We start from the raw sequence: 115,343 nt of genomic DNA, 5'->3' as shown, positions 1-115,343 counted from the left end.
ACCAGCGATCGACTCGATATTCACGAACTAACAAGCGTGCCTTAGGATCAGTGACATCCTCAACGCCCGTCAGCAATATCAAAAAACGATTAAGCTGCTCAGCCATCAGCTTTTCTTCACCGCTGGACTGATGCAACACAAACTCAAGCCGCGTCATATCCTGATTATCACTGATCACATTCACGCGCATTTTGGGATAGGCGCCCAATTCAAACATCCGATTGTTGATGCTGACATGGGAAACCTGTGCCTGCACAGCAGCACTACACACTAAGGCAAAGAGTCCTAATGATTTCGCTATTTTAGTCATTTACTTACTCTCAACTATCCTTGGATAAACTGTCATTAGGACTAGCCCTTGCTAGCCGCGCTGAGTACACTAAACCTCATTTCCCTTTTAGACTCGCCCAGCATATGTCACTGTTTGTTGAAGTTGCGTTACCTGTGCCTATGCGGCAAAACTTTACTTATCGCGTAAAGACAAACGAGCAAAGCGATGATAGCCCCCAAGCCAAGCCACAAATTGGCGTTCGGGTCAAAGTCCCCTTTGGACGACAACAACTTATTGGGCTCGTTACCGCGATTACCGACAGTTGCGATCTGGCGCCAACGCAACTGAAATCCGTTATAGAGTTTATTGATGACACGCCCTTATTGCCAGAATCGCTCTATAAATTAACCCTATGGGCAGCCCGATACTACTTTTGCAGCCAAGGCCAAATGCTCACCCAAGCATTACCTGTAGCACTGCGCAAGGGCCTAGATGCCGCGCCACAAAAAATCCAGTACTGGCACATCACAGAGCTAGGCAGCAATATTGCGCCAGAAACCTTAAAACGCGCGCCCGCTCAAAAAAAATTACTCGAACAGCTAAAACAAACCAGTCTCACCCAGGAAGAAGTCATCAGCCTAGCGCTGAACAAGACCGCGCTCAAAACCTTAGAAGATAAAGGCTGGATTGCCCGCCACGAAAAACTCGCCGAGCTCAATCTCGATTGGCGCAGCCAACTCGAGCTCGATGAAACGCCCCACAGGCTAAATAAAGAGCAAGCAATTGCCGTAACGGTATTAACGCAGCAACAAGGATATCACTGTACTCTGCTCGAGGGCATTACCGGTTCGGGTAAAACAGAAGTCTATTTAGCCTTGCTCGAACATATCCTTAAACAAGGTAAACAAGCACTTATTCTAGTGCCTGAAATTGGCCTCACGCCGCAAACCATCAATCGCTTTAAACGCCGATTTAAGGTGAATGTTGCCGTGCTGCACTCAGGTTTAACCGACAATCAGCGCCTCGAAGCCTGGCGACAAGCTCGCTGTGGCCAAGCGGCCATCATCATTGGTACTCGCTCCGCATTGTTTACGCCGATGGCATTTCCCGGTGTAATCATCCTCGACGAAGAACACGACAGCAGCTTTAAACAGCAAGAAGGCGTTGGTTATCATGCGCGCGACTTAGCGGTAATGCGTGGGCATTTAGAATCAATCCCAGTGATTTTAGGATCAGCAACGCCTTCCTTAGAAAGCCTGCAAAATGCGCTCAGTGGTCGTTATCATCATCTGCAACTCGGTGAGCGGGCTGGCAATGCTAAAAAAGTACGCCAAGGTATTATCGATATTAAAAACCTGCCCCTCAAGGCGGGCATGTCGGCACCACTTATCAACGAGATCCGCAGCCATTTAGAAGCCGGAAATCAGGTATTACTATTTTTAAACCGCCGCGGCTTTGCGCCAGCGCTGCTCTGCCATGAATGTGGCCACTTACATGAATGCGACCGCTGCGATGCATTTTTTACCGTGCATCAATCCCTTGGGGAAATTCGCTGCCACCACTGCGGTAATCAATATGCCATTCCAAGGCAATGCCATAATTGCGGCAGTACCATGTTGATGGGCCAAGGTATTGGTACCGAGCAGCTCGCCGAAGCACTGCAATTGGAGTTTCCAAAATATCCAGTGGTGCGTATCGATCGCGATACCACCCGCCTTAAAGGTTCGCTAGAAAACCATTTAAGTGCGATTCATAAGGGCGAATATAAAATCTTGGTTGGCACCCAAATGCTGGCCAAAGGGCACCACTTCCCTGATGTTACCTTAGTGGGCTTACTCGATGTTGATGGTGCGCTATTTAGCGCCGACTTTAGGGCGCCAGAGCGCTTCGGCCAGCTTTATACCCAAGTGGCGGGCCGCGCTGGGCGGGCCAATAAACCCGGTACAGTGCTTCTGCAAACTCACCAGAGTGATAACCCGATCCTTAGGGATTTACTCCACCGCGGTTATGGCGAATTTGCCCGCAGTCAATTAAAAGAACGGCAAATGGCGCTCTTGCCACCCGCTTGGCATATGGTACTGGTGCGCGCCGAGGCGCATTCTGCCTTAGATGCTGACAATTTTCTTAATGCGTTTGCATCCTTGCTGCCCCAAGATAAAGAGTTTGAGATTATCGGCCCAATGCCCGCGCCACTCGATCGAAAGGCCGGTAAGTTCCGCCGCCAGTTGATGTTTCAAGCCAAACATAGACATAGATTACAGCAGGAGTTTGAGCGTATTTATCCGCTTGTGGAACAACTGCCCGAAGCCAAACGCTGCCGCTGGAGCCTAGATAGGGATCCGCAGGATCTGTTGTGATTCAATAATTTGATAAAAAATCATCGGGAAGATAGCAATTAGTCACCACAAACGGCTAAAATACGCGGTTATTCCCTGTATTCACTCTTAAAGTTAGTAGCTAATTAACCCATGAAATCACATATCCAATCATTACTTGACCAAACCATCGAATCCTTTAAACAACAAGGTATTTTACCTGCGGATTTTGAGGCCCGAATTCAAGTAGATCGAACCAAGGATAAGAGCCATGGCGACTTGGCAACCAACGTAGCCATGATGCTAACCAAGGCAACGGGTAAAAATCCGCGTGAATTAGCACAGCTGATCATCGACAACCTTCCCGCCTCCGCCTATGTGGCAAAAGTTGAAATCGCAGGCCCAGGTTTTATCAACTTCTTCATCGATGACAGCGCACTGGCTAACCAATTACAAGCCGCGATTGGCGATGCGCATTTAGGGATCAAATTACCCGCACCACAAACTGTTGTGGTGGATTATTCATCACCAAACCTCGCCAAAGAGATGCACGTAGGTCACCTGCGTTCAACCATCATCGGCGATAGCGTGGTGCGCACCCTCGAGTTTTTAGGTCACAAAGTGATCCGTCAAAACCACGTGGGCGACTGGGGCACCCAATTTGGTATGTTGCTGGCTTACATGGAAGAATTACGTGCAGCCAATGGCGAACAAGCCCAATTAGAGTTATCGGATCTCGAAACCTTCTACCGCGCCGCCAAACTGCGTTTCGACGAATCGGCTGAGTTCGCGACCCGCGCCCGTCAGCTCGTGGTTGCACTGCAATCCGGTGATGAGTACTGCAACAAACTGTGGCGCGAATTTAACGATATTTCGCTAAGCCACTGCCACGAAGTATACGAGCGTTTAGGGGTGAGTTTAACCCGCGCCGACGTGCACGGTGAAAGCGCCTACAACGCCGATTTAGAGCAAGTTGTTAAAGATTTAGATGCCCAAGGTTTATTGACTGAAAGTAACGGCGCCAAAGTGGTCTTCCAAGAGGCCTTCCGCACAAAAGAAGGCGAACCACTGCCGGTTATCATTCAAAAAGCCGATGGTGGTTACCTGTACGCCACAACCGACTTAGCCGCGATGCGTTACCGCTCAAGTGTACTCAAAGCCGACCGCGTGCTGTACTTTGTTGATTTACGCCAAGCACTGCACTTCCAGCAAGTGTTTAGCCTTGCCAAACTGGCCAAGTTTGTCCGCGAGGATATGTCACTCGAGCACTTAGGCTTTGGTACTATGAATGGCGAAGATGGTCGTCCGTTCAAGACCCGTACTGGTGGCGTGGTGAAATTAGTTGATCTGCTCGACGAAGCCAACAGCCGCGCGCTGGAATTAGTTCGCAGTAAGAATCCAGATATGGATGAAGCGACACTTGCAGAGATTGCCCGCGTAGTTGGGATCAGCGCGGTGAAATATGCTGATCTATCGAAAAACCGTACCAGCGATTACATCTTCAGCTTCGAGCAAATGCTGAGCTTTGAAGGCAATACCGCGCCTTACCTGTTATACGCTTACACCCGTGTCGCTGGCATTTTTAAGCGTGCGACCGATGTTGACTTAAGCCAAGCCAAAATCGTACTCGACCACGAAAAAGAGAAAGATCTAGGCAACAAACTAGCGCAGTTTGGTGAAATCCTAAGCCGTGTTATCGACAAAGGCCAACCACATGTGCTCTGCGGTTACCTCTATGAATTAGCAGGGGCTTTCTCTAGTTTCTATGAGGCCTGCCCAGTGCTTGCAGCCGATAACGACGAGCAAAAACACAGTCGTTTACTGCTGTCACAACTGACGGCGAGCACTCTGCAAAAAGGCCTAAATCTACTAGGTATCGAAACCCTAGAACGGATGTAAGCCATGAGCAATCGTGACTATGCCAACAGAAGACCGCAATCGGGCGCAAAACCGCGCCCGATCCGCGCGACACGCGCAAGGCCTGCGGCTAAAAAGGCCCCGCCTAGCCGTAAACTTCCTATTCCTTTGATCCTGTTTGCCTTTATTGCTGTAGGCAGTTTTGGCTATTTTCTGTGGAGCATTAAAGACACGGCCAAGCAGGAAGCGCCTGTAGAAGTCAAAACAGAAAAAGAAGTGAAGGCAAAAGAACCCGCTGCAACGCTAACGCCAAAGGTTAAAGAGGTTGAGCGCCAAGAAGTCGCCGTCGCCGCTCCGGTAGAGGAACAGCCGGTAGTTGAAGTGCCGAAGAAAGATCCGAATGCCTTGCCGCCTAAACCCAAGGAAGAATGGACCTATCTGGACGAGCTTGAGAATAAACACGTCGAAGTGGATATTCCTGATGTCGTGGCAACGCGTGCTCCACAGCAATATCAATTGCAGTGCGCCTCATTCCGTCAGGAGTCGCAGGCGAACCAGATGAAGGCCGTGATTGCATTCCAAGGATTAGAAGCGCAGGTCAGACAAATTGAGGGCACCTCAGGCACTTGGTACAAAGTCATCCTCGGGCCTTATGAGCGCAAACGTGATGCCGAGCGTAAGCGTCACACCTTGCAAAATGCAGGGATCAATGGCTGCCAACTCTTAGCCATTCCTAAGTAATCCTACTCGGAAATGGGTCTCTGAATCGCGGCGCGTGAGCCATCACGCGCCGCGATTTTTTATCTTCTTGCCAACTGAAGTCCGCTTCCAACCACCCTCTTCCGCCTCGTTTTAAACATTGAGCTAATACCAATCGTATTAAATATCTGTTCATTCAGCGGGAGTTAAACGGGCTTTAGACAAGGCGAAGGCTTGAAGGCATAGTGGCGCTCTGTCGAAAGCCTTAAACGCAGTATAAAGCACGTTCAACCCCGCCCTCCGGGAGCCTCACAGGCATCTCACTCCCGTGTTACATTGACTTAAAAGGGAATAACCATTTCTTCGTCAATGCGCCTTGGATTGAGATGCCTGTGAGGCTCTGAACTGATTAGATATTTAATGTGATTGGTATAAGTCACAATTTCATTTTATGGAATTTATAACCACCTATTTTTACACAATAAATTTGTTTATTAAGAAAGATTAATATGGCGTTTAATTGACCTAGATCAAACTTAGGCGTATCTCTTAATAAACAGCAAAACCTGTTGTCTACTCTCCAAAAACCAACCTCAGGGTGAAGTATTATGAATGCATTAATCGAGATCGAAGCCTCTGAATTTAGCCAACTGTTCAAAAGTGGTGACGCCTTAAGTATCCGGATGTTTATGGAGCATGTTCACATGCCTTTAGATGTGCAGGATAAGATTTACAACGAAATTTCCGCCTTAGCAGTACTTGAACAAGACACTATAGCGCGGCTTATCGAAACCCATTCCCACTCCGAAATCTCTGAACGTTTGGCCTATTAACGCGCTTAGTCTTAATACAATGTAACGCCAACGGATGGCTTCATTGAATTCCCCCTGTACCGCGTCAATTAGATGCATTCGTCCGAAACATTTTCAACCAATCATCCTTGTCAATCCTATGCAAAACCGCAAAAAATAAGGCCAAATATCACTATTTGGCCTTAGGTTTATTGGTGCTTAAGCTTATGAATATTTAAGCAACTGCATGGTTTAGTGTCTTAAGCTTTCTCTTTTAAGCCTATGCTATTCATCCAGTAATCGAAATCGACCATATTACCGGGCAACACAATACGGCTAGACTTTTGGCTTAACCCATCAAGCTGCTTAAAGTATTGCTCACCGAGTTGCATACGCAGTGCGTTATGGCCACCAGGAGCGGCAATCACTGTTGCTAAACGTTCAATCGATTCCGCCGTGGCACGCGACAGCGTTAAAATCTCCTCCGCTTTACCTTCGGCCTCGTTGATACGACGCTGCATTTCCCCCTCAGAACGGTTAATCGTTTCCGCTTTAATCCCTTCGGAGCGATTAATCTTACTCTGCTTATCACCCTCACTCTTTGCCAGTAATGCACGGCGCTCACGCTCGGCATTCACTTGCATTTCCATGGCGTTTTTCACCGTCTCGGGCGGCGTGATGTTCTTAATCTCATAACGATGCACGCGGATCCCCCACATGGCGCCTGCTTGGTCGAGCACTTCCACTACCTTGGCCGAAATCACATCCCTCTCTTCAAAGGTGCGGTCGAGATCTAAAGTGCCGATCACAGAGCGCGTGGTGGTCTGTGCCAGCTGGATAGCCGCATAACGATAGTCGGTAATGCCGTAGCTTGCCTTCACAGGATCGGTAACAGAGATATAAATCACCCCATCGACTTCCACATTCACCTCATCGCTCGAGAAGCACTCCTGTGGTGGCACGTCGATAGTTTCCTCTTTTAAGTCATGGATATAAGCCACTTTATCGACAAATGGGATCAGGGTGTGGAAACCCGCATCTAACGTCGAGTGGTACTTACCTAAACGCTCAACGATATAGGCCGATTTAGTCGGGACTAAGCGAATGGATTGGAACAGCTTAATCACAAATATGGCGAAAATCAGTCCCCAAATAACCATTACTGCGACATCAGTATTCAATGGGATTTCCATTAGCGAGCTCCTTTGCTAGTTGCATTATGGCCAGCCACGGTTTGGGTGACTTGTTCCATTCCTTCGAAGAATCCTTCGAGTTTTGCCATTTCAGCCGGGACGACCGACACTTGCGAATCGTTGAGGATCTTACCAACCTGAGCAATAAACTGCTCTTTTAACAACATATTCATCGCATCGGTACCGCCATTAACCGCTAACGCTTGGGAAATCATTGCCATGCCTTCGGACTTTGCCTTAGCAATAATGGCAATCTCTTGGCCTGTACCCTTAGCTTCGTTGATACGCTTCTGTTTTTGGCCTTCAGAAATGTTAATCGCTTCTTGGCGTTCACCCTCTGACATATTGATCATCGCAGCCTTTTCAGCATTGGCTAGGGTAATTTCAGCGCGTTTACGGCGCTCGGCTTCCATTTGTTTTTCAAGGGTATGGATCACGTGGCGCGATGGCGTGATATTGCGGATCTCATAACGTAACACTTTGATCCCCCAAGGCTCTGACGCCTTATCAATCTCGCGCACTATAGATTCGTTTAAGCGGTCACGCTCGGAAAAGGTTTCACTCAAAGTGAGCTTACCGATTTCAGAACGCATCGTAGTTTGCGCCAGATTGACGGCAGCTTTACGATAGTTTTCAATACCGTAGCTCGCTAATTTACCGTCCATGACCTTAAGATACACTAAGCCATCGACTTCAAGCTGAGTATTATCCTTGGAGATACAGCTTTGTGGCGGCACGTCGAGCACTTGCTCACGGGTATCGTGGCGATAGGCCACACGGTCGAAAAAGGGAATTAAGAAATGAAATCCCGGTTGGAGTACGGTGCGAAATTTCCCTAAACGCTCAATGACATGCACCTCACGCATTGGCACTATTAGCATGAGCTTATAGAGAATAAACAAGACAAATAAAATGATTAAGGTAAACACAAACATAGACTCATCCTTTAGTTTTGAGACGTTGCCTGATGAACAGGCTCAACCACTAGGGCAATGTTTTCACGGCAGATAATCCTGACCTCAGAGCCCGCAGCAATGACACTACCATCCCCCAATGCGGGCCATTCGCTCCCTTGAAACTCGACTCTTCCTGTGGTTTGTCCTGGGCCTATGGTTTGTTTCACTCGAGCGATTTGATTGTAGATATCAAGTTCTTCATCGGTGTTGTCCACATGGGAATCCCCACCGACCAATTTTTGTGTGACTTGCCGAAAGGCAAGCAATAGGACAATGGCCGACATAAACCACAGTGTCAGACTTTGAACTAAGCCTTCCACTAGGCCAATACCTAAGGCACCTGCGACCACTAAACAGGCCGCGCCAAGAAGCACAACTATACCTCCGGGTATCACCAGTTCCGCTAGCATCAAGATAATCCCGATAATAGACCAGATGACAATCAGATTCGAAAACTCCATATTTCCCCCTGAAATGAGAGCATCCAGTGCAGCACTATAGCAGCAGAACAACAGACGCGCGACATAATATGTCATAAATTTATACGCCGATTTTTAAACGACAGCAAGGGAAATAACTGAAGCTGACTAATAGGCTGAATCGCTTTATAGGGAAAACGCTATGGGTTTCTGTTCTAAAATTAAGCACAATCAATTCAAAAAGTTAGCTTAAAACATCAACAAACAAGAATTAAAACAACAAATAATCATACAAAATCAATAAATTAAGCAAATATAAACCCACAATATGATTATGTGATTTTCACAACAACATTCGATAAAAACTTTGAATAATTGTAAATTTTTGCATATATTGCCCGCACTTTTGACCTAGCTCTCTGTCGGGGGTCGACTCAAGACACAACACCTGAGTCGCTTTGCCATACAGTGCACAGAGCAGGAACTGAGTACAACCTTATTAACCTCTACCCCTACAACAGGAAATAACAATGAAAAAGACATGCCTATGTCTAGCATTAATGCTTTCACCTCAAGCATTTGCTGGTGACTTAGTACAGTGGTGGGATTTCAGTGCAACCGCCCTTTATGGCGAAGACTACGACTTGGCTCCTTCGGACAAGCAAACGACAGTCACACTCGAAACCGCTGGTGCATGGAAATACGGTGATTGGTTTGCCTTCCAAGATTTTATCTATTTCAAAGGCGACCACACGGGCATGGATAGCACCACCTACGGAGAGATTTCACCGCGCTTTAGCGCGAGTAAAATCCTCGGCGAAAAGATTGCCTTCGGCCCAATCACCGATCTTTCATTAGCCCTCACCTACGAAGAAGGTGAAGGCCCTGTGCATAGCTTGCTCTATGGCTTAGGGGTCGATGTTGCCATACCTTACTTTACCTACCTTAACTTCAACACCTATCGTCGCGATGCGATGAGCTCAGGCAACATCAGTGATGGTTGGCAGTTCACCCCAGTATTCAGAATCGATATCCCTGTAGGGTCTGCTAACATCATTCTCGATGGCTTTATCGATTGGGTATTTGCAACAGACAACAGTGGTTATGAAGAGAACTTCCACTTTAACCCTCAGCTTAAATACGATTTAGGTAAGAGCCTATTTGGTGACCATAAGGCAAATAAACTGCTGGTAGGTATCGAGTACGATCTGTGGACCAATAAATACGGCGTGAAAGGTGTCGACCAAGACACTTACTCTGTGATTGCTCAGTACCACTTCTAACAGTGACTGGCAAAAATCAAAGTTACTTTTGAAAATTAAAAAGGTGCCCAAGGCACCTTTTTTGTTATTGAGCCACTCGCTTTGCAGGGGAGTGATATTGAACCAAGATTACGCGAGTAACTTCTTAGCCGCTGCAACCACGATAGAAACCGCACTGACTTCGGTTTTCTTCATTGTTGCTTCATCAGGAATTTCTTGTTGAGTACGGTTTACGATCACACCCGCCACACAGGCAGCGCGCCAACCTTGAGTCGCACACATAGTAAATAGGGTGGCTGATTCCATTTCATAGTTCAGCACGCCCATTTCTTGCCACTCTTTCATTGAACCAGCAAAACGGCGGGTCACACGGCCAGTGACAGTGTCGTAACGCTCTTGACCTGGATAGAAGGTATCTGAAGATGCGGTAACACCAATATGTGGCTCTACGCCCGCATCGCGGCACGCAGCAACCATAGCTGTGGTACATTCAAAGTTAGCCACTGCTGGGAACTCCATTGGTGCAAAATGTAAGCTCGCGCCATCTAAACGCACTGACGCTTGAGTCACAATCACATCACCCACATTCACATGGGGTTGAATCGCACCTGTAGTACCAACACGTAAGAAGGTATTCACGCCTAATTGCGCTAACTCTTCTACCGCAATCGATGTTGATGGACCACCGATACCGGTAGAACAAATCACCACTGGCTTACCGTCAGCATACGCTAAGTAGCTGGTGTACTCGCGGTGGCTTGCAAGAAACGTTGGATTATCCATTAACTCAGCAATACGTTTTACACGCTCAGGATCGCCTGGCACAATCGCCAACGTAGCGCCATCGAGCATCGCTTTGGTCAAACCTAAATGAAATACATCAGCCATCGTGAAAACCCCTTTCATTTTTGATAGTAAAATTCTTATATAATCGACTTTAACCTAGTATCGAAGCGGTGAAGGTTAACTTGATCACAGAATTATCGGCAAGAAGAATTGTTCATCCGTAATGTAATTACCAAATCTATTACAGCTTGATCACAAAGATAGCAAATCTGTGATGCTTCTGTGAGCTTGTATCAATTACGTGGAATAAAGTGTGAGTCAGATCTGACTCAATCGCCACATCAAGCAATATAAAAGATATAGATCATTGATTTATAGCTGATTTGCTGAAATCACGCTTTAGTATTAACCTGTAGAAGGACAAATATTGATCCATATCACGTTTATTCATTATGCCTAAGGTTAGGGTTAAGACGAGACCAAAGCACAGTAGAAAGACGACAAGGAGAACGCCAATGTTTCCAGAGTACCGAGATCTGATTACCACCTTAAAGACCCAAGATGCTCATTTTCAACGTAAATTCAACGAGCACAATCAATTAGATGAGGAAATCAAACAACTGGAAAAACGTGTCGGTAGTGATTTCAATCCCGCAGTGAAAGAGCTCAAGAGCAAAAAACTCCACTTAAAAGAAGAGATCTATCAAATTCTCAAATCCCACAGCTAAGCTGCTATCACGGGAAAAACTAAGGGCGCCGCAGCGCCCTTTTTGTTGCTATCTAAGACCGATTACAGATAGTAATCCTTCAGTGGTGGAAAACCATTAAAACACACAGCTGAATAAGTCGTGGTGTAAGCACCGGCGGTTAACCAGTACATACGGTCTCCAATCGCTAGGTCATTCGGTAAACCATAGCTGTAGTGCTCATACATAATGTCGGCGCTGTCGCAGGTTGGGCCAGCAATCACGCACTTATCCAGCTCACCCTGTTTATGGGTGTAGATTGGGAATTTAATTGCCTCATCCATGGTTTCGATTAAACCAGAGAACTTACCCACATCGGTAAACACCCAACGCTCTAATGCGGTGTAGGATTTCTTACTGATCAACACCACCTCAGACACCAAAACCCCAGCGTTAGAGATCAGCGAACGACCCGGCTCCAAAATAATTTGGGGAAGATCATCACCAAAATCTTCCTTCAGGAAGTGAGTGATTTGCTCAGCATAGACACCGAGTTGATTGGTTTTGTCGATATAATTCGCAGGGAAACCGCCCCCCATGTTGATCATCTTCAATACAATATTGTGCTCATCGCGCAAACGATCGAATATACTTTTCACTTTACCAATCGCCGAATCCCAAGCACCGATATCACGCTGCTGTGATCCCACGTGGAATGAAATACCGTAGGGCTCTAAGCCTAATTCCTTCGCCAACACTAACAGCTCATAAGCCATCTCATTTTGGCAACCAAACTTACGAGACAGTGGCCAATCGGCGGTGTCTGTGCCTTCGGTCAGGATACGCACATAGATGCGTGAACCTGGTGCTTCTTCGGCGATCATACGTAAGTCAGCTTCAGAATCCGATGCATACATACGCACGCCACGCTCATAAAAAGCACGTACATCTTGGCGCTTTTTAATGGTATTGCCATAGCTAACACGGTCAGCTGTAACGCCGACATTCATAACCATATCTAGCTCATAAATCGAGGCAATATCAAAGTTTGACCCTTTATTTTTTAGTAACGTCAGGATCTCAGCCGCAGGGTTTGCCTTAACTGCATAATAAACATTGGCATAAGGAAAACTATTAACCATGTCATCGTATTGTTTCGCAATGATACTGGTATCAATCACTACGAACGGGGTCGCTTTATCCTTCGCAAACTCTTCAATACGTTTGAAGGTTTGAGCATCATAATAGTCAGCAACATCAATAGATTGAAATTGGCTCATTGGGCCAGAGTCTCCTTTGGGTCAGATGATAAAAAGTCGTTATGTGTCTTAAAAACGTGCGCAGTAAACGCTATTTTTTTAATTAACGCAACGAATTTTTATGCTTAATAACTAACTTTTTATTCCAATAAATATTAAGCCGAGTTGGACCTAAAAAAACTATTTTTAAAACAAATAATTATGCATAAGAGTTCAGCAAAGAATCTTAAGCTTTATTAACGCTAAAAATGAATTTTTTAAAGAGGCAGCTCGCTTTAGCTAAGGGCAGATTATCAGGGAGAAAACGATAGGATGAACCTTAAGTTCCACGGCGTAGTAATACCGAGCGAGAAAACACATCTGTAGTGTTATATAAGGATTAGTCAGATATAAAAGAGGGGAAATCTCTCCCCCTCAGATAGGGCGTAGTCCTACGACTTTACTGCTGTGACTCATTTAATTTGACTAAGGCTTGGCCTAGGGCTTCGCTGGAGTCAAAGTAAGCAATATCTTGAATATTGAGATTATCCAATAAAATCATGGTTGCCATATCTTTGGTATTGGGCAATAGGCGGCTAATCTGCCCTTCCCTGTCTAAACCAATGGCAAAAGGCAGTTCCTGCATTTGTGGTACAGCCACAAATTTGGCTATCAGCGATGGCATACCACTGATATCAGCCACATAAACTAAATGCGCAGGAAACTTATCCCCCGTTAAAGGCGTTAGAGTTTCTTTAATGATATCGCCACCTTTCATGCTACGACTAAAGAGCACTACTTTGGTTTGTTCGGTAACACTGACCGCCTTATCATTTTGATCTTGCAATGAAATAGGACTTATCGCGTCTCCCGCTACATAACTTGTAGCCAACGCCATCATGGGAGTGAAAAGGAAGGACAGGCACAACAACAGCTTTCTCATAAACACTTAGCTCCATTTTAGATACGGGCAATAGCATACCCGAGTCTGGTAACCCGCTCATTTAATCCGAGCTATTACATGATACGCTTCACAATGCATCACGAATACGTCTTTAAAAGACGTCCACTCACATGGGATATATCAGACTTAGCGACCTAACTTCAAACACTACACTTGCAATTTTAGTCTGTTACAAGTTTACTGTGCTGCCAAAATATCGATAGTGACGGAATACTATGTTGTTGATACTTATCATTATAGCCTTTATCGTACTCTTTGTTTTTTTCGCAAAGTACCAAAAAAAGAAGATTCAAGCCGAAGCGCTTACCGCAGGGGAACCCTCAGCGCTACTCAATCATGGACTCACATTAATCAATCAGGGCGAAGTCAACTCAGGCCTAGACTATATTCAGCAAGCCGTTGATAAGGGCTTTGCCGTGGCCGCCATTGCCATGGCCGAGCTGTATTCGGGTCGATTCCAACAAGTCCCCGCCGATCCCAAGGCATCTGAATATTGGTATCGAAAAGCCGCCGAGATCGATCCGCAATATTTACCCATGCTCACCCTAACTAGCTTGGTCGCCACAGAGGCACAAACACCCGAGCAGTTACGCGAACAGGTAGAACAGCTCAAAACCAGTGCTGAAGCGGGGCAAGTTGAGTTTCAATATGAGCTCGCCTATTTGTATCTCAGACAACCCTTTCTCGATCCCGATGCAAGCCAAGCCATTTACTGGTTCGAAAAGGCGGCCGCCCAAGGAAACCAAGATGCCTATTACCACTTAGGTACACTCTACTGGCATGATGAACGTGTCACTTCGGACTATAGCAAAGCGCGGGAATACTTTGAGAAAGCCGTCGCCGCCGGTGATGAACTCGCAAAAGATAACCTAGGCCATATGCTTGCCGCAGGCCAAGGCGGCCCTAAGGACCTCGTCCGCGCCGAAGCTTTACTCAGCGAATATGCCGTAGAAAATGATTTTCGCCAGTATTACCTAGGCAAACGTTTCCTCTATGGTGAAGATTTTGCCGTCGACTACGGCAAAGCCCGCCACTGGTTAGAAAAATCCTGCGCCGCTGACAATGTCTTTGCCAAGTTAGCATTGGCACACCTTAAGCTACTCGACCCACAAACGGATAATGACTATCAACAGGCAAGAACAGAATTCGAGACGCTAGCGTCCCAGTGGCAAGAGGAAGCCCTATTCGGCCTAGGTAAAATCTATGAAGAAGGCTTAGGCGTCTCGCGCCAACCGATTAAAGCCTTAATGTATTACCAACTCGCAGCGATGAGCCATATCAGTGACTATCAAGACGCATATGAGAAGCTCAGTAAGCGCTTAGGTACCCTAGAGATCCGCGAAGCCCAAAGCCTGTGTAATAACTTTCTGCATCAACATCCTATCCCCAATGAGCAGCAAGCTTATTACTACCTTAACCAAGCAGAAATCTACCGCAAGGGTGAGCATCCGAGCCGCGAAGCGCTGCAAACCGCAGAGACTTGGTACCGTAAAGCTGCCGACTTGGGCAGCCAAGATGGTATGCAAGCCCTCGTTGATATCAACCGCCATGAGTCGATTGATAAACCGGTTCAGACATATATTTGGTCGAGCATATTACTGCGCAACTTTGGCAAATACGGGATGAATAGCGATCAGCTTTTGTATCAACAACAAGTCCTGCCGCGCTTAACAGAGTCCGAGTTGTTGTATGCCCAAGATGAAATCGAGCGGATTGAAACTCAGCTAGCACCTTACTTACAGAGTAATGAATAAGGATTAAATTGCTGATTACTAGGGTTTAGCCGTTTGGCCAAACCCTATTATTAAAAACCACGGCTTAAGCCGTGGTTTTGCTCAAATGCCGCAGCAATGTTGCCAACGTAGGCGCAACGGTTTGATGGGATGGATAACACAAACCAATACGGCGAAACATCCTAGGCCCATCGAATTTAATCTGTTTAAGCCGAGGCTCGTCTTCGATTAATCCATCGGGGAGAAAACTCACCCCAAATCCCGCCAGTACCAGTGACATAACCAAAGACTTAGATTCCGCCTTCGCCACCAAATTGAGCGACAAATTACTGCATGCGAGTAAGCCTATGGTTTGCTGATGCGCCTCGCAGGGTGGGCACTCAATAAAATCGTACTGACTTAACTCTTCGGGACGAATACTGCTGAGCTGCGCAAGCGGATGCTCAGTCGGCACGCATAGCACATAATCCTCCTCCCAAAGCGGAAAAAACACTTCATCCTCATGGCGTAAACTGTCTAAAGTTAACCTGCAATCCGCAGGGCTTTGATAATCCACCAGTTCTAAATCTAAATGACTAATTGCCTGATTGATTTGAGTTAATAACCCTGCAAGACGACGCTGACTCAGATCGGGCATCACGGCTAAACGCAACTTTTGCCGACTCGCCTTAGCCATAAATAGAGCAGGTAATTTACTGGCCTCCTCCACCAACTTAACCGCCAGTGGATACAGATAGTGGGCACTATCCAAAGCTTTTACGCCCTTTTTACTGCGCTCGAATAAGGCACCGCCAAGCTCTTCCTCTAACTGTTTAAGCCCAGCGGAAAGCGAGGGTTGACTGACATAACAACGAGTTGCCGCCGCGGTAATATTGTTTTCTTCATAAATTGCGATAAAAAAGCGTAATAAGCGTAAATCTACCATCAGCCTTCACCAGTCTGCCCAGCATATGTCATAGGAAAATCCTATCATATCCAGTGGGAATAAGTATTTTCCAGCCTAAAAATCCCCATCTATACTGATGAACAAGCTAGATATTGCTCAATTAACCATATTCTTCGCAGATAAAGATAGGAAACTCAAATGACAAAGCCCAATAAATCCCTCGTTGTGATCACAGGCGCTTCATCTGGTATTGGCGCAGCTATCGCTAAAAGCTTTAGTGCTGCCGGACACCCACTCTTACTGTTAGCGCGCCGAGTCGAGGCAATGCAAGCCCTTGCTTTACCAAACAGTTTATCCATCAGCGTTGATGTAACCGATGCAGACGCTATCAAGGCAGCGATTAACCAAGCGGAAGCACAGTTTGGCCCTGTGGGTTGCCTAATCAACAACGCAGGCGTCATGTTGCTTGGGCAAATCGATACCCAAGATCCTAACGAGTGGAGCCGTATGCTCAATATCAATGTAATGGGCGTACTCAATGGTATCCATGCGGTTTTAGCCGGAATGAAGGCGCGCAAAACGGGCACCATTATCAACATCAGCTCAGTGGCTGGACGTAAGACCTTCCCCAACCATGCGGCTTATTGCGCGACAAAATTTGCCGTGCATGCCTTAACCGAAAACATCCGCGAAGAAGTGGCAATGGACGATGTACGCCTAATCACTATTGCACCGGGAGCGGTCGAGACAGAACTCTTAAGCCACACCACGGATGATGCTATCAAAGCGGGTTACCATGATTGGAAAACACAAATGGGCGGGGTGATTGCCCCCGAAAACGTTGCCGCAGCAGCATTATTTGCTTGGCAACAACCGCAAAATGTCTGTGTGCGTGAGATAGTGTTAGCGCCAACACGCCAGCAACCTTAAGCAACGTGCTTGGCACGACCTCGCTATAGTCATGGGTAAAACGCAGTGTGCGAGTGCCACTGCGTTTAAAAATCGACCGAGCGTTCTCAACCCTAGCCACTGTACCGAATTACGCTAGATTCACACTTAAGCAAAGTGGATTTAGGGCGAAATCACTCCAATTGACTACTTTAGCGATCGCAAATTTTACAAAGTGTTAACTCGATCACTCTCATTTTTCCGCCCTATCCGACTCAAAACCCTAGCTGCGACACAACAGGCTAATTTAGCAATAAAAACAAATCATTGTTTTTGAAAATGTAAATCCCCACCCAAATCAATCCACCACCAATCAATTAGATTTTTATCAATGAAATTTTTATCAATTAGATTTTTTTAATGGAAGTGACATACCTCAAATAAACATCCCATCACCTTTGATAAATTTATTCACAAGGTGGAAGCAATAGCCACATTCCACCAACAAAGTCATGTGAATGACAATTAAGAAAGGATGAGATGATGAAAACTTCAACTAAGATCGCAATTGCCGTCGCACTAATTAGCAGCTTAGGCCTCCAAGCCTATGCCGCCGAAGGGGGTAATCCTAAAAAAGGGAAACACCTCTATAAAAAAGAATGTAAAGCCTGCCATAGCCAAGGTGGTGAAGGTGGCGAGCTAACCCCAATGAGCAAAACCATGAGCCAATGGGATCGCTTCTTCGACAAAGATAAACACAAACTCAAACCTGAGGTATTCAACGGCCTCACCGAGCAAGATCTCAAAGATATACAGCAATTTCTGTATGACCATGCCGCCGACTCGGAGCAACCGCAAACCTGCGGTTAATTGCTGCTAAGCCTAAATCAAAGGGATAACCGCAGGCCTGCAACTGCAAGTTAACCCATTGAAATAAAATCCAAGCCCAATAAGAGAAAAATGGGGAGCACACCTCAGGGCCTCCTGTTGGGTAAATTTGGCACAGAGCCATGAGCCAGTGCCAGCGGAACACTCAGGGAGAAACCCTATGCGTACACGTACACTCATTTCGATATTGGTTGCTAATGCGCTGTTTATGTCCGGCCAAACCTTTGCCGCAGCCAACGAAACGCCAGCCGACACCCAAAAAATGGCCGAGCTGAAACAACAACTGGTCGATATCACCGAACAGCTCGATGAACTCAATAGCCGCGTCGATAAAACCGAACGCCACACCTCGTTAGACCGCCTTGAAATCACTGGCGACTTTAGAACCAAGGCCCACTCACTGCATTACCGCGATGTCGTTTGGAACCCCGCCATTAAGGTGGACTTTAATGACTTTGGCGCCAAGGCCATGTCCGGCGCCTTTGGGATGCCAAACGATCCTAACTCACCACTCGGCCAGATGATGCAAGCCAATCCCGATCTGGCCGCCGCCTTTCAAAATGGCATGTTACAGGGTGTGATGCCCTATGTACTCGCGCAGCAACATATCCAAGATATTGATAACGATATCTTTTACACCACTCGCCTGCGGTTAAATCTTAAGGCCAAGGTATGGGATAACGTCAGCTTTGCCGGTCGTCTGAGCATGTACAAAAACTGGGGCGACTCCACCGGCGTACAAGTGTTCGACTCTTGGCGCTCATTCACAATGGATGGCACCAGCAGCGGCAATACCAGTGGTGACTGGCTGCGGGTCGAGCGCGCCTATTTCGACTGGAAAAACATCAACGGCTCCGAGTTTTACCTCTCCATTGGCCGCCGCCCATCCACCTATGGCCCACCAAGCCACTACCGTGAAAACGAACTGCGTGGCGGCACGCCTTCAGGCCATTTAGTCAACTTTAACTTCGACGGTGCCACCTTAGGCTACAACCTAGGGGAAATCACTGGAATTGAAGGACAAGTGGTTCGCTTCTGTTATGGCCAAGGCTTTGAATCCCAATGGGGTAATGGCGAAATGTTTGGCGATATCGTCACCAAGGATACCCACCTCGGCGGCTTTAATATCGATGCCATTAACGATGGTACTAACTTCCTGCAATTCACCCTGTTTGGTGCCAAAGACGTCAACGATGGCTTTAAAGGCACAATGGCCTTCCCGACCCAACTGGCGGGGATTTTTGCCCCCACCATGTACCAAGATATGCAAAAGTTTGACAACTTTAACTTTGTCACCCGAGTGCAACCTAGCGGCGTCATTGGTGATATGTACCTTGGCGGCATTGGCTTTGCACGGGAAGAAGCTAACGATATCAAATGGTTTGCGTCACTAGGCTGGACGCGCGCAGAGCCAAATGGCAATGCCGGCATGTTCGGCGGCATGTTATCCGATGCGGTGTTTGAAGCGGAGCTCAACAGTACAGGCACCGAAATCATCATGGTGCCGAAAACCAGCGATGATACCGAGACCAAAGATGGTTATGGCATCTATGTGGGTATTCAAATCCCCGCGCCCTACGGCAAGTTTGGCTTGGAATATAACTATGGTTCCGAATACTGGACGCCCTTCACCCAAGCTCAAGATGACCCTATTGGCAGCAAGTTAGCCACCCGTGGCCACGTTGGCGAAGCCTATTACATCTTTGATATCAATCCCAAGATGTTTATCAAACTGGCCGGACTCTACTACGACTACGAATACACAGGTAGCGGCACGCCTGTGGGCGCACCACAAAAAATCGATGACGTGTTAGCGGGCTCAGCCTACTCAATGCTGCCTGTGGTCGATAAGGCCTTCGATGTGAACGCCTCACTGACTATTAACTTCTAACCTAGACGCCATTCAGCCCTCGGTATCGCCGAGGGCAGGAGTACAGAATGAAAAAACTCATTGTTATTGCCTTGGCGGGTATGGCGTTGCAAGCGCAGGCCGCTAATCCCCATAAAGACGTCCTTAAAGGCCCCTTCGCCACAGGTTCTGAAGTCACGACGCAGTGCTTAACCTGCCACGAAGAACAAGCCACAGATATGATGAAAACCTCCCACTGGACATGGGAGTTAGAACAAAAGCTACCCGATAGAACCGTATTACGCGGTAAGAAAAATAGTATCAATAACTTCTGTGTGTCGATTTCCAGCAACGAGCCTCGCTGCACTAGCTGTCACGCAGGCTATGGCTGGAAGGACAACACTTTTGACTTTAAAGACAAAACCAAAGTGGACTGCCTTGTCTGCCACGACACCACTGGCACCTATGTGAAAGACCCCGCTGGTGCAGGCGAGCCTATGGCTAAACTCGATCTGGTGAAGATCGCGCAAAACGTGGGTGAACCCGTGCGGGATAACTGCGGTAGCTGCCATTTCTATGGTGGCGGTGGTGATGCGGTCAAGCACGGGGATCTCGACTCTTCTATGGCCTATCCCGATAAAGCCACCGATGTGCACATGGACAGCGACGGCAATAACTTCCAATGCCAAAACTGTCATACCACTGAAAAACATAAAATTTCGGGTAATGCTATGGGGGTATCTCCAGGTGGTATCGACCATATAGGTTGTGAGAACTGCCACGATAGCGCGCCGCACAGCAACAAAAAGCTCAATACCCATACCGCAACCGTGGCCTGCCAAACCTGCCATATTCCATTCTTCGCTAAGAATGAGCCAACCAAGATGCACTGGGATTGGTCAACTGCGGGCGATGATAAACCTGAGACCGTAGATCAATACGGCAAACACACCTATCAGAAGAAAAAGGGTGACTTTGTGTGGGAAAAAATGGTCAAGCCACAGTACGCTTGGTACAACGGCACGGCTAACGCTTATATGGCGGGGGACAAGATGGACCCGAAAGTCGTCACCAAGCTGACCTACCCTATGGGCGACATTAACGACGCTAAAGCCAAGATTTATCCCTTTAAGGTACATACAGGTAAGCAGATTTACGACAAAAAACTCAATATCTTTATCACCCCGAAAACCTATGGCAAAGGCGGATATTGGAGCGAGTTTGATTGGAATTTAGCGGCGAAACTGGGCATGGAGGTTAACACCACCATGATTGAAAAAGGCATCAAATACAGTGGTGAATATGACTTTGCTGCCACCGAAATGTGGTGGCGGATCAACCACATGGTCTCACCAAAAGAACAAGCACTTAATTGTAATGACTGCCACAACAAAGGCACTCGCCTCGATTGGCAAGCCTTGGGCTATCAAGGCGACCCGATGAAAAACAAACAAGGCCCTAAACACAAACAACAATAATTGTACTGACTCGCTGAAAGCCTATCCGAGGCTAAAGCGATTATCGCTCCCCTGCAACCTTCGAGAGCTGATGCCGTTGGCTAAGCTCTCTTTTTTATCAGCTATACTCTGCCAACAAAGACAAATCGGCACAGAGAAAAAACAATACTGTCCCAGTTTGTCTCAACCAATTGGCGTGAAAAGGAGTTTGGCTCTGTTTATAAGTCAAATCAACTGATTTTTATGGCATTTATTTTGCCTAAGCAGGCAATGTTCAATTGTGGCAACCTCTATGACCGCGGGCAAAACCCCAACACAGCACCCCACTCAACCGCTCAACCGTTTACTCGGTGAAACCAGCGGTGCATTCGCCGACCTAGGCACATTTTTACCTTTAGTCTTGGGCTTAATTGCCCTAAACCAATTTTCGCCCCAAGGGATATTTTTAGGCTTTGGCCTATTCGCCATCTTAAGCGCCTTATTTTATCGCCGTCCGATCCCCGTCCAGCCCATGAAGGTCATCGCCGCCCTTGTGATCGCCCAAGGCTTAACGCCAGGGATGCTCCAAGCCAGTGCCATGCTGATGGGTATCATACTGTTAATGTTAGCGTTTAGTGGCGCCATCACTTGGCTTGCCAAGCAATTATCCCAAGCAGTGAGTGTGGGGATTCAATTAGCGATTGGTCTGCAATTGATGTGGATGGGCACTAAGATGATGAGTGACTTTTGGTTGCTCGGACTCGGCGCGTTTGCCTTGCTGTTTGTGAGTAAATTCTTACCATTGCGTTACCTTGCCATGCCACTCGTTATCGCAGCTGGTATGTTGTGGCAAGCCAACAGCCAAACCGAAATAACTAGCAGCCTGACGATTCCCGCCTTAAGCGCCTCACTGCATTTAGCTTGGCCTAGCCTTAACGAGTGGAGTTCAGCAGCAATTTTACTGGTACTGCCACAGCTCGCCCTCACCTTAACCAATGCAGTGATAGCCACCTCGGCCATGGCGCAGGAAAAATTCCCCGAAGATGCCGCCAAACTCACGCCTAAAAACTTGGCCATTAGCTCTGGGCTGGCCAATTTGTTACTCGCGCCTTTTGGGGCGGCGGCCATGTGCCATGGCGCGGGAGGCCTTGCGGTGCAGTATCACTTTGGCGCGCGCACTCACCTCGCGCCATTAATCTTCGGTGGTACTTGTGTGGTGATTGCCCTGTTTTGGGATAGCCAAATTGCGTGGTTGCTCGGACTTATTCCTGTGGCGATTCTCGGCAGTTTGCTGTCCATCGGCGGTTTACAACTGGCGTGGTCAAAACGCCTAATCGATGGTAAGCCCTTCTGTATCTTTGTGATCTTATCTACCGCTGTGACCTGCTTAGCCATTAACGCCGCGGCAGGGCTTGCCGTGGGGATTCTTCTCGAGCAAGGTCGCCGCACTTGGGCCATGCTCGCGATGCGTTAAGCGCCAATATCCCCAAGAAAGTAAAAAACACAGCACCCCTGTGCTGTGTTTTTATCTCTTAAAATGTTCTTGCTGGATTGGTTGGCGTATCCTTTTGCGCCAGCGCCCATTTAGCAATCGCATCCTTACGCATAAAACCCACTTTTGAGTGTTCTTTCGCGTATTGAATAAACTTGTCTAAGGCATTGGCAAGACCTGGCGTGCCCCCGATACGGTCGTGCACACTAATCGACATCATCCGCCGCTGGGATGCGCCTTCCTGATAAAGCATATCGAATTCGTCTTTAAGCTCCTGTAAGAAGGCGGCAGCCGTCATCGCAGTGTTACCACCAAAGCGACCTATATCATTGTTACGCAAGGTATAAGGTACCACGGCAAAAGGTTTACCCTGCACAGGGATAATTGAAGGTTCATCCCTTGATAAATCATCAATGTGATAGATAAAACCTAAGTCCTGTAGGATATTTAAGGTTTGGGTGCTGTGGCGCATCCAAAACGCATTAAACCCGACGGGACGCTGACCAGTGATCTTTTCTAAGGTATTGATACTCTGGATATAAGAATCACGCTCCTGCGCTGGCGACATACTGTATTGCGGCGTCCACGTCTGCCCATGGCCTGAAATCTCATGGCCTTCATCCGCCACTTGTTTAGCAAGTTGTGGATGTAATTCGGCGGCGCGGCCCACCATATGGGATGTCACGTGAATATTGTGCTTACGCCATATACGCAGCAAACGCGGTATCCCTTCATTCATCCCGTAGTCGTACCAACTGGGAGTAATCGTATCTGGGTAGCCTTTCTCCATTGGTGGAAACGGCCCTTCAGCGTTTTTATCCTGCGCGCCAGCCTCAAACTGCATGGATATAGAGATCACTAGTTGCTCGCCATTAGGCCAAAAACGCTTATTCATACTGCCTCCTACCGAAGTTTGAGTTTGATCATCGACCGCCACTAAGCTCGGAACTCCCATTGAAAATGCAGACTGACTCAGCCCTACACCCGCAATCAAAGCGCCGCCCGCCTGTAAACTGGTCTTTAAAAATTGTCGACGTTGATTCATGACTTCGCTCCTGTGGTCACAGCGTTAGAGGCAAGCTGGTTAAATAGCGTTTGATAATCCTCTAGGTGCCAGTTATCAGTAATAAAACCATCACGCACGCGGTACATATCTACGGCGCGAAAATCAATTTTTTGCCCTTGACCACGCTGTTCACCAAAGGTCCCCGTAAAATGGCCATTAAAACGGAGACGCACAACCGCACGGTCACCGACCACCAGCAGATGCTCAACGGTTACCGAGAGATCAGGTACCGCCGCCCTAAAGGTTTTAGAGGCGTCGAGCGGTCCGCTAATCCCCTGTGCACGACCTTCGGGCAAGGTGCGATCAATAAAACGGGTCGCTAATGCCCAGCGGGCAAATGTCGGATCACCGGTATCCCAAAAACTAGCGTATAGCAAAGCGGCGTGGGCAATCGATTCAGCCTGTGGTGAACCATCACTGATCAGCTCCATTGCCGTCACCTTAGGGGTAAGGGCAGTTTTGACATCGACACTGGCTTGAGTAGAACCACCTTGAGCGGCAAACACCGTCATGCTAAGGCTAGCGAGCACAAAACCCAAAAGCGCTAAGCCGAGTAATCCTGAGCTCCACAAACTGACTTTTATCCAAGGAGAAACAGGGCAATAAATACGGTTTTGCATTATGCCACCTCATCATCACTAGAGCGGATGACGGCGCGCAGTGCCTCTTGATAGCTAGGATAATCGGTATAGCCCGCCGCACTGCCGCCAAATAATGGCCCCTTATCGAAGGGCGATAAGGGTAATTGATTGGCTAATCGATAGGGCAGATCGGGGTTAGCAATAAAGGCACGACCAAAGGCCACTAAGTCGGCATAACCTTTTTCGATAACCTCATTGGCACGCTCGACATCGTAACGCCCCGCCACAATAATGCTGCCTTTAAACACTTTGCGTAGCTCAATTCTGAAGGACTCAGGCACCTGTGGCGCATCGTCCCAATCGGCTTCAGACAAGTGCAAATACGCTACGCCCAACGCCGATAAGTGTTTGGCGGCCAACAGGATAGTATCGACAATCTCTGGGCAGGCCATATCCTTAAAGGTCACATAGGGTGCAAGGCGAACGCCCACTTTATCGGCACCAATCTGGGCACTTACCGCTTTAACGACTTCCAATAAAAACCGAATACGCTTCTCCGGCGTACCGCCGTAGGCGTCGGCTCTATGGTTAGAATTAGTCCGCAGGAATTGGTCAATGAGATAACCATTGCCACCATGGATTTCGATGCCATCAAAACCCGCGGCAACGGCATTTGCCCCTGCGTTGGCAAAGTCGGCCACCACGCGGTCGATATCCGCTTGCGTCATTTCCCTCGGCTCGGGGCAATCTACCATTTGTCCCTCGGGATGCTCCTCATCAACGATCCATACCTTAGTACCAACAGGAGCAATCGCTGAAGGTGCAATCGGCGCTGCACCCTGCTGAAAAATCGGATGGGACACTCGGCCTACATGCCAGATTTGATTAAAGATTTTTCCACCCGCTTGATGCACCGCCGCAGTAACCTTTTTCCAGCCATCAATTTGCGCCTCGGTATAAACTCCAGGGGTAAAAGAATAGCCTTGGCTGTCGTCAGAAATTTGGGTCGCTTCGGTGATGATAAGCCCTGCTGACGCACGCTGGGCGTAATATTGCGCCATTAAATCATTAGGGATATTACCCGGTTGCGTGGTACGCGCCCTTGTCATCGGCGCCATAACAATACGATTTTGCAGTGTCAGTGCCGCTGACTCATAGGCTGTAAATAAACTCATATGCACTCCCGAACCATAAATGATGATTGAATATCTAGGTGCAATTGTGCATTAGTTAATCTATATTGATAATTAGCCTATTATTTAAATCATTTTCAAAAATATTTTGATATGTACCATATAAATGATCTGCAACTCGCCCTGCGTATCGCTGCGCTTGAAAGCCTGTCCGCCGCCAGTAAAGAAGTCGGCATGACGCCCGCAGCAGCGAGCGCGGCACTGCAACGGCTTGAAAAAAAGTTAGGATGCCAACTATTTGCGCGTTCAACTCGGCGGTTGCAACTCACGGAAGAAGGGCGAATATTTCTCGATGCAGCTAAACCAGCCCTTGCGTTACTCGAAACCGCTTCCGCTAATTTGGCCGAGCATAGGGGCGAGCTTAAGGGCGAAGTGCGCATTGCTCTGCCCTCGGACATTGGCCGCAGTCGGATCCGCAATTGGCTAGATGAGCTGATGGATAGCGCGCCTGAGCTGTCGATTCAGCTGTACTTTGGCGACCATATGACAGATCTCATCGATCAAAATATCCATTTAGCCCTGCGTTATGGCCAACTGGAAGATTCCAATCTAAAACGGCGCCAACTGTCGATGACGCCAAGGGTGCTCGTCGCCTCCCCCGCTTATCTTGCGCAATATGGTGAACCGCAAACACTGAACGAGTTGAGCCAACACCAAGTGTTGATCTTAAATCGTGGCGGCGAGCCATGGCAGAAATGGAAATTCAGCCATAATGGTGAAACCGTAGAGATTGAAGTAAGAGGAAAACGCTTTTGCAATGATGGCGCCGTTGTGCGCGATTGGGCACTGGCGGGGCGAGGTATAGCCTATAAAAGTTGGCTCGATGTGGCGCAGGATGTCACCGAAGGCAGACTACAGCTTATCCTAGCCGATAAACTCGCGCCTGCGGTGCCACTGCAATTAGTCTATCTACAAACCGACTATCCTAGCCATAAAATCCGCCGCACTATTGAATTTTTAGCCCAAAAACTGCTGCAATTTAGCCAAGAATATCCCGCGCCTTAAACGATAATTGGGCTTGATAAAAAGCAGCTTGCACCCGCAACTGAAGATAGATACTTAAAAACTCTGCGGCGATTCATTCTAGCCCCGAGGTAATATCACCGTCACCACACAGCCTTGCTGCCAAGGCAATGGCGTTTGTGTCGATTGCTTGCAGTTTTCAATCTCAATACTGCCGTGGTGACGGCTAACGACATCCTTACAAATCGCTAAACCTAATCCGAGCCCTGCATCTTTGGTAGAGGCAAAAGAGGCCATCAACTCATTAGCTTGCCCCTGTAAACCTTGGCCATTATCAATTACCAATACTTTGATTTCAGTGGGTTGATAGTGGATCTCAATCCTTAACTTACGTGCACGGTTATCCTCACATGCTTCCAGCGCATCGAGGCTATTTTTCACCAAATTGACCCACATTTGACTTAAGCCAACACTATCCCCCATCAATTCATAGGGACGACCTTGCACCTGTACGTCAACTTGTACCCCCGCTCGGTCTAATTCTCGGCGTAATAAGGCCAGTGCCTCTTTGACGACTAACGTCACATCCAGCGGTTCAGCCTTCGACTGACGGCGTTTAAGCAAGCCACGAATACGGTGCACAACCGCCCCAGCCCGTATCGATTGTGCGTTGATTTTACCCAAAATATCATAGAGCTCTGGGTTGTCCTGTCCCAGCCTTTCTAGCTGTATCATAGCGCCCTCACTGTATTGGGTTATCGCCGCAATCGGTTGATTTAGCTCATGGGCCAACCCGGCACCAATCTCCCCGAGAATCGCCGCACTTTGTAAGCGTTCTAACTGCAATGCCTTGTCTTTTAATTGCCGCTCAGTACTGACTAAAAACTCGCTCTTTTGGCGGAATTTATATTCGAGCCACAGGTGATAAATGGTCGACACAATAAAGATCAGCAGTAATACCCCACCCCACTCTTTATTTTTCTCCATCCATTTATACACGGTTTGATATAAGGGAGGTGATGCACCTTGCAGCTGTAATTCTTTAAATAATTCAATCACCTTTAGCTGGCTTACCGGCGCAGTCCAACCTAAAGTATCGGCGGTAATCGCCGCCACATGGTCTGGGGGCAGGTCAAACAAGGCGCGGGTGATTTGCATGGTGATCCGTGGCGAAACCGTATCCGCCGCCGCAAATGACCAATTAGGATAGAGTTGGGTGCTCACCTCGCAGTCATATCCAGGAGGATGGGTTGGATGAATGACACGATAGTCCGTCTTATTGATAAGCCCTGTTTCAATCATTTCCTCTAGGGTACAAAAAGGCGCAATGGCGGCATCGGCACTCCCATCGCGCACTTGATAGATCAGCGGCGCGAGGGGAAATCCTAAAAATCGCACTTGGCCAAAGAATTGCTCCGGTAAATAACCCATTTTATGCAGTAATCCCATCGCAGCCTGATAGCCGCCAAGTGCCTGCGGATCGCTAGCAACCACATTCTTACCGCGTAAATCCTGCAAGCTACGTATAGGGCTATCGGCACGCACAATAATGGTCGCGCCTATGGTGAAAGTGCTGCCCTGATGTTTACGGCTTTTCATGGTCGCGAGCCAAGAGAGGGGGAAATTATTACTCAAGTGCAGATACTGGCCGGGGTTAGTCACAATAAACTGCAATTCATTGCTCAGTAACTGGCTACGCATACCATTAAAGTCGACGGGCACTACTTCAAAACGGCTATTAGGGACGTTTTCGCTAAGGTAATCCATCATAGGCTGCCAGCGCTGTTTTGCCTGCAACACCCCATGATTCGCCAGCACTCCCACTTTAAATTCATGAACGGGAATGTCTTCATCGGCATAGGACAAATTAAGCATCATTACGCTCAATATGCAGCTCACGAGTATTGCCCTACACCAAGTTCTCATTGCTATCGCCTTGTCTTGTATGCTTTTGTATTCGGAGTACTTTATACACAAGGCCAAAATGATGCTGTGAATAACACCAAACTCTGGCATTCCCCCTAAAGTGATTTGACTAATTTAGTGATAAACCTCCCAAGACCTAGGCTTAAAATTGAGCCTACGACAAGGCAGGCTTAAGCTGATAAAGAGTCCCACCACCAAAAGGAAAACCATGTCCACTATGCTGCCGCTGTATTTAGTCGATGATGATGAAGCGATTCTCGACTCTTTAGGATTTATGCTCAGGCAATTTGGTTATCAAGTACAAACCTTTAGCAGTGGACGGGATTTTTTAGCCCAATGCCCGTTAACTCAAGCGGGATGCGTGATCTTAGATAGCCGAATGCCAGAGATCAGCTGCCAAGAAGTGCAGCAAAAGCTGCTTGAAACCCAAAGTCCATTAGGAGTGATTTTTCTCACTGGGCACGGTGATTTACCCATGGCATTAAGCGCTTTTCGTAAAGGCGCATGCGACTTTTTTCAAAAACCTGTGTCGGGTAAAGCCCTTGTACAAGCGATTGAAAAAGCACATAAAGAAAGCCAATCCAGCTTTGAGCAACAGAGTCTGCAGCAGAAATTTGCCCAACTGACTGAGCGCGAACAACAAGTATTAGCCCATGTGGTTCAAGGCATGACCAACAAACAGATCTCCGAAGCCATGTATTTATCCTTAAGAACCATCGAAGTGCATCGCGCAAAGATTATGAAAAAGCTTGAAGTGAACAATATGGCAGAGTTAGTACAACACTTAGGAAATCTAAATTCTGTTTTATAAATCAGTGACCAGCACGCTAAACAATCGCAATATATTCTCGCCACGCTTGTCACGATTAAACCGCTAATTCCATATAACTCAGACCATTTAGAATGCGCTGATGGCGACGTTTTCATCCAAACTGCGACAAGCTGTCGCAGTTTGCATCTTTGGCTTTGTATCAAACACCATTCACTGCCACACTCAAGTTAGGTTCTGTCATTTATGCTCCGTAGGCATTAACGATCCACTGCTTTTGAACCTTCCCCCGAGTACGGCCAGTGTCCTCGGGGATTTTTTTATCCCTACAAACCTCGCCTCGCCTCCCTAAATCCGAACAATCAATGTAGCATTGTTGTTAATTAAATTAATATCTATCAATAACTTAATGATAATTTTTCAAAATGAAGTTAGAATGCGACTATCTTGGCAACAGGTGAGCAGTATGAGTCGTTTACACACATCTAAGGGATTCACCCTAATCGAACTGGTGGTGGTTATCATCATTTTAGGCATTCTTGCTGTAGTCGCAGCCCCGCGCTTTATGAATCTAAGTCAAGATGCTCACGATACTCGGGCAAAAGCTGCTTTTGCTGCTTTTACCTCTGGCGTCAAGCTGTATCACAGTTGTTGGCTTGCGGGCGGACACTCGGGATATACCCAAAATCTCGCTTGCTATGGTGATGGCACTATCGACTCGACCACCACGGGCTTTCCACTCGGAAAAGACACGGCTCAAAGCAGCAGCCAAGGCACTCAATTACAAGGCGCTTACTGCGGAGAACTGTGGCAATCGTTACTCGATAATCAGGACTTTGTCCTTACCACACACACGGATTGGGAAACGCAACAAGCACCCAATATCGACATCGTCTACTGGTATAGCGGCGGCGCGATAAGTGATCCTAATACTTATTGTTACTTTAACTATGTGTCGGATGATCGCCGCCTTGGCAGCGAGAATTGGGAGCTAAAATACTATCCCCTCGATGGACGAACTGTTGTCGGCCGCTCCTCGTTATCTGCACCTTAACCCACCCAGCATATCCGCTTTCGCCACAGGGCATAAAATCAACAAAGTCCTGTGGCTTTTTTTGCAATAACTTGAATTCTGACTATCCATCCTATAGTGACTTTGTTTTCCTCCGCATCATTTTCATTGCGGGCAGACACTAAGATTCCTTTTACATGTGGTTGTCAAACTCACCAAAGATTGGCCTTAATCCTATAGATTTGTTACCTTTTTGTTTATGGAACACTCAGATGAATAAACGCCAATGAATAATCTCATTGTTACACCAGGCTACGCTTCACAATTCAGTTGTATAGGTGCCGCATGTGAAGACAGTTGCTGCCATGACTGGACCATCATTTTTGACAAAAAAAGCTACAAAAATACCCTTAACCATCCAAAACTCGCTTCGCTTGCCAAAGAGGCATTTATTGAAACCAAAACCGATGCTAATCAGTGGGCAAAAATCAAACTTAACGCCAATGGAATATGCCCGTTTGTAAACGAGCAGAAGTTGTGTGCCATCCATGCGGCTGCGGGTGAAACAGCCTTAAGCCACACCTGTAAAACCTATCCTCGTAGTGACAATGTTATCGCAACCACTAAATACGAAAGTTTAACGATATCTTGCCCTGAAGCTGCCCGTCAGGTGCTATTTGACGCCAATGCATTTCAATTTGAGGCAAAGAGCGGTGGCGCCAAACGTCCAACCGCGGCCAATCCTGCATGGTTAGAAAAAACCTACGATTACAGTTTGGATTTATTAATTAATATGGGTGTGGATTGGCAACAGGCACTCATGGCTATAGGATTATTGGTAAAAGTCAGTGACCAAGTGAGGCAAAATACTCTTCCTATTGCACAAATAGATCAGCGTTTTGAACAATTAATCTTGCTGGCCCAAACCAATCAAATCGATGAGCAATATCAAAAAATACCCTACACACCACAGCCTCAAACCCATGCTTTTGTGTCGATACATGACCAATTATGCAAACTTCACTCAAGAAGCTTAAAGCCTCGTTTTACCTCGCTTAATGATGCAATTGGTTTGTTATGTAATGAGAGTAATCAATATCAAATTGACGATTTAAATAAAGCGTGGGAAGAAAAAGCCTTGCCTGCGTTGAGCAATTATCAGGATTTATTTGACCGTTATATTTTATATTCGCTTTACCATGAGCATTTCCCCATGAGTGATTCACAGCAGCCTTGGATGGCATTTCGCCTGCTCGTGATAGATTGCTTTATGATCCGCTGTTACTTATCTGCCATGGCATTTAAAAATAATGGACTGACAGAAAGTGACATAGTGCTGTGTTTTCAGCTCTATAGCGTTGTGCGCCAACATAAAGCGAAATTTGCCCAGGGCATCAATCAGACCCTACAAGAATGTGGTATTGATAGTATTCCCGCCGCCATCAGTCTATTAAAAACCTCGTGATCGCCCAGGAGAGACTGCCGAAATAGCGCCAACGGCAGTCTTTGCGAATCAGCCGACGCTTCAGTCGTAGCAAGACTGAAGCAGGCCGCCATTTCTCTGTAAGCTGTTATTTTGTTGCAAAAGGCGCGCGAACACGTAAACCCCATTGGCTTTTTCTGCAATAACTTGAATTCTGACTATCCATCCCCATATTTACTCCATCATCCACCGCAGGATTTTCATTGCGGGCAAGAGAAGAGGATTCAAAAGTGACCACTATCGTATCAGTACGCCGTAATAACCAAGTTGTCATCGCCGGCGATGGCCAAGTCTCCCTAGGCAATACCGTGATGAAAGGTAACGCCAAAAAAGTGCGTCGCTTGTATCACAACAAAGTGTTGGCAGGTTTTGCTGGCGGCACCGCCGACGCTTTTACCCTATTTGAGCGTTTCGAGTCCAAACTCGAGATGCACCAAGGTCACCTGTTACGCTCGGCTGTTGAACTTGCCAAAGATTGGCGTACCGACCGTATGCTGCGCAAACTCGAGGCCATGCTTGTGGTCGCCGATGCCGAAGCCTCACTTATCATCACAGGTAATGGTGACGTAGTGCAGCCAGAGCATGATTTAGTCGCCATTGGCTCGGGCGGTAACTATGCCCAAGCGGCGGCGTTAGCACTACTGCAAAATACCGAATTATCGGCGCTGGAAATTGCTGAAAAGTCATTGACTATTGCAGGCGATATCTGCGTATTCACCAATCAATTCAAGACAATTGAAGAACTTAATTACTAACAGGGCGTGAGGAATATTATGTCTGAAATGACCCCCCGTGAGATTGTCCACGAGCTGGATGCCCACATTATCGGCCAGAAAAAGGCCAAACGTTCCGTCGCCGTCGCCCTGCGTAACCGCTGGCGCCGCATGCAGCTAGATGCCGATTTCCGTCAAGAAGTTACCCCAAAAAACATTCTGATGATTGGCCCAACCGGCGTAGGTAAAACTGAAATCGCCCGCCGTTTGGCAAAGCTCGCGAATGCCCCATTTATCAAGGTTGAAGCCACTAAGTTCACCGAAGTGGGTTACGTGGGTAAAGAAGTCGAGCAAATCATCCGTGATTTAACCGACATCGCCATCAAGCTGACCCGCGAGCAGCAAATGGGCAAATGCCGCCAACGCGCCGAAGAACACGCTGAAGAGCGCATTCTCGATGCCCTGCTGCCCAAGCCGAAAAATGACTGGGATAACACGGAAAGCGATACCAGCTCCAATACCCGTCAAATCTTCCGTAAGAAGCTGCGCGAAGGCCAATTAGATGACAAAGAAATCGATATCGACGTGGCCCAGCCACAAATTGGTATTGAAATCATGTCACCGCCCGGCATGGAAGAAATGACCAACCAACTGCAAAGCCTGTTTAAAAACATGGGCCAAGCACCGGCAAAACGTCGCAAGATGAAGATCAAAGAAGCCTTTAAGCTGTTGATCGAAGAAGAAGCGGCCAAGCTGGTAAATCAAGAAGATTTAAAAGAGCAAGCCATTGAATTGGTTGAGCAGCACGGTATCGTGTTCCTCGACGAAATCGACAAAATCTGTAAGCGTGGCGAAACCTCAGGCCCAGACGTTTCCCGCGAAGGGGTACAGCGCGACCTATTACCTTTAGTCGAAGGCTGCACAGTCACCACTAAACACGGCATGGTGAAAACCGACCATATTCTGTTTATTGCGTCGGGCGCATTCCAGATGTCAAAACCATCGGATTTAATCCCTGAGCTACAAGGCCGTTTACCGATCCGCGTTGAGCTAGATGCGCTATCAGCCGATGATTTTAAACGCATTTTAACTGAGCCACATGCCTCACTGACCGAGCAATATATCGCGCTGATGGCGACCGAAGGCGTGACCATTGAGTTTACCGAATCAGGTATTGAGAGCATCGCCAAAGCGGCATGGCAGGTGAACGAGCGCACCGAAAACATTGGTGCCCGTCGTCTGCATACCGTAATGGAAAAGCTGATGGAAGATATCTCCTATGAGGCGTCTGACAAGTCTGGCAGCTCATTTGTGATTGATGCCGATTATGTGAGTGCTCACTTAGATAATCTGGTTCAAGACGAAGACCTAAGCCGCTTTATCCTCTAAGCGATTAGCACACAACATCTGCCATGCATATATGGCGGAGATAAGTTCGAAATTGTGACAGTGGCTAAGGCTTACACTTTGTAACCTTAGCCACAAATTGTTATGTTACAGCTTGTCCATTCTCAGCATTTTCTTGGCACTACCTATGACCACTAGCACACCCAATGTCACCGATCTTAAGCTCAAGCGTAAATCGCGCATTTTAGAAATCAGCTTCGATAACGGCGAGCAGTATCAACTCACCTGTGAGATGTTACGCGTCTATTCTCCCTCCGCCGAAGTGCATGGTCACGGTAACCCTAAGCTGGTCACCCATAAGAAAAACGTCAATATCACCAGCATCGAACCCGTAGGTAACTACGCGGTAAAAATCGTCTTCGACGATGGCCACGATACCGGGCTGTTTTCCTGGCAAGTGCTTTACGATCTCGCCACTCACCAAGTGGAATTATGGGAAAAGTACTTAGCACGCCTGCGAGCCGAAAAGGCTTCTCGCGAACCCCTGATTGCGATGAAAATAAAGTACAACTAATAAATTAGGATAGCTGGCTGTTAATTGTGATATTTAAACAATTACATTACAGCTAACGACAGATGTTTAAGAGTATTCGGCCATAGATTAAGCACAGTTATTCCAGTGACACGCCGTAAATATATCCCTATAGGCTCGACGACGGCATCTGCTGCATATGGAAGTGCGAATGCCGCGATCACATGGATGTGAAAGAGCGGCCATGCCGCCAACGGTCACTTCCATACCAATGCTTAATTCCACTAATCTCTGCGTATGCTTTAACTCTAAAAACAGGTCATTTTACAATGGGTCGTTTGTGAATCTGTTATTTCTCTTGCTGACCTGAATATCTAAGGAAAGATAATGTCGGAAAAAGTCCCCTGCACAGCCTGCCAAACTTTAATTATGCCCAGCACCGCCGAGCGAAACGCAGGCTTATGTATGCCCTGCAAAAATGGCAATCGTGAAAATATTGAGCAAGCAAAAGCCTATTACCAAAAGGAGCGGGAATTAGATAAAACCTGCCCTTTTAGAGCGTTGTTGCGAGATATTGTGGTGCGGGTGCACGACGATAATCAGGGCTTTCACACGCTAAGCGAAGCAGCGCAGCACTATTACGCCGTCAATTGTCTCTCTGGCGAAGTCTATAACGGCGGTTTTATCCAATACTTCGATAACTCATCGGGCGAGCATTATGCTGTTGCCGAGCGCGGCCTTGAGCAAATTGGTGCTTTGCATTCGTTAGCCCTATTACAACAGGCTAAACAGGCGGTGTTTGGTGACCATCCCGTCCCTACCGACAGAGACCAACGCCTCGCCGCAACCGATAATCCAGTCGCCGAAGCCCGACTCAATCAACTCGATGATGAGTTTTATAAAGATTTGGATAATCTTGATATCAAGCTAGAGAGCTATGCAATACAAACAGGATTGGTTAACGCAATTGAATGATTACGGGTTTACTTCTATTAATTCAATCATTAAGCGATGTGCACCAAGAGCTAAAGGCATTCAACTTAATCTTGATTGGCTCATTGAATGACACTACTCAAAGTCGTGGGGCTTCACCCCACACCCGACCAAGGAGGACTGCTCGTCCTATCCTCCTTGGATGCTCCAAGACGCCCCAACTTTCTTTGATTTAGATGTGCAGAAGGGCAGCTCATTATGTATGTCAATCCAACTTTAAGTGCTGTATTATTAGCAAAAATTAACTGGAATTTATTGTATGTCGAATAGTTGTGTTTTTGATTCAAGTAAAATTTTCTCTGCTGAACAACTAACAACTATGCTTCAGCTACAAAACACTTGTCTTGTAAACGAACTGAAAGACATCACTAATGAGACCGAACAACTAAAAAAAGATGTACAAGAATTTAAGTTAGTTTTGAGCAATTCTCAGATAGGCATTGACAGCTTTAAATCTGAATATGAAAAAAAATATGAAACTCAATTAAATACCCACCGAGAGTTAATTGAAATTCAAAGTAACAACGCTATTAGAGTTATGACTATGGTTGAAACTTGGACCGCAATCTTGGGTACTGTACTTCTATTAGCAGGAATAATTAGTTTAGGTTTAATTAAAAGAAGTAAAGAGTCAATGTACCATGAAGTAAAAAATCAAATAGTTGAATATGCTAAGAAAGAATTCGACTCATCTACATTTGTGGCACAAAGATTAAGTGAATACTTCAAATCAGATGATGGCAAATCCGTTTTAGATGCTATTGAACGTAAATTATTTATTGATGTAAATAATAATAGTATGAAATTAAATTTAGACACCAAAGCACAAGCTGAGGAATTTAAATTACTCTTCCCTCAGCAAAAAGCTAGCCATGAAGGTGAAAAAAATGACAATTGAAAGAGAACTTAAACCTTTTGGTGGTATATCTGCGGAGTCATTACTTAACTTTGTTTATGGCTCTCAACTAAATAGAGACATTTTACCAATAGACCCAGTTTATATTGCAAGTAAATTAACAGGGGTTATTATAGACACAAATTATAATTGGGATGACTTAGTAAAATCCGGTTACATTAAAGTTAAAAGAAATGATAACAACACTGTCAAAAATATTATTGTATGGGCAAACCCATCTGAAGCTGAAGTCAGAAGAAGATTCACACTTGCTCATGAGCTAGGCCATTTAGTTTATGATGTAATCCCAAACTTAAACAACCATCAATGCGAAGAGATCATTGATATTTTTAACAGAGATCAAAATCAAAGTTTTATAGAAACAAGAGCTAATTATTTTGCAGCAGAGTTATTGATGCCACTACAACTTATAAGAGCTGAAATTCAAGTGTTACTGGAAAAATATCAAGTGTTAAACAATGGTCAAAAACCAAATTTTTCATATGCCCTTGAATACTTAGCTAGGCAATTTTTTGTATCAACAGAAGCAATGAATTTTAGATTAAAAAACTTAGGGTACGTATAATAATTTTATTGAAACATTCATTGTTAAACTTTCAGTCTGAGTAAGTTGTGAGCAAACTTAAAGAACCTGGAAGACAAGAAAGAATTCTTTTGAGCTTAACAGCCAATACCTAAGCTTCAGAAGTTCACCTCCCCGGCGAAGTTGCTGAAGGGCGTTGAATGCTCTTTATTAAAAGGATAGCGCGTGACGCAGACAGGACGTCTGCGTAGCTTTCGGGGAAGGGGCGAATGAAAATCAGTGATTTTCGCGCTTATGAGCGAGAGGCAGGGACTGCCGAACTGGGGTGCTTTACATGGATGTAAAGCGGAGCCATCGGAAGCGTTAGCGATTTTCGAATAAGCACGAAGCCACTAACTAATGCATGTAACTTCGCTAGGGGCGTCTTGGCTGCTTGTGAAAACAATAGGCAAGGAAGATAGGACGAGCAGTCCTCCTTGGTCGACTCTTTATTAAAAAATCAGGGGGTGAAGCCCCACGACTTTGATTTGGCTTTTAAAAGCCTTTTAAACGCAATTAAACGAAGTTTACAAATAAACCTTATTGTCGGAATCCCGACAAATACCCCGCCTTGTGATCCTCACAGTGCTGCAATCCGTAATGTTCAGCAATATCCCATCGCGAAAGATGTAACCGCGACAGTCATCCATCAGAGTCCAGCTAATGCAATCACAGCAGCAATTACAGCACTTCCATACGGTTAGGCTGATTTTAGGCGATCAGCTTAACGCCCAACATACCTGGTATCAGCAAGTCGATCCTAAGGTACTGTATTTAATTGCAGAATTGCATCAAGAAAACACTTATGTGACGCACCATGTGCAAAAAATTTGTGCGTTTTTCAGCGCCATGGCGCAGTTTGCCAGCGAGCTTGGCGCGGCGGGGCATCAAGTACGTTACCTCACCCTCGACGATACCCAAGACTTTGTCGATCTTAATGCCTTACTCCAACACTATGTCGCCGAAACAGGGGCGATTAAGTTTGAATATCAACGGCCTGACGAATATCGACTCCTCGCGCAATTAAGCCAGTTGAAGTTGGCCAACGCCGTTGTAAATTGCGTCGATACCGAGCACTTTTTATTGCCCTTTGATGAAATTGATAGGGAATTTCCCCAAGGGCAACACAGGCTGATGGAGCATTTTTATCGGCGAATGCGCAAAAGATTCAATATTTTGATGACGGATGGCAAGCCTGTTGGCGGACAGTGGAATTTTGATGCCAACAACAGGCAAAAGCTTAAATCCCAAGATATCAAATCTTTACCTACACCCTTGATGTTTGGCCACAATGTGCAAGATATTCTCGAGCGCCTTACGCGCCATGGGATTAATACTATGGGCAAGGCGGATACGCATTTACTCTGGCCGATAAACCGTGCACAAAGCCTCGAATTACTTCAGTATTTTTGTGAGTATTGCCTGCCCGCCTTTGGCCGCTTTCAAGATGCGATGACCCAGCAACATCCCTCGCAGTGGAGCCTGTACCATAGTCGGCTGTCCTTTAGCTTAAACGCCAAACTTATCAGCCCATTAGAAGTGATCAATGCGGTGATTGAGCACTATCATGCCAATCCTTTTATTGAGATAGCCCAGGTCGAAGGCTTTGTTCGGCAAATCATCGGCTGGCGTGAATATGTGCGCGGCATCTATTGGGCGAATATGCCCAACTACGCCAACATTAACGCCCTCGAGGCCACGCGCAAGCTGCCCGACTACTTTTGGCATGGCAAGACTCGAATGAATTGCCTGCACCACGCCTTATCTCAGTCACTCGATTATGCCTATGCCCATCATATTCAACGTTTGATGGTGATTGGCAACTTTTGTTTATTGACCGAAATCGCCCCCGATGAAGTAGATAAATGGTACTTAGGCGTATATGTGGATGCGATTGAATGGGTCGAAATGCCCAACACTCGCGGTATGGCGCTATTTGCCGATGGCGGCATAGTCGGCACTAAACCCTATGCCGCGAGCGGCAGTTATATCAATAAAATGAGTGATTACTGCGGCAGTTGTCATTACAAGATAAAAGAACGTAGCGGCGCCCTTGCCTGCCCATTGAACAGCCTGTATTGGCGCTTTATGGATAAACACCGCGCACAATTCACCCACAATCCACGCATCGCCATGCTGTACCGCACTTGGGATAAAACCGATGAGGCGGCCAGGCAAGCCATTCTGGCAACAGCCGAACAACATCTGGCGCAACTTGAACGCCTTTAAAGGCTTATTCGCATGGGAGAAACGCGATGAATATTTTGGTATTAGGTGGCAGCGGTGGTATAGGTCACGCCATGGTGAATAAGCTGCGCGAAACCTATCCCGAGGCCACTATTTATGCGACCTATAAACATCATCAGCCAGATACAGGGCGAGGCGATGGCGTTATCTGGCATCGGCTGGATATCACCCTTGAGGAGGAGATTAAGCAACTGAGTCAAAACATTCCCCAATTAGATTGGCTAATCAACTGTATTGGCATGCTACACACCGAGGATAAGGGGCCAGAAAAAAGCGTGCAGGCACTCGATGGGGATTTTTTCCTGCACAATATCAAGCTAAACACGCTGCCCAGTATGATGTTGGCAAAGCACTTTGAACCCACGTTAAAGCGCAGTGAGTCGGCAAGATTTGCGGTGATATCGGCCAAAGTCGGCAGCATTAGTGATAACAGATTAGGGGGTTGGTACAGCTATCGCGCCTCGAAAGCGGCGCTGAATATGTTCCTTCACACGCTATCGATTGAATGGCAGAGAAGCATGAAACACTGCGTGGTGCTAGCACTGCATCCCGGCACTACGGATACGCGATTATCCAAACCTTTTCAGCAGAACGTGCCCAAACAAAAGCTGTTTACACCAGAGTACGTCGCCCAATGTTTAGTCAGTATTATCGCCAATGCCACACCTGCACAAACGGGCAGCTTTTTGGCCTACGATGGTGCAGAACTGCCTTGGTAGCGATACAAGCGTTTAGCACAGATACGGATTAACCTTGGCAGCTTTCAGTAATGACAGTGCTTAACCCTGACAACACTTAGCCTTGGCACCTCTTAACCTTGACAAAAGTAGGCATAGTTTATCCGGCTGCCTTGCCCCCATACAGCCGTCCAAGTATTCACATCGCTCATATAGCCAAAGTGGATTGCCTGCGATGTATCGCATGCTTCTTGAAACGGCGCCTTGTTGTCATTAATAAATTGCGCCGAAGCCGCCAAAATATCACTGCACTCATCGTCGGCAACTAACCAGATAAAGTCTTCGCGGCAATCTTCCCTAGCAACCATCTCTTCTGGGGAATATAAGTCCAGCTTTTGTTTGAGTGTTCGCCACTGCTCGAGCGTGACATTGCAGGAGATAGCCAGCTTATCAAGCACCCCAGCACCACCAGCCCAAAAGGATAAATCAAAGTCTAACTGCAGAGGTTCTGGAGCAAAGCCCAATAGATTTTCAACAACTTGTAAGCTTTTAGCTAAATCGGCATCGGGCCTGCGATAACGCACCTCAATCCCATCATACTCACGCATACTACAACTCCTTCCTTGAGCAAATTCTCATTTACTTGAGCGGCCCGGTTTCACTCACGGGCTTCTTTAATAACTTACGCTGTAAGGTACGGCGGTGCATCCCCAGTTGGCGGGCGGTTGCCGACACATTGCCCTGATTAGCATTGAGTACTTGTTGAATATGCTCCCATTCCAGCCGTTTAGGGCTGAGCGGCGAGTCGTCGATTTCATCTTCAGGTAGTGCACTCGCCTGACTATTCACCTCGAAGGCCGCCAACAAGGTTTGGGTATCGACGGGTTTAGCAAGATAGTTGTCGGCGCCGAGGCGAATCGCTTCTACTGCGGTAGCAATACTGGCGTACCCCGTTAGCAGCACCATGATCACCTTAGGCAACAGATTACGCAGGGGCACGATCAAACTCAGGCCATTGGCCTCGGCCAGTTTCATATCCAACAGGATATGGGTTGGGCAAAATTCCCGCGCCACCAGCAGCGCATTACTGGCATCGTGACTTAAGCGGCATTCGAAACCATGGCGAGTCAACCGCCGCGCAAGCACGCCTGCAAGAGCCTGATCGTCTTCAATAATCAATAGCCGTTTCATAGCGCCTCCGAAGTCGTGGCCGATGCATTAGGGTGCAAGAGAGTAAAACGAATTTGCGCCACTGTACCCCCTTGAGGATGATTGGCGAGGATCAACTCCGCCCCCAAACGTTCTAGGCTGGCATGGCTGAGTAACAAGGCCACGCCTAAGCCGTTGGGGCTCTCGATTAATAAGGTACCCAATTGTGGCAATAATGAGGGAGCGATACCCGCGCCATAATCACGGATCTGCAAATAAGCCCGCCCCTCGCTTGGCGAACAATCGACGCTAATATCCACCTGCGAAGTACCTATGGTTTCGACACTGGCGCGGGCGGCATTTTCAATCAAGGCCATAATCGCGGGGGTTAAGCTCATATCGGTTAAGATCTGCTTTTCTTCTAGCAGCTTAGGCTCACAGGTTATCAACCAATTGAGTTCTGTTTGCGGCATCAATAACTGGGTTTTCTGTTTTAATCCAGCCACCAGCTCAGTGATATTTTGAGGCCGCTGACGACGGTCACGAATCGACTCCGTTGCCAATCGCAGCTCCGCCAAGGTGTGCTCACAACGCCCTAGTGCAGTTTCCATTTCAACTAAGGTTATTGAGGGTTCGGGAGTTTCTTCCCTTAACTCATCGAGCAATAAATGCAGTGTTGAGAGTGGTGTCGCTAATTGATGGGCCATTTGCGCCGACACAGTACCGAGTGCCACTAACTGCTCCTGCCGCAGTTGTCCTTCGCGCATATAGGCAAGCTGCGCATCCTGACGGCGCATACGTTTGGCTATGAGTGCCACACTGGTGGTAAGCACTAAAGCTGAAATCACAAAGTTAAACCACATGCCTAAATAGTGGGAACTCATATCCATGCCGTGGTGCTGCATCTGCGACTCTGGCACGGTAAAAATCATCAAGCTATAGGCGAGGGTTGATATCGCGGTCAGGCTCCAAGGGGCCCAAATGGGCAATGTGACCGCGGCCAAGGCGATAGGTAACAATAATAGTGAAATAAACGCATTGGTCGCCCCGCCCGAAAAGTACAGCCAAGAGATCCAAAACAAGGTATCCAGACTCAGGGCAATAAACAGGCCACGCTCTTTCGCAAACAAGGGTTTACGTAATGCTAATGTGAGCGAAAGATAGAGCACCTCCAGCACAAACACGTGCATGAGCGGCTCCATTTGCAAACTCAGGCCAAAGGTATCGGCGGCAAACAACGTCAAACCAATTTGCAGCAATAAACCTAAGGTGCGCAGCAGCGCCACTTGGTCGGCCGCTTGCAGATTCGCTCCTAAAATTTTAACCATCATTATTCCTTAAGCTTAAGGCCAACAGCCGCAAGGGCAGCACTGGATTGAGCGAGCGCCTGATTAAGCCCTGCGCTAAATTCCAACTCAGAATAAATGCCCAGCGCCGCTAAACGCTCGCAACTTAAGGTGCAATCCTGCGGCCTTTTAGCGCTATCCATCGGTGTGAGTTCAGGGATTAAATGTGCGGTGTCAATCGCCAATAACTCACCTAAGCCCAGTAGCATTTGGTACTTAGTCATGGTTTGCGTGGCACTAAAATGATAAATCCCTGACACATCGGCAGCATGTAACTGCCGCTTGATCAGCTTAGCGATGGCACCAGCAATATCCGCCGTCGAGGTCGGCGAGCGAATAGCCCAAGCATCGACCCGCTGCGCCCTGCTATCTAACAATTGATTGATTAACACTAATACCGCAGATTCGCTCAGTTGAGTCACTTCGCCGTAGAGGATCGGTAAACGTAATACCGCAAAACGGCTGTCGGTATTCAGCACACAGGTTTCGCCCTGTAATTTAGACTCACCATAAAAGTTAACCGGATTGGGCACGGCATCTTCGGCATAGGGCGGCGTTGTGCCATCAAACACATAGTCGGTTGAGATATACAGCAGCCAAGCTCCATGCTGTTTAGCGGCCTTAGCAAGGGTTTGGCTAGCGCTCAGATTCAGCGCCAAAGCCTGCTCAGGCGAGTGCTCGGATACATCGGGGCGACGCTCTGCGGCGCAGTGCACGATAACCTCTGGCCGTTCGTGGGCAATAAAGGCTTCTACTGTATTAGCTTGGGGTAAATCGAGTTTATGGATATTCGCTTCGGCGCGGCTAAAGCCGGTGGCAATCACCTTATGCCCTGCGGCAGTTAACTGTTTAACGACCGCCCTGCCGAGCAATCCGGTTGCGCCCGTCACCATAATATTTGCCATATTGCCCCAAACTCCTTAGCCACCCATTTGGCGGATAATTCTAAAAGCTTTTCATATTCAACGCACTTGTTTACTCTTATTTGCCCGTACTTAAGCTGATTTGGGTTTATCCCACTCGACCTGATTAACAACAAAAGGCTGAATTTGACTCAAGCACTTCCCCTTATCCTCGCAGGCCCGATGCTGCGCCACTGTGATGCCTCGCACTTTACTCTCTGGTTTGTGAGCCGCGAGCCATTGACTGAATTACAACTGGCCTTAGGGGAGCAAAGTTATGGGTTAACAGAGGAAGAAGTGCATTGCATACCACTCGGCAAGCACGCCTTTCAATATTTGATTAGCCTGTCTCGCCCTCATCTGCTCACACCTAACTCGAGCATTTTTTACCGTGTATCAGCTAAGGGGATTGGCGATATTTTCAATGGTGTCAATGGATTGCACTATAGCGGTGCCGACTCACCCCAGGTTTACTTTTGCACCGAACTCAAACAGGTATGGCATGGCTCATGCCGCAACCCCCACCACCATAGCGAGGATGCCTTAGTCGCCGCCGATACTAAGCTAGCAACACTTATCGATAAGGATTCGCAGCAGCGCCCAGCCCTGTTAATGCTCAGTGGCGATCAAGTTTATGTGGATGATGTTGCTGGCCCCATGTTATGCGCCATTGGTCAGGTGATCGAAAAACTCGGCCTGCACCATGAAGCCTTTCACGGCGCCACTATTGCGGGAAGCGAGGCAATCCGTTATCAAGCCGATAGCTTGTACTTACGCCATAAAACGCTGCTGCCACGTACCGAATATCCCGCCAAAACTGCGCTTTGGCGCTGGTATGTCAACCATCCGATATTTACCTCATCCATCGCAGAAAACCATTTAGTTAGCCTGAGTGAAATGATCGCCCTATACCTACTCACTTGGTCGCCCGAACTATGGGAGTTGGTTGATTTACCCAAGGATGTCGACGGTCTCTCTGCCGCCAACAAGCTGCGGTGGCAAAAAGAATGGCAAAACTTACTGGCCTTTAAAGCGGGACTCACTCAGGTTAGGCGCCTTATGGCGCATATTCCCGTGTATATGATGTTTGATGACCATGATATTACCGATGATTGGAATCTCACCGCCAAGTGGGAACAAGCCGCCTACGGTCATGCATTTTCTAAACGAATCATTGGTAATGCCTTGATTGCCTATACCCTATTCCAAGGATTAGGTAATGCACCGGATAAATTTAATGCCGAGGTTCGCCCAAAGTTAGATGCGTTTTTCAATCGCCCCGACCCTAACACTCAGGATGCCTTGATTGATCTCTTACTGACATTTGAGCAATGGCATTACAGCTTAGACACCTCACCCAAGCTGGTTGTACTCGATACTCGCACCCGCCGTTGGCGCAGTGAATCGAATCTCGCCAAACCCTCGGGCTTGATGGATTGGGAAGCCTTAATGGATTTACAGCAGGCGCTACTGGGTCAATCTAAGGTCATTATCGTCTCGCCCGCGCCGATGTTTGGAGTCAAAGTGATTGAGGCAGTGCAACGCATGGCCACTTTTATGGGCGCTTCGCTGCTGGTTGATGCGGAAAACTGGATGGCACATCCGGGCGCAGCCAATGCTTTGCTAAGCATCTTTATGCACCGCAAGACCCCAGAGCAATTCGTTATCCTCTCGGGGGATGTGCACTACTCCTTTGCCTACGACATCAGCATTCGCTTCCGCCGTAGCAGCCCAAATATTTACCAAATTACCTGTAGCGGGATTAAAAACCAGTTCCCCGAAAAACTACTGCCACTTTTCGACAAGCTCAATGGTTGGCTTTACGGCCACTTCTCACCATTGAACCTATTTACCAAGCGAAAGCGAATGTCATTACGGGGCAGGCGGCCAAATGGCGAACGGAGCAAGCGTTTAGTCAACCGCAGCGGCATCGGCATTTTGGTATTAGCGGATAATGGCGAGCCCACAAAAATTGCCGTATTACATGGGGATATGAGCGAAACTCGGTTCGAACCACCGAGGCAAGAATAGTTTATTGCAACGGTTCAACACGCTTTTCAACCACTGCCGAATTAGCTGGCGTTATCACGCTATCTTCTTGCTTGGGCAAGCTTTGATTAAATAGCTGTGACTCGGGGCGCTTTGGCGGCGAGGTATTATCTAACATCTGATCCCAAATGACCTTTGGTGAGGATGACGATTCGGCTTTACTCTCATCCTCCTGCATGATCTCTGCACTTGGCTTTTTGGGTTCGATGACCGCACTCGCTTTACGGATCTCTGTGGTCAACTCATGAACATAGGGATGTTTCGTCCAGTTACCAACATACATGGCGCCTAAAAGCACTGCGAGACAGAGCAAAATTGAAATGATTGCAGATTTGGTCATGCTATTACTTCCCTCAAACAACCAATACAAGACTCCTTACTGCTAGCGAGCGTAATTCCGTCTGTATTCTTATCATCGCTGAGAAAACCACACAATCATATTGCACTAGCCCACTTTTCTCATTGTGGCAATAATGCTTTCCGCTGACTAAAGTGTTAATCCATCACATTGAATATCGTGCGTGCGACCACTGATTGGATCAACAAAACGTAATCGCTGCGCCAAGAGTTGTAGTGGCTTGGTAAAATCATCCGGCCCTTTAGGTAATAATGTCGGATAAAAGCGATCATTTAATAATGGCATACCAAGGCTTTGCATATGCACCCGCAATTGGTGAGTTTTACCGGTAATAGGGCTTAAATGAAATAAACCAAACTCGCCTTTTATCGCAACCAAGCTTATCTCCGAGTGAGTATTTGTCATGCCTTCAACTATTTTCATGGTAAAACTGGGTTCGCTGCGTTGCATGCGATTTTTGACCGTCCAATGCTTTGGTAAAGTTAATTCGCCACTGGCATATTGTGCCAAAAGTTCAGGAGTGAGTTTGGCAATCGCTTGATAATCTTTACGGATCGCATCATCGATAAATAATTGGTGATAAATATGCCGCGTCTCTGGGCGAGTCGTCATCAGGATTACGCCAGCGGTTTCCCGGTCTAACCTGTGGGCTGGGGCGATAGTGTCTATCCCAGTGCTTAAGCGTAAACGATGCACTAGGCACTCATTCACATAATCACCGCTGGGGGTGACGGGTAAAAAATGCGGTTTGTAGGCCAAGATAAGGTTGTCATCTTGAAACAAAATCGGCGACTCGAAGGGGACTTTCGCTTCCACTGCGACTTCACGATAGTAGTATGCCCTCGCCGTCGGGCGATAGGCGGTATCTAATCCAATTAAGCTGCCGTCTTGCCAATGCACTTTGCCATCGAGGATGCGCTGACGCCAAACCGCTTCGCCAATATGGGCATAATGCTCGATCAAAAAAGAAAATACGGTCGGTTTATCAACCACTTCTAGGGGGAGAACCACAAAAGAAGGTTGGGCGGCACGGGCGGTTTGAGTCATAGAAACAACTAGCGGCGATAATGAGCCGCTATTTTAGCCTTGGTGTGGTTTTTCAGTCCACATGGGACTTGATAAGTTGCAATACAAAATCCATGGTTTTATGGCAGTCGGGCTGATTCACCAACACCAGCTTATCGCGGTTATACATGGGCAGCACTTCTAACCAACGTTGGCTCACCCAAGCCGCATCCTCTAAATGCACTTGGGAATACAACTCCAGTAAGTCAGGGTTCACCTCATAGAATTGTTCAAGGGCAGCACTGATCAGTTCGAACTCCCCTTCTATCGGCTCTTCTTGCCAATTTTGGCAAGGCAAAGTGCGGGACATCCACAGCTTATCTTTTGCTTGCGCTGCGGAGAGAATACTAACCCTTTGGCGCCCCTCTAAAACGATGCTGAGGGTATCATCTTCTAACTGATTAAAATCGATAATCTCGCACTGTGTCGCAGTCGGATAACAGGGCGGATTGCCGCTGGGCTTACTCGCCGCAAATGCCAAATCGTATTTGCCTTTTAACACATCTGCGACCATGCGCAATTGGCCCGGCTCGACCACGCGGACCTCAATCCTTCCCTGTGGCAGCAACAAGGCATCGCGCATAATTAACGCCATTTCTCGTGTTTGCATAGCAACCTCCTGCCCACTGATACAAGAATGTGCTCAAAAATCAGCCACACCTTATTAATTTAGAGTGTAGCAGGAGAAATAATTTCCTTCCTAAAGTCGCTGACGGTAAAAAGCATTTAGGCCGAGTTTACCCCTCTCACCCTACAGCGGCGCTAAGTGTGCTGCGACATTGCCCTTTGCATACACTTCGGCAAATTCGTCAGCAAGCCGCTCGCTTAAGGCAACAGAACGGCGCCAATACTGCATCCGCTGCGCAGTATCCAGTTGTTTAAAGTCTTCACGGTCGGGCACCTTACCAAAAGGCAGTGACGCCACAAACTCCGCCGAAGGCGCCAGCACCAAGGCGTTATGGTAATTGGTGCGCGCTCGGCGCCAGGTCAAGGATTTATCGAACCATCCAGGGCTCATATGGGGATAAAAATGCGGGTACAGGGTCAATCCCATAGTATGGGATAAGGGCAAATCGAAGTGATAGTCGGTGATGCCGCCATCATAGTATTGCCCCGCGGGCGCGCCATCAATCCGTGAGACTGACGCAAGCACTAATGGAATAGATCCCGTTGCCAACATCACAGCATCCATATTGGCCTCGGTGAGCCTCGCCTGCTGGCTGGGTAAATCGTCAAGTTGCTTAAAAGGTGATGCTGCCACTTGCTGGCTAAACACCACCCGCTCGAAATGCCAGCCCAAGGTTTTGCGGCTAATGAGGTTGGTCGCAGCCGCCATCGCTAGCCCAGCCGCTAATGGCAATCTATGGCTAAGACGATTGATGTGTTTAGCGCGGCAGGCAATTAAGTGACTGTGAATAAAGGGATGATTGACTATCTCGCGCCCACCCGTCTCGCCAAGAATACCTTGGACTATGCCCTTTACCTGCTCGCTCACTTCCTGCGGCGTCGGTATGGTTTCATACCGCTGGCCAATATAGTAATCCTCTAAACGTCCGTAGGCTTGTAGTGGATCCTGCTGTGCCAAACAGGCTAAACGCCAGGCGCCAGAGGATGCCCCTAAGGTGTATAGCGGCGTTTGCCTATCTTTAAAAAATTCAGCAAAAAGATACTTATCAAGACCCGCAATCCCTAACCATTTGGGCCCACCGGATGCGGCCAATAGCTGTGTAAAAGCATCGGGATGCAGACCTTGTTCCCTGATAATGTTAAAGGCCATAGGACCTGCAAGAAAGCGTAATGAGGGCAAAACTCAACTCCTTAAAGTGCCTCAAACCTGAGGTTTAGCGCCATTAAAACACAGCCACTCAGCACGATAAACCTTCAGTACACCTAATGGATCTAGATGATTTTATTCACTTAGCCCATCACATTCAAAGTGGCGACATATTCGACTGGCTTTAAGGGATTATCTAGAACAGTAAGCTCTGAGTTAGTACTTTTCTGTCTAGATGTAACAATTGTTACAGTGATAACCTTCACCCTATCGAATTGTTACTTTCGTTGGTTCAATGTTTTCGTTCCAGCCTAAAGGTTACTCCACATTGAGAGGTTTTATGCGTCCAGCCGTTATCGCATTAGCAGTATCTTCAACTTTGGTTTTTCCTGTCGTACACGCAGAAGAGCAGGCCAGCAGCTTTGAGAAAATTGAAGTCGTCGGCTCGCGGATCGCCCTGCGCACCGCAACTGACAGCGTTGCCCCCGTCGATATCATTACCGCGGAACAACTCGAATCCACAGGTATGACCGAAACGGCTAAGGCGCTGCAATTTGCCGCGCCAAGTTACAGTTTCCCCTTCTCATCGGTCACCGATGGCTCAGACGCGGTGCGTCCTGCCAGCTTACGCGGCCTGTCGCCTGATCACACGCTCGTACTGGTAAACGGCAAACGCCGCCATGGTTCGGCGCTGGTGCATTTAAGTGGCACTGTCGGCAAGGGCTCATCTAACGTCGATTTGAACGCAATCCCGATGACATCAATTAAGCGCATCGAAATCCTGCGTGATGGCGCCTCGGCACAATACGGCTCAGATGCGATTGCTGGTGTTATCAACGTAGTCTTAAAAGACAACGACCAAGGCGGTAGCGTCTCGGCTCAAGCCGGACAAACCTATCTGGGTGACGGTGAACAATGGCGCGTTGGTGTGAACCACGGGATCAGTTTAAACAACGACGGTTTTGTGAATATTGGCGTTGAAGCTCACCATAAAGACAGCACCAACCGCGCAGGCTTAGATCCACGCCAACAATATCCTAAGCTGCCAGACGGTTCGGATGATCCGCGTGAAGCGACTTTCAACCGCAAGAGCCACCAGGTGGGCGACGCCGAATACGATAACTTAGGCTTATTTATCAACGCGGCGCAGCCTTTATCAAACGACAGTAAACTCTATGCCTTCGGTGGCATTAGCCAACGTGAAACCAAATCCGGCGCATTTTATCGCCGCGCGCTCGATGCCCGTAACTTGACCGAGCTTTATCCCGACGGCTTTTTACCGCAGATCAATCCTAAGATCATCGACTCATCATTCGTGTTGGGCTACGAGTTCAACCTCGGCGAGTGGAATATTGATACTTCAGCGGGCTATGGCGGAAACTCGTTCGAATACAACATTGTAAACACCCTAAACGCATCACTCGGCCCAGATAGCCCGACGGAATTCGATGCGGGCACCCTGTCCACCAGCGAAGCAAACCTGAACATCGATATCTCGCGCTACTATAACTTTGCCAATGACTCAGAGATTTTAGTGGCAACGGGTGTCTCTTGGCGCCAAAACGGTTATCAGATTGACGCAGGCGAACCGGGTTCTTACATCAATGGCGGTTATGATAACCGTGCAGCGGGCAGCCAAGGTTTTACCGGCTTTACACCTGAGTCAGAAGTCGATGAAACTCGCGATAATACCGGTGTTTATGTTGAGCTTGAAAACCAATTAACCACTGAGTTTTATTGGGCAGCGGCGCTACGTTACGAAAACTATTCTGACTTTGGCGGCAACACCAGTTGGAAGCTCGCGGGCCGTTACGACTTCACTGACCATTTAGCGCTGCGCGGCACAGTAAACACAGGCTTTAGAGCGCCGAGCGTACAACAGCTGTACTTCAGCAATATCTCGACCTTGTTTAATCCTGATCCGACTACTGGCCAGTTAGTGCCTATCGAATCAGGCACCTTCAACACCTTATCGCCAGTCACTAAGGCCCTTGGCATTAACGAGCTCGACCCAGAGCTGTCGCAATCCTTCAGCTTAGGCTTGGTCTACACCAATGATACGGGTTTAGCGTTAACCTTGGATGCCTATCAGATTTCAATCGATGACAGGATTATCCTCTCAAGCTCAGTGACGCCAAACGACTCACCCGCTGTTGCGGCGGCGCTAGCCAATACTAATGCAGAATCGGCGCGCTTCTTTATTAACGCCGTCGATACCCGTACTCGCGGCGTTGATCTAGTAGTGAGCCAAGATTTTGATATCGGCTCTTGGGGCGATTTACGCGCCAACTTAGCCTACGCCTACAATAAGACTGAAATCCAAGATATTCATTTCCCTGAAATTTTGGACGGACTCGGCCCTAAACTCTTCGATAATATCGAACAAACCCGCATGACCTCTGCGACGCCACATAACACAGGTAACTTTGGTCTGACCCATGAATTAGGTGACTTTAAGACTAACATTCGCCTCAGCTATTTCGGTGATTACACTGTGGGTTACTCAACGGGTGATGTGAATTACAGCGACCAATGGGTGATGGATTTATCCGTACGCTACGCCGCAACCGATGCCTTAAGCTTCACCGCTGGCGTACAAAACTTGTTTGATGTGTATCCTGAAAAACGCCCAGATGACAATAACTTCAATGGTATTTTCGTCTATCCATTAACCAACACGCCGTTTGGATTTAATGGGGGATACTACTTCCTCGAGGCTAAGTACACTTACTAAGCAGCAAACCATCAAAACAGGCCATTTATGGCCTGTTTTTTTATGTCTATCGCTTATGTTCTAACGGCAGTGAACTGATTATAATCTTTACAATTCACTCATTTACTTACGCCATATCGAGTACCCCATGATTGTCGATACCTTAGCTAATCGCCATATTTATCAATCACTCAGCCCACGCATTGCCACGGCATTAGCACATCTTGCCAGCACCGACTTTAGCCAACTGCCCGTTGGCAATTATCCCCTCAATGGCGAGGATATTTTCGTGATCGTCAATGATTACCACACCAAGCCACAATCGACGGAACCCTTTGAAGTGCATCAAAAATACATCGATGTGCAGTATGTGGTCAGCGGCGAAGAAGAGTTTGGCTATCTGCCATTGGCCGACCAGACACCCTCAAAACCTTATTTCGAAAAGCACGATTACGCCGAGTTTGATTACGAGTCGAATAAAGCCAACGCCTCCTACATTCAACTAAAGGCAGGGATGTTTGCGCTCTTTTTCCCTGGCGACATGCATATGCCCGGCACGAGTGATACACCAACAGCGGTGCGTAAAGTCGTGATAAAAGTGAAAATCTAAAATCTGAGTCAACAATGCCTAAGTTTTGACAGAAATAGCCGCTTAAGGCGCAGCGATATGCGCTTTGGCTATTTCCGAATCCGACGAAATATTGTTAAAATTGCCACAAATTTAAAGGAGAGTCCCTGAAATGCCTATGTACGTTGTCGGTCACAAAATCCCCGATTCTGATTCAATCTGTGGTGCTATCGCGTTAGCTTATCTCAAAAACCAAATCGGTGAAGAAGCCGTTGCCGCACGTTTAGGTGAGTTATCACCCGAAACCGCTTTTATTCTGGAGCGTTTTGGCTTTGAAGCGCCAGAATACAAAACCAGCTATGCTGGCGAGCAGGTCTACATTGTTGACCACTCTGAACTGACTCAAGCACCAGACGATATCGCCAAAGCGACCATCGTAGGGATTGTGGATCACCACAAACTAGGCGATCTGACCACTGATACGCCATTAGAGTGTTGGATCCGCCCTGTTGGTTGCAGCAATACGGTCATTAAGATGATGTACGACTTTTACCAAGTCGCCATCCCTAAGAACATCGCTGGCATTATGATGTGCGCCATCCTAAGCGACACTGTGATCTTCAAATCACCGACTTGCACCACAGCTGATATTCGCTGCGTTGAAGCCTTAGCCGAAATCGCAGGCATCGAAGACTTTAAAGCACTGGGCATGGAAATGTTCAAAGTGAAGTCTGCCGTTGAAGGCACACCAGCACGCGATCTCGTGATGCGCGACTTTAAAGACTTCAACATGAACGGTAACTTAGTCGGTATCGGCCAATTAGAAGTAATTGATCTGTCAGTATTTGATGCAATCAAAGCCGAACTAGAAGCCGATATTAAAGCACTGAAGGTTGATGGTAACCGCCACAGCGTACTATTACTGCTGACCGACATTATGAAAGAAGGCTCAGAACTGTTAGTGGTTTCTGACGATGCCGATCTAATTAACCGCGCCTACGGTAAAACTCCAGTTGATGGCAAAGTGTGGTTAGACGGTGTATTAAGCCGTAAGAAGCAAGTTGTACCACAACTGCAGGCCGCTTTCGCTTAGGCGACTATTAAGTCTTAAAGCCTAAAAAGCCGAACTCAGTTCGGCTTTTTTGTGCCTTCGATATGCTCCATTCCATAAAATCAGTATGAAACTTTGCTCATAAAGCTACCCTAAATTTGGCAGTGCCGAGTAAGATGGGATGATTCATTCCTGCTCCCTGTTTTCATCATGCCAGAAGTCTTACAACACCTTATTACCGAAATGACCCCTTGGTTGCAGCAATACGGTTATCTGCTTCTGTTTATCGCTATTGCCGTCGAGGGATTTGGCATTCCAGCCCCAGGACAATCCTTACTCATTGTTGCCAGTTTACTGGCGGCTACGGGGCAAATGTCACTGTCATTAGTTTTGATCGTAGCCAGCGGTGCAGCCCTGTGTGGCAACACATTGGGTTATTTTATTGGTCGACGCTTTGGCGAGGTATTGCTGCGGAAAGGTTGGATAAAACCCAAACTAGAAGACAAAATTCATGATGTGATTGGCCAGTATGGCATTGCGGCCTTAGTGCTCAGCCGTTTTGTCGAAGGGCTTAAGCAATTTATGTTTATAGGCTGTGGGCTGGCCAAGATGCCTTTTAAACAATTTGTGATGGGCAACCTACTCGCCACCAGCATTTGGGTAACCCTTTTTGGTTTAGGACCAGTGTTAATCCGCGATGAAATCGCACCAATACTCGCGTTTTATCACCAACATAAATACCCTACATGGGCGATCGTTAGCCTGTTGCTAATCTCGTTACTGCTGCTAAGTTGGCGTAAATGGCAAATGAAAAATCAATAAAGTGCGCACTTCCATATGCTCATTTTACCGCCGAGATTGTGGTAACCCAATTGTAGTAATGAGTTACTCATTCTCAACTTTAGGTCGAGGTGGCGTTTCCCCTAGCGGTTGATGCTCATTCGCTGGATTAGCCTGTGGCGATTCTTCCTTTACACCTTCCCGCTGTGGCAATTCCAAGGTTGATTCTGTCTTTATCGGGACTGGAGGCTCTGGTTGCTGTGATGGTTTTTCAGCTTCAGCAACAGGTTCAACAATAACCACAGGCTCGTCTGGAGTACTCGTTTGGCCACTGGTTGTGTTTGTGGCTTCAGGCTCTGGCGCAAGGGTGGCTAAATCTTCATTCGCAGGGCTTTCAACCGCATGTTTAGGCAATTGATTTCGATATAAATCAATCATACCCATCACCTCGGACAGCGCCTTAGCGTGATCCGACGTTAAGATCCCATTATGCCCAGAGACAATTTCATCGGACACAGCGAGCACCCAAACCGCCTGCATATTGGCATCGGGACAGGTCTGCACACTGCGCCTTGCCTGTAAGCGGGCTCGAATTTTCCAGCCCGAATGCGGCAACGTCATCATACAACCGGGAAGCTGATCGTGAGCCATTAATGCTGAAGGCATTTTCATTGGCGTAGCACAGTTACCGCCTGAACATTTATCGATATCATGGGTTATTGCCCAAGAATTACCCAGTGCCCGTTCGCCATCTTTTATGTAATTAAACGCCTCTTTTACCGCAAAATCGCCCTTCGATTGCAACACCACCATACTCGGTTTTTGCCTATCTAAGCTCATCAAAGTATCGAGCGGCTTAAAATCCTGCGTTGGCGCGGCGGGGTTTAACAGTAAGAATAGATTTGGGTTATCTTGCTCAGTATCGATAGCCGCCTTAATTCTATCTTTGCTGGCGTGCAACACGACTAAGCCACCAAGACTATGACCGATAACGGTATAACGCAGTAACTGATGCTCAGCGACCAATCCATCCAATTTATCCAGTAACTGCGATAAACCCGTTTGCCCTATGCGTTTTGCTACGGCTTTACGCTGCAAAATAGTCGGGAAATCCAATGGTTCAATCCAACTAGTAGCATCATCTGAACCATCGATCCAGAAAGGATCGTACTTATCTCCCCGCCAGCCGATGTATAGGCCGAGCAAGTTTCGTTGAGAATCAGAGGCAGCCATTTGCTGATAAAACTGCTCGAAAGCGACAAAGTTTTCATCCTTGGGATTGGCACTGTGGTGCCAGCCATGGACAAAAATCAGCAACTCAGGTGCTGTGCCATTATTGGGTTGTAAAATCCGAGCCTTAAGCGCTTGCCATTGTCCATCATTGTGGGGCTGGCCTTGATCGTTAAATTCAATCACATGCAGATTTTGCTTGGCAGTATCAGGGCCGGGCATGTGGTAGGCTTGGTCGGGAATAAAAGGAAGCAAAATACCGAGGGACAACAACATTAAAAACAGTAACTTGTACTGAGCAAACTTCTTAAGGCTCATTTATGACAACTAAATTGTGGCCATACTAGGCCAATAAAGACACGCTGCTGGGGCTAACAGCAAATTGGCCAAATTATACGCTAACCCCAGATTCCCAGCTAGAGCGGAAATAGCCTTTTATCACAGTGCTCACATCAATCTTAGCGCCATGTGTCTGGCAATTTCACTTGGCTCCAAAGTTCGGCGCACAATGGTGTAGTATTCTGCCACTGTCCACTCCCTATCCATTTAACTAAAGCATCACCGACTTGCGGATAGGCAATGGGATTTGGCGATGCGGCCTTAAGCCAACGCTTAACCGCGCTGATATCTAAGCTCATCATACTGTCACCCGCCCCCAATAATTGTAGCGCTGCCACATTCGATAGCTGCTCGAATTGACCAATCAGCGGTTTGACCAACAACTTTTTACCTAAGGTCAGCGCCTCACTCGCCAGCTCAAATCCCGCATTGCCGATGACACCACCGCAAGTCGCTAAGTGCTGTTTAAATCCATCACGATTAAACCCATGCCATTGAATATGATCGGCAATGCGTTTGGTAGGCTGCTTGGCGTGATACACCAAAAACTGATAATCCGTAAAAGGCTTAAAAAAGTCGGCAATCACATCCGCCTCTTCGAAGGGTAAATACACCAATATTTGATGGGTATGTTCAATAGGGCTGACATCCACTTCGACAAAGGGAGGCAAGATCGGAAAACCAAAATGATGCCAATGGCATCCTAAAGCCACATCCACCGGTGCAAAGTAGTTGAGTAGTAACTCATTCAACCAAGTGCTTCCCAATTTAGGCACAGGATGAGTCAATGCAGCTTGGTGGCTTATCCCAATCGAGGGGACTCCCTGGCGCCTCGCCGCCCATGCGGATACGGGTTCAAAATCATTTAGAACGAGGTCATAGCAACTCAGATCCAGCGCTTGAATATCCTTAAGCAACGATAAGGAACAATTCTGCTTCACCGTTTGCGTGATATTGACTCGCCCTGAGTGCGTAGCAAAAGTCATCCCTGCTTGGACGCGATACTCCCCAAAACACTCCATATCGAAAAAATCTTCAGGCTTGCGCCCCGAAAACAAAAAGTCGACTTGAATATTGTGCTCAACTAAGGCCTTTGCCATCACTCGAGCACGACTTAAATGACCATTCCCTGTGCCTTGCACTCCGTAGAGTATTCGCATTGCTTATCCTTTAACTGTGAATGAAAGAGTGGTGAATCAAGGAGGTATCCAACGAATGAGTGCCTGATTGTGTTAAATCACGGGATGCACAAGCAAAACAGCCCCCGTACCTAACAGAACACCGGCGACAATATCTGAGGGGTAATGCACCCCAAGCGCAATACGCGAGCCACCAATACAGAGCGCCCATACGTAAGCAAAAGGCGCAGCCACGGGATACACCTGCGCCACACTTGTGGCCATCACAAAGGCGGCCGACGTGTGTCCCGAAGGTAGGCTAAAACGATCTGAGGGTTCAAAGCCGCTTTCAAACCCAACCAAGGCATGACAGGGTCGAGTACGGCGAATGCTATTTTTGAGTAATATGTACAACGGCAATTCAATCAAAAAACTCGCCAACAGCAGATTGAACAGGTTCTGCCCTTGGGAGTGTGTCAGCATCAACCCAACAGAGAGATACAGATACACATGCCCATCTCCAGTTGCCGATATCCGCTTCGCCCAAGCATAAACACCGTGACGTTGGCTCAAATCCACAATGCGGTAAAACATGCGCTTATCTAAGTCTGTAATGTAACTCAACATAAAACAGGCTCCTTGCTGGCATGCCAGCGAGTATCATGGCAATGTTAATGAGTGCATTCTCTCGACAGCTGTTAGCGTCTGCATGTGTTAACGCCCTGTCAGACGACTATTTCACGATAGAACCCCACGCTAAACCTACGACAACTTAAACAGAGATGGCTTAAGTGCTCAGTGTTAAGGTGAGACTAAGAACTGCCGATGACGGTAAAGTGACATCAGGCCTAAAGTTTTATGACACCTGTGGCGAAAATGGCGAGGAATGAAGCTATCAATTGGAGCAAGAGGGAAAACGTACGGGGAGAATACAGTGCTGCCCAGTTGCTATGAACGGGCAACACTGTCAGAAAACCTTCAAGCGATAGCTTGTTCCAGCGCTTTAGCGCGGTAAATTTTCGTCAAATGGTAAATATTGATACAGGCAACAAAGGCGTTCATCCCCGCAACAGGCCAGGCTGAAATAAATACGCCATAGATAACAAACAAGGTACAACCGACAAAGTTTAACCATCTTAACCAGATGATATTCTTCATCATAAGTGAAATTGCCACCATTACTGAGGCAAAATAACCAATAATTTCAATCGTGTTTACAGCTTCCATAGGCACCTCTCGAAGGCCCTCTACCGTCCATAAGCGTAACGGGGGGTCCTTGCCCCTAAAGCAAATTAAGTTAAGTAAGTTAATTTAAACTTGGGATATAATACCAAAACGCGCAACAGAGTTGTAATAAAAAACCGTTATTTAATGACCGATATCAAGTTTTGAGGATAAACACCTGTTAAGTGACGAAAGTTTACAACATAAGTGTTAACGTCCAAGTGCAACAATACCGTGATTGATAACACTTTTCTTTTCAGGAATCCCTTTTATACTGGCGTAAACTCGCTAAACTGTACGCAACGCGGATCAATAGGAGTGTAAATATGGAATACAACACCTCAGAACTATGTGACATGTACTTAGATGTCGTAGATGTAGTCGAGCCCATGTTCAGTAACTACGGTGGTTGTAGCTCTTTTGGCGGTTCTATCAGCACCATTAAGTGCTTTGAAGACAACGGCCTAATCACCGAGGTCTTACAAGAAGATGGCCAAGGTAAAGTCTTGCTGGTTGACGGTGGTGGTTCATTACGCCGCGCCCTGATCGATGCATCTATCGCAGAAATCGCAGTCAACAACAACTGGGAAGGCATTATCGTTTACGGTTCGGTACGCGATGTGGATGCGCTGGAAGAATTAGACATCGGCATTCAAGCCCTTGCTTCAATTCCTGTGGGCGCCGATGGCAATTCAGTGGGTGAAGTCGATATCCCGGTCAACTTTGGCGGCGTGACCTTCCTCCCTGGCGATCATATCTATGCCGATAACACTGGCGTCATTCTATCGCCAGAACCACTCGATATCGAGTAATGCTAAATAACATCGAAAGAAAGCCAGCTAAGCTGGCTTTTTTATTGGCAGATACCATTAAGTACCATTGAATATTCGTCCTTGGGTACGCCACAATATCCCTGTCCCTACCCGATAAGAATACTAATCTATGTCTGAATTTATCCCATTTACCCAAGCCGATATCGCCAGTCTCGTTAGCCCGCGAGCCGGTGAGACCAAAATAGGCCAATGCGTACACTTGGCTAACCATGAACATCCATTAGAAGCGATACTCACCACCGCAAAAGCCCATGGTGCTCAATTTGCCATTGTCGGAGTGGGTGAAGATATCGGCCCACGGGCAAACTTAGGCAGAAGCGGTGCCACCGATGCCTTTACCACCAGCATGCGCCAGTGGTTGAATTTACAGTCGAATCGTTTTCTTTCGGGCGCCGAATGCCTGATTTTAGGGCAAGTTCATACGGCGGATCTGCAATTACAGGCACAGGATGGCGAAGGCGCGAGCCTAACCCATCTACGCCAAACAGTTGAGCAGCTCGATGAACGGGTGATTAAACTAGTCAGCGCCATACAAGCGGCAGGGCTTGAACCCATAGTGATTGGTGGCGGCCACAACAATGCCTATGGCCTGTTAATGGCAACCTCGGCCCATTATCAACGCCAAGTTGCCGCAGTGAATTTAGATCCGCACAGTGATTTTCGCCTGCTCGAAGGGCGTCACAGCGGTAATGGCTTTAGTTACGCCGCTAATCGCGGTGCGCTGGGTTATTACCATGTGCTCGGTTTGCACGAGCTCAAAAACAGCGAGGCCAATTTACAACAACTCACTGAGTTTGGTGGCACTTGGCATAGCCTCCAACAAATTTGGATTCGCCGAGAGATTAGCCTGACGCAGGCGCTACAAGATATTGCTAACAAACTTAACCAAACAGCGCTCCCAGTAGCGCTAGAATTGGATGTCGATGCCATCGCCAAAATGCCGAGCAGTGCCTCTACAGCTGCGGGAATTCCCCTACTCGATGCCGCCCACTACATTAGCTATATCGCCAGCCGATGTCCCTGTGCTTATTTACATTTAGCCGAAGCCGCACCAAGCTGTCATGAGGCCGGCATAGAGGCGGGCTTTAGGGACGTGGGTCAAAGTATCAGCGAGTTAATTTATGCCTATGTACAAGCAAGATGCCAATTTTTAGCCCGATAGCCTCGTTTGCTTGTGTCCTTACGGGCGCGAAGCTATTCACCAAATCCTGATATTGTGGTCTAATGCCAGTCCATTTTATCGGGTCGGCACACTAAACACTGGCAAAAGCCAAACTCTTTAAGCTAACGCCTTGAGGAGAGTTTACTAGCTCGATCACAGAGTGATAGATCAAAGATTCAGCAAATGCAGGCGATGGCTTACACTCGCCACTAATACTTTGCAAAACAATAGGAATACATTGATGTCTGAGGGTGAATCTAAAAATACCCACTTTGGTTATAAAACCGTAGAGGCGGATAAAAAGGCCGATCTCGTTGCTGGCGTGTTCCATTCGGTTGCCGCCAAGTACGATATCATGAATGACGTTATGTCCTTCGGTATTCACCGTTTTTGGAAACGCTACACCATTGAAGTATCTGGCGCTCGTCCGGGTATGAAGGTGCTTGATCTTGCCGGTGGTACGGGCGATTTAACCGCTAAATTCTCTCACTTAGTGGGCGATAAAGGCGAAGTGGTTTTAGCTGATATCAACGATTCTATGCTAAAAGTGGGCCGCACTAAGCTACGTGACAAAGGCATTGTCAACAATGTCAGCTACGTGCAAGCCAATGCCGAAGCACTGCCCTTCCCCGATAATCACTTCGATATCATCACCATCGCCTTTGGTCTGCGTAACGTAACAGACAAAGATGCAGCGCTTCGTTCTATGAACCGCGTACTTAAGCCAGGTGGTAAGTTATTGGTATTAGAGTTTTCTAAGCCCCAGCATGAAATCATGCGTAAAGTGTATGATTTATATAGCTTCAAAGTCTTACCAAAGATGGGTGAACTCATTACTAAAGACGCTGACAGCTATGAGTACTTGGCCGAATCCATTCGGATGCATCCAGATCAAGACACTCTTAAGCAAATGATGGTGGATGCGGGCTTTGAACAGGTCGATTACACCAATATGACCGATGGCATTGTCGCCCTGCACCGTGGTTATAAATTCTAATGATGCCGCAAGAAGTGGTGTTACTTGCCTGCGCCGCTATTGAGATGGGTCTGAAACAACTTCAGACCCAAGCGGGCGACGCCTATGCGCGCCAGCGCCAGCTACATGGCAAAGTATTTCGTATTCAATTAACGCAACTCAACTGGCCAATTTACTTGGTCTTTGCCAAAGAAATCCAAGTACTGAGTCGCTATGAAGGTAATGTCGATGTCAGTCTGCACGCTGATGCAACGACACTTTATCGCGTGTCAGAAGGTGCCAACCTGACTGAACTTATCAAGCAAGATAAGCTCAAGCTCGAAGGCGATCTGAACTTATTACAAAGCTTTAGCCAATATCTACGTAGCATAGAGTTTGATTTTGCCGAACCCATTTCGCGTTATTTGGGTGACGGCCCCACTCACAAGCTCATCAGTACAAGCCATCAGGCAAAAGGTCTTGCACTTGAAGTATTGCGTAAAACCCGCTCCCATTTAGGGCAACTCGCTATCGAAGAGTATCGGCTTGCGCCCCATCGGATTGAACTTATTCATTTGTGCGATCAAATAGATGACTTAGTTACCGACACTCACGCGCTCGAACAACGGATTGCCCAATTAAGAGACTCAATTAAGCCATGACCCTTGCCAGTATCCGCCGCGGTTATCATGTGATTAAGACCCTATTGCAATATGGGTTAGATGATGTTTTACCGCCAAAGATGACCCCTTGGTACTTTAAACTCGCCCGCAATAGTCTGTTTTGGATCCGTAATAAACACAAAGGTAAATCCGGTGGCGAGCGCTTAAAGCTAGCAATGCAAGAGCTTGGCCCTGTGTATATCAAGCTCGGGCAAATGCTCTCCACCCGCCGTGACTTACTGAGTGATGAATGGGCGACAGAGCTTGCCATGTTGCAGGATAAAGTCCCTCCCTTCGATGGCGCACTCGCCCGACTCGCGATAGAAGCAGAGCTTAAAGCACCAATCGAGACCTTCTTTGATGACTTTAATGAAACGCCATTAGCCTCGGCCTCGATTTCTCAAGTACATACCGCGACGCTTAAATCCAATGGCAAGGCCGTGGTATTAAAAGTGCTGCGCCCGAACGTAGAAACTAAAATCCAGGCCGATCTCCTGCTGATGTCGCAAACGGCGAAGGTCATCGATTATCTTCTTGGCGAAGGTAACCGACTACGCCCAGCCGAGGTGATTGAAGATTACCGCGTCACCATTTTAGGGGAGCTCAACCTTAAGCTTGAGGCCCTCAATGCCATTAAACTACGTAATAACTTCCTCGACTCAGACGCGCTCTATATTCCTTATGTATATGAAGAGTTTTGTTATCCACGTTTGATGGTGATGGAACGGATTTACGGTATTCCAGTATCGGATATCGCTGCACTTAAGGCACAAGGCACAAACTTTAAACTGCTAGCCGAACGGGGCGTAGAGCTATTTTTCACCCAAGTGTTCCGCGATAACTTTTTCCACGCGGATATGCATCCGGGAAATATTTTTATCTCCCGCGAACATCCCGAAAACCCTTACTATATTGGCCTTGATTGCGGCATTATGGGCACGCTCAGTGAGGTCGATAAGCGCTATCTCGCGGAAAACTTCCTCGCGTTTTTCAATCGTGATTATCACCGCATCGCGCAACTGTATATTGAGTCGGGCTGGGTGTCGGAAAAAACCGATCTGCAAGCTTTTGAACAAGCCATCAAGGTCGTGTGTGAACCCATGTTTAACAAGCCCTTAGATGAAATATCCTTTGGGCATGTGTTGTTAGAGCTGTTCCGTACCGCACGGCATTTTGATATCGTCGTGCAGCCTCAGCTCGTGCTGCTCGAAAAGACTTTGCTGTATATTGAAGGTTTAGGCCGTCAGCTCTATCCGCAGCTGGATCTCTGGCAGACCGCTAAACCCTTTTTAGAGCAGTGGATGGCCGAGCAAGTGGGACCTAAAGCCATGTTTAAAAAGGTATCCACAAAACTGCCATATTGGTCTGATAAACTTCCGGAATTCCCTGAACTAATTTATGACAACCTTAAATTAGGCAGGAAATTGCTGAGTTCTCAGCAACAAATGCTAGATAAGTATCTGAAATACCAGCAGCAAGCACATAAGAGTAATTACTTACTCATCACTTCTGCAATTTTATTGATCTGTGGCACGTTATTGTTCAACCAAGACGCTACACTGTTGAGCCCTTACGTGTGCCTGATTTCAGGTACGGTACTGTGGATTATCGGATGGCGATCTAGGCCAAAGAATCGTAAATTTTAGCTAGCACTAATTAATCAGAGGTTCATAATAGAACCGATATCAATTAAGAGGATACCTTCATGGGTGGCATTAGTATTTGGCAACTTCTTATCATCGCGTTAATCGTTGTCTTATTGTTTGGAACTAAGAAATTACGCTCTTTGGGTGGTGACTTAGGTGGTGCTGTTAAGGGCTTCAAAAACGCCATGTCTTCAGAAGAAGATAAAAAGGCGCTAGAAGACACTGAAGCGGCAAAACCAGTGCAAACTGCACAAACCGCACAACCAACTCAACAGGCGACTGAAAAGAAACCTGAGTCTCACAAAGAACAGGCGTAACTCTTTATGTTTGACGGTATCGGCTTTATGGAGCTGCTGCTGATCGGTGTTCTGGGGCTGGTCGTTCTTGGCCCCGAACGTCTACCGGTTGCAGTACGTTCAGTAACCAGTTGGATCCGCGCGATGAAACGCATGGCCAACTCAGTCAAAGAAGAACTTGAGCAAGAGCTAAAGATCGAGCAGTTGCACGCCGACCTCAAAAAAGCGGAGAGCAAAGGTTTATCTAACCTCTCTCCCGAGCTGCAAGAGTCAATCGATCAATTGAAGCAAGCCGCGCAGTCAGTGAATCGTCCTTACCAAGTGCAAGATATTCCCAGTGCACAGGAAAACCAGATCCACAATCCTGCAAGCCAAACGGTTTCTACCGAGGCGAGTCCAACTTCGGCTTCCTCCGCCCCACATAGTGAGTCCATTCAGGGCGAGGATACCCGTTCTAACCCTAAAGCTAACGGATAATTCATGTCGCAACAGCAGCCACTTATCAGCCATTTGCTTGAACTTAGGTCCAAGCTGCTTAAATCCATTGCCAGTGTATTGATTGTATTTATTTGTAGTGTGTATTGGGCAAATGATATTTACCATTACATGGCAATTCCTTTAATGCAGTCTTTGCCCTTAGGTGGCAGTATGATTGCGACCGATGTGGCCGCACCTTTCTTCGCCCCTTTTAAACTGACATTAGTTCTGTCATTTTTTGTGGCCGTACCCTATGTGCTCTTTCAAATTTGGTCCTTCGTAGCACCAGGTTTGTATAAGCATGAAAAACGCTTAGTTATGCCGCTACTTTTTAGCAGCACAGTGCTATTTTACTTAGGTATAGCCTTCGCTTATTACGTTGTATTCCCAGTTGTATTTGGCTTTTTTGCCAACACTGCTCCAGAGGGAGTACAAGTTGCAACCGATATCAGCAGCTATCTTGATTTTGTACTGAAATTATTTTTTGCATTCGGCTTATCCTTTGAGATCCCGATTGCCGTTGTTTTACTCTGCTGGGCCGGTGTGACAACACCTGAAGATCTCAAGCAAAAACGCCCCTATATTATTGTCGGCGCATTCGTGGTGGGTATGCTGCTCACACCACCTGATGTTATTTCCCAAACTATGCTTGCCGTGCCAATGCTGTTATTGTTCGAAGGCGGATTATTTGCGGCTCGTTTTTACAGTAAACCTGATGACGAGACCGATGAAGAACAACCAACGAATGACTAATGCCTCAATCGGCATTAGAGGAAAATAATAATAAGGAAACTGGGATGCGTTTAACTCTACTGACTGGTGCAGTGTTACTGGTATCTGCACAGGCTAATGCCGGTATTGAGCAGCAATTAACTCAATGTGCAGGGATAACGGACAAGCTCGAGCGCTTGGTATGCTATGACAACCTCGCAGCAAGCATTCAAGTCACCACAGTGACCAATAACACCACGGCACCGATAGCTGTCGCCCCCGTTGTCACTCCCGCAGCGGCCCCTGCAGCTTTGGCGACTGCAGCTCCTGTTGCTGCTGCCGCGACCAATGTCGAAGATAATTTCGGTATGGAAGTTAAACGCGTCCAAGAGAATACGACTGACAAAATTTATCTCGATGTGGAGTCAATAGCAGAAGATGCCTACGGCGCTTTAAAAATTACCTTTACCAATGGCCAAGTTTGGAAACAAACCGAAAACCGTAAATTCAATCTCAAAGTCGGTGAAAAAGTATTTATCGAAAAAGCTGCGCTTGGCTCTTTCTTAATGGGTACTGAGGATCGTAATGCTAAGGTGAGGGTAAAACGCCTAAAATAATGTCATCTTATATAGATATCGCTGTCAACTTGCTTGGCAGCGCACTCGAACCAGACATAGCGCAAATCATACAAGCAGCGGCGGACCAAGGGGTTTCGCCGTTAATTGTTATTGGCAGTGATTTAAGCGAAAGCGCGGCAGCCATTCAATTATGCCAACAGTATCCCAAACAGCTTTATTGCACTGCAGGTGTACACCCGCATCATGCTAGCGAATGGCAAACGAATTCCAAACAAACTCTCATAGATTTATGCCAAGCATCGCAGGTCGTTGCCGTTGGTGAATGCGGGCTAGACTATAATAGGGACTTTTCCCCCCGTCCGGCCCAGCGCAAAGCATTTATCGCCCAATTAGAACTGGCGATTGAACTTCAAAAACCCGTTCTGATGCATGAGCGAGATGCCCATAGTGATTTTCTCAGCATTGTTAGTGATTACCGCCCCCATCTTCGCGGCGCATTGTTACACTGCTTTACTGGCACTCGCACGCAAATGGAAGCTTATATCGATCTCGATTTACACTTAGGAATTACAGGTTGGGTTTGTGATGAAAGGCGTGGCCAAGAATTAGCAGCGCTAGTGCCATTTATTCCAAAAGATCGCTTATTGATCGAAACAGATAGTCCTTATCTGCTGCCGCGTAGCATGCGTCCTAAGCCTAAATCCAGTAAAAATAAACCCGAATATTTGCCTTATATTGCTCGGTATATTGCCAATCTACGCGGAGAAGATCCGGCTGAATTTGCAAAACAATGCTATCAAAATAGCCTAGCGTTTTTTAATTTGAGTCAACAGAATGGCTAAATTAAGTTGCTTATTGGTTTTGCTTATCAGTATGCTCATATCATCTGGCAGCTTCGCAAGCATAATCAACATCAATGAACACACTCCGACGCCGCTCAGTCTAACACCTTGGCTAATGGTGACTCATCCCCATACTGAAAGTCAGTTAGCGGACATTGAAGCACTCCCCAAGGCACAATGGCATAAGTTTACCAGTAACGATATTCAACGTCTTAGCCTGCATAATTTTTGGCTGTCAGTTAATCTTAGTAGTAACAACGAAAGCCTTTCACGCATTCTTGCCTTAGATAATCCCTTATTAGATAAAGTAACTATTTACCATCTTGTAGATAACCAACTCGTCAACACAACGTATATGGGAGATACACTTCCCTATAAACAGCGTCCACTGCTGAGTAATATTTTTCTATACCCTTTTAAAATTAACACCAATGAACAACATACCTTTTATATACATATTGAAACCGAAGGCAATGCGGCCGTTCCTTTAAATTTATGGTCAGCCAACGATTTGGCACAAATAGCGGAATCAACAGCTGTCGAACATGGATTTCAGCTTGGGGTACTCGCCGCCATCGGTATATTCAGTCTATTTATCGCGTTAGCTTCTGGTTCATTCAGTTACAGCTATTACTCCGGCTACGTCCTTAGCATGACTCTCTTAGTTGCCACGATTAATGGTTTCGCATTCCGCTTCCTCTGGCCTAATTGGCCAACATTGCAGCAACTGATGGTTCCAGTGCTACTTCCTTTGGTTATGGCTTTCGCCTTAATGTTTACCGAAAAAATTTTACAATTAAAATACTATAATCGCCGCATGCTATTGATGTGCCGTTATAGTGCCGTTTATATCCTTTTAATCTGTTTATTAGTTCCCTTTTTGCGTTATGGCACTGTACTTTATATTGAGATTATCTCGGTTGTCGTGCTCAGTATCATTATGATGATACTCGCAATTATTCAAGCCGCTAGAGGGCAAAAATTAGCCAAACTTTATACTGTTGGCTGGGTGAGTATGCTGACGGGTGCGTGCCTGAGTAGCTTACTGTATTTAGGCGTTATCGAGCTGAATATCAAACCTCAGACACCTGTAATGCTGGGGTTAACCTTTGAAATCATCTTTATGTCACTCGTGCTTGCTATCCGCTATAACGACGAACGTAAAGCCAAACAACGCATTCAACAAGAAGCACTAAAACAAGCACAAAAAATTCGTAGCGCACGTGAAGATGCATTAAAAGTAGAAGCAGAAACTAACGAAAGACTGGAACAAATGGTGCAAGAGCGCACTTTGGAACTTGAAATTACCCTGCGCGAATTGCATGAAGTTAATCAAAAGCTCACAGAACAAAGCACTGTAGACAGCTTAACGGGGGCTAAAAACCGCAGTGCCTTCGATAAACGCCTATTAGCAGAAAGCCGTATAAGTCGTCGTCAAGAAACGCCAATAGCACTATTAATGATCGATATCGATCGATTTAAATCTATCAATGATCAATTTGGCCATTTAGCGGGTGATCAAGCCCTAAAACTTATCACGAAGACATTGCAGCAGCATTTAAAACGATCAACGGATCTAGTATCACGTTTTGGTGGAGAAGAGTTTGCTATTATTCTCCCCAATACCAACGCGGATGGTGCGCTTCAAGTCGCTGAAAATATAAGAGATGCAGTGGCTAGTATCGGCCTTGAATGGGAAGGAAAACCCATACCACTCACCGTCAGTATCGGCGTGAGTGCCGACGTAATCTTGAATGAACAACACAGTACCGAATTATTAGAGCAGGCAGATAAAGCCCTCTATCAAGCAAAAAATAGCGGACGCAATCAAGTGAAATTGTATGCGCCAGCGCAAACAGAACCTAATTAGGAGTCTAATGTGAATATCATTACCAGTGCCTTCCCACAGCGCAGAATGCGCCGCATGCGCAAACATGATTTTAGCCGTCGCCTGATGGCAGAGAATCACCTAACAGTGAATGACCTAATCTATCCTATGTTTGTGCTCGAAGGCAGTAATCGCAGCGAAAAAGTCGCTTCAATGCCAGGTGTGGAGCGTTATTCAATCGACTTACTGCTCAAAGAAGCAGAAGAACTTGTTGAATTAGGCATCCCCTTAATTGCCCTCTTTCCTGTCACGCCTGCAGAGAAAAAGTCTCTCATGGCAGAAGAAGCTTACAATGCTGACGCACTAGTGCAACGTGCTGTACGTGAACTCAAAAAAGTCTTCCCACAACTTGGCATTATGACGGACGTGGCTCTAGACCCTTTCACGACCCATGGTCAAGACGGCATTATTGATGAAACAGGCTATATCCTGAATGACATCACTACAGAAATTTTAGTTAAACAAGCCTTGTCCCATGCCGAAGCGGGCGCTGATATTGTTGCGCCATCGGATATGATGGATGGCCGCATCGGCGCGATCCGTCAAGCACTGGAAGCAGCTGGCCATGTTAATACCCAGATCATGGCCTATTCAGCCAAATACTCTTCGAGCTACTATGGCCCATTCCGTGATGCAGTTGGCTCAGCAGGTAACCTAAAAGGTGGAAATAAGCATAGCTATCAAATGGACCCAGCTAACAGTGATGAAGCACTACACGAAGTGGCGCTCGATATCCAAGAAGGTGCTGATATGGTGATGGTAAAACCAGGTATGCCATATCTCGACATCGTTCATCGTGTTAAAACTGAGTTAGCTGTTCCTACTTTTGCTTACCAAGTGAGTGGTGAATATGCCATGCACATGGCCGCGATCCAAAATGGCTGGTTAGCTGAAAAGGCTATCGTCATGGAATCGCTACTATGCTTCAAACGTGCCGGTGCCGATGGCATTCTTACCTACTTCGCCAAACGTGCAGCACAGTGGCTAAAAGAAGCTAAATAATAGGGTTTAAAAACCAATGCTAAGCATAAAGGGCAGCCAAACGCTGCCCTTTTTATTAGCTCGAAGAAAGCCTTTGAAACTATTGCTCTGTCGGTCAAATCGATATGTAGGTAATAACTATCGTCATCGCAGAAGCGAATAAAAGGAAGTGATGAATAGGAAGTAGTAATATAGAGAATGAAATTACAAACGCCTAAAACAAAAAAGCCAGCTTATTCAGCTGGCTTCATTGTTTAGTTAGGCGCTTGGCGATGACCTACTCTCACATGGGGAGACCCCACACTACCATCGGCGCGATTGCGTTTCACTTCTGAGTTCGGGATGGGATCAGGTGGGACCACAATGCTATTGTCACCAAGCAAATTTGGTATCTACTCCCCATCTTATGTGGGCAGTAAATGAATTCGGAAAGCTGTATTGAGTATCACTTCTTAAGTGTTTCTATTCAAGCTAAGTGCTACTTAGCAAAACCCATCTGGGTTGTATGGTTAAGCCTCTCGAGTCATTAGTATCAGTTAGCTCAACGCCTCACAACGCTTACACACCTGACCTATCAACGTCCTAGTCTCGAACGGCTCTTTAGTGGACTTAAAGTCCAAGGGATGACTCATCTTGGGGCTCGCTTCCCGCTTAGATGCTTTCAGCGGTTATCGATTCCGAACATAGCTACCGGGCAATGCCATTGGCATGACAACCCGAACACCAGCGGTTCGTTCACTCCGGTCCTCTCGTACTAGGAGCAACTCCCCTCAATCATCCAACGCCCACGGCAGATAGGGACCGAACTGTCTCACGACGTTCTGAACCCAGCTCGCGTACCACTTTAAATGGCGAACAGCCATACCCTTGGGACCGACTTCAGCCCCAGGATGTGATGAGCCGACATCGAGGTGCCAAACACCGCCGTCGATATGAACTCTTGGGCGGTATCAGCCTGTTATCCCCGGAGTACCTTTTATCCGTTGAGCGATGGCCCTTCCATTCAGAACCACCGGATCACTATGACCTACTTTCGTACCTGCTCGACGTGTCTGTCTCGCAGTTAAGCTGGCTTATGCCATTGCACTAACCGTACGATGTCCGACCGTACTTAGCCAACCTTCGTGCTCCTCCGTTACTCTTTGGGAGGAGACCGCCCCAGTCAAACTACCCACCAGGCACTGTCCTTACCCCAGATAATGGGGCCAAGTTAGAACATCAACACTACAAGGGTGGTATTTCAAGGACGACTCCATCAGAACTAGCGTTCCAACTTCATAGTCTCCCACCTATCCTACACATGTAGGGTCAATGTTCAGTGCCAAGCTATAGTAAAGGTTCACGGGGTCTTTCCGTCTAGCCGCGGGTATACGGCATCTTCACCGCAATTTCAACTTCACTGAGTCTCGGCTGGAGACAGCGTGGCCATCATTACGCCATTCGTGCAGGTCGGAACTTACCCGACAAGGAATTTCGCTACCTTAGGACCGTTATAGTTACGGCCGCCGTTTACCGGGGCTTCGATCATGAGCTTCTCTTGCGATAACCCAATCAATTAACCTTCCGGCACCGGGCAGGCGTCACACCGTATACGTCATCTTGCGATTTTGCACAGTGCTGTGTTTTTGATAAACAGTTGCAGCCACCTGGTATCTGCGACTCCCGTCAGCTTAGAGAGCAAGTCTCATCACCAACAAGAGCGTACCTTCTCCCGAAGTTACGGTACCATTTTGCCTAGTTCCTTCAGCCGAGTTCTCTCAAGCGCCTTGGTATTCTCTACCCGACCACCTGTGTCGGTTTGGGGTACGATTCCCGCTAACCTGAAGCTTAGAAGATTTTCCTGGAAGCATGGCATCAACTACTTCATCCCCTTGGGGACTCGTCATCAGCTCTCAGTGTATAGTGACCCGGATTTGCCTAAGTCACCCACCTACCACCTTAAACGCGGACTACCAACGCCGCGCTAGCCTAGCCTTCTCCGTCTCTCCATCGCAGTTAGCGGAAGTACAGAAATATTAATCTGTTTCCCATCGATTACGCCTTTCGGCCTCACCTTAGGGGTCGACTCACCCTGCCCCGATTAACGTTGGACAGGAACCCTTGGTCTTTCGGCGAGGGGGTTTTTCACCCCCTTTATCGTTACTCATGTCAGCATTCGCACTTCTGATACCTCCAGTGTGGGTTACCCCTTCACCTTCAACGGCTTACAGAACGCTCCTCTACCGCGCAACTCTAATGAATTGCACCCGTAGCTTCGGTGGTATGTTTAGCCCCGTTACATCTTCCGCGCAGGCCGACTCGACTAGTGAGCTATTACGCTTTCTTTAAATGATGGCTGCTTCTAAGCCAACATCCTAGCTGTCTAAGCCTTCCCACATCGTTTCCCACTTAACATACACTTTGGGACCTTAGCTGACGGTCTGGGTTGTTTCCCTTTTGACGACGGACGTTAGCACCCGCCGTCTGTCTCCCGAGTAGTACTCATTGGTATTCGGAGTTTGCAAAGGGTTGGTAAGTCGGGATGACCCCCTAGCCTTAACAGTGCTCTACCCCCAATGGTATTCGCTCGAGGCGCTACCTAAATAGCTTTCGAGGAGAACCAGATATCTCCCGGTTTGATTGGCCTTTCACCCCCAGCCACAAGTCATCCGCTAATTTTTCAACATTAGTCGGTTCGGTCCTCCAGTTGATGTTACTCAACCTTCAACCTGCCCATGGCTAGATCACCGGGTTTCGGGTCTACGCCTTGCAACTAAACGCGCAGTTAACACTCGGTTTCCCTACGGCTCCGCTATTCGCTTAACCTCGCTACAAAACGTAAGTCGCTGACCCATTATACAAAAGGTACGCAGTCACGGTCTCAAGAACCGCTCCCACTGCTTGTACGTATACGGTTTCAGGTTCTATTTCACTCCCCTCACAGGGGTTCTTTTCGCCTTTCCCTCACGGTACTGGTTCACTATCGGTCAGTCAGGAGTATTTAGCCTTGGAGGATGGTCCCCCCATATTCAAACAGGATATCACGTGTCCCGCCTTACTCGTTTTCATCAAAGGTTAGTTTTCGTGTACGGGGCTATCACCCTGTGCCGCTGGACTTTCCAGACCATTCCACTAACACCCCTCTGACTTAAGGGCTAATCCCCGTTCGCTCGCCGCTACTAGGGGAATCTCGGTTGATTTCTTTTCCTAAGGGTACTTAGATGTTTCAGTTCCCCTCGTTTGCCTCATTAAGCTATGTATTCACTTAATGATGACACCTTATGGTGCCGGGTTCCCCCATTCGGACATCGTTAGCTCAAATGCTTGTTACTAGCTCGCCAACGCTTTTCGCAAGTTACTACGTCCTTCATCGCCTCTGACTGCCAAGGCATCCACCGTATACGCTTAGTCGCTTAACCATACAACCCAAATAGGTTTCACTTGCGTGAGCCACTTGCGCTGTTGCGACCAGCTGGTTTTACTTGTCTCATCTTCGACCAAGAAGATGGACTCGCCTTAGACTTGAATATTCAAGACACTTAACAAGTGTTTTAAGAACTCAATTTTTTCGTATTAACACAACGACAGACATCATTGTATTAATTACTATCAGCTTTCCAAATTGTTAAAGAACAATGCATACCGGCTCGCGGTGCATGTCGCTCTCCCTTCCCTTACAGGAAGTTCAACAAGCCATCTGTGTGAACACTCAGCAAACATCGAGTTAGTCGTATAGGTAAGGAGGTGATCCAGCCCCAGGTTCCCCTAGGGCTACCTTGTTACGACTTCACCCCAGTCATGAACCACAAAGTGGTGAGCGCCCCCCCGAAGGTTAAGCTACCCACTTCTTTTGCAGCCCACTCCCATGGTGTGACGGGCGGTGTGTACAAGGCCCGGGAACGTATTCACCGTGGCATTCTGATCCACGATTACTAGCGATTCCGACTTCATGGAGTCGAGTTGCAGACTCCAATCCGGACTACGACGAGCTTTGTGAGATTAGCTCCACCTCGCGGCTTTGCAACCCTCTGTACTCGCCATTGTAGCACGTGTGTAGCCCTACTCGTAAGGGCCATGATGACTTGACGTCGTCCCCACCTTCCTCCGGTTTATCACCGGCAGTCTCCCTAGAGTTCCCACCATTACGTGCTGGCAAATAAGGATAGGGGTTGCGCTCGTTGCGGGACTTAACCCAACATTTCACAACACGAGCTGACGACAGCCATGCAGCACCTGTCTCACGGTTCCCGAAGGCACAAGTCCATCTCTGGTCTCTTCCGTGGATGTCAAGAGTAGGTAAGGTTCTTCGCGTTGCATCGAATTAAACCACATGCTCCACCGCTTGTGCGGGCCCCCGTCAATTCATTTGAGTTTTAACCTTGCGGCCGTACTCCCCAGGCGGTCTACTTAATGCGTTAGCTTGAGAGCCCAGTGTTCAAGACACCAAACTCCGAGTAGACATCGTTTACGGCGTGGACTACCAGGGTATCTAATCCTGTTTGCTCCCCACGCTTTCGTGCATGAGCGTCAGTCTTTGTCCAGGGGGCCGCCTTCGCCACCGGTATTCCTCCAGATCTCTACGCATTTCACCGCTACACCTGGAATTCTACCCCCCTCTACAAGACTCTAGTTCGCCAGTTCGAAATGCTATTCCTAGGTTGAGCCCAGGGCTTTCACATCTCGCTTAACAAACCGCCTGCGCACGCTTTACGCCCAGTAATTCCGATTAACGCTCGGACCCTCCGTATTACCGCGGCTGCTGGCACGGAGTTAGCCGGTCCTTCTTCTGTAGGTAACGTCACAGATGAGCCGTATTAAGACTCACCCTTTCCTCCCTACTGAAAGTGCTTTACAACCCGAAGGCCTTCTTCACACACGCGGCATGGCTGCATCAGGGTTTCCCCCATTGTGCAATATTCCCCACTGCTGCCTCCCGTAGGAGTCTGGGCCGTGTCTCAGTCCCAGTGTGGCTGATCATCCTCTCAGAACAGCTAGGGATCGTCGCCTTGGTGAGCCATTACCTCACCAACTAGCTAATCCCACCTAGGTTCATCCAATCGCGAGAGGCCCGAAGGTCCCCCTCTTTCCCCCGTAGGGCGTATGCGGTATTAGCAGTCGTTTCCAACTGTTATCCCCCTCGACTGGGCAGATCCCTAGGCATTACTCACCCGTCCGCCGCTCGCCACCTCAGGAGTAAACTCCCTTGTGCTGCCGCTCGACTTGCATGTGTTAGGCCTGCCGCCAGCGTTCAATCTGAGCCATGATCAAACTCTTCAATTAAAAGTTTTTTTGTTTAACTCGCGTTAAACGACTCAATGAATTCTACTGTTTTGATTCGCTTTGCTCACTAAGAAGCATCGCGTTTCAATTCATACATTACTGTATGTACATATTGCTATGAACACTCATTCATTGATTTAATTCTTTGATTACTCACCAAACGGCAGAGTAATTTCGATTAACTCAACACCTGTGAGTGTCCACACAGATTTCTTGTTTAGATTGTTAAAGAGCATTTGACCTCATCGCTTGCGTTACCGCTCACTGGGTCAGGGCTGCGTATTCTACGCATTTCCCTCATCGCGTCAAGGCGTTTTTACAAACTTCTTGAGGCTTTCGAATCAACTGCACATTTTGCATTCCATTCGCACTGAAACCGCGTTGGCTTTCGCTGTCTGCCGTGTCAGTGGATGCGCATTATAGGCAGCTGAACTTTTTGTGCAAGCGCTTTTTTCGGGTTTTTATGATTAATTTTCAAATAGATTGTTACACCCAAGCTAGGCACAACCTACACACTCGTTATACCCAGAGTTATCCACACTGAGAGGGTTTAATGACTAGATTAAATAATTAAATTACTCAATTTTAAGTTAAAAGAGCTCACAGCTGTGCGTATTCAAAGTTAATTGTGAGGCTGATTTTTTTAGTCTCGATTGATATTTGGTTTCAGGACGAAGCCAGATTCGGCCTGCAAAATACAACGACATACCTTTGGGCCCCCAAAGGCAGTAGACCAAGAGCATTAAAACAGCAGCAGTTTGAATATGTGCACCTCTTCGGCGCAGTCTGTCCTGCAGCAGGAGAAACTGAAGCCATTATCACGCCATTCGTCAATAATACCATTCCGCATTGAAGTCTGATCTAATAGCAAGCAACCCAACAGCTTAAAATTGGATTATGAAATCTAAAACTGCTGAAAGTCTGCTTAACCTCTCCAAAAGAGAAAAAAATCCGCATAAGCGCATGCGATTGCTCGCTGTATCGTTATTTTTGCAATGCCATAACCGCACTCAGGTGGCAAACCAGTTGAAGCTGGCCAGATCTAGCGTCAACTTATGGGTCTCCAGTTATCTTGAGCAAGGACTGGCAGGACTTGAAGATAAACCACGCCCTGGGAAGAAGCCGTCATTGTCAAATGAGCAAAAAAGGAGACTCGCCAGATACATTGAATTCAAAGCACAATCAGATGAGGGCGGCAGACTCACTGGGGCAGACATCCAGCAATACATATCGAGTGAGTTTAATGTCGAGTACCATCCCAATCACATCTACAAGCTACTCAAGAGCATGGGATACTGTTGGATAACCAGTCGCTCCAGGCATCCAAAACAAACTCAGAGCTTACAGGACGCTTTTAAAAAAGTTTCCTCTGGAAACGATCCTTCACACTCCCATTCATATACAACCCCACCAGATTGATATTTGGTTTCAGGACGAAGCAAGATTCGGCCAGCAAAATATAACGACACGCCTTTGGGCCCCCAAAGGCAGTAGACCAAGAGCGTTAAAACAGCAGCAGTTTGAATATGTGCACCTCTTCGGCGCTGTCTGTCCTGCAACAGGAGAAACTGAAGCCATCATCACGCCATTCGTCAATAAGGACATCATGCACCAGCACCTGGAGCTCATTGCAAAACGCACCAAACCTGGCCGCCATGCAGTCGTGGTAATGGACGGTGCGGGTTGGCATACCAATGACATTGCTGCTGATATCCCTAATCTGTCGATCCTCAAACTGCCGCCATATTCCCCAGAACTAAACCCCATCGAACAGGTATGGAGTTGGCTGCGCCAACATTATCTCGCCAATCGCTGTTTTAAAGGATATGAGGACATAGTGGATGCCTGCAGCCAGGCATGGAACAGCTTTATCAGTTGTACAAAACGCGTGATAAAGATGTGCTCTCGGGAATGGGCAAAGGTGACTGAACTTTAATGCGGAATGGTATAAGGACATCATGCACCAGCACCTGGAGCTCATTGCAAAACGCACCAAACCTGGCCGCCATGCAGTCGTGGTAATGGACGGTGCGGGTTGGCATACCAATGACCTTGCTGCTGATATCCCTAACCTGTCGATCCTCAAACTGCCGCCATATTCCCCAGAACTAAACCCCATCAAACAGGTATGGAGTTGGCTGCGCCAACATTATCTCGCCAATCCTGTTTTAAAGGATATGAGGACATAGTGGATGCCTGCAGCAAGGCATGGAACAGCTTTATCAGTTGTACAAAACGCGTGATAAAGATGTGCTCTCGGGAATGGGCAAAGGTGACTGAGCTTTAATGCGGATTGGTATTAGCCATGATTGAACGCGAAGAAGCTTGTCTTCGTAGCGGGGGAACCCGCTTAGCGGCGGAGCGACCGCCATGGATGGTGGAAGTGTCAATATTGGAGATTGGAGGAACATTTATTGACCGACATCGATGTAGCTTTTCGCGAAGCGTATAAACACAAAAGCCCTAGCGGTTTAGGCTAGGGCTTTTGTGTTTATTTAGGCACTTGGCGATGACCTACTCTCACATGGGGAGACCCCACACTACCATCGGCGCGATTGCGTTTCACTTCTGAGTTCGGGATGGGATCAGGTGGGACCACAATGCTATTGTCACCAAGCAAATTTTTCTCTAGGACATCACACTAGACTATAATGGTGCTGATACCCAGAATCGAACTGGGGACCTCATCCTTACCAAGGATGCGCTCTACCGACTGAGCCATATCAGCAATTTTTTGTCATCAATAGATGAAATTAGGCGCTTGGCGATGACCTACTCTCACATGGGGAGACCCCACACTACCATCGGCGCGATTGCGTTTCACTTCTGAGTTCGGGATGGGATCAGGTGGGACCACAATGCTATTGTCACCAAGCAAATTTGGTATCTACTCCCCATCTTATGTGGGCAGTAAATGAATTCGGAAAGCTGTATTGAGTATCACTTCTTAAGTGTTTCTATTCAAGCTAAGTGCTACTTAGCAAAACCCATCTGGGTTGTATGGTTAAGCCTCTCGAGTCATTAGTATCAGTTAGCTCAACGCCTCACAACGCTTACACACCTGACCTATCAACGTCCTAGTCTCGAACGGCTCTTTAGTGGACTTAAAGTCCAAGGGATGACTCATCTTGGGGCTCGCTTCCCGCTTAGATGCTTTCAGCGGTTATCGATTCCGAACATAGCTACCGGGCAATGCCATTGGCATGACAACCCGAACACCAGCGGTTCGTTCACTCCGGTCCTCTCGTACTAGGAGCAACTCCCCTCAATCATCCAACGCCCACGGCAGATAGGGACCGAACTGTCTCACGACGTTCTGAACCCAGCTCGCGTACCACTTTAAATGGCGAACAGCCATACCCTTGGGACCGACTTCAGCCCCAGGATGTGATGAGCCGACATCGAGGTGCCAAACACCGCCGTCGATATGAACTCTTGGGCGGTATCAGCCTGTTATCCCCGGAGTACCTTTTATCCGTTGAGCGATGGCCCTTCCATTCAGAACCACCGGATCACTATGACCTACTTTCGTACCTGCTCGACGTGTCTGTCTCGCAGTTAAGCTGGCTTATGCCATTGCACTAACCGTACGATGTCCGACCGTACTTAGCCAACCTTCGTGCTCCTCCGTTACTCTTTGGGAGGAGACCGCCCCAGTCAAACTACCCACCAGGCACTGTCCTTACCCCAGATAATGGGGCCAAGTTAGAACATCAACACTACAAGGGTGGTATTTCAAGGACGACTCCATCAGAACTAGCGTTCCAACTTCATAGTCTCCCACCTATCCTACACATGTAGGGTCAATGTTCAGTGCCAAGCTATAGTAAAGGTTCACGGGGTCTTTCCGTCTAGCCGCGGGTATACGGCATCTTCACCGCAATTTCAACTTCACTGAGTCTCGGCTGGAGACAGCGTGGCCATCATTACGCCATTCGTGCAGGTCGGAACTTACCCGACAAGGAATTTCGCTACCTTAGGACCGTTATAGTTACGGCCGCCGTTTACCGGGGCTTCGATCATGAGCTTCTCTTGCGATAACCCAATCAATTAACCTTCCGGCACCGGGCAGGCGTCACACCGTATACGTCATCTTGCGATTTTGCACAGTGCTGTGTTTTTGATAAACAGTTGCAGCCACCTGGTATCTGCGACTCCCGTCAGCTTAGAGAGCAAGTCTCATCACCAACAAGAGCGTACCTTCTCCCGAAGTTACGGTACCATTTTGCCTAGTTCCTTCAGCCGAGTTCTCTCAAGCGCCTTGGTATTCTCTACCCGACCACCTGTGTCGGTTTGGGGTACGATTCCCGCTAACCTGAAGCTTAGAAGATTTTCCTGGAAGCATGGCATCAACTACTTCATCCCCTTGGGGACTCGTCATCAGCTCTCAGTGTATAGTGACCCGGATTTGCCTAAGTCACCCACCTACCACCTTAAACGCGGACTACCAACGCCGCGCTAGCCTAGCCTTCTCCGTCTCTCCATCGCAGTTAGCGGAAGTACAGAAATATTAATCTGTTTCCCATCGATTACGCCTTTCGGCCTCACCTTAGGGGTCGACTCACCCTGCCCCGATTAACGTTGGACAGGAACCCTTGGTCTTTCGGCGAGGGGGTTTTTCACCCCCTTTATCGTTACTCATGTCAGCATTCGCACTTCTGATACCTCCAGTGTGGGTTACCCCTTCACCTTCAACGGCTTACAGAACGCTCCTCTACCGCGCAACTCTAATGAATTGCACCCGTAGCTTCGGTGGTATGTTTAGCCCCGTTACATCTTCCGCGCAGGCCGACTCGACTAGTGAGCTATTACGCTTTCTTTAAATGATGGCTGCTTCTAAGCCAACATCCTAGCTGTCTAAGCCTTCCCACATCGTTTCCCACTTAACATACACTTTGGGACCTTAGCTGACGGTCTGGGTTGTTTCCCTTTTGACGACGGACGTTAGCACCCGCCGTCTGTCTCCCGAGTAGTACTCATTGGTATTCGGAGTTTGCAAAGGGTTGGTAAGTCGGGATGACCCCCTAGCCTTAACAGTGCTCTACCCCCAATGGTATTCGCTCGAGGCGCTACCTAAATAGCTTTCGAGGAGAACCAGATATCTCCCGGTTTGATTGGCCTTTCACCCCCAGCCACAAGTCATCCGCTAATTTTTCAACATTAGTCGGTTCGGTCCTCCAGTTGATGTTACTCAACCTTCAACCTGCCCATGGCTAGATCACCGGGTTTCGGGTCTACGCCTTGCAACTAAACGCGCAGTTAACACTCGGTTTCCCTACGGCTCCGCTATTCGCTTAACCTCGCTACAAAACGTAAGTCGCTGACCCATTATACAAAAGGTACGCAGTCACGGTCTCAAGAACCGCTCCCACTGCTTGTACGTATACGGTTTCAGGTTCTATTTCACTCCCCTCACAGGGGTTCTTTTCGCCTTTCCCTCACGGTACTGGTTCACTATCGGTCAGTCAGGAGTATTTAGCCTTGGAGGATGGTCCCCCCATATTCAAACAGGATATCACGTGTCCCGCCTTACTCGTTTTCATCAAAGGTTAGTTTTCGTGTACGGGGCTATCACCCTGTGCCGCTGGACTTTCCAGACCATTCCACTAACACCCCTCTGACTTAAGGGCTAATCCCCGTTCGCTCGCCGCTACTAGGGGAATCTCGGTTGATTTCTTTTCCTAAGGGTACTTAGATGTTTCAGTTCCCCTCGTTTGCCTCATTAAGCTATGTATTCACTTAATGATGACACCTTATGGTGCCGGGTTCCCCCATTCGGACATCGTTAGCTCAAATGCTTGTTACTAGCTCGCCAACGCTTTTCGCAAGTTACTACGTCCTTCATCGCCTCTGACTGCCAAGGCATCCACCGTATACGCTTAGTCGCTTAACCATACAACCCAAATAGGTTTCACTTACGTGAGCCACTTGAATTGTTGCGACCAGCTGGTTTTACTTGTCTCATCTTCGACCAAGAAGATGGACTCGCCTTAGACTTGAATATTCAAGACACTTAACAAGTGTTTTAAGAACTCAATTTTTTTCGTATTAACACAACGACAGACATCATTGTATTAATTACTATCAGCTTTCCAAATTGTTAAAGAGCGGGCTTAAAAAAGCCAAAGATAATGTTTAAGTTTATCTTTGGCATCTCTAACCATAATGCAGTAAATGGTGGAGCTATGCGGGATCGAACCGCAGACCTCCTGCGTGCAAGGCAGGCGCTCTCCCAGCTGAGCTATAGCCCCATTTACATGCAGTGCGAGTAAATAAGATGTTCCAAACCTCTTAAAGGATTGGTTTGCCAATCATTTCTTATCAAGGCGGACAGTGGCGACGTTTAGTTCACTAAACGAGTCACTTTCCAACGCTGAGAAGGAAGGATTGGTGGGTCAGAGTGGACTTGAACCACCGACCTCACCCTTATCAGGGGTGCGCTCTAACCAGCTGAGCTACAGACCCATCTTTTACTCTATCTTCTATCAAGCAAATCTGTGTGAACACTCAACAAACATCGAGTTAGTCGTATAGGTAAGGAGGTGATCCAGCCCCAGGTTCCCCTAGGGCTACCTTGTTACGACTTCACCCCAGTCATGAACCACAAAGTGGTGAGCGCCCCCCCGAAGGTTAAGCTACCCACTTCTTTTGCAGCCCACTCCCATGGTGTGACGGGCGGTGTGTACAAGGCCCGGGAACGTATTCACCGTGGCATTCTGATCCACGATTACTAGCGATTCCGACTTCATGGAGTCGAGTTGCAGACTCCAATCCGGACTACGACGAGCTTTGTGAGATTAGCTCCACCTCGCGGCTTTGCAACCCTCTGTACTCGCCATTGTAGCACGTGTGTAGCCCTACTCGTAAGGGCCATGATGACTTGACGTCGTCCCCACCTTCCTCCGGTTTATCACCGGCAGTCTCCCTAGAGTTCCCACCATTACGTGCTGGCAAATAAGGATAGGGGTTGCGCTCGTTGCGGGACTTAACCCAACATTTCACAACACGAGCTGACGACAGCCATGCAGCACCTGTCTCACGGTTCCCGAAGGCACAAGTCCATCTCTGGTCTCTTCCGTGGATGTCAAGAGTAGGTAAGGTTCTTCGCGTTGCATCGAATTAAACCACATGCTCCACCGCTTGTGCGGGCCCCCGTCAATTCATTTGAGTTTTAACCTTGCGGCCGTACTCCCCAGGCGGTCTACTTAATGCGTTAGCTTGAGAGCCCAGTGTTCAAGACACCAAACTCCGAGTAGACATCGTTTACGGCGTGGACTACCAGGGTATCTAATCCTGTTTGCTCCCCACGCTTTCGTGCATGAGCGTCAGTCTTTGTCCAGGGGGCCGCCTTCGCCACCGGTATTCCTCCAGATCTCTACGCATTTCACCGCTACACCTGGAATTCTACCCCCCTCTACAAGACTCTAGTTCGCCAGTTCGAAATGCTATTCCTAGGTTGAGCCCAGGGCTTTCACATCTCGCTTAACAAACCGCCTGCGCACGCTTTACGCCCAGTAATTCCGATTAACGCTCGGACCCTCCGTATTACCGCGGCTGCTGGCACGGAGTTAGCCGGTCCTTCTTCTGTAGGTAACGTCACAGATGAGCCGTATTAAGACTCACCCTTTCCTCCCTACTGAAAGTGCTTTACAACCCGAAGGCCTTCTTCACACACGCGGCATGGCTGCATCAGGGTTTCCCCCATTGTGCAATATTCCCCACTGCTGCCTCCCGTAGGAGTCTGGGCCGTGTCTCAGTCCCAGTGTGGCTGATCATCCTCTCAGAACAGCTAGGGATCGTCGCCTTGGTGAGCCATTACCTCACCAACTAGCTAATCCCACCTAGGTTCATCCAATCGCGAGAGGCCCGAAGGTCCCCCTCTTTCCCCCGTAGGGCGTATGCGGTATTAGCAGTCGTTTCCAACTGTTATCCCCCTCGACTGGGCAGATCCCTAGGCATTACTCACCCGTCCGCCGCTCGCCACCTCAGGAGTAAACTCCCTTGTGCTGCCGCTCGACTTGCATGTGTTAGGCCTGCCGCCAGCGTTCAATCTGAGCCATGATCAAACTCTTCAATTAAAGTTTTTTGTTTAACTCACGTTAAACGACTCAATGAATTCTACTGTTTTGATTCGCTTTGCTCACTAAGAAGCATTGCGTTTCAATTCATACATTACTGTATGTACATATTGCTATGAACACTCATTCATTGATTTAATTCTTTGATTACTCGCCAAACGGCAGAGTAATTTCGATTAACTCAACACCTGTGAGTGTCCACACAGATTTGCTTGATAAATTGTTAAAGAGCGTTGACCATCGCATTATCACTAGTGATTTCAGCGGGTCAGGGCTGCGTATTTTACGCATTTCCCTTGTCGCGTCAAGGCGTTTTTGCAAACTTCTTGAGGCTTTCGAATCAACTGCACATTTTGCATTCCATTCGCACTGAAACCACGCTCGCTTTCGCTGTCTGCCGTGTCAGTGGATGCGCATTATAGGCAGCGGAACTTTTTGTGCAAGCGCTTTTTTGTATTTTTTCGATCTTTTTTCAATAGTTTCAGTTAGTCACAAAGTACCCACTAGTTACCCCCAACGTTATCCACAAAAGGCAATTTTACTGCTTTATTTGTGAACAAAGCATGACTTGCCATAACTGGAAGGCTGGAGATTCAAATAAGCTTTATATAGATGCAGACAGATTCAATGATTTGTATCTGGTTTTGAGTAGGCATGAAAAAGGCGACTATTACAGTCGCCTTTTAGAATTAGGTGCACGTGTTGAATTAGCTTAGCTTACCGTGACACTGCTTATATTTACGGCCAGAGCCACAAGGACAAGGATCGTTACGGCCAACTTTATCGCCATCGCGGATCATTGGTGTGTGCGCCATCATCTCGTCGCTACCATCATCCCCACCAACTAAGGCTTCGGCTGCTGCGTGCTGATAGTCGCGTTGGATTTTGGCATCTTCTTCACGACGACGAGCTTCCATTTCTTCAACATCAGATTGAGCTTGCACTTGAACTTTAGACAACACGCTAATCACGTCATGTTTCAGCGTATTCAGCAATTGTTGGAACAGTTCGAATGACTCACGCTTATACTCTTGCTTTGGATTCTTCTGCGCGTAACCACGTAAGTGGATGCCTTGGCGTAAATGATCCATTGCGGCTAAATGCTCTTTCCACAAGCCATCGAGGGTTTGTAGCATCACTGCTTTTTCGAATTGGCGCAGTACTGAGGCACCGACCATTTCTTCTTTGGCTTTATAAGCATCTGACCAAGAAGTGATAATACGCTCACGTAGGCTTTCTTCGTGTAAATCGTCTTCTTTATCGAGCCATTCTTGGATTGGCAGTTTAAGCATAAACTCTTGGTTTAGGCGCTGCTCTAACCCAGGAACATCCCATAACTCTTCTACTGATTGTGGTGGAATGTACTGATCGATTACCGCACCAATTACATCGTCTTGGATGTTTTTAATCGTGTCTTCAATACTTTCCGCATCCATCAACTCATTACGCTGGGCGTAAACCACTTGGCGCTGATCGTTTGCCACGTCATCGAATTCAAGTAATTGCTTACGAATATCGAAGTTACGTGCTTCTACTTTACGTTGAGCATTTTCGATTGCACGAGACACCCATGGATGTTCGATCGCTTCGCCTTCTTCCATGCCCAGCTTCTTCATCATGCCGGAGACGCGATCAGAAGCGAAGATACGCATTAAACTATCTTCCATCGACAGGTAGAAACGTGAAGAGCCCGCATCACCTTGACGGCCCGCACGACCACGTAGCTGGTTGTCGATACGACGTGACTCGTGGCGCTCGGTACCGAGAATGTGTAAACCACCCGCGGCAACCACTTCGTCATGACGCACTTGCCAATCAGCTTTGATCTTGGCTTTTTGCTCTGGGGTAGGATTTTCCAGCGCCTCGATTTCCATATTCCAGTTGCCACCAAGCACGATGTCGGTACCACGACCCGCCATGTTAGTGGCAATGGTTACGGCGCCAGTACGGCCTGCTTGGGCAACAATCTCGGCTTCTTTTTCATGGAACTTGGCGTTAAGCACTTGGTGCGGGATCTTTTCCTTCACCATTAAGCGCGCTAACAGTTCTGACTGTTCGATAGAAACGGTACCCACCAATACAGGTTGGCCACGTTCACGGCAGTCTTTGATGTCTTTAATAATCGCTTGATACTTTTCATTAGCGGTTAAGTAAACTAAATCCGCCATATCCTTACGGACCATTGGACGGTTAGTTGGCACCACAACGGTATCTAAACCATAGATATGTTGAAACTCAAACGCCTCGGTATCAGCAGTACCTGTCATGCCCGCTAACTTCTCATACAAACGGAAGTAGTTTTGGAAGGTAATCGATGCCAGAGTTTGGTTTTCGTTTTGAATACGAACACCTTCTTTAGCTTCAACAGCTTGATGTAAACCTTCTGACCAACGACGACCTGGCATAGTACGACCGGTGTGTTCATCAACGATGATCACTTCGCCATCTTGAACGATATAGTCCACATCACGCTCAAATAAGGTATGAGCACGTAGTGCAGCGTTCACATGGTGCAGTAGCGAAATATTGGCTGCTGAGTAAAGTGAGTCGCCTTCAGCTAACATGCCACGTTCAATCAGCAGGTTTTCAACCTTCTCTTGACCGCGTTCAGTAAAGTGCACTTGTTTGGCTTTTTCATCAATGGTGTAGTCGCCTTCGCCCACATACTCTTCAGAGTCTTCTTTATCTTGACGGATAAGATTGGGGATAAGCGTGTTGATCTTGATGTATAGCTCAGAGCTGTCTTCCGCTGCACCAGAGATAATCAATGGCGTGCGGGCTTCATCGATAAGGATTGAGTCGACTTCGTCGATCAGTGCATAGTGTAATGGACGTTGAACACGCTCTTGTGGTGAAAACGCCATGTTGTCGCGCAGATAATCGAAACCAAATTCATTGTTGGTACCGTAGGTAATATCGGCGTTATAGGCATCTTTCTTCGCCTGTTGGCTAAGGCCTGCAACGTTAATCCCAACAGTTAAACCTAAGAATTCGAACAGTGGACGGTTATTCTCAGCATCACGGCGTGCTAAGTAATCGTTGACGGTAATAACGTGAACGCCTTTGCCCGTTAAGGCATTTAAGTAAGCAGGCAGTGTTGCGGTTAAAGTTTTACCTTCACCCGTACGCATTTCAGCGATACGGTTACTATCAAGTACCATACCACCGAGTAACTGCACGTCGAAGTGACGCATTTCGAACACACGCTTAGATGCTTCACGCACGGTGGCAAACGCTTCCGCCATAATGCTATCTAATGAAGCGCCCGCAGCTAAACGCTCACGAAACTCTGCGGTTTTCGCTTTAAGCTGCTCATCGGTTAATTTTTCATAATCGGCTTCAAGCGCATTAATCTTATTAACTACTTTTTGTAACCCTTTAAGGGTACGGTCGTTGCGACTACCAAATACTTTTGTCAGTAATTTACCAAACATCTGAATCACTTATTTTCTGTAGGCCAAGTCCATGATGGAAACTAGAAGCCAATGTTTCAATTAACTTGCTTTGCGGTAGACAAACTTTTGTGGATCTATCTGCTGTCCGCCACGCAACACTTCATAATGCACATGAGCCCCTGTTGAGCGCCCAGTACTTCCCATACTGGCGATGGTTTCGCCTTTAGCGACCACATCACCTACAGCTACTGACAAAGCTTTATTATGGCCATAGCGTGTACGTAAACCGTTACCATGGTCGATTTCGACCAATTCGCCATAACCAAACATATTCCCAGCCCAAGTCACCACGCCTGCTGCAGTCGCGACAACTTTAGCCCCTTCCCGACCGGTAAAATCGATCCCTTTGTGCATGGTTCGACGACCGTTAAAAGGGTCATTACGTAATCCGTAGGGCGACGATAACCAACCTTTATCGAGTGGGAGCCCTGATACATAACGTTCAGCATCTATATGGTGGTTAGATGACACTGTTTCAAGTAGTGATAGTTGAACATTATTGTTGTCAATTCGTGACGCCAGTTTATCCATATCTTCGATAAGCTGACTAATTTCGATATTTGAGCCTAATTCGCTTAAACCACCAACCCCAACTTCAGATGAGAAATCAAAGTCTTCATCCAATTTGTTTTGTTTTGCGACTTGTTGACCTAAGGCCTCGAGACGGGTGATTTTAGCTTGCATGCGCGCGACATGGGTCGCCAGCATGGCTAGCTGTGACTCTGTGGCACTTTTAAGCTCTAAGACTTGCTTCTTTTGTTGTTCGCGTTGGATTCGATCGTTATCGACACTGGCTTGCTGATTTTCAAACCTAGCAGAGTTGTGTTGATAAATACCGGCACCAGTAGCTAACAATAGCATGGGAAGGATCAACCAGCGTTTACTGGGTTGCCAGCGCGTAACGCCATTCCGACCTTGAATAAATACTGTTACACTCATAGCCTAATTCAGCCATCTTATTATCATATGAAAAAGCCCCCTCAGGATCTCAGCCAATTACTACACCAATCAGGCACATTACCCGACATAGCTGAGAAAGCGGAACTACTTTTATATCTGGATCAGCACGTGAAGCAGATTGTCGCAGGTCCTGTTGCGGAGCAGCTGAAAGTCGCTAATTTCCGCCAGGGTGTTCTTGTGGTTGAAACCACTTCGGCAGCATGGGCCGCACGAATTAATTTCCAAAAGCCGAAACTACTCGCGCAGCTTCAAGCAGAAACGCTCCCAATCCTTACCGCAATTGAAGTTAAAGTCAACCCGAGATTAGCATTGTATGACGCAAAGCCGAAACAGGCGCATAAAGCATTGAGTCCAGCCGCTGCAGAACATATTGCCGCACTTGCAGAAAATGTGAGCGGGACACTAGGCGAAAAACTAAAACGGCTGGCCACATTGGCCAGCCGTAATAAGTAAACATCAGACGCAATTAAGCGAAGACCGCGCCACCAGGTACAGCAAAGCTAACGGGGACATCGGCTTCTTTCTCAAAGCTCACTAACTCCCACGCATCTTGCTGCGCCAATAAGGCACGTACTAACTGGTTATTCAGAGCATGACCCGTTTTATAGGCAGTAAACTCACCAAGAATGGCGTGTCCTGCCACATAGAGATCACCAAACGCATCTAAAATTTTGTGCTTAACGAACTCATCCTCATAACGCAGGCCGTCGGGGTTGAGGACGCGATATTCATCAAGTACAACTGCGTTTTCCATGCTGCCACCTAATGCTAGGTTATTCGCACGCAGATACTCAATATCACGCATAAAACCAAAAGTACGAGCGCGGCTAATGTCTTTAACAAAAGCTGAAGTAGAGAAGTCCATCACCACATGCTGTTGGCTGCGAGCAATTTCGGGGTGAGCAAAGTCAATTTTAAAGTTGACTCTAAAACCTTTAAAAGGCTTGAGCTCGGCCCACTTATCACCGTCTTCAACACGCACAGGGCGTTTAATCTTTAAGTACTTCTTAGGTGCAGACTGCTCTTTAATACCCGCAGACTGAAGTAAGAAGACAAATGGGCTCGCACTGCCATCCATAATTGGGATTTCAGGGGCGTCCACTTCGATTACGGCGTTATCAATACCTAAACCCGCTAAGGCTGCAAATAAATGCTCAATAGTCGAAATACGAATACCTTCGTCATTGACAAGTGCCGTGCACATCGTGGTTTCGCGAACTTGTTCCGCCTTTGCTGGAATAGCAACGGCAGGACTCATATCGGTACGCACAAGTACGATCCCTGTATTGACTGGTGCGGGCATAATGCTCAAGGTGACTTTATTCCCAGAGTGCAAACCGACTCCGGTAGCTTTCACCATTTTTTGAACAGTTCTTTGAAATATCATTCAGTTACCCGTTTAGATTTCAATAATTAAGCCTAATATTTGCGCACACAGCGGCAGCAAAACGACCACATAGGTTCGACATAGTAACATAAGTTAGCTATGTCATACAAATGTCGTCATTGGGTGGTATTGCCGATAGAGCAATACATCACCCGATACGCTGGACTCAAATACCTGTTTTAATCAGCTTGCTTACGCAAAAACGCTGGGATATCTAAGTAATCCAATTCATGCTTTGTTGAAGGCGCTGGCGCAGGAGCCGGTGCTGGCGATGCAGGTAATACGTTACCCTTTGGCGCTGCATAGCTCACATGAGTTGCTTCTTCGACATAAGCTTCAACTTTTGGTTCCACAACCACTGGTTCTGGACGTGGTGCCGGCTTAGAAACCAATTGAATATCAGGACGCTTTTCAGCACCAATACCCGTTGCAACTACGGTTACGCGCAGTTCGTCGCTCATTTCTGGGTCGATAACCGCACCCACAACCACGGTAGCATTGTCAGAAGCATAAGCTTTAACATGGTTACCAACAGTTTCAAATTCTTCGATGCTCATGTCCATACCTGCGGTAATGTTAACTAACACACCACGGGCACCGGCTAAGTCGATGTCTTCTAATAATGGGCTGGCTACAGCAGCTTCAGCCGCTTCTTCTGCACGGTCTTCACCACGTGCAACACCAGTGCCCATCATGGCATTACCCATTTCAGACATAACGGTTTTCACGTCAGCAAAGTCGACGTTAATCAGACCAGGGCGAGTAATCAGCTCAGCAATACCTTGTACTGCGCCGAGTAACACGTTATTCGCTGCGGCAAACGCATCGAGTAATGACGTACCACGACCCAATACTTTTAATAATTTTTCGTTAGGGATAGTGATTAACGAATCCACGTGCTTAGCAAGCTCAGCGATACCTTGCTCGGCATAAGCCATGCGCTTTTTGCCTTCGAAAGGGAAAGGCTTAGTCACGACCGCAACCGTTAAGATGCCTTCTTCACGAGCGATTTGAGCAACAACTGGCGCAGCACCTGTACCAGTACCACCGCCCATACCGGCGGCGATAAAGATCATGTCTGAGCCTTTGATCGCTGCACGAATGTTTTCGCGGTCTTCTTCCGCTGCGGCACGACCCACTTCTGGGTTGGCGCCAGCGCCAAGACCTTTAGTGACATCGCGACCTAATTGAATCGTTGAGCCAGCGCCAGATTTACGTAGCGCCTGTGCGTCTGTATTGGTAACGACAAACTCAACACCTTCAATGTTGTGTTTGACCATATGTTCGACAGCGTTACCGCCGCCGCCGCCAACGCCGATGACTTTAATCACCGCGTCGTCTGAGTGAGTGTCCATGATCTCAAACATTGTCTGATCTCCGTGTTGCCTGCGTTATTAAAATTCACCCTTAAACCAGCTTTGGACCCGATTCCAAGCACTGGTAACCCCTTGACGCTCAGGACGCTCGAATTGACGCTCAAGCACCCGTCTTGCACCGTAGTGGAGCAATCCAACCCCTGTGGAGTAAATAGACTGATCCACGTATTCGTATAACCCTTTAACTGGCAATGGTGAGGCGACGCGAACCGGCATACCAAAAGTTGCCTCCGCAATGTCCACCACGCCTTGAATCGACGCCGTACCACCTGTTAACACGATACCTGCGGCGATTTGATCTTCTAAACCACTGTCTTTCAGCTCCTTGAGCACTAACTCAAACAGCTCTTGATATCTTGGCTCCACCACTTCGGCCAGCGTGTGACGTGACATGCTGCGCGATGGGCGACCACCCACCGAGGGCACTTCGATACTGTCTTCGCGGCTCACCATGGAGCTGCGCGCACAGGCGAATTGCACTTTAATTTGTTCGGCATGTGACGACGGCGTGCGGAAAATCTTCGCAATATCGTTGGTCACTTGGTTACCCGCAACCGGCACAACTGCACAGTGACGTAGCGCACCATTGGTATACACGGCGATGTCCGTCGTGCCGCCGCCGATATCGACGATACACACACCTAAGTCTTTTTCATCGAAGGTTAATACCGCATCCGCCGATGCAATGCCAGAGAACACTAAGTCATCGACCTTCAAACCACAGCGCTCAACACTCTTAGTGATGTTCTTCGCCATATCATTGGCGCAGGTCACTATGTGTACCTTGGCTTCCATCCGCATGCCTGACATGCCGATAGGGCTGCGAATGCCGTCTTGTACGTCAATCGCGTATTCCTGCGGTAACACATGCAGAATACGACGTTCTGTCGGGATCTTCACCGAGCGCGCGGTGTGGATCACGTTGTCGACGTCTTCCTGTGTCACTTCTTCATCGTTAATCGACACCATGCCATTTTCGTTTTGGCAGGCGATATGTTTACCGGAAATGCTTAGGTAAACCGATGATACTTGGCAGTCTGCCATTAATTCCGCTTGATCGAGCGCGCGTTGCACACTGCGCACGATGGAGTCTAAATCGTTAACGCCACCTTTATCCATGCCCCTTGAAGGGTGGTTACCAAGGCCGACTATGCTGATTTCGCCATCGGGCAGAACTTCGCCTATGATCACTGCGACTTTAGAGGTTCCTATGTCCAATCCGACGATCAGATTTCTATCTTGGTTTTTGGTCATTAATTATCGGCTCTCTTGTTTGTGCATCGCCCCAGCCTACGGCCAACCCTGTGTCGTAGCGCAAATCCACTCTGGCAATCGGTTTATCTTGTTTCGCCAATAATGGGTAAACAGTGATAAACCTTTGTATCCTTGCCATTTTATCTTCTCGACCTAGGTCTAAAACAATACCGTTACCTAGTGTCGCGTGCCACGCATGACGTGGTGTTAAACTCAAATTGGCTAAGGTAAAACCATTAATCTTCAGTAGCGAGTTAACCTGCGCGTAGGCGGTTAACACTTCGGTCCCCATATCATCTGGCCCAGATAAATAAGGCAAATGCTCTAACTCAGGGTGCGATGGCGCTTCAAACACTTCACCATGCACATTGAGCCAAGCGGTACCATTCCAATGGGCGACCGGTTGTTGCTCCTGTAAATACACCCTGAGTTTCGCAGGCCATTCACGTCTCACTGACGCACGATACACCCAAGGTAAAGCTTCTAATGCCTGTTGCACTAAGGTGATGTCAGCACTAAAAAAACTCCGCTGCATTAAATCCTGTAGTGCAATTTGTATATCCCTATCTGTGGTGTAAGTCCGCTCACCTTTAATGGCGACCGCTTCAATGGGCAGAGTGCTGGCATCATTTAAAAACTTATGTAGCAGGTAGCCGCCAAAAACAAAACTACCAATGACTAACCATAAAAAACCAATCCCACTCCACAAGTACCAATTAACCCGTGACATCCTCGCCCGCCAGTGTCGCCTCTTATCACTCCAAGACACGTTTGTTTCCACCCTTCAACGACACTACTAAAAACCACAGAAAACCGGCCATTATATAGCGCTAAAACCTCGGATCAACATTTCCTTTAAATCCAAGTTGTCACGCAATTCATCAAGGTTTTACCTCGGTTGTCACAGCCGTGCTAAAGCCTAATTCAGTGGCGGCTAACTGACGCGACAAGGCACCTATATTACCTGCACCTTGGGTCAACAATAAATCCCCTTCCTGCAACACATCGGGTAGCACTTCGGCTAACTGATCTGGGCTAGCAATAAAGATGGGGTCTAACTGCCCACGCAAACGAATCGAACGGCATAGAGCCCGACCGTCGGCGCCAGGGATCGGTGCTTCACCGGCACTATACACATCGAGCAATAGCAAGCAATCTACCTGAGATAACACTTCAATAAAGTCTTCGTACAGATCGCGAGTACGAGTGTATCTGTGTGGCTGATAAGCCATCACTAAACGTTTGTCAGGCCAGCCTGCACGCGCCGCTTTAATGGTCGCCGCCACTTCGCTGGGGTGGTGACCATAATCATCCACTAACATCACTTCGCCCTTTGGCGTCGCGAACTTGCCTAAGTGTTGGAAACGACGACCAATACCCTGGAATTCAGCCAAGGCTTGAATGATGGCGCTATCATCAATTTCATCTTCTGTCGCCACGGCAATCGCTGCCAGTGCATTTAATACATTGTGCTGACCCGGCAGATTAAGCAGCAGGTCTAAATCTTCTTTGCCTTTACGTCTGACGGTAAAGCGGCATTGGTGACCCTGCTGATGGAAATTCAGCGCCTGCACATCGGCATCATCACTGAAGCCATAGGTGATCATATGACGACCTATACGCGGCATAATCTCACGTACGACTGGATCATCGATACAAACGACAGCCACGCCATAGAAAGGCAGGTTATGTAAAAAATCCACGAAGGTCGATTTGAGCTTTTCAAAATCACCACCGTAGGTATCCATATGATCGGCTTCGATATTCGTCACTACGCTGACCATAGGTTGCAGATGCAGGAAGCTCGCATCACTTTCGTCTGCTTCGGCAATCAGATAACGACTCGTGCCTAAGCGGGCATTGGTGCCAGCGCTGTTAAGTAAACCACCGATAACAAAAGTTGGATCGCGCCCCGCTTGACCATACAAACTGGCAATCAAACTGGTGGTCGTGGTTTTACCGTGAGTTCCTGCAATCGCTACACCATGGCGATAACGCATCAACTCAGCCAACATCTCAGCGCGGCGCACGATAGGAATACGCAATTCCTTCGCCGCAATAATCTCTGGATTCTCAGGATTAATCGCGGTCGAGACCACCACCACATCGGCTTGCTGCACGTTATCGGCGCCATGGCCGATATGGATTTTCGCGCCCAGCAGGCATAGTCTGTCAGTCACGGCGTTTTGCGCGATGTCAGAACCACTGACAACATACCCTTCGTTTACTAATACTTCAGCGATCCCGCCCATGCCCGCGCCGCCAATGCCGACGAAATGAATACGCTTAATCCGGCGCATTTCTGGGATCATACTTCTTAGCTGTAAGTATCTTTCTGTCTTAGTCATACCTATCCTTTCTCGGCGAGAGCGATACACACTTGGGCCACCTGTTCGGTTGCATCCAGTACGGCAACATCTCTCGCTCTTTGGCCCATTTGGGCTAATTCTGCTCTGTCATTGGCGAGTAACTGTAATTTACTCACCAGTTTATTCACGTCCAAGATGGCCTGTGGCAATAGGAAAGCGGCGCCAGCCTCAACCAATACTTGAGCGTTACGGGTTTGGTGATCATCCACTGCATGGGGATAAGGCACCAGAATACTCGGAAGTCCCACCGCCGCTAACTCGGATACCGTCAGCGCGCCAGCGCGGCACAATACCACATCTGCCCAGCGATAGGCGGCTTCCATGTCATCAATAAATTCGGCAACGTTAACGCCGCCCTCTTGTCCTTGCTGTTGATAAGCCGACTTGACTCCTGTCAGATTATCCTTACCCACTTGATGCCAAACCGTAATCGACTGCTGTTTACTGAGCGCAGCCACGACTTCAGGCATTAAGTCGTTAAAGACTTTGGCGCCTAAACTGCCACCTACCACCAAGACTTTTAAGGCATCATCCGCTGCTTGCTTAGGCTCGGCACCTAAAGCAATTAACTCGCGACGGATGGGGTTACCCACCACCTTTGCTTTAACCTGAGTGAAGGTATTTTTAAAGGCGCATAATACTTGGCTAGCAATCCGCGAGAGTAATTTATTGGTCATTCCCGGAATGGCATTTTGCTCATGCAACACTAAAGGCACGCCCGCTAATTTCGCGGCCACACCACCAGGGCCACTGGCAAAACCGCCCATCCCTAGCACCACATCGGGTTTAAATTCGGCAATCACTGCCTTGGCTTGCAGAATCGATCGCACCACTTTAAAAGGCGCCGCCAATTTACGCACTAAGCCATTGCCACGCACGCCCTTAATGTCGATAAAATCGATGTCGAAGCCATACTGAGGCACTAAACGCGCCTCCATGCGGTCGGCGGTGCCTAACCAACGCACTTGCCAACCTTGCTGCGCTAAATATTTTGCCACCGCGAGCGCCGGGAACACATGTCCACCCGTGCCGCCTGCCATGACTAAAATACGTTTACCCGCGTCGGTCATTACTTCAATCTCCCTTGCACGGCCTGAACTAAACTCATGCGCCGCTCATAATCGATGCGTAGCAATGTCATTGCCGCCGCAGTCATGACCCATAAACTACTACCGCCGTAACTCACAAAGGGCAGTGTTAACCCTTTAGTAGGTAACATACCAATGCTTGCGCCCACATTAACGACGGTCTGAAAACAGATCCAAATCCCAATGGCATAGGCCAGATAACCCTCGAAGGCTTTGTCCATCACCAGACATAAATTGCCGAGGCGAATGGCCCTTAATGCCACAAACAGCAACACGGATAACACCGCGATAATGCCGATAAACCCTAACTCTTCACCAATCACGGCAAAGATAAAGTCGGTATGCGCCTCGGGGAGGTACTCCAACTTTTGAATACTGTTGCCAAGGCCTTGGCCGAACCAATCACCCCGGCCGTAGGCCATCAGCGATTGAGTTAACTGGTAGCCACTACCAAACGGATCTTGCCAAGGGTCTAAAAACGATGTCACCCGGCGCATACGATAAGGCTCGAGCAGTACCAGCGCGACGAAAGCTAAAATGCCAGCAAAGATCAGCGCGAAAAAGTCCAGCAACCGAGCACCCGCGAGAAACAACAGTCCAACAGTGCCGACGAACAACACCACCACAGTGCCTAAGTCGGGCTGCATCAAAATCAAAATCGCGTAAATCGCAAATACCGCAATCGGCTTATAGAAGCCCTTAGCATTTTCACGTACTTCCTGATGACGGCGCACCAGATAGCCCGCCATGTACACAGAAAACGCAAACTTAGCGACCTCGGCCACTTGAATACGGATTAGGCCGATTGATAACCAACGGGTCGCGCCGTTTACGGTAGTTCCCACAACCAGTACTGCCAGTAACATCAAAAATACAACCAGCAGCATGATAGGGCTCATCCGCTGCCAAGTTTGCATTTCAACCCTCAGCACAAATGCGGCAATCACTAAACATCCCAACAGATAACCCACATGGCGAGTCATAAAATGGAATGGGTTACCCGTCAGTGTTTGTGCCTCGGGCATAGAGGCAGACATCACCATTACAAAACCAAAGCCAATCAAAGACAAAACAGCAGTGAGCAAAGCCCGATCGTACAATTGTGCGCCCGGGACTTCGGTATCTCGTTGCCAGTTAGGCAGTGCATTCAGCACTCGCCCAAACAGGCTGAGCTGTCTTGCATCACTCGCCATCGAGTCGCTCCACTTGGCTTCTAAAATCATCACCACGAGCCATAAAGTTGCTGTACATATCCAGACTTGCACAGGCGGGCGACAACAACACAATATCACCCGAAGTCGCTAATTGAGCGGCCTTAGCAACAGCGGCAGCCATTGAATCAACCTTAATAGCGCCTTCTTTCAGCGCGGCAATCTTATTGCCATCTCTACCTAAGGTAATGAGGTGAGTCACTTTTGTTAACGGCTCGGCCAGTGGACTGAAATCCGCACCTTTACCATCGCCGCCAGCAATCAAAATAATGTCGCCGAGGTGATCGCTTAAACCATCAAGGGCCGCAACAGTAGCCCCCACATTGGTTGCTTTAGAGTCATTCACATAAGTCACACCACCTTTGACCCCTACCACTTCGCAACGGTGAGAAAGGCCAGTAAAGGTGCGAGCCACTTTGGCCATCACTTGCTTATCCACACCCACCGCGTAGACCAGCGCCATTGCAGCAAGTAGGTTGGCATGGTTATGGCTACCAATCAGCGACACTTCGGTGATTGGCATGATTTCACTGTGGCCGTGATAAATCTTGCTGTCGCAAATGCCCCACTCGTCGCCTTCAGGCGGCGCTAAACCAAAGCTGTTTTGGTTCATGGGTTCAGTTGGGATAGTCAGCGCATCATCACGGTTAAAAATGATGGAACGGCTTTGATGATACAAACGTAGTTTGGCCTTCCGATAGGCATCCATATCGCTGTACCTGTCCATATGATCTTCCGTCACGTTTAAACAGGTTGATGCCACACAATTCAAGCTATGGGTGGTTTCAAGCTGGAAACTCGATAACTCAAGCACAAAAATATCCGCATTCTCTTGCAGCAAATCCAGCGCCGGAGTACCAATATTGCCGCCCACAGCAACAGCAATGCCTGCTTCACGCAGCATTTCACCCACTAAGGTGGTCACTGTCGTTTTGCCATTTGAGCCCGTAATCCCAATCACACAAGGTTTACGATCGGCAATTTCACGGGCAAATAACTCAACATCACCAATGACTTCAATCCCCATATCCAGTGCCGCGCGCACTTCGGGAGTATCAATCGCAATCCCAGGGCTGATAATGATTTGCGTCGCCTGCACTAGATAACGGCAATCAAATCCGCCAGCAATTAATTGCACCTCAGGGAATGAGCTTGCCAGTGTTTCGGCACCGGGAGGCTGGCGACGGCTATCCATCACCAACGGCGTAATGCCTTTTCCACACAAATAGCGCACTACCGAGAGCCCTGTGGCACCCAAACCTAATACTATGTGTGAATAATGACTTTGCATGAATGATTACCTTAACTTCAACGTGGCTAAGCCGAGCAACACTAAGAAAATAGAGATAATCCAAAAGCGGACAATCACGCGTGGTTCAGGCCAACCTTTTAACTCGTAGTGGTGATGGATAGGCGCCATGCGGAATATCCGTTGACCGCGTAATTTGTAAGAACCGACCTGCAATATCACTGACACGGTTTCCATGACAAACACCCCGCCCATGATCACTAACAGGATTTCTTGGCGAACTAATACCGCAATCGCACCTAATGCAGCCCCTAAAGAAAGAGAACCCACATCGCCCATAAAGACCTGTGCTGGATAAGTGTTAAACCATAAAAAGCCTAAACCTGCGCCCACAATCGCGGTGCAAACGATCACCAGCTCACCAGAGCCTGGTAAATGCGGAATATGCAGGTAATTGGCAAACTGAGCATGGCCAGACAGATAAGCAATCAAGGCAAATGCGGCTGCTACCATTACCGTTGGCATAATCGCCAAGCCATCGAGACCGTCGGTTAAATTCACCGCGTTGCTTGAACCCACGATAGTAAAGTAGGCCAATACGATAAACACAGCGCCCAGTTGTGGCATCACGTCCTTAAAGAAAGGTACGACTAACTGGGTTTCACCCGGGTTAGACGCTGTGGTGTAGAGGAAGAAAGCAATAATTAACGCTGCTAAAGATTGCAGAATATACTTCCAGCGCGCAATTAATCCCTTAGTATCTTTACGTACCACTTTGCGGTAATCATCAATAAAGCCAATCATGCCGAAGCTGCCTAAAACAAACAGCATCACCCAAACATAACGGCTACCAAGATCGCCCCATAACAGCACACTGATAAAGATGGCCGCAAGGATCAGTAAACCACCCATAGTGGGCGTTCCGCGCTTACTGAAATGCGACTCAGGACCATCATTACGCACCACTTGACCAATTTGCATCAACTGTAAGCGCTCGATAAGTTTAGGACCCCACCATAAACTAAATACTAATGCGGTTAACAAGCCCAAAATGGCTCGAAACGTCACATAGGAAAATACGTTAAACCCAGTGTGAAAACGGGTTAAATACTCGGCCAGATACACCAGCATCTACACTAACTCCCCACGCCCGAAGGCTACTGTTAGGCCATCCACGACCCGCTCCATTGCGGCACTTCGTGAACCTTTAACTAAAACCGTCACCTGTCCCGGCAACTGGTTGATGTGTTTTATGAGTTTTTCTACTAACGTCGCCACGCTATCATGGTGCTCCGCCCCGAAAGCTTGGCTAGTATGCTGAGTCAAGGTGCCAGTACAGAACAGGGCATCGATCCCCTGTTGCTTTGCCAGTTGTCCCAGTTCAGCGTGTAAAAGGGGCGCATTGTCGCCTAATTCGCCCAAATCTCCCAGTACCAAACAACGATTTTCAGAAATTTCCTTTAACCAAGCGATAGCCGCCCCCACGGATACAGGGTTAGCGTTATAGCTATCATCGATTAAACGGACTCGGCCTAATTGAGTCGGCTGCATACGTCCCTTAACGGGGATCAGTTTGCTTAAGCCTTCGGCGATCTCTTTTAGAGTTAATCCTAATGCGATACAAACACTTGCAGCAGCTAAGGCATTGCTGACTTGATGACGTCCCGCTAAAGGTAAGGTCACTTCGCAGGACTCACCCGCATAATTAAGAATAAAGCGGTAACAACCATCGCTATTGGCTTTATGACCTGTCGCAATCACATCGATTTGGCGTTTCGCCGCGCCTTCCTGCTGGGAGAAGCTCAATTGTTTATAATGCTTGGCTTTAACACGCATCACATCAGCAAAGGCGTCGTCGGCATTAATAATCGCAGTACCGCCTTGTTGCAGATGGTTATAAATTTCCGATTTTGCCTGCGCCACACCGGCCTGCGAGCCAAAGCCTTCTAAATGGGCACTGCCGACGTTATTGACTAACGCCACATGCGGACGGACCAATGCAGAGGTGTAATCAATCTCGCCTTTATGGTTAGCCCCTAACTCAAATACCCCATACTTATCTTCGGGGGTTAAGCGCAGTAGGGTTAAAGGTACGCCGATTTCATTATTAAAATTACCCGCGGTGTAAAGTACTTGATGCTTAGCCGACAAAATAGTGGCAATCATCTCTTTCACGCTGGTTTTGCCGTTAGAGCCAGTTAATGCCACACAAATAGGATTCACTTGGTCGCGGACATAGGCGCCAATCGCGCCCATGGCCTTTTGGCAATCAGCAACAATTAGCTGCGGAATATCAAAGGCCAATTCACGTTCAACCAGTAATGCAATGGCGCCATTTTCAATTGCCGTGGCCGCAAAATCATGGCCATCAAACCGCTCACCCTTTAAGGCGACGAAAAGGGTCGCGGGGCCGATTTTACGGCTATCGCTGCTTAATGCTTGGATGGTGACATCGTCACCGACTCGATGCGCACCTAAGTATTGGCTCAGTGCCCCGAGGGAAATTGGGATCATTAGCGTTGCTCCGATAACTGACGTGCCAGGGCGCGTTCATCATAGTCATGACGCACACCTGCCGCCTCTTGGTAAGTTTCATGGCCTTTGCCCGCAAGCAAAATCACATCCCCAGATTTAGCCTGTGCGACGACTTGTTTAATCGCAGCCACACGGTCAACCTCGGTCAGCGCTCGCTCTGGGTGAGTCAGCCCTTGGATAATATCGGTAATAATTTGGTTAGGATCTTCGCTGCGGGCATTATCGCTAGTCACCATAATGCGATCGGCAAATTGCTCCGCCGCACGCCCCATTAAAGGCCGCTTACCCTTGTCACGGTCGCCACCGCAGCCAAACACGCACCAAAGCTCCCCTGCACAGTGACGACGCAGGGCATTAAGTGCCTGTTCAATCGCATCGGGGGTGTGGGCATAATCGACGACTAAGGTGATGTTGTCCGCGGTGGTAAAACGTTCCATACGGCCAGCAACGGGCACTAAGTAAGGTACCTTGGCAGCTAATGCACGCATATCCATTCCCTGTAAATACAGGGCTGATAGTGCAGCGAGTAAATTCGAGAGGTTAAAAGCGCCTAATAACGGCGAACGAATATCGATTTCGCCCTCGGGCCAGACTAAGGTCGCCTGCACGCCTTGGTCGTTAAATTGGGCATTCTTAGTGTAAAACGCAGCATCGGTATGCGCTTCAATGCTAAAACCCCACATCTTCGCAGGAACGTTTGCCAGCTCGGATAACCAAGCGACGCCCACGGGATCATCGAGATTCAGTAGGCCGTGGCGCAGAGAGTCGAAGCGAAACAGCATTTGCTTGGCCGCGGCATAGTTTTCCATATCACCGTGGTAGTCCAAGTGATCACGGGTCAGGTTAGTAAATACCGCCACATCGAAGGGCACTGCATCGACTCGCCCTTGGACTAAACCATGGCTCGAGACTTCCATCGCACAGGTATTTACACCTTTATCTGCAAACTCATGCAGTTGGTGCATTAAGGTAATGGCATCGGCGGTCGTATTGCCGCTATCGACTAACTCGCCCCACAGGCCATTGCCGAGCGTGCCCATCACCGCCGCTTTACCCTCAAGCAGCGTCACTAATTGCGCGCACAATTGGCTTGTCGAAGTTTTGCCATTAGTCCCTGTAATACCCACAATGGCCATAGATTGACCTTGAACAACGGGATAACGCACCGCAGCCACCGCTGAAACGTGCTTCGCTAAGTCGTAGAAGTAAATCTGCACGCCTTGCTCAGCCGCAATAACTTTGCCCTGCTCTTGGGGATTATCCGTATGCACTAACACCGCCGCCGCACCTTGGGCTAAGGCTTTATCAATAAATTGACGACCATCGACCTTGTGTCCTGGCAGCGCTAAAAACACATCGCCGCGACGTATTGCGCGGCTATCTAGAGTCAAATCTTGGAAGGTTTGTTCGCCCGCGTAGGGGAACCAAGGAGCGAGTAGATCCCTTAATAACATTATTCAGTTCTCCCGGCGAGACCCGCCAATTGCACCTGTTCTTTATCGGAAATGGGTTCAACATTTAACATTTGCAGTGCGCCTGACATCACCTTAGCGAAAGCAGGCCCTGCCACTGAACCACCATAATAGAGATCGCCCTTAGGTTCATTGACCACAACGACGATAGCGAGTTTGGGATTATTCACCGGCGCAACGCCTGCAAATAACGCAACATAATCATCACCATAACCACCGGCTACCGCCTTACGGCTGGTGCCCGACTTACCTGCGACGGGATAACCATCGATATGCGCAAGCGTACCTGTACCACCTTTTTCGGTGACACCCACCATCATTTGCAGCACGTCTCTAGCCACTTCTTCTGAAATCACCCGTTCACCTTCGGGCGGCTTTTTAAGTTTTAAAATCGATACTGGATATAAAGTGCCGCCATTGCCTAAAGTCGCGTACATCCGCGCTAATTGCAGCGTCGTCGCGGTTAAGCCGTAACCAAAGGATAACGTGGCACGCTCAAAGTCAGACCAACGGTGACGATCTTGGATAAGGCCTGCGCTTTCTCCCGTTAAGTTAATCCCTGAAAAACTACCTAATCCCATGGATTGATAAGTGCCGAGTAACTGCTGTACAGGAATCGACAGGGCTAATTTACTAATGCCCACGTTACTGGATTTGGCCAAAATACGCGCTAGCGTCATATCACCGTAGTTAGATGCATCACGCACTTGGCGTCCACCTAAACGCATCCAACCTGGAGAGGTTGGGATCACATCAGTGGATTTAACGGTGCCCGCTTCTAACGCCGCCGCAACAACAAAAGGTTTAATGGTCGAGCCGGGCTCGAAGGTGTCCGTCATCGCGCGGTTACGCATTCTGAAGGTTTGAAAATTATCACGGGAATTAGGGTTGAAGGAGGGCGTATTCGCCATCGCTAACACTTCACCCGTGTGGATATCGAGTACCACAATCGACCCTGATGTCGCTTGGTTCATTTCTGTGGTGCGCTTTAACTCTCGATAGGCAAGCTGCTGGATCCTATGGTCGATACTCAGGACAAGATCATTTGGGCTTTCGCCTTCTTGGACGATATCGAGGCGCTCAACCACATGACCATCACGTGACTTACGTACTTTCTGTTTGGATGGCGTACCAGTAAGCCAACTGTTATAGGCATTTTCAACGCCTTCAATACCCACATCATCGATATTAGTGATACCGATAAGTTGGGCAGTTATCTCACCACCGGGATAGTAACGGCGAGACTCAGACTTTAAAAATACCCCAGGCAATTTAAGCTGAGTTATGTAATCAGCCACCGCGGGAGTCACTTGACGCTTAAGGTAGGTAAAACGTTTAGTTGGATTGCTACGGACTTTATCGAGTACGTCTTCAACGGGTTCGTGTAATACGTCAGCCAGTGCTTGCCAACGACGCATATCTGTAAAGCCATTGCTATCGTTAACTTGCTTTGGATCTGCCCACACTGCACGCACTGGCACACTCACCGCCAGCATATCCCCATTGCGATCAGTAATTAAGCCACGCTGTACCTCACGACTGGTAGTACGTAACGTACGCATATCGCTCTCATGGCGAAGCTTATCAGGCTCAATAATTTGGATATAAGCAGCACGACCCACCAGGCTTGAAAACATCGCAAATACAAAACCAACCACGACGTATAACCGCCAATGGATCAGTTGTGGCTTTTGCTTTTTGCTTGCCTGTTTGGTTTTTGCTTGCCTAATCATATCTTCCCTATGTTCACGGCACCTTTACCACAACTTCTTCGCTGGGTAATGGGCGACTCATGTTGAGATCCTTCGATGCAATCCGCGTAATTCGGCTATGCTCCGTTTGGGATTGCTCTTCCAATAATAAATTGCGCCACTCGATATCTAACCTGTCACGCTCCTGCAATAGCAGATCCCATTCAGTAGTGAGTTTGCGACTCACATGGCTGGTATACACCACAGCCACAGCATTACTGAGCACGAGCAGGGCAAGTAACAAAATCCATTTGTGTTGCCAAAGGTCGTGTAATACAACCTGTGGTAGACTCAATGAGGGCTTACTCATTTACTTGCCCTCTAATAATCTAGTCGCTCGGCAATGCGTAATACCGAACTACGGGCTCTTGCATTGCGTTCAATTTCCTCATCGGATGGCATAATCGCCTTGCCAATGGCGCGTAGTTTACGCGACTTATTAATCTGATCTTCAGTGATGGGTAAACCATGAGGCACACTCTCACCTTGACTGTGGCGGCGGATAAATCGCTTCACTATGCGGTCTTCTAAGGAGTGAAAGCTGATAATCGATAAGCGGCCCTGCGGAGCAAGCACGGTTAATGCACCTTCAAGTGCTTGATCAATTTGATCTAACTCACTATTGATATAGATACGTATTGCCTGAAACACGCGGGTGGCAGGGTGTTTATTACGCTCTTTATTTTTGGTGATCCGCGCAATTAAATCGGCTAAATCTTTGGTACGTAAAAACGGGGTTTTATCGCGGTCGGCAGCAATGCAACGGGCAATATGACGAGCATTTTTCTCTTCGCCATAGGTTTTGAATACCCATGCCATATCTTCAATTTCAGCACGGGCTAACCACTGGGCAGCGGTTTCACCTTGGCTATTGTCCATGCGCATGTCGAGTGGACCATCACGCAAAAAGCTAAAACCACGTTCTGCATCATCGAGCTGCGGTGAGGACACGCCTAAGTCGAGTAACACACCATCAATCTTGCCAACCAGACCAAGCTCTTCGACGTAATCGGCTAACTGACCAAAGCCACCGTGTACGATTTGAAAACGGGGATCATCGGCAAATTGTTTAGCAGCTTCAATAGCCTGAGGATCGCGGTCGATCGCAATCAGGCGTCCGTTTTCACCCAGTCTTTGCAATACTTGTCTTGAATGACCACCGCGGCCAAACGTGCCATCAATATAGATGCCATCGTCTTTAATGTTTAAACCGCCAACCGTTTCTTCGAGCAAAACGGATAAATGGGCAAATTCTTGACTCATTAATTTCTTCTTATTTAATTATGCGACTCGTTAGAGTGAAAAATCAGCCAGACGCTCGTTGTTAGCAAGCTCCTCGCTTCGAATCGTTTCCTGACACTCATCAATTTGCTGCAGCCAAGCTTGCTCATCCCACAGCTCAAATTTGTTTAACTGTCCCACCAGCATGATGCGTTTATCTAAATTGGCATATTGCCTTAGCGGTGGAGGCAGTAATATGCGTCCGTTGCTATCGAGCTCCACCTCATGGGCATAGCCCAGCAACATGCGCTTAAGGGATCGTTGGGTTTTATCTGTATCCGAAAGCTTGAGCAACTTAGCTTCAATCAACTCCCATTCGTGGAGGGGATAAAGGAGCAAACACGCAGATTGAATATCGACTGTGATGACGATGCGGCCCTGGTGCTCTAGTTGCAAAGGTTCGCGGTATCGCACTGGAATAGCGATCCGTCCCTTTGTATCTAAGTTGATAGCACTGGCTCCACGAAACACGCTAATTCATCCTATCCTTTGCTTTTTGATCCACAAATATCCACTATTTCCCACAAATGCTAAGTTTAGGGATAGTCGACAAGCATTGTCAAGGGATGGGATCCTTTTATAAAGCCAGTCGGCAAGCGGGTTAGCAGCATGTTGACCCCATAACTTAGCGACAATGTTTTGACAAAATGAGCAGCTTAAAATCAGCTAAACGGTGGAAACCATAGAAATAAAAAGCGGACAAAAAAACAGCAGCCTTTTGCTTTCAGGCAGTTGCAATGAAATTTCTGCCACAAAATTTCGGTAAATGTGGGATTTTCCTCATAGGTAAATCACGCTAGACTCACAACGCGTAACAAAACAAACCTAAAATTAACCTTTTTGTGATCCCGTGAAGTGTAAAATTTCAGCATAAATAGCTGAAATTTTATTTTTGGTTGTAGATTTATTCTGCAATTAGGTGAGTATTTTTATTTCACGATTGCGAGGAAGATCAAAACTCCCATGGGATTAACTCAAAATAAATCGCCTATGACCGCAACTCAGATCCGCACCTACCACAAATGGTTTGCACTCCTCGCCGCCTTTCAATTGTTAATATGGATTGCAACAGGTGCATATATGGTATGGATGGATATCGAGTTTATCCGTGGCAAACCTCTGGCAAACAAGAACAATGCCGCAATTTTCCATGTAGAAGCTCCCGCTTATAGCTTGACGGATTTCATCAAAACTCACCCAGATGCAACAGAAATCAATTTATATGCTCACCAAAGCACACTCTTTTATAGCGCCAAAATAGCGGGGAAATTACAGCGTTTTAGCACTGTGACGGGAGAATTATTACCCCTCTTAAATCAACAACAAGCACTCGACACCGCTCAGCAACTATACACGGGCAAGGCTAAGATCATCCATTCAACACTCCACCAGCAAACAGCACCGAATGAAATCTCCCTCCGCGCATTACCTGTATGGCAGTTGGAGTTGGACGATGCAATGAACTCGACACTCTATATCTCCGCGGTCACAGGACAATTGGTCAGCGCTCGACATAATTACTGGCGGCTGTTCGATATAATGTGGATGCTGCACATTATGGACTACAAGACTCGGGAGAATGTGCAGAACCCGTTACTCACGGTAATGAGTACACTCGCCCTATTGACCGCACTCTTTGGTATCGCGTTGAGCTATATCAGTTTTCGCAATACTAACTCCCAAGAGGAGCCAAAATGAGCTTCTCAAACAAACGGAATGCTGAGAGTAAACGCCATATCAGTTTAGTGATGCAAACTCTACACAAATGGCTATCACTTATTGCTGGCCTGCAACTGTTGATTTGGATCGTAACAGGACTGGCCTTTAACCTGATTGACGAGCGTTTTTTCGATGCGAACCCATATCGCACTACGCATCAAACAGCGAGTCCCACTACTGCACTCGCCCCCACGGCTAATCTACTGCAACAATATCAAGCAGAAGGCATTATCGAGCTTAAGTTGACTTCAGTGCTTAGCCGCGCAGTGTATGCCCTCACAACAACTCAGCAAAACCGCTGGTTTTGGGCCGACTCACTCCAACCGCTATCCTTGCATGATGCCGAGATACTCGCTATTGCCAAACAGAGTTACTCAGGCCCTGGTGAACTCAGCGCACCGCAAATCCTCACCCATGAAACGCCATTCGACGCCAGTGGCCCAGTTGCTATGCTGACAGCCGCGGACAAAGTAGGCACTCGGATTTATATCGATACAGCCTCGGGCCTGATTCTTGCCCACCAAAATCGCCAATCGGATCTTAAAGATCTGCTGTTTATGCTGCATTTTATGGATTATGCTCCCGATAATGGCATTGGTTTTAACCACGTATTGGTACAACTTGTCAGCATTGCCGCGCTGTTATTAGGTCTTTCGGGGATTTACATCCTTGGGCATAAATTCCATCAAGGTCAGTTATCACTCCCTTTCTTTAGACGCAAGGCCGCAACAGGAAAACTGGCGCTTTATACTCAGGACAATCAGCCTCTTGCTGAATTTACCGAGCTCAATGGCACTTATTTAGAAAGCATTAATCGAGGGAGTGAAAGGCTAAGAACCCAATGTGGCGGTGGCGGACGCTGCGGCCTGTGTAAACTAAGGTTTGTCGAGCAGGCGCCCAGTCCCAATGATTATGATCTGGATAAACTCACCACAGCAGAGCTTGAACAGGGCATTCGCCTAAGCTGCCAACACAAGGCCAGCCCTAGCAAACTTGCACTCGTCACTAAGGCGCAACACAGATATTGGCCAAAGTCAGAGTGCCAGTAGAGTGTCGCGCATAGGCTTCAATCGGCGTATAGTCTAAATATTGAGCAGCCCCTGCCGATAAAGGGTTAAGTGGTCATAAACCAAGGAGGCGCTATGAGTGGATTGGACAGTCTTTACGCTATGCTGGCTCAGCCAGTAAAACCCGTATTAACCCCAAAGCGGATCGTTGATCAGGTGAGCAGTGCCACCGCCAATGCGCCCGATAGCCATGAAACGCCGCAGTCGCAATTGCCACCCACCTTAGATGCGAAAGTCAGAGAAAGACGTAAACAGGATAATGCCAGTCGCAATAAAAAACGCCGCGCAGCGGACAAACAAGATTTAAAAGAAGGAAAAGTACTTGAAGTCACTGACGATACCGCTGACACAGCGCAGCCAGCTAACAAACATATTATCGATATCGAAGTTTAACGTGCTGGCCCTTAAATAAGTAAGGCGCAACCTTAGGATGCGCCTTATGTGTTTTAAGCCTAAACGAAACTAAGAACGCGTTCTTGCCACCGCATCTTGCCAACCAGCGTATAACTGCTCCCTTTTACTCACATCAATATTCGGTTTGAAGTGTTTATCGATACAGGCCTTATGCTCCAGCTCAGTTACCGAGTGCCAAAATCCAACGGCCAGCCCTGCTAAGAATGCCGCACCCAAAGCGGTCGTTTCACAAACACTCGGCCGTAACACTTCAACATCGGTAATATCTGCTTGAAATTGCATTAAAAAGTCATTTGCGACCGCGCCACCATCCACTTTCAAACGCTTTAGGCTGACGCCACTGTCTTTGATCATGGCATCGAGCAAATCCTTGCTCTGGTAGGCAATCGACTCTAATGCCGCGCGGATAATATGATTACGGTTAGCACCGCGCGTTAATCCAAATAATGCACCACGGGCATTGGGGTCCCAATAGGGTGCGCCGAGCCCCACAAAAGCGGGGACTAAATACACCCCATTAGTATCCGCCACTTTAGAGGCAAAATATTCGGTATCGCTGGCGTCGCGAATAAGTCCCAGCTCATCCCGCAACCATTGAATAGTCGCACCGCCCATAAATACTGAGCCTTCGAGGGCGTAGTTCACTTCACCTTGCGCACCTACCGCCACTGTGGTTAATAAACCATGGGATGAACGCACGGCGTTGTTACCTGTGTTCATCAGCAAAAAGCAGCCTGTACCATAAGTGTTTTTGGCCATTCCCGGCTCAACACAGAGCTGGCCAAAGAGCGCCGCCTGTTGATCGCCCGCAATCCCCGCCAGTGGAATTTCACTGCCCTCACCGGCAATACGGGTTGTGCCATAGACACTGCAGGAAGGTTTTACTTCGGGCAACATGGCGGCAGGAATATCGAGCGCCTCAAGCAGCTTACTATCCCAACTCAAGCTATGGATGTTAAACAGCAACGTGCGAGCGGCGTTGGTGGGATCGGTCACATGCACTTTGCCTTCCGTGAGTTTCCACAGTAACCAAGTGTCAACCGTACCAAATAACAGTTCACCTCGTTTGGCCTTCGCACGTGCATCCGGCACATTATCTAAGATCCATTTGATCTTAGTGCCTGAAAAATAAGGATCGAGTAAAAGGCCGGTATTCTCACGCACATAATCTTCTAAGCCGTGCGCTTTCAGTTGCTCACAGATCTCAGCGCTGCGGCGACACTGCCAGACAATGGCATTGTAAACCGGTTTACCGGTTGCCTTTTCCCAAACAACGGTGGTTTCCCGCTGATTGGTAATACCAATCGCCGCCACTTCATCGCTGTGAATCCCCGCTCGAGCCAACGACTCAATAAGCACTGAACTTTGGCTTGCCCAAATCTCCATTGGATCGTGTTCAACCCAGCCGGGATTAGGATAAAGTTGAGTAAACTCCCGCTGTGAAACACTGACAATATTGGCATCGTGGTCAAATACAATCGCCCTTGAGCTGGTTGTGCCTTGATCTAGGGCCACCACATATTTCTTTTGCACTGTTATTTCCTTCCATTACACCAAGCAGAAATCAGAGAAGCGATGCAAGACATTCCACTCGGGATTTATCATGGGATTGAATATATTCGTAATAATCCCGCTTGACCAGCGCTCTATAAATCAGAGCACCATCCCAACTAATTGATAAAAAGCATTGTAATTCGATTGCAAAAAATGACATTCCTTCTACGCTTAAGTCATTAGAAAAATCTAATTGACCATATTTAGATAACACAAAGACCAAGGTAGGTTGTTTGTTAACAATATCGATTTGAAGGAATAGATAATGAAAAAAATCATTGTGATTGGGGCGGGATTAGGTGGCGTATCAGTGTCATTTGAACTCAAACAACGATTACCCTCCGATTGTGAAATCGGCGTGATAAGTGAGGGCACTGATTTTCAATTTGTGCCTTCTAATCCTTGGGTCGCCCTCGGTGAACGTACACGTGAAGACATTAGCCTACCCATTGGGACTTACTTGGCTAAACGCAAAATAAGTTATTCGGGTGAAGGTGTTACCCATATAGACCCACTCAACAAAAAGCTCACTTTAGGGGATGGTACAACAAATAATTACGACTATTTAGTCATCTGCACAGGCCCTAAACTCGCCTTTGAAAACGTCCCAGGTTCGGGCCCTGAAGGGTTTACTCAATCTATTTGTACCATTGATCACGCCGAAAAAGCCTATGAATGCTTTCAACAACTGCTCGCAAAACCCGGCCCAGTGGTAGTAGGCGCATTGCAAGGGGCAAGTTGTTTTGGTCCAGCCTATGAGTATGTGTTATCCCTAGAAAGCTTATTACGTAAACATAAAGTTCGTCAGCATATCCCTATTACCTTTGTGACCAGTGAGCCCTATGTGGGTCATATGGGGCTCGGTGGCGTTGGGGACTCTAAGTCACTTATGGAACATGAATTTAGAGAACGTAGCATCAAGTGGATTTGCAATGCTAAAACAACCCACTTTGAATCAGGTATGGCTTATGTTGACGAATTGGATCGAAAGGGCGAAGTAGAATTCCAACATACCTTACCCTTCTCCTTGGCGATGTTTTTACCGCCCTTCAAGGGCAGTGCAGCCATTGCATCGGTACCTGAGCTATGTAACGAGAAAGGCTTTGTTCTCACCGACTCCTTCCAACGATCACCACGTTACCCAGAAATCTATGCCGCTGGAGTTTGTGTCGCGCTGCCACCACTGGAAAAAACCCCGTACCGATTGGCGTACCCAAAACAGGTTTTATGATTGAATCGATGACGACAGCAATTGTGGATAACATCCTTGCGAACCTAAAAGGAGAGCCACCACAAACCCACCCAACACTCAACGCCATTTGTTTAGCTGATATGGGAGATAAAGGCGCCGCTTTTGTGGCTCTGCCGCAAAATCCACCCCGTAATGCTAACTGGACGTCCATGGGTAAATGGGTGCATGTGGCCAAAATTGCCTTTGAGAAATACTTTCTTTACAAAGTCCGCAACGGCACCAGCGAGCCTATTTACGAAAAATACGTGCTCGGAAGTTTAGGGATCCATCGAACACATGGCCCAAAAGATACTGAGTAGCCCTAACACTTAGAGACAAAAAAGCCCTGAGAATTCAGGGCTTTTTAATTATTTAGGCATTACATCTTATAACTCATTTGAATACCTGCTAACCAAACATCACCGCTCGCTTCACCGTTAAAGTTAACAGTCGCGAGGTTTAACAGATTTTGCTGCTCGTTGATTGGCGCATCACCCGTGGCGCGGATATAAGTCAGCGCGAAATCAACATTCAGGTTTTTAGTTGCCTGATAACCGGCACCAACAGAGAACCACAGACGATCTGAGTCAGGGATAGTTGTTGTACGCCATTCATTAGTTGCCGCCGTTTTATCTAAGGCAACACCAGCTCGAACTAACCAATCATTGCTCACTTGGTAAGTCGTACCTAAAGCAAAACGCCAGTTATCTTCAAAGTGCTCTTCTTTCACTAAGTCAGACTCTAAACCACCCTTTGGTTTTACTTCACCAGGGAAGTAAGCCACTAACTGATCGAATACACTCCAATCGGTCCAGTTAACACTGGCGTGCATCGCCCAGTTATCCGTTAATTGGTGATAGGACGACAGTTCGGCAAACGCAGGTAACTCAAGGGGTAAATAACCTTCGATTGACAGATTTTGACCACCATCGTAAATCACCCCCGAAGCATGACCATCTAGATCAAGCTGCACGCCACTGTGGTAAGCCAAACCTAAACGATGGGCAGGGTTAATTTGCCAGCTAGCACCGAGTTGCCAACCGTAGCCAATGTCATCACCCTTCATGCTTTTGAGTTCAGTGCCACCAGGAGGCAGCATACCAGCTACTTGTGGAGGTAAACCGGGTTTAATTTTATCCACCCAGCCCGGTAACGAAGCACCGATTTCACCTTCGCCATAAACGATACGCACACCACCACCAACACTGACGGCATCATTGATGCGGTACGCAATGTTTGGATTAAACTCAACGGTCGTTACTGATGTCTTGTTACCAAAAATGGCCGCAGCATGGGTCGCTGGCAATTCAGTGGCGAGACCATAGTTAGAGTTTACCGCTAGACCCCAAGTCCATTGGTCATTTAACTGATTGGAATAATAGAAGTTAGGTACCAAAGCGTCATCGGCTACGTCGATAGCATCACCGTTCATCACGATTGGATTAGGACCAAGCAGAGGCGAGCTTAGGCTTACATCACCTTTTACATCCACATTTGGCATCACATAGATACCACCAGCAGATAACTGGCGACCTTCTAAATAGGTCAGCATCGCAGGGTTGCGCGCTTGTGCCGAAGCATTATCCGCCATCGCAGCTTCACCGGCGAAGGCACGGCCTAGGCCAGTTGCTGAGTATTCGGCAAGTTGAAAACCTGCGGCATGGACTTGAGTCGTTGTACTTAATAGGGCCGCAGTCACAGCCAAAGTCAGAAGACGTTTTTGCATCATTATTCTCGAAAAATATTATTGTTATCTTGTGCCATTCACGGGATCACAATGGCGCTCACACAAAATAGAGCAAACACTCCATATTGAATGCTCGGCAGTTTACTGATGCAGAAGATGTTTGCAACAAGCGAGAATAAAACAGATAAAAAAACTAGCCAAAACAATCTAATCAATATTTTTAGTGAGGCAAATCACTTTTAAAACAAGAATAATCAGTGCATTTCCAAAGATAGATTTGCTGAAAGCATTTTCAAGGCAAGCACCACAAGAGTTAAATTAATTTAAAAACAATAAATTAAATAACATAAAACTCATAAACACTTGTAAGCCATTTTATTCATAAAAATTCAGCACAAATCACTATCGATCATTTTCCTTACCATACAGGAAAGTCACCCTTCATTTTAAACTAATAAATACAATAAATTACATTTAGCCGCTTAAGCAGAAATAACAAAAACGCCTAGTTTTCGAACTAGGCGTTTAAGATTAACATCTATTAAGGTACAAGTGTTCGCCGAATAGCTCAGCGTCGCCAACTTGGGATTTGTGATTCGTATTCGCTGATCTGCGTCCCGTGGGATAAGGTCAATCCAATGGCATCTAATCCATTCAGCAATTTATGTCGCGCCGACTCGGCCAGTGTAAAGCTAAACTCAGCGCCAGAAGGCGATGTCACCTTACAAGTGGTTAAGTCGACGGTGATTTGTGCGCCTTCTTCGCTCGCCACCTCATCCATTAACTGACGCACTTCACTCGCGCTAAGCTTCACCGGCAGTAAACCGTTATTGATGGAGTTTCCATAAAAAATATCGGCAAAGCTCGGGGCGATAATGGCGCGCAGGCCAAAATCCGCCAATGCCCACGGGGCGTGTTCACGGCTAGAACCACAGCCAAAGTTTTCCTGCGCCAGCAGAATCGAGGCGCCGCTATAGCGAGGTTTGTTTAGGGTGAACTCAGGGTTTGGCACATCTCCCGCATCATCGAAATAGCGCCAATCGTGAAATAAGTGCACGCCGAATCCATCGCGCGTCACCTTAGATAAAAATTGCTTCGGGGTAATTTGATCGGTATCGATATTGGCGCTGTCGATCATCACCGCAAGCCCGGTATGGCAAGTAAAAGGTTGCATTAACTTCTCCTGTTGGGATGACGGTTAGTAAGGTTTACGGATATCGACAAAATGCCCTGCGATTGCCGCCGCTGCCGCCATCGCCGGACTCACCAAATGGGTGCGACTACCACGACCTTGGCGCCCTTCGAAGTTACGGTTACTGGTCGAGGCGCAGCGATCGCCCGCCTCTAATCTGTCATCGTTCATCGCCAAACACATAGAGCAGCCCGGTAAACGCCATTCGAATCCAGCCTCGATAAAGATTTTATCTAAGCCTTCGGCCTCGGCCTGTGCCTTCACTTGGCCAGAACCAGGTACTACGATTGCCGTAACGCCCGCAGCCACTTTGCGCCCTTTGGCATGCTTCGCCGCGCTGCGTAAATCTTCAATCCGCGAGTTAGTGCAAGATCCGATAAAGACCTTATTGATCGCCACAGCTGTCATTGGCGTACCAGCAGTTAAGCCGATATAGTCCAGTGCTTTTTCCATGCTAGCGCGAATCGTTGGATTCACCTCATCGGCAGGATTTGGCACAAGCGCATCGATAGCAACGACTTGTCCTGGGTTAGTGCCCCACGTGAGCTGCGGCGCGATATCGGCAGCATCCAACACCACGGTGGCATCAAACTCAGCGCCAACATCGGTTTTCAGTGTTTTCCACTCAGCTACCGCCTGCACCCAATCTTCGCCCTTCGGTGCAAATTCACGACCTTCTAGGTAATCGAAAGTGATTTGATCCGGCGCAACCATGCCAGCCTTAGCGCCCATTTCAATCGCCATATTGCAGACTGTCATGCGCCCTTCCATCGACAATGCTTCAATGGCCTCACCAGAAAACTCAACCACATAGCCAGTACCGCCATCCATACCTATCTTACCGATAATCGCCAGTACGATATCTTTAGCCGTTACGCCATCGGTAACCTGACCACGGACTTCGATTTTCATGGTTTTGGCTTTTAATTGGCGCAGAGTTTGGGTTGCCAATACATGCTCCACCTCGGAAGTGCCAATACCGAAGGCCAAGGCGCCAAAGGCGCCGTGGGTCGCGGTGTGAGAATCACCACAGACGATCACAGTGCCGGGTAAGGTAATCCCAAGCTCAGGCCCCATAACATGCACAATCCCTTGATTCGGATGGTGAATATCATATAAGCGCACGCCGAAGTCTTTACAGTTTTGCGCCAAGGTCTCGACCTGAGTACGAGCCATCGGGCTTAAGGCATCGAGACTGGCACTGCGTGTCGAAGTGTTGTGATCCATGGTGGCAAAGGTTTTCTCTGGGGCACGTAATTTACGCCCAGCTACTTTTAAGCCACTAAAGGCTTGAGGCGATGTCACTTCGTGAACCAAGTGTCTGTCGACATAAATGATCGGTGCTTCACCCTCGGGAGTTGCTACAACGTGAGCATCCCACACCTTTTGATACAGGGTTTTCGGAGCGCTTGATATTGAAGGATTAGTCATTACACACCTGCCTTAACTGCATCGGCGATAAAGTTGCCCATTTCGACCGTCGATTTAGCCTTATGGCGTTGGTCGCTACTTAATAGCTCACCGGTTAAGTAGCCAGAATTGAGCGCCTTACTTACTGCACGTTCAATCGCGCTTGCTGCTTCTTCTTGCTTTAAGCTGTGGCGCAGCATCAATGCAGCCGACAAAATTTGTGCGATCGGGTTAGCAATACCTTTACCTGCGATATCCGGCGCACTACCACCAGCAGGCTCAAATAAACCAAAGCCAGTGCTATTCATACTCGCTGAAGACAACAAGCCCATGGAACCAGTCAACATGGCGATTTCGTCCGATAGAATGTCACCAAATAAGTTAGAGCACAGCATCACGTCAAACTCATCGGGGCGGCGCAGCAACTGCATGGTCGCGTTGTCGATATAGATGTGTTCAAGTTCAACATCGGGGAAATCCACCGCCACTTCTTCTACCACTTGGCGCCACAATACCGAACAAGCTAAGACGTTTGCCTTATCGACCGAAGTGACTTTTTTACGGCGTCCGCGGGCGGCTTCAAAGGCAATGCGCGCAATACGGGCAATCTCGCGGCGACTATAACGCATGGTATCGAAGGCTTCTTCGCTCTCACCTTCACCTTGGCGCCCCTTAGGCTTGCCGAAGTAGATCCCACCCGTTAACTCACGCACGCAGAGAACATCGAAACCTCTTGCAGAAATATCGCTGCGCAGCGGTGACATATGTTCTAAACCATCATGCAATTTAGCGGGGCGTAGGTTACAAAACAGTTCGAAGTGACCCCGTAGCGGTAACAATGCACCGCGCTCGGGCTGATCATTGGGCGGCAGTTTTTCCCATTTTGGGCCACCGACAGAGCCGAATAGAATGGCATCGGCCGCTTCACAGCCTTTCAGTGTTGCCTCTGGCAATGGACAGCCATGATTGTCGATGGCGATACCGCCAACATCATATTCAGTGTATTCAATATTAAGACCAAAACGTGCCTCAACCGCCTTTAACACCTTACGCGCCTCGGCCATCACTTCAGGCCCAATGCCATCCCCGGCTAATACTGCAATTTGATAACTCATACGCCCGCTCACTCCTTCAATGTGAAAACTTTATGCTCGATATTACCTTGGCTATACGCCGCCCAGCTCTTTGTTTTTATGCATATTCTGTTTGTAATCTGCAACCTTATCGGCGCGGCATGTCAGGTTCATCACGTGCACTAATGCACGGGCAGATGCCTCAACCACGTCGGTCGCTAACCCGACACCGTGGAAATTTTGCTCATGGTAAACCGCGGTAATATCAACTTGGCCGAGCGCATTTTGTCCTACGCCCTTAGCACCCAATTTGTAGCTGATGATATCGATACGGCGGTCAGTCGCACGGGCGATAGCATTATAGGCAGCATCAACAGGGCCATTGCCTGTAGCGGCCTCAGTTTTAATCTCACCGCCGACATCAATACGTACCGTCGCCGTGGCCACGCCTTCGGTTGAGTCAGATTGCACCACTAACTGCTGTAATTGATAAAAGTTATCTTCTGCGGCTTGTGTCTCCATGAAGGCTAAGGCTTCTAAGTCATAATCGAAGACTTGGCCCTTTTTATCCGCCAATTTTAAAAACTGTTCGTACAGGGCATCCAAGTTGTAATCCTGCTCGCTATAGCCCATTTCCTCCATGCGATGCTTAATCACATGACGGCCGGAGCGCGAGGTCATATTCAGATTGTTACGATTCAGGCCGATGCTCTCTGGCGTCATAATTTCATAAGTGTTTTGCGCTTTTAACATGCCATCTTGGTGAATCCCCGACGAATGGGTAAAGGCATTAGCGCCAACAATCGCCTTATTCGACTGGATTGGCATATTGCACAACTGGCTGACTAAATTTGAGGTTCGGTGAATTTCCTTCGCATTGATCCCCGTTTCAAACCCTAGCAGGTTCTTACGGGTCGCTAAGATCATGGCGATCTCTTCTAAAGAACAGTTACCCGCACGCTCACCAATCCCATTCATGGTACAT

At 47.7% G+C, this 115,343-nt stretch carries 95 protein-coding genes, 3 tRNA genes, 7 rRNA genes and 2 pseudogenes (2 of these 107 running past the window's edge); 50 read left to right on the top strand and 57 right to left on the bottom strand.

Translation table 11 applies throughout. From position 1 onward, the window contains the following. Window positions 1-310: the 5' portion of a FimV/HubP family polar landmark protein gene (locus KXJ80_RS05165; protein ID WP_259474536.1), read on the bottom strand. The gene continues 752 nt to the left of window position 1, outside the view; only the first 310 of its 1,062 coding nucleotides appear in the window; the start codon lies at window positions 308-310; its stop codon lies beyond the left edge, outside the window. A 104-nt stretch (window positions 311-414) separates the two neighbouring features. Between KXJ80_RS05165 and priA the strand changes: the two genes are divergently transcribed. From priA to KXJ80_RS05145, 4 genes are all read left to right on the top strand, one after another. Beyond that, complete coding sequence (gene priA, locus KXJ80_RS05160; protein WP_055648044.1) at window positions 415-2,628, top strand: primosomal protein N'; 2,214 nt, start codon at window positions 415-417, stop codon at window positions 2,626-2,628. Between the two features lie 111 nt (window positions 2,629-2,739). Next, window positions 2,740-4,485 (top strand): arginine--tRNA ligase, encoded by a 1,746-nt coding sequence (argS, locus tag KXJ80_RS05155; protein WP_055648045.1) that lies wholly within the window; start codon window positions 2,740-2,742, stop codon window positions 4,483-4,485. A gap of 3 nt (window positions 4,486-4,488) precedes the next feature. After that, window positions 4,489-5,184, top strand: coding sequence for an SPOR domain-containing protein (locus KXJ80_RS05150; protein WP_037422384.1), 696 nt, complete (start codon window positions 4,489-4,491; stop codon window positions 5,182-5,184). Between the two features lie 566 nt (window positions 5,185-5,750). Continuing rightward, window positions 5,751-5,975 (top strand): hypothetical protein, encoded by a 225-nt coding sequence (locus KXJ80_RS05145; protein WP_023266915.1) that lies wholly within the window; start codon window positions 5,751-5,753, stop codon window positions 5,973-5,975. 218 nt (window positions 5,976-6,193) lie between these two features. Here KXJ80_RS05145 and KXJ80_RS05140 read toward each other — a convergent pair whose 3' ends face one another. The 3 genes from KXJ80_RS05140 to KXJ80_RS05130 are packed head-to-tail and all read right to left on the bottom strand — an operon-like array spanning window position 6,194 to window position 8,543. Continuing rightward, window positions 6,194-7,126, bottom strand: a complete 933-nt coding sequence (locus KXJ80_RS05140) for an SPFH domain-containing protein (RefSeq protein ID WP_037422379.1) — start codon at window positions 7,124-7,126, stop codon at window positions 6,194-6,196. Further along, window positions 7,126-8,061, bottom strand: coding sequence for an SPFH domain-containing protein (locus tag KXJ80_RS05135; protein WP_037422376.1), 936 nt, complete (start codon window positions 8,059-8,061; stop codon window positions 7,126-7,128). The genes KXJ80_RS05140 and KXJ80_RS05135 overlap by 1 nt, the downstream gene beginning before the upstream one ends. A gap of 11 nt (window positions 8,062-8,072) precedes the next feature. Beyond that, window positions 8,073-8,543 carry an NfeD family protein gene (locus KXJ80_RS05130; protein WP_037422373.1) on the bottom strand — a complete coding sequence of 157 codons (471 nt, stop codon included), beginning with the start codon at window positions 8,541-8,543 and terminating at the stop codon, window positions 8,073-8,075. A gap of 488 nt (window positions 8,544-9,031) precedes the next feature. On the opposite strand from KXJ80_RS05130, the gene KXJ80_RS05125 reads away from it, so the two are divergent. Next, window positions 9,032-9,784 carry an outer membrane protein OmpK gene (locus KXJ80_RS05125; RefSeq protein WP_086902255.1) on the top strand — a complete coding sequence of 251 codons (753 nt, stop codon included), beginning with the start codon at window positions 9,032-9,034 and terminating at the stop codon, window positions 9,782-9,784. 108 nt (window positions 9,785-9,892) lie between these two features. Here the strand turns inward: KXJ80_RS05125 and udp are convergent, their stop codons facing one another. Beyond that, window positions 9,893-10,651: a uridine phosphorylase gene (udp, locus tag KXJ80_RS05120; protein ID WP_037422367.1), complete on the bottom strand. Its 759-nt coding sequence runs from the start codon at window positions 10,649-10,651 to the stop codon at window positions 9,893-9,895. Window positions 10,652-11,064: 413 nt separating this feature from the next. On the opposite strand from udp, the gene KXJ80_RS05115 reads away from it, so the two are divergent. Further along, window positions 11,065-11,277 carry an HP1242/YdcH family protein gene (locus KXJ80_RS05115; RefSeq protein WP_037428200.1) on the top strand — a complete coding sequence of 71 codons (213 nt, stop codon included), beginning with the start codon at window positions 11,065-11,067 and terminating at the stop codon, window positions 11,275-11,277. A 62-nt stretch (window positions 11,278-11,339) separates the two neighbouring features. Here the strand turns inward: KXJ80_RS05115 and KXJ80_RS05110 are convergent, their stop codons facing one another. Both KXJ80_RS05110 and KXJ80_RS05105 read right to left on the bottom strand, forming a co-directional pair. Beyond that, on the bottom strand, window positions 11,340-12,515 hold the full coding sequence (locus tag KXJ80_RS05110; RefSeq protein ID WP_037422364.1) for a type III PLP-dependent enzyme: 1,176 nt from the start codon (window positions 12,513-12,515) through the stop codon (window positions 11,340-11,342). 418 nt (window positions 12,516-12,933) lie between these two features. After that, on the bottom strand, window positions 12,934-13,416 hold the full coding sequence (locus KXJ80_RS05105; RefSeq protein WP_086902257.1) for a hypothetical protein: 483 nt from the start codon (window positions 13,414-13,416) through the stop codon (window positions 12,934-12,936). Window positions 13,417-13,652: 236 nt separating this feature from the next. On the opposite strand from KXJ80_RS05105, the gene KXJ80_RS05100 reads away from it, so the two are divergent. Continuing rightward, window positions 13,653-15,191: a tetratricopeptide repeat protein gene (locus KXJ80_RS05100; RefSeq protein WP_086902258.1), complete on the top strand. Its 1,539-nt coding sequence runs from the start codon at window positions 13,653-13,655 to the stop codon at window positions 15,189-15,191. A 64-nt stretch (window positions 15,192-15,255) separates the two neighbouring features. Here the strand turns inward: KXJ80_RS05100 and KXJ80_RS05095 are convergent, their stop codons facing one another. After that, window positions 15,256-16,095: a LysR family transcriptional regulator gene (locus KXJ80_RS05095; protein ID WP_069454181.1), complete on the bottom strand. Its 840-nt coding sequence runs from the start codon at window positions 16,093-16,095 to the stop codon at window positions 15,256-15,258. A 159-nt stretch (window positions 16,096-16,254) separates the two neighbouring features. Here KXJ80_RS05095 and KXJ80_RS05090 point away from each other — a divergent pair, with 159 nt between their 5' ends. The 5 genes from KXJ80_RS05090 (at window position 16,255) to KXJ80_RS05070 (ending at window position 22,591) form a co-directional block, all read left to right on the top strand. Beyond that, on the top strand, window positions 16,255-16,986 hold the full coding sequence (locus tag KXJ80_RS05090; protein WP_086902259.1) for an SDR family oxidoreductase: 732 nt from the start codon (window positions 16,255-16,257) through the stop codon (window positions 16,984-16,986). Window positions 16,987-17,484: 498 nt separating this feature from the next. Then, window positions 17,485-17,814: a c-type cytochrome gene (locus tag KXJ80_RS05085; RefSeq protein ID WP_011718452.1), complete on the top strand. Its 330-nt coding sequence runs from the start codon at window positions 17,485-17,487 to the stop codon at window positions 17,812-17,814. A 178-nt stretch (window positions 17,815-17,992) separates the two neighbouring features. Further along, entirely contained in the window at window positions 17,993-19,723 is a 1,731-nt protein-coding gene (locus KXJ80_RS05080) for a DUF3373 domain-containing protein (protein ID WP_037430695.1), read from the top strand. 47 nt (window positions 19,724-19,770) lie between these two features. Then, window positions 19,771-21,159, top strand: a complete 1,389-nt coding sequence (locus tag KXJ80_RS05075; RefSeq protein ID WP_086902260.1) for a tetrathionate reductase family octaheme c-type cytochrome — start codon at window positions 19,771-19,773, stop codon at window positions 21,157-21,159. Window positions 21,160-21,430: 271 nt separating this feature from the next. Then, window positions 21,431-22,591 (top strand): putative sulfate/molybdate transporter, encoded by a 1,161-nt coding sequence (locus KXJ80_RS05070; protein ID WP_055648052.1) that lies wholly within the window; start codon window positions 21,431-21,433, stop codon window positions 22,589-22,591. Window positions 22,592-22,649: 58 nt separating this feature from the next. Here the strand turns inward: KXJ80_RS05070 and KXJ80_RS05065 are convergent, their stop codons facing one another. From KXJ80_RS05065 to KXJ80_RS05055, 3 genes are read right to left on the bottom strand one after another with little or no spacing between them, the layout of a single operon-like run. Beyond that, window positions 22,650-23,654 carry a polysaccharide deacetylase family protein gene (locus KXJ80_RS05065; RefSeq protein WP_037422742.1) on the bottom strand — a complete coding sequence of 335 codons (1,005 nt, stop codon included), beginning with the start codon at window positions 23,652-23,654 and terminating at the stop codon, window positions 22,650-22,652. Next, complete coding sequence (locus tag KXJ80_RS05060; protein WP_218737975.1) at window positions 23,651-24,295, bottom strand: ester cyclase; 645 nt, start codon at window positions 24,293-24,295, stop codon at window positions 23,651-23,653. Before KXJ80_RS05060 ends, KXJ80_RS05065 begins: the two co-directional genes overlap by 4 nt. Then, window positions 24,295-25,431, bottom strand: a complete 1,137-nt coding sequence (locus tag KXJ80_RS05055) for an alkene reductase (protein ID WP_218737974.1) — start codon at window positions 25,429-25,431, stop codon at window positions 24,295-24,297. The genes KXJ80_RS05060 and KXJ80_RS05055 overlap by 1 nt, the downstream gene beginning before the upstream one ends. A gap of 111 nt (window positions 25,432-25,542) precedes the next feature. Between KXJ80_RS05055 and KXJ80_RS05050 the strand changes: the two genes are divergently transcribed. After that, on the top strand, window positions 25,543-26,454 hold the full coding sequence (locus KXJ80_RS05050) for a LysR family transcriptional regulator (RefSeq protein WP_055648056.1): 912 nt from the start codon (window positions 25,543-25,545) through the stop codon (window positions 26,452-26,454). Between the two features lie 78 nt (window positions 26,455-26,532). Here the strand turns inward: KXJ80_RS05050 and KXJ80_RS05045 are convergent, their stop codons facing one another. Then, a complete protein-coding gene (locus KXJ80_RS05045) occupies window positions 26,533-28,338 on the bottom strand; it encodes a sensor histidine kinase (RefSeq protein WP_088586605.1) in 1,806 nt (601 codons plus the stop codon). 208 nt (window positions 28,339-28,546) lie between these two features. Here KXJ80_RS05045 and KXJ80_RS05040 point away from each other — a divergent pair, with 208 nt between their 5' ends. The 11 genes from KXJ80_RS05040 (at window position 28,547) to KXJ80_RS04990 (ending at window position 39,631) form a co-directional block, all read left to right on the top strand. Then, window positions 28,547-29,149: a response regulator transcription factor gene (locus tag KXJ80_RS05040; protein ID WP_055648057.1), complete on the top strand. Its 603-nt coding sequence runs from the start codon at window positions 28,547-28,549 to the stop codon at window positions 29,147-29,149. A 424-nt stretch (window positions 29,150-29,573) separates the two neighbouring features. Further along, entirely contained in the window at window positions 29,574-30,161 is a 588-nt protein-coding gene (locus KXJ80_RS05035) for a type II secretion system protein (protein ID WP_047540133.1), read from the top strand. A 244-nt stretch (window positions 30,162-30,405) separates the two neighbouring features. Next, window positions 30,406-31,584 carry a flagellin lysine-N-methylase gene (gene fliB, locus KXJ80_RS05030; protein ID WP_055648058.1) on the top strand — a complete coding sequence of 393 codons (1,179 nt, stop codon included), beginning with the start codon at window positions 30,406-30,408 and terminating at the stop codon, window positions 31,582-31,584. Window positions 31,585-31,832: 248 nt separating this feature from the next. Next, the gene (gene hslV, locus KXJ80_RS05025; RefSeq protein ID WP_011073856.1) at window positions 31,833-32,357 is read left to right on the top strand and encodes an ATP-dependent protease subunit HslV; all 525 of its coding nucleotides are present in this window, start codon (window positions 31,833-31,835) and stop codon (window positions 32,355-32,357) included. Between the two features lie 18 nt (window positions 32,358-32,375). Further along, a complete protein-coding gene (gene hslU / locus KXJ80_RS05020; protein ID WP_055648059.1) occupies window positions 32,376-33,704 on the top strand; it encodes an ATP-dependent protease ATPase subunit HslU in 1,329 nt (442 codons plus the stop codon). A 145-nt stretch (window positions 33,705-33,849) separates the two neighbouring features. After that, window positions 33,850-34,236, top strand: a complete 387-nt coding sequence (locus tag KXJ80_RS05015; RefSeq protein ID WP_055648060.1) for a gamma-butyrobetaine hydroxylase family protein — start codon at window positions 33,850-33,852, stop codon at window positions 34,234-34,236. Between the two features lie 345 nt (window positions 34,237-34,581). After that, entirely contained in the window at window positions 34,582-35,169 is a 588-nt protein-coding gene (locus tag KXJ80_RS05010; RefSeq protein ID WP_218737973.1) for a DMP19 family protein, read from the top strand. Window positions 35,170-35,446: 277 nt separating this feature from the next. Then, window positions 35,447-36,085, top strand: coding sequence for a hypothetical protein (locus KXJ80_RS05005; RefSeq protein ID WP_259474535.1), 639 nt, complete (start codon window positions 35,447-35,449; stop codon window positions 36,083-36,085). Further along, window positions 36,075-36,668: an ImmA/IrrE family metallo-endopeptidase gene (locus tag KXJ80_RS05000; protein WP_218737971.1), complete on the top strand. Its 594-nt coding sequence runs from the start codon at window positions 36,075-36,077 to the stop codon at window positions 36,666-36,668. The genes KXJ80_RS05005 and KXJ80_RS05000 overlap by 11 nt, the downstream gene beginning before the upstream one ends. Window positions 36,669-37,328: 660 nt before the next feature. Further along, window positions 37,329-38,894, top strand: a complete 1,566-nt coding sequence (locus KXJ80_RS04995; RefSeq protein ID WP_218737970.1) for a cryptochrome/photolyase family protein — start codon at window positions 37,329-37,331, stop codon at window positions 38,892-38,894. Between the two features lie 26 nt (window positions 38,895-38,920). Further along, window positions 38,921-39,631, top strand: a complete 711-nt coding sequence (locus KXJ80_RS04990) for an SDR family oxidoreductase (RefSeq protein WP_218678281.1) — start codon at window positions 38,921-38,923, stop codon at window positions 39,629-39,631. A gap of 92 nt (window positions 39,632-39,723) precedes the next feature. Here KXJ80_RS04990 and KXJ80_RS04985 read toward each other — a convergent pair whose 3' ends face one another. Genes KXJ80_RS04985 through KXJ80_RS04970 form a run of 4 tightly spaced genes read right to left on the bottom strand, consistent with a single transcriptional unit; the run spans window position 39,724 to window position 42,989 of the window. Then, the gene (locus KXJ80_RS04985; protein ID WP_218678280.1) at window positions 39,724-40,197 is read right to left on the bottom strand and encodes a hypothetical protein; all 474 of its coding nucleotides are present in this window, start codon (window positions 40,195-40,197) and stop codon (window positions 39,724-39,726) included. Between the two features lie 31 nt (window positions 40,198-40,228). Further along, window positions 40,229-40,780, bottom strand: a complete 552-nt coding sequence (locus KXJ80_RS04980) for a response regulator transcription factor (protein ID WP_133182261.1) — start codon at window positions 40,778-40,780, stop codon at window positions 40,229-40,231. After that, the gene (locus tag KXJ80_RS04975) at window positions 40,777-42,066 is read right to left on the bottom strand and encodes a sensor histidine kinase (RefSeq protein WP_218678279.1); all 1,290 of its coding nucleotides are present in this window, start codon (window positions 42,064-42,066) and stop codon (window positions 40,777-40,779) included. Before KXJ80_RS04975 ends, KXJ80_RS04980 begins: the two co-directional genes overlap by 4 nt. A 2-nt stretch (window positions 42,067-42,068) precedes the next feature. Further along, window positions 42,069-42,989, bottom strand: a complete 921-nt coding sequence (locus tag KXJ80_RS04970) for a dTDP-4-dehydrorhamnose reductase family protein (RefSeq protein WP_218678278.1) — start codon at window positions 42,987-42,989, stop codon at window positions 42,069-42,071. Window positions 42,990-43,169: 180 nt separating this feature from the next. On the opposite strand from KXJ80_RS04970, the gene KXJ80_RS04965 reads away from it, so the two are divergent. Further along, on the top strand, window positions 43,170-45,017 hold the full coding sequence (locus KXJ80_RS04965) for an alkaline phosphatase D family protein (RefSeq protein WP_218678914.1): 1,848 nt from the start codon (window positions 43,170-43,172) through the stop codon (window positions 45,015-45,017). Between the two features lies 1 nt (window position 45,018). Here the strand turns inward: KXJ80_RS04965 and KXJ80_RS04960 are convergent, their stop codons facing one another. From KXJ80_RS04960 to KXJ80_RS04945, 4 genes are all read right to left on the bottom strand, one after another. Then, the gene (locus KXJ80_RS04960) at window positions 45,019-45,375 is read right to left on the bottom strand and encodes a hypothetical protein (RefSeq protein ID WP_172589047.1); all 357 of its coding nucleotides are present in this window, start codon (window positions 45,373-45,375) and stop codon (window positions 45,019-45,021) included. A gap of 147 nt (window positions 45,376-45,522) precedes the next feature. Further along, on the bottom strand, window positions 45,523-46,440 hold the full coding sequence (locus tag KXJ80_RS04955; RefSeq protein ID WP_218678277.1) for a pseudouridine synthase: 918 nt from the start codon (window positions 46,438-46,440) through the stop codon (window positions 45,523-45,525). Between the two features lie 52 nt (window positions 46,441-46,492). Next, a complete protein-coding gene (locus KXJ80_RS04950) occupies window positions 46,493-47,068 on the bottom strand; it encodes an LON peptidase substrate-binding domain-containing protein (RefSeq protein WP_047536660.1) in 576 nt (191 codons plus the stop codon). A gap of 141 nt (window positions 47,069-47,209) precedes the next feature. Then, window positions 47,210-48,265 carry an alpha/beta hydrolase gene (locus KXJ80_RS04945; RefSeq protein ID WP_218678276.1) on the bottom strand — a complete coding sequence of 352 codons (1,056 nt, stop codon included), beginning with the start codon at window positions 48,263-48,265 and terminating at the stop codon, window positions 47,210-47,212. A 307-nt stretch (window positions 48,266-48,572) separates the two neighbouring features. On the opposite strand from KXJ80_RS04945, the gene KXJ80_RS04940 reads away from it, so the two are divergent. The 4 genes from KXJ80_RS04940 (at window position 48,573) to KXJ80_RS04925 (ending at window position 53,386) form a co-directional block, all read left to right on the top strand. Next, on the top strand, window positions 48,573-50,966 hold the full coding sequence (locus tag KXJ80_RS04940; protein WP_218678275.1) for a TonB-dependent receptor plug domain-containing protein: 2,394 nt from the start codon (window positions 48,573-48,575) through the stop codon (window positions 50,964-50,966). A gap of 127 nt (window positions 50,967-51,093) precedes the next feature. Beyond that, a complete protein-coding gene (locus KXJ80_RS04935) occupies window positions 51,094-51,555 on the top strand; it encodes a NanQ anomerase/TabA/YiaL family protein (protein ID WP_047536651.1) in 462 nt (153 codons plus the stop codon). A gap of 130 nt (window positions 51,556-51,685) precedes the next feature. Next, window positions 51,686-52,606 carry a manganese-dependent inorganic pyrophosphatase gene (locus KXJ80_RS04930; RefSeq protein WP_218678274.1) on the top strand — a complete coding sequence of 307 codons (921 nt, stop codon included), beginning with the start codon at window positions 51,686-51,688 and terminating at the stop codon, window positions 52,604-52,606. A 168-nt stretch (window positions 52,607-52,774) separates the two neighbouring features. Then, window positions 52,775-53,386, top strand: a complete 612-nt coding sequence (locus KXJ80_RS04925) for a DedA family protein (RefSeq protein WP_037422677.1) — start codon at window positions 52,775-52,777, stop codon at window positions 53,384-53,386. A 63-nt stretch (window positions 53,387-53,449) separates the two neighbouring features. On the opposite strand, the gene KXJ80_RS04920 is transcribed toward KXJ80_RS04925, so the two are convergent. The 4 genes from KXJ80_RS04920 to KXJ80_RS04905 all read right to left on the bottom strand — a co-directional run bounded on the left by KXJ80_RS04920 (window position 53,450) and on the right by KXJ80_RS04905 (window position 57,258). Further along, window positions 53,450-54,892, bottom strand: coding sequence for a thioesterase (locus tag KXJ80_RS04920; RefSeq protein ID WP_259474534.1), 1,443 nt, complete (start codon window positions 54,890-54,892; stop codon window positions 53,450-53,452). Between the two features lie 140 nt (window positions 54,893-55,032). Further along, the gene (locus KXJ80_RS04915; RefSeq protein WP_218678273.1) at window positions 55,033-56,073 is read right to left on the bottom strand and encodes an MJ1255/VC2487 family glycosyltransferase; all 1,041 of its coding nucleotides are present in this window, start codon (window positions 56,071-56,073) and stop codon (window positions 55,033-55,035) included. Window positions 56,074-56,145: 72 nt separating this feature from the next. Then, complete coding sequence (locus tag KXJ80_RS04910) at window positions 56,146-56,658, bottom strand: phosphatase PAP2 family protein (protein ID WP_218678272.1); 513 nt, start codon at window positions 56,656-56,658, stop codon at window positions 56,146-56,148. Window positions 56,659-57,009: 351 nt separating this feature from the next. Continuing rightward, window positions 57,010-57,258 carry a YgjV family protein gene (locus KXJ80_RS04905; protein ID WP_023266869.1) on the bottom strand — a complete coding sequence of 83 codons (249 nt, stop codon included), beginning with the start codon at window positions 57,256-57,258 and terminating at the stop codon, window positions 57,010-57,012. Between the two features lie 323 nt (window positions 57,259-57,581). Between KXJ80_RS04905 and rraA the strand changes: the two genes are divergently transcribed. The 12 genes from rraA (at window position 57,582) to hemB (ending at window position 68,307) form a co-directional block, all read left to right on the top strand. Then, window positions 57,582-58,067, top strand: a complete 486-nt coding sequence (gene rraA, locus KXJ80_RS04900) for a ribonuclease E activity regulator RraA (RefSeq protein ID WP_037422666.1) — start codon at window positions 57,582-57,584, stop codon at window positions 58,065-58,067. A 130-nt stretch (window positions 58,068-58,197) separates the two neighbouring features. Beyond that, on the top strand, window positions 58,198-59,250 hold the full coding sequence (locus tag KXJ80_RS04895) for a formimidoylglutamase (protein ID WP_218678271.1): 1,053 nt from the start codon (window positions 58,198-58,200) through the stop codon (window positions 59,248-59,250). Window positions 59,251-59,491: 241 nt separating this feature from the next. After that, a complete protein-coding gene (gene ubiE / locus KXJ80_RS04890) occupies window positions 59,492-60,247 on the top strand; it encodes a bifunctional demethylmenaquinone methyltransferase/2-methoxy-6-polyprenyl-1,4-benzoquinol methylase UbiE (protein ID WP_037422660.1) in 756 nt (251 codons plus the stop codon). Beyond that, window positions 60,247-60,867, top strand: a complete 621-nt coding sequence (locus KXJ80_RS04885; RefSeq protein WP_218678270.1) for a ubiquinone biosynthesis accessory factor UbiJ — start codon at window positions 60,247-60,249, stop codon at window positions 60,865-60,867. Before ubiE ends, KXJ80_RS04885 begins: the two co-directional genes overlap by 1 nt. Beyond that, window positions 60,864-62,513: a ubiquinone biosynthesis regulatory protein kinase UbiB gene (gene ubiB / locus KXJ80_RS04880; protein WP_037422654.1), complete on the top strand. Its 1,650-nt coding sequence runs from the start codon at window positions 60,864-60,866 to the stop codon at window positions 62,511-62,513. Before KXJ80_RS04885 ends, ubiB begins: the two co-directional genes overlap by 4 nt. A 59-nt stretch (window positions 62,514-62,572) precedes the next feature. Continuing rightward, entirely contained in the window at window positions 62,573-62,830 is a 258-nt protein-coding gene (tatA, locus tag KXJ80_RS04875) for a Sec-independent protein translocase subunit TatA (protein ID WP_037422651.1), read from the top strand. A 6-nt stretch (window positions 62,831-62,836) separates the two neighbouring features. Then, a complete protein-coding gene (gene tatB, locus KXJ80_RS04870) occupies window positions 62,837-63,286 on the top strand; it encodes a Sec-independent protein translocase protein TatB (protein ID WP_037422648.1) in 450 nt (149 codons plus the stop codon). 3 nt (window positions 63,287-63,289) lie between these two features. Then, window positions 63,290-64,039, top strand: coding sequence for a twin-arginine translocase subunit TatC (gene tatC, locus KXJ80_RS04865; protein WP_037422645.1), 750 nt, complete (start codon window positions 63,290-63,292; stop codon window positions 64,037-64,039). A gap of 44 nt (window positions 64,040-64,083) precedes the next feature. Then, on the top strand, window positions 64,084-64,614 hold the full coding sequence (locus KXJ80_RS04860; RefSeq protein ID WP_218678269.1) for a hypothetical protein: 531 nt from the start codon (window positions 64,084-64,086) through the stop codon (window positions 64,612-64,614). Further along, complete coding sequence (locus tag KXJ80_RS04855) at window positions 64,614-65,417, top strand: TatD family hydrolase (protein ID WP_144346454.1); 804 nt, start codon at window positions 64,614-64,616, stop codon at window positions 65,415-65,417. Before KXJ80_RS04860 ends, KXJ80_RS04855 begins: the two co-directional genes overlap by 1 nt. Beyond that, a complete protein-coding gene (locus KXJ80_RS04850; protein WP_218737969.1) occupies window positions 65,410-67,287 on the top strand; it encodes a sensor domain-containing diguanylate cyclase in 1,878 nt (625 codons plus the stop codon). Before KXJ80_RS04855 ends, KXJ80_RS04850 begins: the two co-directional genes overlap by 8 nt. A gap of 9 nt (window positions 67,288-67,296) precedes the next feature. Beyond that, window positions 67,297-68,307 (top strand): porphobilinogen synthase, encoded by a 1,011-nt coding sequence (hemB, locus tag KXJ80_RS04845; RefSeq protein ID WP_218737968.1) that lies wholly within the window; start codon window positions 67,297-67,299, stop codon window positions 68,305-68,307. A 243-nt stretch (window positions 68,308-68,550) separates the two neighbouring features. On the opposite strand, the gene rrf (KXJ80_RS04840) is transcribed toward hemB, so the two are convergent. The 3 genes from rrf (KXJ80_RS04840) to KXJ80_RS04830 all read right to left on the bottom strand — a co-directional run bounded on the left by rrf (KXJ80_RS04840) (window position 68,551) and on the right by KXJ80_RS04830 (window position 73,545). After that, window positions 68,551-68,666 (bottom strand): 5S ribosomal RNA (gene rrf / locus KXJ80_RS04840). Window positions 68,667-68,791: 125 nt separating this feature from the next. Next, window positions 68,792-71,684 (bottom strand): 23S ribosomal RNA (locus KXJ80_RS04835). Between the two features lie 318 nt (window positions 71,685-72,002). Continuing rightward, window positions 72,003-73,545: ribosomal RNA gene (locus KXJ80_RS04830) — 16S ribosomal RNA — on the bottom strand. Together the 16S, 23S and 5S rRNA genes form the textbook arrangement of a ribosomal RNA operon. Before the next feature lie 637 nt (window positions 73,546-74,182). Here KXJ80_RS04830 and KXJ80_RS04825 point away from each other — a divergent pair. From KXJ80_RS04825 to KXJ80_RS04815, 3 genes and pseudogenes are all read left to right on the top strand, one after another. Beyond that, window positions 74,183-74,383, top strand: a pseudogene (locus KXJ80_RS04825) (transposase); the annotation flags it as partial. Window positions 74,384-74,442: 59 nt separating this feature from the next. Continuing rightward, window positions 74,443-75,481 (top strand): IS630 family transposase gene (locus KXJ80_RS04820; RefSeq protein WP_218678129.1). Its coding sequence is split into 2 segments (ribosomal slippage): window positions 74,443-74,901 and window positions 74,903-75,481, totalling 1,038 coding nucleotides; the frame shifts between segments, so codons are not numbered across the junction. 16 nt (window positions 75,482-75,497) lie between these two features. Beyond that, window positions 75,498-75,832 (top strand): annotated as a pseudogene (locus KXJ80_RS04815) (transposase); the annotation flags it as partial. A 214-nt stretch (window positions 75,833-76,046) separates the two neighbouring features. Here the strand turns inward: KXJ80_RS04815 and rrf (KXJ80_RS04810) are convergent. From rrf (KXJ80_RS04810) to KXJ80_RS04770, 9 genes are all read right to left on the bottom strand, one after another. Next, window positions 76,047-76,162, bottom strand: a 5S ribosomal RNA gene (gene rrf / locus KXJ80_RS04810). Between the two features lie 35 nt (window positions 76,163-76,197). After that, window positions 76,198-76,273, bottom strand: a tRNA-Thr gene (locus tag KXJ80_RS04805). Window positions 76,274-76,304: 31 nt separating this feature from the next. Then, a 5S ribosomal RNA gene (gene rrf / locus KXJ80_RS04800) occupies window positions 76,305-76,420 on the bottom strand. 125 nt (window positions 76,421-76,545) lie between these two features. Then, window positions 76,546-79,438: ribosomal RNA gene (locus KXJ80_RS04795) — 23S ribosomal RNA — on the bottom strand. Between the two features lie 282 nt (window positions 79,439-79,720). Continuing rightward, window positions 79,721-79,796 (bottom strand) — tRNA-Ala (locus tag KXJ80_RS04790). A 137-nt stretch (window positions 79,797-79,933) separates the two neighbouring features. Next, window positions 79,934-80,010, bottom strand: a tRNA-Ile gene (locus KXJ80_RS04785). A 70-nt stretch (window positions 80,011-80,080) separates the two neighbouring features. Further along, window positions 80,081-81,623, bottom strand: a 16S ribosomal RNA gene (locus KXJ80_RS04780). Window positions 81,624-82,330: 707 nt separating this feature from the next. Then, window positions 82,331-85,057 (bottom strand): preprotein translocase subunit SecA, encoded by a 2,727-nt coding sequence (gene secA / locus KXJ80_RS04775; protein WP_037422805.1) that lies wholly within the window; start codon window positions 85,055-85,057, stop codon window positions 82,331-82,333. 60 nt (window positions 85,058-85,117) lie between these two features. Further along, a complete protein-coding gene (locus KXJ80_RS04770; RefSeq protein WP_055647662.1) occupies window positions 85,118-86,017 on the bottom strand; it encodes a M23 family metallopeptidase in 900 nt (299 codons plus the stop codon). 27 nt (window positions 86,018-86,044) lie between these two features. On the opposite strand from KXJ80_RS04770, the gene KXJ80_RS04765 reads away from it, so the two are divergent. Beyond that, entirely contained in the window at window positions 86,045-86,491 is a 447-nt protein-coding gene (locus tag KXJ80_RS04765) for a DUF721 domain-containing protein (protein WP_037422811.1), read from the top strand. Between the two features lie 13 nt (window positions 86,492-86,504). Here the strand turns inward: KXJ80_RS04765 and lpxC are convergent, their stop codons facing one another. The 15 genes from lpxC to mraZ form a co-directional block, all read right to left on the bottom strand. Then, entirely contained in the window at window positions 86,505-87,425 is a 921-nt protein-coding gene (gene lpxC, locus KXJ80_RS04760) for a UDP-3-O-acyl-N-acetylglucosamine deacetylase (protein ID WP_037422814.1), read from the bottom strand. A gap of 179 nt (window positions 87,426-87,604) precedes the next feature. Then, window positions 87,605-88,792: a cell division protein FtsZ gene (gene ftsZ, locus KXJ80_RS04755; RefSeq protein WP_011624294.1), complete on the bottom strand. Its 1,188-nt coding sequence runs from the start codon at window positions 88,790-88,792 to the stop codon at window positions 87,605-87,607. Between the two features lie 27 nt (window positions 88,793-88,819). Beyond that, a complete protein-coding gene (gene ftsA / locus KXJ80_RS04750) occupies window positions 88,820-90,055 on the bottom strand; it encodes a cell division protein FtsA (protein ID WP_011073897.1) in 1,236 nt (411 codons plus the stop codon). Continuing rightward, window positions 90,036-90,785, bottom strand: coding sequence for a cell division protein FtsQ/DivIB (locus tag KXJ80_RS04745; RefSeq protein ID WP_037428855.1), 750 nt, complete (start codon window positions 90,783-90,785; stop codon window positions 90,036-90,038). The genes ftsA and KXJ80_RS04745 overlap by 20 nt, the downstream gene beginning before the upstream one ends. Before the next feature lie 151 nt (window positions 90,786-90,936). Next, on the bottom strand, window positions 90,937-92,403 hold the full coding sequence (gene murC, locus KXJ80_RS04740) for a UDP-N-acetylmuramate--L-alanine ligase (protein ID WP_037422821.1): 1,467 nt from the start codon (window positions 92,401-92,403) through the stop codon (window positions 90,937-90,939). Between the two features lie 2 nt (window positions 92,404-92,405). Next, window positions 92,406-93,494, bottom strand: coding sequence for an undecaprenyldiphospho-muramoylpentapeptide beta-N-acetylglucosaminyltransferase (gene murG / locus KXJ80_RS04735; RefSeq protein WP_037422824.1), 1,089 nt, complete (start codon window positions 93,492-93,494; stop codon window positions 92,406-92,408). Continuing rightward, window positions 93,494-94,705, bottom strand: coding sequence for a cell division protein FtsW (ftsW, locus tag KXJ80_RS04730; RefSeq protein WP_259474810.1), 1,212 nt, complete (start codon window positions 94,703-94,705; stop codon window positions 93,494-93,496). The genes murG and ftsW overlap by 1 nt, the downstream gene beginning before the upstream one ends. Continuing rightward, window positions 94,695-96,014 (bottom strand): UDP-N-acetylmuramoyl-L-alanine--D-glutamate ligase, encoded by a 1,320-nt coding sequence (gene murD, locus KXJ80_RS04725; RefSeq protein ID WP_144346569.1) that lies wholly within the window; start codon window positions 96,012-96,014, stop codon window positions 94,695-94,697. Before murD ends, ftsW begins: the two co-directional genes overlap by 11 nt. Window positions 96,015-96,020: 6 nt before the next feature. Next, a complete protein-coding gene (gene mraY, locus KXJ80_RS04720; protein ID WP_037422832.1) occupies window positions 96,021-97,103 on the bottom strand; it encodes a phospho-N-acetylmuramoyl-pentapeptide-transferase in 1,083 nt (360 codons plus the stop codon). Beyond that, window positions 97,104-98,486, bottom strand: a complete 1,383-nt coding sequence (locus KXJ80_RS04715; RefSeq protein WP_047534511.1) for a UDP-N-acetylmuramoyl-tripeptide--D-alanyl-D-alanine ligase — start codon at window positions 98,484-98,486, stop codon at window positions 97,104-97,106. It abuts the gene before it with no gap. Then, window positions 98,486-99,964, bottom strand: a complete 1,479-nt coding sequence (gene murE / locus KXJ80_RS04710; protein WP_218678912.1) for a UDP-N-acetylmuramoyl-L-alanyl-D-glutamate--2,6-diaminopimelate ligase — start codon at window positions 99,962-99,964, stop codon at window positions 98,486-98,488. Before murE ends, KXJ80_RS04715 begins: the two co-directional genes overlap by 1 nt. After that, entirely contained in the window at window positions 99,961-101,712 is a 1,752-nt protein-coding gene (locus KXJ80_RS04705) for a peptidoglycan D,D-transpeptidase FtsI family protein (RefSeq protein WP_037422838.1), read from the bottom strand. Before KXJ80_RS04705 ends, murE begins: the two co-directional genes overlap by 4 nt. Window positions 101,713-101,725: 13 nt before the next feature. Then, window positions 101,726-102,040 carry a cell division protein FtsL gene (gene ftsL / locus KXJ80_RS04700; protein ID WP_037422840.1) on the bottom strand — a complete coding sequence of 105 codons (315 nt, stop codon included), beginning with the start codon at window positions 102,038-102,040 and terminating at the stop codon, window positions 101,726-101,728. Window positions 102,041-102,051: 11 nt separating this feature from the next. Continuing rightward, window positions 102,052-102,993, bottom strand: coding sequence for a 16S rRNA (cytosine(1402)-N(4))-methyltransferase RsmH (gene rsmH / locus KXJ80_RS04695; RefSeq protein ID WP_011624305.1), 942 nt, complete (start codon window positions 102,991-102,993; stop codon window positions 102,052-102,054). 30 nt (window positions 102,994-103,023) lie between these two features. Next, window positions 103,024-103,482: a division/cell wall cluster transcriptional repressor MraZ gene (gene mraZ, locus KXJ80_RS04690; protein ID WP_037428867.1), complete on the bottom strand. Its 459-nt coding sequence runs from the start codon at window positions 103,480-103,482 to the stop codon at window positions 103,024-103,026. 492 nt (window positions 103,483-103,974) lie between these two features. Between mraZ and KXJ80_RS04685 the strand changes: the two genes are divergently transcribed. From KXJ80_RS04685 to KXJ80_RS04675, 3 genes are all read left to right on the top strand, one after another. Then, window positions 103,975-104,709 (top strand): peptidase, encoded by a 735-nt coding sequence (locus KXJ80_RS04685; protein WP_229777986.1) that lies wholly within the window; start codon window positions 103,975-103,977, stop codon window positions 104,707-104,709. Next, complete coding sequence (locus KXJ80_RS04680) at window positions 104,706-105,779, top strand: PepSY domain-containing protein (protein WP_218678267.1); 1,074 nt, start codon at window positions 104,706-104,708, stop codon at window positions 105,777-105,779. The genes KXJ80_RS04685 and KXJ80_RS04680 overlap by 4 nt, the downstream gene beginning before the upstream one ends. A gap of 93 nt (window positions 105,780-105,872) precedes the next feature. Then, window positions 105,873-106,190 (top strand): hypothetical protein, encoded by a 318-nt coding sequence (locus KXJ80_RS04675; RefSeq protein ID WP_037422850.1) that lies wholly within the window; start codon window positions 105,873-105,875, stop codon window positions 106,188-106,190. Between the two features lie 69 nt (window positions 106,191-106,259). Here the strand turns inward: KXJ80_RS04675 and glpK are convergent, their stop codons facing one another. Further along, a complete protein-coding gene (glpK, locus tag KXJ80_RS04670) occupies window positions 106,260-107,744 on the bottom strand; it encodes a glycerol kinase GlpK (protein WP_188871871.1) in 1,485 nt (494 codons plus the stop codon). Between the two features lie 286 nt (window positions 107,745-108,030). Between glpK and KXJ80_RS04665 the strand changes: the two genes are divergently transcribed. Together KXJ80_RS04665 and KXJ80_RS04660 are read left to right on the top strand one after the other, a co-directional pair. Then, window positions 108,031-108,996 carry an NAD(P)/FAD-dependent oxidoreductase gene (locus tag KXJ80_RS04665; protein ID WP_256929845.1) on the top strand — a complete coding sequence of 322 codons (966 nt, stop codon included), beginning with the start codon at window positions 108,031-108,033 and terminating at the stop codon, window positions 108,994-108,996. 8 nt (window positions 108,997-109,004) lie between these two features. Continuing rightward, window positions 109,005-109,316 (top strand): hypothetical protein, encoded by a 312-nt coding sequence (locus tag KXJ80_RS04660; protein ID WP_238560511.1) that lies wholly within the window; start codon window positions 109,005-109,007, stop codon window positions 109,314-109,316. 59 nt (window positions 109,317-109,375) lie between these two features. Here KXJ80_RS04660 and KXJ80_RS04655 read toward each other — a convergent pair whose 3' ends face one another. The 5 genes from KXJ80_RS04655 to leuA all read right to left on the bottom strand — a co-directional run. Continuing rightward, complete coding sequence (locus KXJ80_RS04655) at window positions 109,376-110,722, bottom strand: outer membrane protein transport protein (RefSeq protein ID WP_218737919.1); 1,347 nt, start codon at window positions 110,720-110,722, stop codon at window positions 109,376-109,378. Between the two features lie 529 nt (window positions 110,723-111,251). Continuing rightward, the gene (leuD, locus tag KXJ80_RS04650) at window positions 111,252-111,857 is read right to left on the bottom strand and encodes a 3-isopropylmalate dehydratase small subunit (protein ID WP_259474533.1); all 606 of its coding nucleotides are present in this window, start codon (window positions 111,855-111,857) and stop codon (window positions 111,252-111,254) included. A 24-nt stretch (window positions 111,858-111,881) separates the two neighbouring features. Then, complete coding sequence (leuC, locus tag KXJ80_RS04645; protein ID WP_203432605.1) at window positions 111,882-113,306, bottom strand: 3-isopropylmalate dehydratase large subunit; 1,425 nt, start codon at window positions 113,304-113,306, stop codon at window positions 111,882-111,884. Then, window positions 113,306-114,400, bottom strand: coding sequence for a 3-isopropylmalate dehydrogenase (gene leuB / locus KXJ80_RS04640; RefSeq protein ID WP_203432604.1), 1,095 nt, complete (start codon window positions 114,398-114,400; stop codon window positions 113,306-113,308). Before leuB ends, leuC begins: the two co-directional genes overlap by 1 nt. A 51-nt stretch (window positions 114,401-114,451) precedes the next feature. After that, window positions 114,452-115,343, bottom strand: partial view of a 2-isopropylmalate synthase gene (gene leuA, locus KXJ80_RS04635; protein WP_047534488.1) — the 3' portion only. It continues 677 nt past the right edge of the window; the window shows 892 of its 1,569 coding nt (coding positions 678-1,569); the start codon falls outside the window, past its right edge — the gene reads right to left on this strand; it ends in the stop codon at window positions 114,452-114,454.

It is taken from the genome of Shewanella xiamenensis (assembly GCF_024971755.1).
In the GTDB taxonomy this organism is placed as follows: domain Bacteria; phylum Pseudomonadota; class Gammaproteobacteria; order Enterobacterales; family Shewanellaceae; genus Shewanella; species Shewanella xiamenensis.
This window is presented reverse-complemented; position numbering and strand designations above follow the sequence as displayed.

What these genes read in the sequence shown, in the direction of transcription:
- ftsA (WP_011073897.1), bottom strand. Translation starts at nt 90,055, where the DNA reads ATGACCAAAAACCAAGATAGAAATCTGATCGTCGGATTGGACATAGGA.
- KXJ80_RS05085 (WP_011718452.1), top strand. Translation starts at nt 17,485, where the DNA reads ATGATGAAAACTTCAACTAAGATCGCAATTGCCGTCGCACTAATTAGC.
- KXJ80_RS05125 (WP_086902255.1), top strand. Translation starts at nt 9,032, where the DNA reads ATGAAAAAGACATGCCTATGTCTAGCATTAATGCTTTCACCTCAAGCA.
- KXJ80_RS04910 (WP_218678272.1), bottom strand. Translation starts at nt 56,658, where the DNA reads ATGTTGAGTTACATTACAGACTTAGATAAGCGCATGTTTTACCGCATT.
- KXJ80_RS05135 (WP_037422376.1), bottom strand. Translation starts at nt 8,061, where the DNA reads ATGTTTGTGTTTACCTTAATCATTTTATTTGTCTTGTTTATTCTCTAT.
- KXJ80_RS05095 (WP_069454181.1), bottom strand. Translation starts at nt 16,095, where the DNA reads ATGGTAGATTTACGCTTATTACGCTTTTTTATCGCAATTTATGAAGAA.
- KXJ80_RS04895 (WP_218678271.1), top strand. Translation starts at nt 58,198, where the DNA reads ATGTCTGAATTTATCCCATTTACCCAAGCCGATATCGCCAGTCTCGTT.
- KXJ80_RS05060 (WP_218737975.1), bottom strand. Translation starts at nt 24,295, where the DNA reads ATGCAAAACCGTATTTATTGCCCTGTTTCTCCTTGGATAAAAGTCAGT.
- KXJ80_RS05045 (WP_088586605.1), bottom strand. Translation starts at nt 28,338, where the DNA reads ATGAGAACTTGGTGTAGGGCAATACTCGTGAGCTGCATATTGAGCGTA.
- KXJ80_RS05105 (WP_086902257.1), bottom strand. Translation starts at nt 13,416, where the DNA reads ATGAGAAAGCTGTTGTTGTGCCTGTCCTTCCTTTTCACTCCCATGATG.
- leuD (WP_259474533.1), bottom strand. Translation starts at nt 111,857, where the DNA reads ATGCAACCTTTTACTTGCCATACCGGGCTTGCGGTGATGATCGACAGC.
- KXJ80_RS04990 (WP_218678281.1), top strand. Translation starts at nt 38,921, where the DNA reads ATGAATATTTTGGTATTAGGTGGCAGCGGTGGTATAGGTCACGCCATG.
- KXJ80_RS04850 (WP_218737969.1), top strand. Translation starts at nt 65,410, where the DNA reads ATGGCTAAATTAAGTTGCTTATTGGTTTTGCTTATCAGTATGCTCATA.
- KXJ80_RS05065 (WP_037422742.1), bottom strand. Translation starts at nt 23,654, where the DNA reads ATGAATCAACGTCGACAATTTTTAAAGACCAGTTTACAGGCGGGCGGC.
- ubiE (WP_037422660.1), top strand. Translation starts at nt 59,492, where the DNA reads ATGTCTGAGGGTGAATCTAAAAATACCCACTTTGGTTATAAAACCGTA.
- KXJ80_RS04985 (WP_218678280.1), bottom strand. Translation starts at nt 40,197, where the DNA reads ATGCGTGAGTATGATGGGATTGAGGTGCGTTATCGCAGGCCCGATGCC.
- argS (WP_055648045.1), top strand. Translation starts at nt 2,740, where the DNA reads ATGAAATCACATATCCAATCATTACTTGACCAAACCATCGAATCCTTT.
- KXJ80_RS04860 (WP_218678269.1), top strand. Translation starts at nt 64,084, where the DNA reads ATGCGTTTAACTCTACTGACTGGTGCAGTGTTACTGGTATCTGCACAG.
- KXJ80_RS05110 (WP_037422364.1), bottom strand. Translation starts at nt 12,515, where the DNA reads ATGAGCCAATTTCAATCTATTGATGTTGCTGACTATTATGATGCTCAA.
- lpxC (WP_037422814.1), bottom strand. Translation starts at nt 87,425, where the DNA reads ATGATATTTCAAAGAACTGTTCAAAAAATGGTGAAAGCTACCGGAGTC.
- ftsL (WP_037422840.1), bottom strand. Translation starts at nt 102,040, where the DNA reads ATGAGTAAGCCCTCATTGAGTCTACCACAGGTTGTATTACACGACCTT.
- KXJ80_RS04920 (WP_259474534.1), bottom strand. Translation starts at nt 54,892, where the DNA reads ATGAGCCTTAAGAAGTTTGCTCAGTACAAGTTACTGTTTTTAATGTTG.
- KXJ80_RS05035 (WP_047540133.1), top strand. Translation starts at nt 29,574, where the DNA reads ATGAGTCGTTTACACACATCTAAGGGATTCACCCTAATCGAACTGGTG.
- KXJ80_RS05090 (WP_086902259.1), top strand. Translation starts at nt 16,255, where the DNA reads ATGACAAAGCCCAATAAATCCCTCGTTGTGATCACAGGCGCTTCATCT.
- KXJ80_RS05140 (WP_037422379.1), bottom strand. Translation starts at nt 7,126, where the DNA reads ATGGAAATCCCATTGAATACTGATGTCGCAGTAATGGTTATTTGGGGA.
- KXJ80_RS05115 (WP_037428200.1), top strand. Translation starts at nt 11,065, where the DNA reads ATGTTTCCAGAGTACCGAGATCTGATTACCACCTTAAAGACCCAAGAT.
- KXJ80_RS04885 (WP_218678270.1), top strand. Translation starts at nt 60,247, where the DNA reads ATGATGCCGCAAGAAGTGGTGTTACTTGCCTGCGCCGCTATTGAGATG.
- KXJ80_RS04960 (WP_172589047.1), bottom strand. Translation starts at nt 45,375, where the DNA reads ATGACCAAATCTGCAATCATTTCAATTTTGCTCTGTCTCGCAGTGCTT.
- KXJ80_RS05100 (WP_086902258.1), top strand. Translation starts at nt 13,653, where the DNA reads ATGTTGTTGATACTTATCATTATAGCCTTTATCGTACTCTTTGTTTTT.
- KXJ80_RS05145 (WP_023266915.1), top strand. Translation starts at nt 5,751, where the DNA reads ATGAATGCATTAATCGAGATCGAAGCCTCTGAATTTAGCCAACTGTTC.
- KXJ80_RS04660 (WP_238560511.1), top strand. Translation starts at nt 109,005, where the DNA reads ATGACGACAGCAATTGTGGATAACATCCTTGCGAACCTAAAAGGAGAG.
- KXJ80_RS04915 (WP_218678273.1), bottom strand. Translation starts at nt 56,073, where the DNA reads ATGCGAATACTCTACGGAGTGCAAGGCACAGGGAATGGTCATTTAAGT.
- rsmH (WP_011624305.1), bottom strand. Translation starts at nt 102,993, where the DNA reads ATGAGTCAAGAATTTGCCCATTTATCCGTTTTGCTCGAAGAAACGGTT.
- KXJ80_RS05150 (WP_037422384.1), top strand. Translation starts at nt 4,489, where the DNA reads ATGAGCAATCGTGACTATGCCAACAGAAGACCGCAATCGGGCGCAAAA.
- KXJ80_RS04935 (WP_047536651.1), top strand. Translation starts at nt 51,094, where the DNA reads ATGATTGTCGATACCTTAGCTAATCGCCATATTTATCAATCACTCAGC.
- secA (WP_037422805.1), bottom strand. Translation starts at nt 85,057, where the DNA reads ATGTTTGGTAAATTACTGACAAAAGTATTTGGTAGTCGCAACGACCGT.
- ftsZ (WP_011624294.1), bottom strand. Translation starts at nt 88,792, where the DNA reads ATGTTTGAGATCATGGACACTCACTCAGACGACGCGGTGATTAAAGTC.
- KXJ80_RS04685 (WP_229777986.1), top strand. Translation starts at nt 103,975, where the DNA reads ATGGGATTAACTCAAAATAAATCGCCTATGACCGCAACTCAGATCCGC.
- KXJ80_RS05130 (WP_037422373.1), bottom strand. Translation starts at nt 8,543, where the DNA reads ATGGAGTTTTCGAATCTGATTGTCATCTGGTCTATTATCGGGATTATC.
- KXJ80_RS05055 (WP_218737974.1), bottom strand. Translation starts at nt 25,431, where the DNA reads ATGAGTTTATTTACAGCCTATGAGTCAGCGGCACTGACACTGCAAAAT.
- priA (WP_055648044.1), top strand. Translation starts at nt 415, where the DNA reads ATGTCACTGTTTGTTGAAGTTGCGTTACCTGTGCCTATGCGGCAAAAC.
- murD (WP_144346569.1), bottom strand. Translation starts at nt 96,014, where the DNA reads ATGCAAAGTCATTATTCACACATAGTATTAGGTTTGGGTGCCACAGGG.
- KXJ80_RS04940 (WP_218678275.1), top strand. Translation starts at nt 48,573, where the DNA reads ATGCGTCCAGCCGTTATCGCATTAGCAGTATCTTCAACTTTGGTTTTT.
- mraY (WP_037422832.1), bottom strand. Translation starts at nt 97,103, where the DNA reads ATGCTGGTGTATCTGGCCGAGTATTTAACCCGTTTTCACACTGGGTTT.
- murG (WP_037422824.1), bottom strand. Translation starts at nt 93,494, where the DNA reads ATGACCGACGCGGGTAAACGTATTTTAGTCATGGCAGGCGGCACGGGT.
- tatB (WP_037422648.1), top strand. Translation starts at nt 62,837, where the DNA reads ATGTTTGACGGTATCGGCTTTATGGAGCTGCTGCTGATCGGTGTTCTG.
- KXJ80_RS05070 (WP_055648052.1), top strand. Translation starts at nt 21,431, where the DNA reads ATGACCGCGGGCAAAACCCCAACACAGCACCCCACTCAACCGCTCAAC.
- tatC (WP_037422645.1), top strand. Translation starts at nt 63,290, where the DNA reads ATGTCGCAACAGCAGCCACTTATCAGCCATTTGCTTGAACTTAGGTCC.
- KXJ80_RS04905 (WP_023266869.1), bottom strand. Translation starts at nt 57,258, where the DNA reads ATGGAAGCTGTAAACACGATTGAAATTATTGGTTATTTTGCCTCAGTA.
- KXJ80_RS04705 (WP_037422838.1), bottom strand. Translation starts at nt 101,712, where the DNA reads ATGATTAGGCAAGCAAAAACCAAACAGGCAAGCAAAAAGCAAAAGCCA.
- KXJ80_RS04975 (WP_218678279.1), bottom strand. Translation starts at nt 42,066, where the DNA reads ATGGTTAAAATTTTAGGAGCGAATCTGCAAGCGGCCGACCAAGTGGCG.
- KXJ80_RS05040 (WP_055648057.1), top strand. Translation starts at nt 28,547, where the DNA reads ATGTCCACTATGCTGCCGCTGTATTTAGTCGATGATGATGAAGCGATT.
- KXJ80_RS04765 (WP_037422811.1), top strand. Translation starts at nt 86,045, where the DNA reads ATGAAAAAGCCCCCTCAGGATCTCAGCCAATTACTACACCAATCAGGC.
- ubiB (WP_037422654.1), top strand. Translation starts at nt 60,864, where the DNA reads ATGACCCTTGCCAGTATCCGCCGCGGTTATCATGTGATTAAGACCCTA.
- KXJ80_RS05000 (WP_218737971.1), top strand. Translation starts at nt 36,075, where the DNA reads ATGACAATTGAAAGAGAACTTAAACCTTTTGGTGGTATATCTGCGGAG.
- KXJ80_RS04745 (WP_037428855.1), bottom strand. Translation starts at nt 90,785, where the DNA reads ATGTCACGGGTTAATTGGTACTTGTGGAGTGGGATTGGTTTTTTATGG.
- murC (WP_037422821.1), bottom strand. Translation starts at nt 92,403, where the DNA reads ATGACTAAGACAGAAAGATACTTACAGCTAAGAAGTATGATCCCAGAA.
- leuC (WP_203432605.1), bottom strand. Translation starts at nt 113,306, where the DNA reads ATGACTAATCCTTCAATATCAAGCGCTCCGAAAACCCTGTATCAAAAG.
- KXJ80_RS04680 (WP_218678267.1), top strand. Translation starts at nt 104,706, where the DNA reads ATGAGCTTCTCAAACAAACGGAATGCTGAGAGTAAACGCCATATCAGT.
- tatA (WP_037422651.1), top strand. Translation starts at nt 62,573, where the DNA reads ATGGGTGGCATTAGTATTTGGCAACTTCTTATCATCGCGTTAATCGTT.
- KXJ80_RS05010 (WP_218737973.1), top strand. Translation starts at nt 34,582, where the DNA reads ATGTCGGAAAAAGTCCCCTGCACAGCCTGCCAAACTTTAATTATGCCC.
- KXJ80_RS04930 (WP_218678274.1), top strand. Translation starts at nt 51,686, where the DNA reads ATGCCTATGTACGTTGTCGGTCACAAAATCCCCGATTCTGATTCAATC.
- leuB (WP_203432604.1), bottom strand. Translation starts at nt 114,400, where the DNA reads ATGAGTTATCAAATTGCAGTATTAGCCGGGGATGGCATTGGGCCTGAA.
- KXJ80_RS04950 (WP_047536660.1), bottom strand. Translation starts at nt 47,068, where the DNA reads ATGCAAACACGAGAAATGGCGTTAATTATGCGCGATGCCTTGTTGCTG.
- fliB (WP_055648058.1), top strand. Translation starts at nt 30,406, where the DNA reads ATGAATAATCTCATTGTTACACCAGGCTACGCTTCACAATTCAGTTGT.
- KXJ80_RS04980 (WP_133182261.1), bottom strand. Translation starts at nt 40,780, where the DNA reads ATGAAACGGCTATTGATTATTGAAGACGATCAGGCTCTTGCAGGCGTG.
- KXJ80_RS04955 (WP_218678277.1), bottom strand. Translation starts at nt 46,440, where the DNA reads ATGACTCAAACCGCCCGTGCCGCCCAACCTTCTTTTGTGGTTCTCCCC.
- KXJ80_RS05050 (WP_055648056.1), top strand. Translation starts at nt 25,543, where the DNA reads ATGTACCATATAAATGATCTGCAACTCGCCCTGCGTATCGCTGCGCTT.
- KXJ80_RS04965 (WP_218678914.1), top strand. Translation starts at nt 43,170, where the DNA reads ATGCTGCGCCACTGTGATGCCTCGCACTTTACTCTCTGGTTTGTGAGC.
- KXJ80_RS04970 (WP_218678278.1), bottom strand. Translation starts at nt 42,989, where the DNA reads ATGGCAAATATTATGGTGACGGGCGCAACCGGATTGCTCGGCAGGGCG.
- KXJ80_RS04855 (WP_144346454.1), top strand. Translation starts at nt 64,614, where the DNA reads ATGTCATCTTATATAGATATCGCTGTCAACTTGCTTGGCAGCGCACTC.
- KXJ80_RS04675 (WP_037422850.1), top strand. Translation starts at nt 105,873, where the DNA reads ATGAGTGGATTGGACAGTCTTTACGCTATGCTGGCTCAGCCAGTAAAA.
- udp (WP_037422367.1), bottom strand. Translation starts at nt 10,651, where the DNA reads ATGGCTGATGTATTTCATTTAGGTTTGACCAAAGCGATGCTCGATGGC.
- ftsW (WP_259474810.1), bottom strand. Translation starts at nt 94,705, where the DNA reads ATGGCGAGTGATGCAAGACAGCTCAGCCTGTTTGGGCGAGTGCTGAAT.
- KXJ80_RS04715 (WP_047534511.1), bottom strand. Translation starts at nt 98,486, where the DNA reads ATGATCCCAATTTCCCTCGGGGCACTGAGCCAATACTTAGGTGCGCAT.
- hslU (WP_055648059.1), top strand. Translation starts at nt 32,376, where the DNA reads ATGTCTGAAATGACCCCCCGTGAGATTGTCCACGAGCTGGATGCCCAC.
- KXJ80_RS04655 (WP_218737919.1), bottom strand. Translation starts at nt 110,722, where the DNA reads ATGCAAAAACGTCTTCTGACTTTGGCTGTGACTGCGGCCCTATTAAGT.
- KXJ80_RS05080 (WP_037430695.1), top strand. Translation starts at nt 17,993, where the DNA reads ATGCGTACACGTACACTCATTTCGATATTGGTTGCTAATGCGCTGTTT.
- KXJ80_RS05075 (WP_086902260.1), top strand. Translation starts at nt 19,771, where the DNA reads ATGAAAAAACTCATTGTTATTGCCTTGGCGGGTATGGCGTTGCAAGCG.
- KXJ80_RS04770 (WP_055647662.1), bottom strand. Translation starts at nt 86,017, where the DNA reads ATGAGTGTAACAGTATTTATTCAAGGTCGGAATGGCGTTACGCGCTGG.
- KXJ80_RS04665 (WP_256929845.1), top strand. Translation starts at nt 108,031, where the DNA reads ATGAAAAAAATCATTGTGATTGGGGCGGGATTAGGTGGCGTATCAGTG.
- KXJ80_RS04995 (WP_218737970.1), top strand. Translation starts at nt 37,329, where the DNA reads ATGCAATCACAGCAGCAATTACAGCACTTCCATACGGTTAGGCTGATT.
- KXJ80_RS04925 (WP_037422677.1), top strand. Translation starts at nt 52,775, where the DNA reads ATGCCAGAAGTCTTACAACACCTTATTACCGAAATGACCCCTTGGTTG.
- KXJ80_RS05005 (WP_259474535.1), top strand. Translation starts at nt 35,447, where the DNA reads ATGTCGAATAGTTGTGTTTTTGATTCAAGTAAAATTTTCTCTGCTGAA.
- KXJ80_RS05015 (WP_055648060.1), top strand. Translation starts at nt 33,850, where the DNA reads ATGACCACTAGCACACCCAATGTCACCGATCTTAAGCTCAAGCGTAAA.
- rraA (WP_037422666.1), top strand. Translation starts at nt 57,582, where the DNA reads ATGGAATACAACACCTCAGAACTATGTGACATGTACTTAGATGTCGTA.